General features: G+C 51.9%; 90 protein-coding genes and 3 riboswitches (1 of these 93 only partly in view). Of the genes, 85 read left to right on the forward strand and 5 right to left on the reverse strand.

Features of this window, described 5'->3' with window-relative positions; genetic code table 11:
• The 43 genes from B5D20_RS01970 to sigE all read left to right on the forward strand — a co-directional run.
• Positions 1–816: the final stretch of a methyl-accepting chemotaxis protein gene (locus tag B5D20_RS01970; protein ID WP_078664554.1), read on the forward strand. 888 nt of this gene lie to the left of the window's left edge; only the last 816 of its 1,704 coding nucleotides appear in the window; its start codon lies off the left edge, out of view; it ends in the stop codon at positions 814–816.
• 114 nt (positions 817–930) lie between these two features.
• Complete coding sequence (locus B5D20_RS01975) at positions 931–1,365, forward strand: BlaI/MecI/CopY family transcriptional regulator (RefSeq protein ID WP_078664555.1); 435 nt, start codon at positions 931–933, stop codon at positions 1,363–1,365.
• A 1-nt stretch (position 1,366) separates the two neighbouring features.
• Entirely contained in the window at positions 1,367–2,350 is a 984-nt protein-coding gene (locus tag B5D20_RS01980; protein ID WP_078664556.1) for a M56 family metallopeptidase, read from the forward strand.
• 56 nt (positions 2,351–2,406) lie between these two features.
• Positions 2,407–3,018 carry a Fe-S-containing protein gene (locus B5D20_RS01985; protein ID WP_078664557.1) on the forward strand — a complete coding sequence of 204 codons (612 nt, stop codon included), beginning with the start codon at positions 2,407–2,409 and terminating at the stop codon, positions 3,016–3,018.
• Between the two features lie 15 nt (positions 3,019–3,033).
• A complete protein-coding gene (locus B5D20_RS13965; RefSeq protein WP_078664558.1) occupies positions 3,034–3,531 on the forward strand; it encodes a hypothetical protein in 498 nt (165 codons plus the stop codon).
• Between the two features lie 20 nt (positions 3,532–3,551).
• A complete protein-coding gene (locus tag B5D20_RS01995) occupies positions 3,552–4,751 on the forward strand; it encodes an ABC transporter permease (protein ID WP_078664559.1) in 1,200 nt (399 codons plus the stop codon).
• A 12-nt stretch (positions 4,752–4,763) separates the two neighbouring features.
• Positions 4,764–5,468, forward strand: a complete 705-nt coding sequence (locus B5D20_RS02000; RefSeq protein ID WP_078664560.1) for an ABC transporter ATP-binding protein — start codon at positions 4,764–4,766, stop codon at positions 5,466–5,468.
• Positions 5,440–6,603 (forward strand): ABC transporter permease, encoded by a 1,164-nt coding sequence (locus tag B5D20_RS02005; protein WP_078664561.1) that lies wholly within the window; start codon positions 5,440–5,442, stop codon positions 6,601–6,603. The genes B5D20_RS02000 and B5D20_RS02005 overlap by 29 nt, the downstream gene beginning before the upstream one ends.
• 37 nt (positions 6,604–6,640) lie before the next feature.
• On the forward strand, positions 6,641–7,003 hold the full coding sequence (locus B5D20_RS02010; protein WP_159071910.1) for a YlbF/YmcA family competence regulator: 363 nt from the start codon (positions 6,641–6,643) through the stop codon (positions 7,001–7,003).
• A gap of 74 nt (positions 7,004–7,077) precedes the next feature.
• The gene (gene bshC / locus B5D20_RS02015) at positions 7,078–8,655 is read left to right on the forward strand and encodes a bacillithiol biosynthesis cysteine-adding enzyme BshC (protein ID WP_078664563.1); all 1,578 of its coding nucleotides are present in this window, start codon (positions 7,078–7,080) and stop codon (positions 8,653–8,655) included.
• Positions 8,630–9,367: a bacillithiol biosynthesis deacetylase BshB1 gene (gene bshB1 / locus B5D20_RS02020; RefSeq protein ID WP_078664564.1), complete on the forward strand. Its 738-nt coding sequence runs from the start codon at positions 8,630–8,632 to the stop codon at positions 9,365–9,367. The genes bshC and bshB1 overlap by 26 nt, the downstream gene beginning before the upstream one ends.
• 3 nt (positions 9,368–9,370) lie before the next feature.
• A complete protein-coding gene (bshA, locus tag B5D20_RS02025; RefSeq protein WP_078664565.1) occupies positions 9,371–10,516 on the forward strand; it encodes an N-acetyl-alpha-D-glucosaminyl L-malate synthase BshA in 1,146 nt (381 codons plus the stop codon).
• Between the two features lie 38 nt (positions 10,517–10,554).
• On the forward strand, positions 10,555–11,169 hold the full coding sequence (locus B5D20_RS02030; protein WP_078664566.1) for a response regulator transcription factor: 615 nt from the start codon (positions 10,555–10,557) through the stop codon (positions 11,167–11,169).
• 67 nt (positions 11,170–11,236) lie between these two features.
• Entirely contained in the window at positions 11,237–11,962 is a 726-nt protein-coding gene (locus tag B5D20_RS02035; RefSeq protein WP_159071909.1) for a DUF881 domain-containing protein, read from the forward strand.
• A 2-nt stretch (positions 11,963–11,964) separates the two neighbouring features.
• On the forward strand, positions 11,965–12,663 hold the full coding sequence (locus B5D20_RS02040; RefSeq protein WP_078664568.1) for a DUF881 domain-containing protein: 699 nt from the start codon (positions 11,965–11,967) through the stop codon (positions 12,661–12,663).
• 44 nt (positions 12,664–12,707) lie between these two features.
• Entirely contained in the window at positions 12,708–12,908 is a 201-nt protein-coding gene (locus tag B5D20_RS02045; RefSeq protein ID WP_078664569.1) for a DUF1858 domain-containing protein, read from the forward strand.
• A 67-nt stretch (positions 12,909–12,975) separates the two neighbouring features.
• Positions 12,976–13,686, forward strand: coding sequence for a DNA/RNA nuclease SfsA (gene sfsA, locus B5D20_RS02050; RefSeq protein ID WP_078664570.1), 711 nt, complete (start codon positions 12,976–12,978; stop codon positions 13,684–13,686).
• Entirely contained in the window at positions 13,683–14,546 is an 864-nt protein-coding gene (locus B5D20_RS02055) for a hypothetical protein (RefSeq protein WP_078664571.1), read from the forward strand. The genes sfsA and B5D20_RS02055 overlap by 4 nt, the downstream gene beginning before the upstream one ends.
• On the forward strand, positions 14,540–15,085 hold the full coding sequence (locus tag B5D20_RS02060; RefSeq protein WP_078664572.1) for a chromate transporter: 546 nt from the start codon (positions 14,540–14,542) through the stop codon (positions 15,083–15,085). The genes B5D20_RS02055 and B5D20_RS02060 overlap by 7 nt, the downstream gene beginning before the upstream one ends.
• Before the next feature lie 2 nt (positions 15,086–15,087).
• On the forward strand, positions 15,088–16,137 hold the full coding sequence (locus B5D20_RS02065) for a uroporphyrinogen decarboxylase/cobalamine-independent methonine synthase family protein (protein WP_078664573.1): 1,050 nt from the start codon (positions 15,088–15,090) through the stop codon (positions 16,135–16,137).
• 65 nt (positions 16,138–16,202) lie between these two features.
• Positions 16,203–16,319, forward strand: a riboswitch (SAM riboswitch).
• A gap of 75 nt (positions 16,320–16,394) precedes the next feature.
• Positions 16,395–17,318, forward strand: a complete 924-nt coding sequence (locus B5D20_RS02070; RefSeq protein ID WP_078664574.1) for a phenylacetate--CoA ligase family protein — start codon at positions 16,395–16,397, stop codon at positions 17,316–17,318.
• On the forward strand, positions 17,302–17,547 hold the full coding sequence (locus tag B5D20_RS02075) for a methylenetetrahydrofolate reductase C-terminal domain-containing protein (protein WP_078664575.1): 246 nt from the start codon (positions 17,302–17,304) through the stop codon (positions 17,545–17,547). The genes B5D20_RS02070 and B5D20_RS02075 overlap by 17 nt, the downstream gene beginning before the upstream one ends.
• 12 nt (positions 17,548–17,559) lie before the next feature.
• A complete protein-coding gene (locus B5D20_RS02080) occupies positions 17,560–18,438 on the forward strand; it encodes a methylenetetrahydrofolate reductase (protein ID WP_078664576.1) in 879 nt (292 codons plus the stop codon).
• Positions 18,428–19,231 (forward strand): histidinol-phosphatase HisJ family protein, encoded by an 804-nt coding sequence (locus B5D20_RS02085; RefSeq protein ID WP_078664577.1) that lies wholly within the window; start codon positions 18,428–18,430, stop codon positions 19,229–19,231. The genes B5D20_RS02080 and B5D20_RS02085 overlap by 11 nt, the downstream gene beginning before the upstream one ends.
• A 69-nt stretch (positions 19,232–19,300) precedes the next feature.
• The gene (locus B5D20_RS02090; protein ID WP_078664578.1) at positions 19,301–19,705 is read left to right on the forward strand and encodes a bacteriohemerythrin; all 405 of its coding nucleotides are present in this window, start codon (positions 19,301–19,303) and stop codon (positions 19,703–19,705) included.
• A 198-nt stretch (positions 19,706–19,903) separates the two neighbouring features.
• Complete coding sequence (mraZ, locus tag B5D20_RS02095) at positions 19,904–20,341, forward strand: division/cell wall cluster transcriptional repressor MraZ (RefSeq protein ID WP_078664579.1); 438 nt, start codon at positions 19,904–19,906, stop codon at positions 20,339–20,341.
• A 20-nt stretch (positions 20,342–20,361) separates the two neighbouring features.
• Complete coding sequence (rsmH, locus tag B5D20_RS02100) at positions 20,362–21,294, forward strand: 16S rRNA (cytosine(1402)-N(4))-methyltransferase RsmH (protein WP_078664580.1); 933 nt, start codon at positions 20,362–20,364, stop codon at positions 21,292–21,294.
• Positions 21,295–21,322: 28 nt separating this feature from the next.
• Positions 21,323–21,823: a cell division protein FtsL gene (locus B5D20_RS02105; RefSeq protein ID WP_078664581.1), complete on the forward strand. Its 501-nt coding sequence runs from the start codon at positions 21,323–21,325 to the stop codon at positions 21,821–21,823.
• Positions 21,824–21,844: 21 nt separating this feature from the next.
• Positions 21,845–24,064, forward strand: a complete 2,220-nt coding sequence (locus B5D20_RS02110) for a stage V sporulation protein D (protein ID WP_107753676.1) — start codon at positions 21,845–21,847, stop codon at positions 24,062–24,064.
• A gap of 122 nt (positions 24,065–24,186) precedes the next feature.
• Positions 24,187–25,668: a UDP-N-acetylmuramoyl-L-alanyl-D-glutamate--2,6-diaminopimelate ligase gene (locus B5D20_RS02115; RefSeq protein ID WP_078664582.1), complete on the forward strand. Its 1,482-nt coding sequence runs from the start codon at positions 24,187–24,189 to the stop codon at positions 25,666–25,668.
• 5 nt (positions 25,669–25,673) lie between these two features.
• Positions 25,674–27,059: a UDP-N-acetylmuramoyl-tripeptide--D-alanyl-D-alanine ligase gene (locus B5D20_RS02120; protein ID WP_159071908.1), complete on the forward strand. Its 1,386-nt coding sequence runs from the start codon at positions 25,674–25,676 to the stop codon at positions 27,057–27,059.
• Positions 27,052–28,023 carry a phospho-N-acetylmuramoyl-pentapeptide-transferase gene (mraY, locus tag B5D20_RS02125; protein WP_078664584.1) on the forward strand — a complete coding sequence of 324 codons (972 nt, stop codon included), beginning with the start codon at positions 27,052–27,054 and terminating at the stop codon, positions 28,021–28,023. Before B5D20_RS02120 ends, mraY begins: the two co-directional genes overlap by 8 nt.
• 12 nt (positions 28,024–28,035) lie before the next feature.
• A complete protein-coding gene (gene murD / locus B5D20_RS02130; RefSeq protein WP_078664585.1) occupies positions 28,036–29,388 on the forward strand; it encodes a UDP-N-acetylmuramoyl-L-alanine--D-glutamate ligase in 1,353 nt (450 codons plus the stop codon).
• A 6-nt stretch (positions 29,389–29,394) separates the two neighbouring features.
• Entirely contained in the window at positions 29,395–30,501 is a 1,107-nt protein-coding gene (ftsW, locus tag B5D20_RS02135) for a putative lipid II flippase FtsW (protein WP_107753671.1), read from the forward strand.
• Between the two features lie 18 nt (positions 30,502–30,519).
• Positions 30,520–31,629: an undecaprenyldiphospho-muramoylpentapeptide beta-N-acetylglucosaminyltransferase gene (murG, locus tag B5D20_RS02140; RefSeq protein WP_078664586.1), complete on the forward strand. Its 1,110-nt coding sequence runs from the start codon at positions 30,520–30,522 to the stop codon at positions 31,627–31,629.
• Positions 31,630–31,719: 90 nt separating this feature from the next.
• Positions 31,720–33,135, forward strand: coding sequence for a UDP-N-acetylmuramate--L-alanine ligase (gene murC / locus B5D20_RS02145; protein WP_278308347.1), 1,416 nt, complete (start codon positions 31,720–31,722; stop codon positions 33,133–33,135).
• Positions 33,111–34,007, forward strand: coding sequence for a UDP-N-acetylmuramate dehydrogenase (gene murB / locus B5D20_RS02150; RefSeq protein ID WP_078664587.1), 897 nt, complete (start codon positions 33,111–33,113; stop codon positions 34,005–34,007). Before murC ends, murB begins: the two co-directional genes overlap by 25 nt.
• A gap of 4 nt (positions 34,008–34,011) precedes the next feature.
• A complete protein-coding gene (murA, locus tag B5D20_RS02155) occupies positions 34,012–35,292 on the forward strand; it encodes a UDP-N-acetylglucosamine 1-carboxyvinyltransferase (protein ID WP_078664588.1) in 1,281 nt (426 codons plus the stop codon).
• Positions 35,293–35,384: 92 nt separating this feature from the next.
• Positions 35,385–36,125, forward strand: coding sequence for a cell division protein FtsQ/DivIB (locus tag B5D20_RS02160; protein WP_159071907.1), 741 nt, complete (start codon positions 35,385–35,387; stop codon positions 36,123–36,125).
• A 14-nt stretch (positions 36,126–36,139) separates the two neighbouring features.
• Positions 36,140–36,469, forward strand: a complete 330-nt coding sequence (locus B5D20_RS02165) for a small basic family protein (protein WP_078664590.1) — start codon at positions 36,140–36,142, stop codon at positions 36,467–36,469.
• 82 nt (positions 36,470–36,551) lie between these two features.
• On the forward strand, positions 36,552–37,634 hold the full coding sequence (ftsZ, locus tag B5D20_RS02170) for a cell division protein FtsZ (RefSeq protein ID WP_078664591.1): 1,083 nt from the start codon (positions 36,552–36,554) through the stop codon (positions 37,632–37,634).
• A gap of 126 nt (positions 37,635–37,760) precedes the next feature.
• A complete protein-coding gene (locus tag B5D20_RS02175; RefSeq protein WP_159071906.1) occupies positions 37,761–38,606 on the forward strand; it encodes a sigma-E processing peptidase SpoIIGA in 846 nt (281 codons plus the stop codon).
• Position 38,607: 1 nt separating this feature from the next.
• Entirely contained in the window at positions 38,608–39,333 is a 726-nt protein-coding gene (sigE, locus tag B5D20_RS02180; RefSeq protein ID WP_078664593.1) for an RNA polymerase sporulation sigma factor SigE, read from the forward strand.
• A gap of 52 nt (positions 39,334–39,385) precedes the next feature.
• Here the strand turns inward: sigE and B5D20_RS02185 are convergent, their stop codons facing one another.
• Together B5D20_RS02185 and B5D20_RS02190 are read right to left on the reverse strand one after the other, a co-directional pair.
• Positions 39,386–39,907, reverse strand: coding sequence for a hypothetical protein (locus B5D20_RS02185; RefSeq protein WP_078664594.1), 522 nt, complete (start codon positions 39,905–39,907; stop codon positions 39,386–39,388).
• A 95-nt stretch (positions 39,908–40,002) separates the two neighbouring features.
• Positions 40,003–40,833: a C39 family peptidase gene (locus B5D20_RS02190; RefSeq protein WP_078664595.1), complete on the reverse strand. Its 831-nt coding sequence runs from the start codon at positions 40,831–40,833 to the stop codon at positions 40,003–40,005.
• Positions 40,834–41,022: 189 nt separating this feature from the next.
• On the opposite strand from B5D20_RS02190, the gene B5D20_RS02195 reads away from it, so the two are divergent.
• The 6 genes from B5D20_RS02195 (at position 41,023) to B5D20_RS14185 (ending at position 47,866) form a co-directional block, all read left to right on the forward strand.
• Entirely contained in the window at positions 41,023–41,877 is an 855-nt protein-coding gene (locus B5D20_RS02195) for a formate/nitrite transporter family protein (RefSeq protein ID WP_078664596.1), read from the forward strand.
• A 17-nt stretch (positions 41,878–41,894) separates the two neighbouring features.
• Positions 41,895–42,380 (forward strand): NADH-quinone oxidoreductase subunit NuoE, encoded by a 486-nt coding sequence (nuoE, locus tag B5D20_RS02200; protein ID WP_242952033.1) that lies wholly within the window; start codon positions 41,895–41,897, stop codon positions 42,378–42,380.
• Entirely contained in the window at positions 42,377–44,023 is a 1,647-nt protein-coding gene (gene nuoF / locus B5D20_RS02205; protein WP_078664598.1) for an NADH-quinone oxidoreductase subunit NuoF, read from the forward strand. The genes nuoE and nuoF overlap by 4 nt, the downstream gene beginning before the upstream one ends.
• Positions 44,024–44,035: 12 nt before the next feature.
• A complete protein-coding gene (gene fdhF / locus B5D20_RS02210; RefSeq protein WP_078664599.1) occupies positions 44,036–46,720 on the forward strand; it encodes a formate dehydrogenase subunit alpha in 2,685 nt (894 codons plus the stop codon).
• Between the two features lie 227 nt (positions 46,721–46,947).
• Positions 46,948–47,499: an FmdE family protein gene (locus B5D20_RS02215; protein ID WP_078664600.1), complete on the forward strand. Its 552-nt coding sequence runs from the start codon at positions 46,948–46,950 to the stop codon at positions 47,497–47,499.
• Positions 47,500–47,734: 235 nt separating this feature from the next.
• Positions 47,735–47,866 carry a hypothetical protein gene (locus B5D20_RS14185; protein WP_278308214.1) on the forward strand — a complete coding sequence of 44 codons (132 nt, stop codon included), beginning with the start codon at positions 47,735–47,737 and terminating at the stop codon, positions 47,864–47,866.
• Positions 47,867–47,953: 87 nt separating this feature from the next.
• On the opposite strand, the gene B5D20_RS02220 is transcribed toward B5D20_RS14185, so the two are convergent.
• A complete protein-coding gene (locus B5D20_RS02220) occupies positions 47,954–48,319 on the reverse strand; it encodes a DUF5362 family protein (RefSeq protein ID WP_078664640.1) in 366 nt (121 codons plus the stop codon).
• Between the two features lie 144 nt (positions 48,320–48,463).
• Positions 48,464–48,645, forward strand: a riboswitch (cobalamin riboswitch).
• Between the two features lie 239 nt (positions 48,646–48,884).
• Between B5D20_RS02220 and B5D20_RS02225 the strand changes: the two genes are divergently transcribed.
• From B5D20_RS02225 to B5D20_RS02275, 12 genes are all read left to right on the forward strand, one after another.
• A complete protein-coding gene (locus B5D20_RS02225) occupies positions 48,885–49,700 on the forward strand; it encodes an EamA family transporter (RefSeq protein ID WP_078664601.1) in 816 nt (271 codons plus the stop codon).
• A 103-nt stretch (positions 49,701–49,803) separates the two neighbouring features.
• Positions 49,804–50,271 carry a hypothetical protein gene (locus B5D20_RS13970; protein WP_200803455.1) on the forward strand — a complete coding sequence of 156 codons (468 nt, stop codon included), beginning with the start codon at positions 49,804–49,806 and terminating at the stop codon, positions 50,269–50,271.
• 14 nt (positions 50,272–50,285) lie between these two features.
• Positions 50,286–50,483, forward strand: a complete 198-nt coding sequence (locus B5D20_RS13975; protein WP_200803456.1) for a hypothetical protein — start codon at positions 50,286–50,288, stop codon at positions 50,481–50,483.
• Between the two features lie 45 nt (positions 50,484–50,528).
• Entirely contained in the window at positions 50,529–51,428 is a 900-nt protein-coding gene (locus B5D20_RS02235; protein ID WP_078664602.1) for a DMT family transporter, read from the forward strand.
• 26 nt (positions 51,429–51,454) lie between these two features.
• Positions 51,455–51,556: riboswitch (purine riboswitch) on the forward strand.
• A gap of 174 nt (positions 51,557–51,730) precedes the next feature.
• Complete coding sequence (locus tag B5D20_RS02240) at positions 51,731–52,849, forward strand: BMP family ABC transporter substrate-binding protein (RefSeq protein WP_078664603.1); 1,119 nt, start codon at positions 51,731–51,733, stop codon at positions 52,847–52,849.
• A gap of 64 nt (positions 52,850–52,913) precedes the next feature.
• Complete coding sequence (locus B5D20_RS02245; RefSeq protein WP_078664604.1) at positions 52,914–54,434, forward strand: ABC transporter ATP-binding protein; 1,521 nt, start codon at positions 52,914–52,916, stop codon at positions 54,432–54,434.
• Positions 54,431–55,489, forward strand: coding sequence for an ABC transporter permease (locus B5D20_RS02250; RefSeq protein WP_375804203.1), 1,059 nt, complete (start codon positions 54,431–54,433; stop codon positions 55,487–55,489). Before B5D20_RS02245 ends, B5D20_RS02250 begins: the two co-directional genes overlap by 4 nt.
• Entirely contained in the window at positions 55,486–56,421 is a 936-nt protein-coding gene (locus tag B5D20_RS02255) for an ABC transporter permease (protein ID WP_078664605.1), read from the forward strand. Before B5D20_RS02250 ends, B5D20_RS02255 begins: the two co-directional genes overlap by 4 nt.
• Before the next feature lie 18 nt (positions 56,422–56,439).
• Complete coding sequence (locus B5D20_RS02260; RefSeq protein WP_078664606.1) at positions 56,440–57,009, forward strand: xanthine phosphoribosyltransferase; 570 nt, start codon at positions 56,440–56,442, stop codon at positions 57,007–57,009.
• 160 nt (positions 57,010–57,169) lie between these two features.
• Positions 57,170–58,324 (forward strand): SPL family radical SAM protein, encoded by a 1,155-nt coding sequence (locus B5D20_RS02265; RefSeq protein ID WP_078664607.1) that lies wholly within the window; start codon positions 57,170–57,172, stop codon positions 58,322–58,324.
• On the forward strand, positions 58,321–58,965 hold the full coding sequence (locus B5D20_RS02270; RefSeq protein ID WP_078664608.1) for a TMEM165/GDT1 family protein: 645 nt from the start codon (positions 58,321–58,323) through the stop codon (positions 58,963–58,965). Before B5D20_RS02265 ends, B5D20_RS02270 begins: the two co-directional genes overlap by 4 nt.
• 203 nt (positions 58,966–59,168) lie before the next feature.
• A complete protein-coding gene (locus B5D20_RS02275; protein ID WP_078664609.1) occupies positions 59,169–59,843 on the forward strand; it encodes a M48 family metallopeptidase in 675 nt (224 codons plus the stop codon).
• Positions 59,844–59,870: 27 nt separating this feature from the next.
• Here B5D20_RS02275 and selD read toward each other — a convergent pair whose 3' ends face one another.
• Positions 59,871–60,917, reverse strand: coding sequence for a selenide, water dikinase SelD (gene selD / locus B5D20_RS02280; RefSeq protein WP_078664610.1), 1,047 nt, complete (start codon positions 60,915–60,917; stop codon positions 59,871–59,873).
• 185 nt (positions 60,918–61,102) lie between these two features.
• Between selD and B5D20_RS02285 the strand changes: the two genes are divergently transcribed.
• The 7 genes from B5D20_RS02285 to B5D20_RS02315 all read left to right on the forward strand — a co-directional run bounded on the left by B5D20_RS02285 (position 61,103) and on the right by B5D20_RS02315 (position 71,684).
• Complete coding sequence (locus B5D20_RS02285) at positions 61,103–62,092, forward strand: ABC transporter substrate-binding protein (RefSeq protein WP_078664611.1); 990 nt, start codon at positions 61,103–61,105, stop codon at positions 62,090–62,092.
• Positions 62,093–62,111: 19 nt separating this feature from the next.
• Positions 62,112–63,932, forward strand: a complete 1,821-nt coding sequence (locus B5D20_RS02290) for an ATP-binding protein (RefSeq protein ID WP_078664612.1) — start codon at positions 62,112–62,114, stop codon at positions 63,930–63,932.
• Entirely contained in the window at positions 63,916–65,244 is a 1,329-nt protein-coding gene (locus B5D20_RS02295; protein ID WP_078664613.1) for a sigma-54-dependent transcriptional regulator, read from the forward strand. The genes B5D20_RS02290 and B5D20_RS02295 overlap by 17 nt, the downstream gene beginning before the upstream one ends.
• Before the next feature lie 164 nt (positions 65,245–65,408).
• Positions 65,409–66,416 (forward strand): 4Fe-4S binding protein, encoded by a 1,008-nt coding sequence (locus B5D20_RS02300; RefSeq protein WP_078664614.1) that lies wholly within the window; start codon positions 65,409–65,411, stop codon positions 66,414–66,416.
• A 241-nt stretch (positions 66,417–66,657) separates the two neighbouring features.
• Positions 66,658–67,299: a 4Fe-4S dicluster domain-containing protein gene (locus tag B5D20_RS02305; protein ID WP_078664615.1), complete on the forward strand. Its 642-nt coding sequence runs from the start codon at positions 66,658–66,660 to the stop codon at positions 67,297–67,299.
• Positions 67,300–67,330: 31 nt separating this feature from the next.
• Entirely contained in the window at positions 67,331–68,599 is a 1,269-nt protein-coding gene (gene nrfD, locus B5D20_RS02310) for an NrfD/PsrC family molybdoenzyme membrane anchor subunit (protein ID WP_078664616.1), read from the forward strand.
• Positions 68,574–71,684, forward strand: a complete 3,111-nt coding sequence (locus B5D20_RS02315) for a molybdopterin-dependent oxidoreductase (RefSeq protein WP_078664617.1) — start codon at positions 68,574–68,576, stop codon at positions 71,682–71,684. Before nrfD ends, B5D20_RS02315 begins: the two co-directional genes overlap by 26 nt.
• Positions 71,685–71,719: 35 nt before the next feature.
• Here B5D20_RS02315 and B5D20_RS02320 read toward each other — a convergent pair whose 3' ends face one another.
• The gene (locus B5D20_RS02320) at positions 71,720–72,604 is read right to left on the reverse strand and encodes a LysR family transcriptional regulator (RefSeq protein ID WP_078664618.1); all 885 of its coding nucleotides are present in this window, start codon (positions 72,602–72,604) and stop codon (positions 71,720–71,722) included.
• Positions 72,605–72,727: 123 nt separating this feature from the next.
• Here B5D20_RS02320 and B5D20_RS02325 point away from each other — a divergent pair, with 123 nt between their 5' ends.
• The 17 genes from B5D20_RS02325 (at position 72,728) to B5D20_RS02405 (ending at position 86,727) form a co-directional block, all read left to right on the forward strand.
• A complete protein-coding gene (locus B5D20_RS02325; RefSeq protein WP_078664619.1) occupies positions 72,728–73,807 on the forward strand; it encodes a YeiH family protein in 1,080 nt (359 codons plus the stop codon).
• Between the two features lie 167 nt (positions 73,808–73,974).
• A complete protein-coding gene (yedE, locus tag B5D20_RS02330; RefSeq protein WP_078664620.1) occupies positions 73,975–75,204 on the forward strand; it encodes a selenium metabolism membrane protein YedE/FdhT in 1,230 nt (409 codons plus the stop codon).
• 14 nt (positions 75,205–75,218) lie between these two features.
• Positions 75,219–75,473, forward strand: coding sequence for a sulfurtransferase-like selenium metabolism protein YedF (gene yedF / locus B5D20_RS02335; RefSeq protein ID WP_078664621.1), 255 nt, complete (start codon positions 75,219–75,221; stop codon positions 75,471–75,473).
• 92 nt (positions 75,474–75,565) lie between these two features.
• Entirely contained in the window at positions 75,566–76,693 is a 1,128-nt protein-coding gene (locus B5D20_RS02340) for an MFS transporter (RefSeq protein WP_078664622.1), read from the forward strand.
• Positions 76,694–76,821: 128 nt separating this feature from the next.
• Complete coding sequence (sigG, locus tag B5D20_RS02345; RefSeq protein WP_078664623.1) at positions 76,822–77,601, forward strand: RNA polymerase sporulation sigma factor SigG; 780 nt, start codon at positions 76,822–76,824, stop codon at positions 77,599–77,601.
• A gap of 107 nt (positions 77,602–77,708) precedes the next feature.
• Complete coding sequence (ftsW, locus tag B5D20_RS02350) at positions 77,709–78,869, forward strand: putative lipid II flippase FtsW (protein WP_078664624.1); 1,161 nt, start codon at positions 77,709–77,711, stop codon at positions 78,867–78,869.
• Between the two features lie 52 nt (positions 78,870–78,921).
• A complete protein-coding gene (locus B5D20_RS02355; protein ID WP_107753638.1) occupies positions 78,922–79,179 on the forward strand; it encodes a YlmC/YmxH family sporulation protein in 258 nt (85 codons plus the stop codon).
• Between the two features lie 44 nt (positions 79,180–79,223).
• A complete protein-coding gene (gene pgeF / locus B5D20_RS02360) occupies positions 79,224–80,027 on the forward strand; it encodes a peptidoglycan editing factor PgeF (RefSeq protein ID WP_078664626.1) in 804 nt (267 codons plus the stop codon).
• Positions 80,028–80,043: 16 nt separating this feature from the next.
• A complete protein-coding gene (locus tag B5D20_RS02365; protein ID WP_078664627.1) occupies positions 80,044–80,757 on the forward strand; it encodes a response regulator in 714 nt (237 codons plus the stop codon).
• A complete protein-coding gene (gene pnpS, locus B5D20_RS02370; RefSeq protein WP_078664628.1) occupies positions 80,754–82,184 on the forward strand; it encodes a two-component system histidine kinase PnpS in 1,431 nt (476 codons plus the stop codon). The genes B5D20_RS02365 and pnpS overlap by 4 nt, the downstream gene beginning before the upstream one ends.
• A gap of 65 nt (positions 82,185–82,249) precedes the next feature.
• On the forward strand, positions 82,250–83,209 hold the full coding sequence (locus B5D20_RS02375) for a biotin/lipoyl attachment domain-containing protein (RefSeq protein ID WP_107753636.1): 960 nt from the start codon (positions 82,250–82,252) through the stop codon (positions 83,207–83,209).
• Between the two features lie 5 nt (positions 83,210–83,214).
• Positions 83,215–83,892: a YggS family pyridoxal phosphate-dependent enzyme gene (locus B5D20_RS02380; RefSeq protein WP_078664630.1), complete on the forward strand. Its 678-nt coding sequence runs from the start codon at positions 83,215–83,217 to the stop codon at positions 83,890–83,892.
• Positions 83,893–83,898: 6 nt separating this feature from the next.
• Entirely contained in the window at positions 83,899–84,339 is a 441-nt protein-coding gene (locus tag B5D20_RS02385; protein WP_078664631.1) for a cell division protein SepF, read from the forward strand.
• Position 84,340: 1 nt separating this feature from the next.
• Positions 84,341–85,162, forward strand: coding sequence for a pyrroline-5-carboxylate reductase (proC, locus tag B5D20_RS02390; RefSeq protein ID WP_078664632.1), 822 nt, complete (start codon positions 84,341–84,343; stop codon positions 85,160–85,162).
• 12 nt (positions 85,163–85,174) lie between these two features.
• Positions 85,175–85,441, forward strand: a complete 267-nt coding sequence (locus tag B5D20_RS02395; protein WP_242946605.1) for a YggT family protein — start codon at positions 85,175–85,177, stop codon at positions 85,439–85,441.
• On the forward strand, positions 85,441–86,247 hold the full coding sequence (locus tag B5D20_RS02400) for a YlmH family RNA-binding protein (protein ID WP_078664633.1): 807 nt from the start codon (positions 85,441–85,443) through the stop codon (positions 86,245–86,247). The genes B5D20_RS02395 and B5D20_RS02400 overlap by 1 nt, the downstream gene beginning before the upstream one ends.
• 3 nt (positions 86,248–86,250) lie before the next feature.
• Positions 86,251–86,727, forward strand: coding sequence for a DivIVA domain-containing protein (locus tag B5D20_RS02405; RefSeq protein WP_078664634.1), 477 nt, complete (start codon positions 86,251–86,253; stop codon positions 86,725–86,727).
• Positions 86,728–87,044: the final 317 nt, after the last annotated feature.

Raw genomic sequence — 87,044 nt, forward strand, 5'->3', positions numbered from 1 at the left:
CAGGTGGCCCAGGGGACAGAAAGTCAGGCCAAGAGCGTGGAGGATACAGCCAATATTATCAGTGAAATGTCCAAACTGGCCCAGCAAATTGCGGCCAATGCCCATGGCGTTTTGTCTGCGGCCCGGGAGATGGATGAAAGTGCCCAGGCCGGGGAAAAAGCCATTGAGCAGGTAATGGAAAAAATGGCCCATATCAATCAGTCAGTTGCTGAATTTGCTAACCAGATTAGCTCTCTGGGCAACAGAAGTCAGGAGATCGGCAAGATCGTAGATGTGATTACCGGTATTGCCAAGCAGACCAATTTACTGGCTTTAAATGCTGCCATTGAGGCAGCCCGGGCCGGTGAACATGGCCGCGGTTTTGCTGTAGTGGCAGATGAGGTGCGCAAGCTGGCAGAACAATCCGCTGAAGCCACCACCCAGATTTCGGGCCTGATTAAAGAAATTCAGGGTGAAACGGTAAAGGCAGTGCAGGGCATGGAAGAGCGCCGGCAGGAAGTAGAGCAGGGCACGGCCATCGCCCAGAACGCAGTCCTGGCTTTCCGAAATATTATCGAGGCTATCAATAAGGTCAATAACCAGATTGCCTCTGTGACTCAGGCTACTGACCAGATGGCGGAAGGCGGCGATGTGGCTGTGCAGGCTATCGAAAACATTGCCAGCATATCCGAACAGACAGCGGCCAGTGCCCAGCAGGTGGCGGTTGCTGCCGAGGAACAGACCGCCTCTTCCCAGGAAGTGGCTGCATCAGCAGGTATGCTGTCATCACTGGCTGATCGCTTGCAAAGCATTACCAGTCGCTTTCAAGTCAAATAGACCCTGCGATATGTGGCGGTGAAAACCGCCACAAAATGTTCACATTTATACTATTGCTTGTAGTAATGCGAGGAAGTATAATTTCTATAGAAAGCCAAGGAGGTAGGTGAGAAAATGTTCTGGCGCAAACTGGGAATAGAGTTCAAACCTCATAAAACTGGCTTGAGCAAAGTACTGGGGGAATTAGAAGCAGAAATCATGGAGATTGTCTGGCAGCATGACCGTCCGGTTACAGTACGGGAAGTATATGAAGAACTGCGGGAGCGCCGTTCTATCGCCTACACCACCGTCATGACCATTATGAGTCGGCTGGCTGAGAAGGAACTGCTGCAAAAGACCCAGGAGTCCAATTATTATCTCTACTCTCCCGTATATTCCCGCGAGGAATTTACAACAAAAGTAGTTTCCCTGGTGCTAGATGGTTTGCTGGCCGATTTTGCCCAGCCCGTTCTCTCCCACCTGGTGGAGAAAATCCAGGACGAGGATGAAGAAAAGCTGGCCCAGCTGGAACAGCTGATTCGGGAGCGACGAGCTAAAGGAGGCAAATAGTTTGTCTAAGCTGCATCCTTTGCTCATCTATGCTGCCTTTGGCTTGCCGATCACAGTGCCGGTGGTGCTTTTCTGGCACCGGCTTAGTGATAAAAAACTGGGCAGAGTCTGGCTGGAAAGGCTGTGGTTAACCCCTCTCTTGCTACCGTTTGTGATTTACGGCATCAGCATGTTTTTTCAGCTCAATCGCAGCTGTGTCCTGGTAGCGGGCCCGGAGGGAATAGCTGGTTGGCCTGGGCGGCTACAGAGCTGGCTTTGTCAGGCCGGGACGGCCCTGGCGGTGATATTGACGCCGCTATTTCTGGTAGCGCTGGTGGTCGGAGTTGTAAAAGCAGGAGCTGCTTTGATCCTAACCCGTCGCCTGATTAACCGCTATGGTTATTTGCAGGAAGACTACCGGGGGATTCTCAGTAAAGTCAATTATCTGGCAAACACAGCTGGCATTAAACCTCCAGCTGTGATACTGACCGATTTGCCCCTGGGACAGGCGTTTATCAGCGGATTCTGGCAGCCGGTGCTTATCCTCTCCCGCCCGCTGGTGGTCGAACTGGATGAGGAAGAGCTGACAGCGGTGCTGGCCCATGAAATCGCCCACTGTCAGAGGGGTGATAACCGCCGTACCTGGCTGCTGGTGTTATTGCGGGATTTGTTGTTGTTTACCGGCCTATCCCCCCTGGTTTTTCGTCACTGGGAACAGCTTAAAGAGCAACTGGCTGATGGGAAAGCGGGCAACCTGGGGGCTAATCCCCTGGCCCTGGCCCAGGCCCTGTTAAAAACCAGAAGATTGAACACGCCTTTAAGTGGCTGGCGTCTCGCCCTGGATAACTTTTTGCCCCTTGCGCGTTTGGGAGGCAAAGGCAAACTGCAGCAAAGAATAGAGGCTTTGCTGGAAGAGGAACAACTACCTGGACATGCGGGCTGGGGGTTACTGGCCCTTGGCACTATCTGGATGATGGCAGGTGGCCTTCTGATCTTTTTTTGCTAAGAGGCCACCTTTTTAACAAGACAATATACTACGCGATGTAAAAGGAGGAGACCAAAATGGCAAAAAGAGTAGACAAAAAGTCCATGGTATTACAGGGTAAGAAAAAGAATAGCTGGCTGCTGCCGGCAGCGGTTGTTCTGTCCCTGGCTATTGTAGGGGGAGCGGTGGCGCTAAAGACGTCCAGTCAGACGGCAGCTACAGATAAGGCTAATGTGGGAACCTATAATGTTGGTACCCAGGTGACTTATGACGCTGCGCAGAAAATAGAACAAACTGTGGTTCAACCGGAATTCAAGGACGGGAAAATCTATCTTGATCTGGAGCTGGTAAAAAACAACAAGATCGTAAAGTTTGAAATTCCTAACCAGAAAGTGACTTTGCCCAATGGCACCACTTTCAATTCCTTGCCTATTACTGCCTATGTGGCTCCGTCTGGCCGGGTTGTAGGAGCAGTATCTTTCTGCGAACCCTGTTCTGGAACCAGCTTCCATATTGAAGGAAATGAATTGGTCTGCAATGTCTGTGGTACCCGCTGGACCCTGGAAGATCTGAAAGGGGTTAGTGGTGGCTGCCTGACCTATCCTCCCGATGAGGTAAAGTATGAAGTTAAGGATGGCAAGATGGTCTTTGATGAAAAAGAACTGCGGGCCTGGCAACCGCGGGTATAAAGGAGGGGTTTGTTCATGGAAGACAGGATCATTTTGGTGGAAGATGTAGACCAGGATGCCGAAAAACGCTGGCGGATTTTTTACTGGATCATCTTTCTGGTCAGTACAGGAGCGATTTTGTTAGGGGTCAAAATCTGGTATAACCTGAAAGATAATGCAATTAACAACTTCTACCCTGCCCAATTCCAATCCGACAACTATGGTTACCAGCAACTGGCCTATCCTGCGGCGGGAGGCGGCGGCTGTTGTGGTGGCAGCGGCAGTGCTGTTGTTAGCGGTGGTGGCTGTGGCAGTGGGGGCTGCGGTGGTGGCGGAACCCGGCTGGGCGCTGCGGACCTGGAGAAGATCAAGCAGCAGGCTTTAAGTTTTTATCGCCAGCAGACCGGGGATAACAGCCAGGTAGATGCCCGGGTGCAGGATTTTGGCTGTCATATTCAGGTGGATATTTTCAAGAACGGGGCTAAAATAAAGAGTTATGCCTGGCGTGGCGGACAGGTCAGCGAAATTCAGTAGAGCTACAGGAGGCTCAGCTTATGGGACTGTTAACCATTGCGCTCAATAATCTGCGTCGCCAGAAGGGGCGCACTTTCTTTTTGCTTTTAAGCCTGGTCCTAAGTGTAAGCACCGTTGTAGGGCTATATTTGCTCACTACTTCCATGCGGACGGAGATCGGGGACAAGTTTGACCAGATTGGGGCCAATATCCTGATATTGCCAGCGGAAAACAGGCAAAGTTTCAGCTATGGTGGGGTGAGCTTGCCGGGGGCGGTAGTGAAGGAAAATTTAGTGCCGGAAACGATGGCTGAACAGGTGCGTACTATTAAAAACCGGGAAAGCATTGCTGTGGTGGCCCCCAAGCTGCTGGGCGTGTTGAACAGTGAACGCGGACGGGTGCTGGGCATAGGAGTGCGCTTTCCGGCGGAGCTGCGGCTAAAGAAATGGTGGCAAATCCGAATTAGCCCTGCAGGTCAGCCCGTACAATATGCCCCTAAATTTCCGGTGATTGAGCTGCAAGCTGATGAGGTTTTGCTGGGAGCAGCGGTCGCTGAACGCTGGCAACTGGATGTGGGCCAAACCCTGCAGGTAAAAGGACAGACTCTCCGCATCAAAGGGGTAATTGAGCCTACTGGTGGGGAAGAAGACCGGGCCCTCTGGCTGGATCTGACTACCATGCAGAAGCTGACCGGCAAAGAAAAAAAGGTTACTTTCCTGGAACTGGCAGCTCTTTGTAATACCTGTCCCATTGACGATATCGTACGACAATTGACGGAAAAATTGCCAGGCACCAGAGTAATGGCGGTAAAAGCCGCAGTGGAGGCCCGCAAGGCCATTGTGGAACGGTTTGCCCTTTTTGCGTTGGCTCTGGCCGGGTTGATTCTGTTCCTGGGAGCAGTTATGGTCTTGTTGACTATGTCTGGAGCAGTGAAGGAGAGAACCAGAGAAATCGGGATTTTACGGGCCATCGGGTACCGGCGCAGCCATATCATAACAATTATTTGCACCGAAGCAGCGGTACTGGGGCTGGCGGCTGGCGTGGCTGGCTTTGGCAGTGGCACTTTGCTGGCTAGTCTGGGTGCCCCTCTGGTGGCCGGGATGGAAGTTCCGGTTCCCTGGGACCCGCTGGTGGCTGTAATCAGTATGGGCGGTGCCCTGCTGTTAGGGCTGCTAGCAGCTTTTTGGCCGGCCTGGCAGGGTTCTCGACTGGATCCGGTCACAGCTTTGCGGTATTTATAAGGGGTGAAAGAGATGGCTTTAATCAAGGCGGAAAAATTGCGTAAAGAGTATAGTAGCGGTGAGGATAAGGTTATAGCCCTGGCGGAGGCCAGTTTCAATGTGGAAGCCGGAGAATTCCTGGGCATCATTGGGCCTTCCGGCTCAGGGAAAAGTACTTTGCTCAGCATTTTAGGGGGATTGAACCCACCTACATCGGGGAAGCTAGAAATAGATGGTATCGATGTTTACAGCCTGGACCAGGAGCAGCTGGCCGATTTTCGCAGCGAATATGTTGGTTTTGTGTTCCAGCAGTTTCAGCTGTTGCCTTATCTGACCGCCCTGGAAAATGTTATGTTGCCTCTGGCCATCAGCGGCCGGCCCAAAGGGGAGCAACGGGATATGGCCGCCCTGGTGCTGGAAAAAGTAGGACTGGGAAATAAACTGAATCGTTTGCCCAATCAGCTGTCCGGTGGTGAACAGGAACGGGTGGCCATCGCCAGGGCTATAGTCAACCAGCCGCCGATTATTTTTGCTGATGAACCTACCGGGGCCCTGGATAGCAAAACCGGACAGGAAATAATGGAACTGTTTCAGGCATTGAATCGGGAAGGGCAGACCATTATTATGGTCACCCACAACTTAGAGACATTGAAATATATGCACCGGGCGCTGCTGATCCGTGATGGCCTGGTGGAAAAGGTGATAAAGCATGAATCTCTGGGATATTGCGCTCAATAATTTGCGCCGCCGATTTCGTAAAACCCTGCTCATCCTGCTGGGGCTGGCTCTTGGAGTAGCTACAGTTGTAGCCCTGCTGGCCATAACCTGGATGATGGAAACGGACCTCAGCCGCCAGCTGCGGGGCAATGGGACCCGGCTGGTGATTGTTCCCAGACAGGAGGAGTGGAACTATACCTATGGCGGGATGCCGGTGGGGGCAGAAGTAACCTATGAGGTAAAGCACTTACCCCTCTCGTTGTTGTCGGTTTTAGGTAAACAAAAAGAGCTGGAAGTTATTGCTCCCAAGTTCTTAGCCTCATTGCCGGTGGAGGGAGAGAACAATCTGGTAGTAGGGTTAAAATGGCAGGAAGAACGCCAGATCCGCAATTACTGGCAGATCCAGGGTCAGTGGCCCCGGGCTGCCGGTGAAGCTGCAGCCGGTGCAGAATTGGCCAGGGCCAGAAACTGGCAAATAGGTCAGCGCCTTAAGGTGAAAGACCGGTGGGTGACACTTACCGGGATTCTGGCTGCCACTGGTCAGGAGGAGGACGGGCTGCTCTTCATGAACATTTCTGACCTGCAGGCAGTCGCCGGACAGACTGGAGCCTTGAGTTTTGTAGAGGTACTGGCTTTTCGCAATCAAGAGACCAGTATGGCAGAACAGGAGGAGCTGCGTTCGAGGCTGGCGTCCCTATTGCCGGATACAGAAGTGCGCTTGCTGCGGCAGGTGGAGACAGCCCGGCTGGAACTGCTGGAGCGGGTGAAAAAATTTGGCCTGCTGATAACCCTGCTGGTAGTATTGGTGGCTGGAATGATGGTAATAGCCAACCAGTTAGCCTCAGTTAAAGAGCGGACCAGGGAAATCGGTATATTGCGGGCCATCGGGTACCGTCAACAGCATATTATCCGCATCTTCTTGCTGGAAGCGGCGCTTTTGTGTTCCCTGGGCGCTGTGGCAGGCTACTGGCTGGGCATCCTGGCAGCCAGATTGGTCTTACCCAGGTTGGTGGCAGGACTGGAACTTACTGCCTGGTACCCACAGCTAGCTTTAATGATGCTGGCAGGTGCTATCTTCCTGGGCCTGGCGGCTGGTTACTGGCCAGCCCGGCAAGGGGCAAAATTGGACCCGGCAGAGGCTTTACGCTACCTCTGAGCATATGCTAAGATATATGCGGAAGGAGGTTATTGCCATGGTCAATGTCTATGACAAGGCCTATGAGCTGGCCCGGGCATTAAAAGCATCTCCTGAATTTTTGAGCTATACTAAAATTAAAGAAAAACTGGAAAAAGATAAGGAAACCTGGCAGCGGATTGTAGATTTTCGCCAGAAACAGCTGGAAATCCAGGCCAGGCAGTTACAGGGGCAAAAAATTGAGGAGGAATTGAGCCAGCTCCAGAATCTCTTTAACCTGCTGGCGGCTAACCGGGATATTGCGGAATTTTTTCAGGCAGAATATGCTTTTAGCCGGCTGATGTTTGATATTCAGAAGATCATTGGAGAAGCAGTGGGCCTGGATATGGACTGGGAAAAACAGATGAAAACCGGAAGCTAAAGCTTTCGGTTTGTTTTTTTCTGGCCCCGGTGCTAAAATTTGATTATAACATCAGTTGGAAAAGAGGGCTTTGGATGAAGAAAAGAACCATTGCTGAGCATTACATACATGATTTTGCTAGCCTGGCCTGGAGGTTTGACCTGGACTGGCGCCAGCCCCAGCACTGGCGGCAGCAGTTGAAACGGGTGATTGACAGTTATCGGCTGGGGACGGTGGTTAGTGAGCCTCTGGCCCGCTTTCAACGGGAACTGGGAGCCGGAGAAAAAGCGGTAGAAAATGCTCGCTCCCTGGCGGAACGGGGTACGGTGGCCATAGTTACCGGCCAGCAGGCTGGACTGGCTACCGGTCCCCTTTATACCATTTACAAGGCACTGGCTGTACTCAAAGCAGCCCGGGAGCTGGCTGAGCGGGAACAGAGTAAGGTAATCCCTGTTTTCTGGCTGGCCAGTGAGGACCATGACTGGCTGGAAATCAATCACTGTTACTGGCCCGGGCGGCAGTGGCGCTGGCCCGATCCGCCCGGAGCTGGACGCAAGCCGGCGGGGCTGCTGGCTATGACGATGGCGATGGAACAGACCATCTGGGAGATGATTCGCTGTTTGCCGGAAGGAACAGGACGGACGGAAACGGGGGAATGGCTGGCAGCGGCTCTCAAGGGGGCGGGGTCACCTGCTGGCTGGGTTGCGCGCCTGCTGGCTCGCTTGCTGGGAGAGCAGGGTCTGGTGATCGTAGACCCCATGTTGCCGGAACTGCGCCAGGCTTTACAACCCTTCTGGCAGGAGACCCTGGCCAAAGGGGCAGAGATTCCCGCCTTAATCTGTCAGGCGGGAGAGCAGCTGGCTGCTGCCGGCTGGCAACCGGCTCTAGCAATGGCTCCAGACCGGACCGGCTTGTTCTATCTGCAGAATGACGAGAGGATTGCCCTGACGCTACAGGAATTGACCTTCGGCCTGGAGCTGGCTGTCCAGGAACCGGTGCGCCTCAGCTGCAGTGTGGCTACCCGACCGCTGGCCCAGGACCGGCTGCTGCCAACAGTAGCCTATGTAGCAGGACCGGGAGAGCTGGCCTACTACGCTCAGTTGCGGGAGGTCTATCACCTGTTTGGCCAGACCATGCCCATTTTATTGCCCCGCTGGAGTGTGACACTGGTGGAACCCGAGCAGAAGAAGGTACTGAACCAGTGGCAGCTGTCCCTGCCAGAGCTGGCTGAACTGGAGCAGCAGGAAATTGACCTTCGCCTGGCCAGTCGGGCAGGGTGGAATCATGAACAGTTACTGGCAGATTTGCGGGAGCGCTGGCAGAAAGAACATGCTGAGCTTTTCACCCATCTGGCTCAATTGGAGCCAGAACTGGAACTACTGCAGGCCAGGAACTGGAATTATATTTCTTATCAGCTGGATTATTTAAAAGGCAAAGTGGAGCAGAAGTTGCGGCGGCAATACCGTCAGCAGATAGATGCTTTGCTAGCGGCCCGCCAGACCCTCTGGCCGGGAGGAAAAAGGCAGGAACGGGTGTTGAATCTGACCTGGTTTTTGAGCCGCTGGGGTAAAGGCTGGCTGCATCATTTACTGCATGCACCTCTTGATTGGGGGCAACACTACTATCTGGAACTGGGAGGCAGTGAAGATGGATATCATCTATACCAGGGATAGGGAAGCAGCTTTAGTAGAGGTAGAGGCTCTGGTAGTAGGACCTCATCCTGATGATGCGGAAATCGGCTCTGGTGGGCTAATGGCCCGCTGGGGCAAAGAAGGGATAAAATTCGGCATTGCCGATTTGACCCGTGGGGAGCAGGGAACTAATGGAACAGTGGAGGAAAGACGGGAAGAAAGCCGGAGGGCAGCAGAAATCTTGGGAGCCACCTGGCGGATCAATTTGCAGTTACCGGACGGAGGGCTGGCGCTGGACCCGGAACAGGTAGCGGCCCTGGTGCGCCTCATACGGCAAGTCAGGCCCCGCCTGTTGCTGGTGCCTTACTGGGAAGATCGCCATCCTGATCACCGGGCAGCCAGCCAGCTGGCCGAACGGGCCCATTTCGAGGCTGGATTGCGCAAGGTGCTGCCGGAACTGGAGCCTTACCGGCCCCGGGAAATAGTTTACTATTTCATCAACCGGGAAACGGATCCATCATTTATCATAGATATCAGTGAGGAGTATGAAACCAAACGGGAAGCGGTACTGGCTCATCGTTCCCAGTTTTTTCGGGAAAATCGCTGGCTGCCGACCAGATTAAATGGACATTTTCCCTATTTGATCGAGACCCGCTGTCGCTTCTGGGGGGCAAAAATTGGTGCTGAATTCGGGGAAGGATTTCTGGTTAAAAATCCCCTGGTCCTGACAGATCCGCTGGAAATATGGAGGTAAGGAATGAAGATTGGCATTGTTTGTTATCCGTCATATGGTGGAAGTGGTGTAGTAGCTACCGAACTGGCAGAAGCCCTGGCTGAACGGGGGCATGAGGTGCATATTATCAGTTATGAGCGACCCTTTCGTTTGCGCAGTTTTCATCAAAATCTTTTCCTGCATGAAGTTACAGCGGTAGATTATCCGGTGTTCAAATTCCCCCCGTATGATCTGGCCCTGGCCGGCACCATTTATGAAGTGGCCAGAACGAAGGGTCTGGATCTGGTACATGCCCATTATGCCATTCCTCATGCTGTTAGTGCCTATTTGGCCAAAGCCATGCTGGCTCAGGAGCGGAATTTGCCTTTGGTCACTACCTTGCATGGGACAGATATTACAGTGGTGGGACAGGAACCGCAGCTTTATGAAGTGGTGCGCTTTTCCCTGCAGGCCAGTGATGGGGTAACCGCTGTATCCAGGGCCCTGGCCGAGGAGGCTGCGGGAGTTTTTGGCTATCAGCAGCCCATTGAGGTGATATACAACTTCGTTGACCCGGAAATCTACCGGCGTCAGTTCTGTCCGGCCCGGCGGGCTTTTTATGCCCGGCCTGACGAGAAGATCCTTTGCCATATCTCCAATTTCCGTGAAGTCAAGCGCATTCCTGATGTGCTGCGGATTTTTGCCCTGGTCAACCGACAGGTACCCTCCCGGTTGTTGCTGATCGGGGATGGGCCGGAACGGAGTGCCGCCCAGTACCTGGCCCAGGAGCTGGGCGTTCTGGAGCGGGTGCATTTTCTGGGCAAGCAGGAATTTGTTGTACCGCTATTATCCATCAGTGACCTCTTTTTACTGCCTTCTGCCAAGGAGAGTTTTGGCCTGGCGGCGCTGGAGGCCATGGCCTGTGAAGTGCCGGTGGTGACCACAAACACCGGTGGGCTGCCGGAAGTGGTTACAGATGGAGTGACTGGCATCATCGAACCGGTGGGGGCGGTGGAAGCCATGGCCCGGCGGGCCATAGCCCTCCTGCAGAATGAGGAAGAACATCGTCGGATGGCTGAAGCAGCCCGCCAGCAGGCTCTGAACCGTTTCAGGGAAAAAGAGATTGTAACTTGTTATGAAAACTACTATCTGGGCATTTTGCGCAACACCCTTTCCCGGGGACAGTCATAAAATGAGTTAGACCCACCCCCGGGAGGAGGGAGAAAAAATTGGCTGTACGCACCCTGATCTGTGCTGAACCCTTGAGCAGCCACTGGGATGGAAAACAGCGGCATCCAGAGACCGGCTGGACCTTGCTGGCGGTGGTGCGGGACTTGCCTCAACTGGCTGTGGTTATCCGCGAGAAAAAGCCCGACCTGCTCTTGCTCAATGTGGATTTGCCTGGTTTAAATATGCTCAAATCAGTAAGGTTACTGCGGGAAATGCAACCACAGATTACCTATATTGTCATCTTTTTTGGGGGAGAGCAGCAGGTTATCTATATTGAAGGCGAGAACCTGGGCGAAAAGGCTTTGCAGAAAGCGCTGGCAGGAGAGGGGGTCCGTTATCCCGAATTCACCTGCAAGCTATTGCAGGAATTTGAACAGCTTTCCCTGTTATTGCCAACTACCCTGCTGGGCACTGGCCTGAGCAGTCTCAGTCGCCGCGAGATTGAAGTCCTGTCCCTGCTGGCTAAAGGCTATACCGATAAGGAAATCGCTGGTTTTCTCATCATTTCCGAAAAAACAGTGCGCAATCATATCCGCAATATCAAACAAAAATTACGGGCCAAAAACCGGACCCAGCTGGTTTTGCTGGCCCTGCAAAATGGATTATCCAGTTAAAAACAGGCGCAGGCCTGTTTTTTTCTTGCCCTTCCCGGTCATAATAACAGCTGAGGTGGTTGGAAACATGCGCAAACAAGTAACGGATTATCAGCGCTGGATTACTGTGGCCCTGGTGATTGTCGGTTATCTGGCTATGACCCAGTTTCGCACTGTACAAACAGCCACAGGAGTAGAACCCTCCAAACTGCGCAGTGAATCCATTCTAACAACCCTGGTTCAGGTGGAACAGGACAACTATGCCCTGCAGAGGGAGAGTGCTGATTTACAGCAACGGATTCGACAATTTGAGCAAGCGAAAAACATCAATGAAGCCCTGATGCGGGAAAAACAGGAAGCGGAGCTACGAGCTGGCCTGACCGGACTGAAGGGGCCCGGTATGACGGTGGTGCTGTCAGACAGCCAGCTGCCCAGGGAAGCGGGGATTGATCCCAATAATTATTATATCCATGAATCCTTTTTGCGTTCAGTGGTCAATGCCTTCTGGACAGGCGGGGCAGAGGGGGTGGCCATTAATGGCCAGAGACTGATCAGCACCAGTGAAATCTTCTGCGGTGGTACCACTATTTTTATCAATGGTGAAAATGTTGCTCCGCCCTATGTGATTCAGGCTATCGGTGATCCCCGGGCCTTGCGCACTTCCCTGGATATTGATGCCCTGCCATTGCTGACCAACTTGCAGCGGGATTATGGCATCGGCCTGGATGTGCGGGAGGAAAAGGAAATCCGGCTGCCGCCCTATCAGAAGAAGGTGGATTTCAAGTACGCCCGGCCGGTGAGAGAGGGGGAATAAGGATGAGAACGGAAATCTGGGCCCGGGTGGCACTGGTGGCCCTCTGTCTGGGGATTTTGCTGGGAGTGGAAATCCGCACCGCCCGGGAAGTGAGGGAAATGGAGGCCAAATCCCAGGTGCGCTATCGTTCGATGCTGCAGCTGCTGGAAAAAGCTCAGACCAGACACCGGGAATTGGTTAAGGAAGTAAAGAAACTGAAAAAACGCATCAGCGATTTTGAACGGGGAGCGGTGGTGAGTGCCCGGACCCGGGAAATGATGGATGCAACCGAAAAAGCGCGGATGCTGGCAGGGGAAAAGGCAGTGGAAGGCCCGGGGATAGTGATTCAGATTGATGATCGGCAGGGGTCAACTACCATTATCTATTCCGGGGATTTGCAGGATTTTATCAATATACTCCGTTTTGCCGGAGCAGAGGCTATTGCCGTCAATGGCCAGCGAATTGTGGGCACTACCGCTGTTCATGAGGCCGGACAAAACCTGCTGATCAACAAGGTACCGGTGAACCGGCGGGAGGGGGTGCCCTATGAGATTATGGCTATTGGTCCCCCTGACCGGCTGGAAAGCTATATTAAAACTACCTACGGGCTGTGGAAAGACCTGGAGGCAGCGGGAGTGCGTCTGACTCTGACCCGCCAGGAAAGATTGTTGCTCCCTGCCTATAAAGGTGGCTATCTCTTCCGTTATGGCATTGCATTCTGAGTCTGCCTATGGTAGAATTTTTCTTGAAAGGAGGCATGGTTCAAATGAAAATCACTAAAGAAATGGGCATTGGTGAAGTAGTTGCCAAATATCCGCAAACTATCCCCGTATTTCAAGCTCATGGCATGGGTTGTTTTGGCTGCGCTGCGGCGCGTTTCGAAAATATCGAACAGGGTGCTCTTGCTCATGGCATAGACGTGGAAAAACTGATGCGGGATCTCAATGAAGCCGTTGAAAAGGCTTAATTAAAAGCAAGCGGCGGGAAAGAGGCGAAAGGCCTCTTTTCTTTTATAACAAAACGGAGTGGAAAAAATGGCTGTAACTGTATTCTGGTCGGAAAAACTGGCTACAGGCCGGTTTATCCGCCGCTTAAACCGCTTTGCTGTGGAAATAGCTACTGCAACAGCAGCCAGTTTGCGACTGCATTTGCCCAATTCCGGCCGGTTGCGGGAACTGCTGGTACCAGGTGCGGAGGTGCGCTGGCTACCCCGGCCTGAGCGGCAGGGAGTAACCGTCGGAGACCTGCTGCTGGTGGCGTACCAGGGGCGCTGGGTCTGCGTGGATGCCAGGGTACCCAATCAGCTGGCAGAAGCACTCCTGGGGCAGGGACTCTGGCCAGGCCCCTTGCCCTCCATCCAGAAACTGCGCCGGGAGGTAACGGCTGGTGAAAGCCGTTTTGACCTGGGCTGGCAGGGAAAAGAGGGGCAGGGGTTTCTGGAGGTCAAGTCAGTTACTCTGGTAGTAGAGGGAGAGGGACGCTTTCCCGATGCTCCGACGACCCGGGGAACCCGGCATCTCCAGCATCTGGCTGAACTGAGTCGACAGGGGTACTGGACCGGGGTGCTGTTTATCATCCAGAGGGATGATGCTCTCACTTTTGTCCCCAATCACGCAACCGACCCGGCTTTTGCCGCAGCATTAAGTAGCGCGGCTGGAGCTGGTGTGCATATCGCAGCTGCTCTCTGCCCGGTGGACGAAGACGGGATCGCTTTTCGGCAATGGCTGCCGGTGAGATTAGCATGAAAAAAGTGGTCAGCATCAGTCTGGGTAGTCCTGCCGGGGATTTTTGCTGGCAGGGCCGGATTGGTGATGAGTTCTTACAGGTGGAACGCCGGGGAGCAGGGGGAGATATTCAGCGGGCCGCTGCCTGGCTCAGGGAGCTGGATGGACAGGTAACTGCCCTGGCCCTGGGGGGAGTGAACCTGGCCTACCAGTTGCCAGGCCGGAGCTGGCCCCTGCCGGAAGGACAATTTCTGGCCCGTCAGGTCAGACAGACGCCGCTTTATGATGGCAGTGATTTTAAAGCGAGCTGGGACCAGCAGTTGATTCTGAGCCAGGCTGAAAAATGGCGGGGGAGCAGAGTGCTGCTGGCTTCTGCCCTGGACCGCCCCTGGCTGGCTCAGGCTCTGCTGACCAGCGGGGCAGACCTCTGGCTGGGGGATGCCTGGCTGGCCCTGGGTTTGCCTCTGCTTTTTCCCGGTCTCAAGGGTTTTCAGGTGCTGGCCCGGCTGACCATGCCTGGTTTAAGGCGGCTGCCCTTGCGTTATCTTTATCCCCAGCGGCAACAGCAGGAAGGGCAGCGACGCTGGCGGCCCCTGGGCCCGCGGACTTTTGACTGGCTGGCCGGGGATAGCCATTTGCTGCAAAAGGGAGCCGGACACTGGCCGCAGGCCCGGATCCTGGCCAGCACTGTCAGGCCCCGGGATTTAACGCCTTTTGCCGGGCGTTTATACTATCTTTACCCCTGTCTGGCACCTGGCCTCAGTCCGGGGGCCAATCTCTGGGAAGCCATCGCTTCTGCACTGAGCATGGATGGCATCGGATTCTGGCAAAAATATCACAGCTTTGCAGGCAAGTGCCTGGGGGAGGGCAAATTATGCTGACAATCTGGCAATTGTTTCTGGCTTTTTTTAAAGTAGGCATTTTCGGCTATGGTGGTGGCCCGGCAGCCATTCCGCTGGCCCAGCAGGAAGTGGTGGAAAATTACCACTGGATGAGCAAAGAGGAATTCACTGATATGCTGGCCATGGCCAATGCCCTGCCCGGACCTATTGCCACCAAGATGGCAGCTTATGTAGGTTATAAAATGGCCGGCTGGTGGGGGGCGGTTGTTGCTCTGGCTGGCGTAGTGGTGCCCACTGCCGTAGCGGTGGTGGCCCTGGGGGCTTTTTTCTGGCGTTATCGCCATCACCCGGGGATTGCAGGGATGTTGAAGGCGGTACGGCCCGTGGTGGTTGTGCTGCTGATTCAGACAGCCTGGGAAATGGGAGCAAATGCCTTTCCCGACCAGTTCACCTGGATAATTGCGGCTGCTTCCCTGCTGGCCCTGCTCTGGCTTAAAATCCACCCGGCCTGGGTGATTTCAGTTAGTATGGCCCTGGGTTTTTTTCTGCAAGTGGGACTTTTTAAGGAGGGACGGTAGTTATGGCAGTAAAAGTAACAGGAATCGGCAGTTTGCCCCATCAGGAGATTGAAGCAGGACTGGCATTAATCCAAAAATATATGGGAGACTGGCCGCACTGGCCGCAATTTCCCGCCCGGGGCTGGCAGGAGGAGTTTGTACCCCAGTATGTTTCCCCGCTCATCCAGCTGGGTCTGGTAGAAAAAAGAGGTACAAAACTGGTTTTTGCTACCGACGGGGAAGATTTTGCCCTGCGTCTGGCGGATTTCTACGAACTTTACCTGGCAGCTCAGGAGGGGGAGAGCAGGGCTCTGGCCGCTTTTGCCCTGCCGGAAGCAAGTGCCAGCGGCCTTTACGCCCTGGTCCGTTCCATTCAGGCTGGCAACTGGCAGGCCCAGGGAGTAAAAGGCCAGCTGAGTGGCCCCATTACCATCGGCTTTCAGCTCTTGCAACCCGATGGCCGGGCGGCTTACTATGATGAGCAGTTGCGGGACGTGATCCTGAAGGCCTGTGAAATGGGAGCCCGCTGGCAGACCCGTTTTTTGCGGGAAGAAACGGGGTTGCCGGTAATAGTCTCGGTGGATGATCCAGGTATCTATGCTCTGGGGCTATCCACCCACATTACCCTGACCCGGGAAGGCATCAAGGAGGATTTGACCACGGTTATGACTGCCATCAAGGCCGAGGGCGGAAGAACCGGTCTGCATTGCTGTGCCGGTACGGACTGGTCCATGGTGATGGAATGCCCGCTGGATATTCTCTTCTTTGATGCCTATGAATATCTTACCTCCTTGCTGGTACATATACCGGCTTTGCAGGCCTATTTCCAGCGAGGTGGGGAAGTGGCCTGGGGACTGGTACCCACTTCTCCCCGGATTGAGACTGAGACCGCAGAGTCCCTGCTGGCCCGCTGGCAGGAAGTGCTGGCAGCCCTGGAACAGCGAGGACTGGACCGGGAACTGGTGCTGCCCCGGAGCTGGCTGACTCCCAGCTGTGGCACAGGAACCCTGTCTGTGGCAGCAGCGGAAAAGGTTTACCATATAACAGCTGAGCTGGCGGAAAAAATTTTCTAAAACAGTTGACATTTTCCCCTGATCTGCATAAAATAGCTTTGTAAACAATTTCATAGGAATTCGTACTCTTATCCAGAGAGGTGGAGGGACTGGCCCGATGAAACCCGGCAACAGCCCATGCGTTGGGGACGACGGATGGGAAATGTGCCAATTCCTGCAGGTGTTTACCTGACAGATAAGAGGAAGAAGGCTATTTATGTCCTCTTCTGCTTATCTGCAGGAGAGGATTTTTTGTTTTCGGGAAAGGGGTGCAGACGATGAGAAAACAGAACCAATGGCAAAAAATTCAGGGGCTGCAACAGTTGCTGGCCAGAGAAACCTGCTGGTATGCTTACAGCCGCAGTGCCTGGTACCGGCAGCTCTGGGATCGCTGGCAACTCCATCCCAAGGACCTGACCGACTGGCAGGTATTTGGCCGCTGGCCCCAGGTGGAAATAGATGATTGGCCGGAAGGAATTCAGCTGACTGAAGAAGAATACTGGAATGGGTTGATCACCGTTACCGATGGCCGGGGTGGCCGCCGGCTGGTGCCCTATACCAGCAAGGACAAGGAACAGGGGATTGAGGCCTACCAGACTCTCTTTCAATTTGCCGGTATCGGCAAAGGGGATAAGGTGGTAATCTGCCCGCCCCTGCCGGGCCTGCTGGACTGGGCCGTTCCGGCCCTGGAACGGCTGGGAGCCTTACCGGTGTTGATTGAAGCCCGGGCTCTGGCCTCCACCCTGGTGGGCAAGGAACCCACCGTGCTGATCATGGGAAAGGAGCAACTGCCTTACCTCTATGGGCTGCCCCTGAAACGGCTGTTGCTGGTCTGGCTGGAAGGGGAAGAAGGGGGCCTGGCGGAGGCCATCCAGGAGGCGCGGCAAATCAGCAACGGGGAGGTAACGGCTCTGGTGCAGCCAGCCTGGTTGCCCTTCCCGGCAGCCATTACCTGTGAAAAGGGCAGTATCCACTGGTTGCATGAACATGTTCTGGCCCAGCAGTCTCCTGGCAACCGACTGCTGCTGACCAGCCTGCGCCTGCAGGCCTGGCCCCTGGTCCGATATGTCAGCCAGCTCAAAGGTATCTGGTCCACTTCCCCCTGTGCCTGTGGTCGGGATGATACTCCGGTGTTGATCAGCCTGGCTACCTGGGGCAAGGAAAAGAAAAGGGGGGGCCAGAGCAATGCCGCAGCCCGCTAAATCCTGTCAGCTTTGCCAGACCTGTCTCAAGCAGCAGACCTTTGACATTTGTCCGGTGCGAGCCTGTGCCAAAGGCTTGAACAGCGGGCCCTGTGGGGGCACCAGGCCGGGCGGCCAGTGCGAGGTGGGCAGCCGCCGCTGCGGCTGGGCCCTGATCTTTCAAAAAGCCAAAACCGCTGCAGTTGCTCTGCCAGCGAATGCGGGCATCAATTTGAAATTCTACGGATAAGGAGAGGTAGCCTTGTTGCAGCAAAAACTGGCTCAGGGGCGTCAGGTATTAACGGTTGAGTTGCCCCCGCCCCGGGGGATTGCTTTTCAGGAAGTGCTGGAGCTGGCCCTTGCTATCAAAGAGAAAGTTACAGCTTATAATATCACCGATAACCAGCGAGCGGTCATGCGCATGAGCCCGGTAGCAATGGCCGCTCTTTTGCTTCAGGCTGGCCTGGAACCTATTTGCCAGTTTACCTGCCGGGATCGCAACCGTTTGGCTCTGCAGTCGGAAATCCTGGGGGCAGCAGCTCTGGGTGTGCGCAATTTTTTGCTGCTAACCGGGGACCATACGCTGGTGGGGGACTGTCCTGGCGCCAAACCGGTTTTTGACCTGGATTCGGTCCAATTGCTGGCTGCTGCTGACAATTTGCGCCGGGGTTTTGCCTTAAACGGTGAACCCTTGCAGGGAGTACCGGATTTGTTTCTGGGGGCGGTGGTCAACCCGGCACCGGAACTCAGGGAAATGCAGATCTGGAAACTGCAGAAAAAAATCCGGGCCGGGGCAGCCTTTGTCCAGACCCAGGCCATCTATGACCCCGGCATCCTGGCGGATTTCCTGCAAGAGGCGGGGGAATTGGGCGTCCCCATCCTGGCCGGGGTGATACCACTGCGTTCCGCCCGGATGGCGCATTTTATGAATGCCAACATTCCCGGCATTCAGGTGCCCCCGGCTATGATCCGCGCCCTGGAAAAAGCAACAGATCCTCTGGCGGAGGGGCTGGCCATAACCGTTGAGCTCATCCGCGAGCTCAGAACCCTGGTGCCGGGTATCCACATCATGCCGGTCAATACCTTGCGGGCTTTGCCCACTTTGCTGGCCCGTCTGGAGGGAGAAGAACATGAAGGTTGATTATCACATTCACACCGCCCGCTGCGGCCATGCCAGCGGCAGGATGGAAGAATATGTAGAGGCAGCCCTGGCCCGTGGTTTTGCGGAAATAGGCTTTGCTGATCATCTGCCCATGTACTGGTTGCCGGAAGCCAAACGGGACCCGGAAATCGCCATGACCTTTGCCCAGTTACCCGGCTATGTGGCAGAGGTTAAGCAATTGCAACAAAAATATCCAGGTATCTCCATCCGCCTTGGCATAGAAGCTGACTACCTGCCGGGCTGTAAACCCCGGCTCCTGCAAGCTCTGGCCGGTTATGACTGGGACTATATCATCGGCTCGGTACACTTCCTGGATGACTGGGGCTTTGATGATCCCCGGCAACTGGAGGAATATAACCGGCGGGATCCGGAACAATACTGGGAAGAATATTATCGCCTGATCCAGGAATCGGCCCTGGCCGGGGTTTTCGATATCATCGGCCATGCTGATTTGATTAAGAAGTTTGATCCACCCCGGCCCAGCCAGTTGTATCGCCTCTATGATGAGACTGTGGCAATCCTGGCCCAATGCCAGGTGGCAGTGGAAATCAATACAGCCGGCTGGCGGGTACCGGCCAGGGAACAGTTTCCGGATGCCGATTTTCTGGCCCGCTGCGCCCGGGCTGGCGTGCCGGTCACCTTTGGTTCCGATGCCCACAAGCCGGAGCAGGTAGGATATAACTGGGATAAGGCGATAGACCTGTTGAAAGCGGTAGGATATCGGGAAATCGCCTTCTTCAAGTCAAGAAAAATTTTTTTGCAGCCTCTATAGATAAAGAGGAAATTCACGAATTCTGTCGAATGGTAATCATTATTAATAAAACCGGGGGGAGTGAAGACAATGGCAGTAAACTGGACGCCAGCCCTGGCGGTAGGAGTAGCGGAAATTGACCGGCAACATCAGGAACTGTTTCGCCGCATTGATAACCTGTTAACCGCCATGTCCCAGGGGAAGGGTAAGGAAGAAGTGGGCAATATCCTGAAGTTTCTCGAAGACTATGTGGTGGTGCACTTTACCGCTGAAGAAAAACTGATGCAGAGCCACAACTATCCCGCTTTTAATGAACACCTGGCCCAGCATCAGGCCTTTATTCAGGATTTTGCCAAACTGAAAGAGCAGTTTAACCGGGAAGGTCCTTCTACCATGGTGGTTCTTGCGGTACAGCGCCGGGTGGTGGACTGGTTGCGGGAACACATCAGTCAACGGGATAAAGCCATCGGCGAATTTTTGCAAAAAGGGAAGTAAAGAAGAAAAACATTAATTGAGGACAGCGGGTTCTATGCGGTCTAAAAGCATGGAACCCGCTGTTTTATGTAGCAGTGATTAAAAGTTTTTGGGACTTTTTTTTCAGCCAGCAGCAGGAAAAAAGCGATAAATAGAGAATATAGTGGAGTAAAGTGGTGAGAAGTGGTTAGTTGTGGTGGCGAAGTGGGGTGAAAGTGGATGTTCATGGGGGAATATCATCATACCATCGATCCCAAAGGCCGGTTGATTATTCCCGCCAAACTCAGGACTGGCCTGGGAGATCGCTTTGTCGCCACCAAAGGCATGGACAATTGCCTTTTTCTTTACCCCATGAACGAATGGCAGGTCTTAGAACAAAAGCTGAAAGCCTTACCTTTCACCCGGGCTGATGCCAGGGCCTTTGTCCGTTTTTTCTTTTCCGGGGCTACTGAATGTGAAGTGGACAAGCAGGGGAGGATCCTGTTGCCGGCTAACCTGAGGGAATATGCCAAACTGGATAAGGATGTGGTATTCCTGGGGGTTTCCAGCCGGGTGGAGATATGGAGCAAGGAACTGTGGGAAAAATACAGTCAGGAAGCCGAGGCTTCCTACAGTGAAATTGCTGAAAAAATCGTAGACCTGGATTTGGGAATTTAGGGACAAAGGAGCTGACAGCAGTGGAGTTTCGACACAAGTCAGTGTTACTGGAAGAATGCATGGCGGCCCTGAACCTGCGACCAGGGGGTGTCTATGTGGACTGTACCCTGGGAGGAGGCGGCCACAGCCAGGAGATACTGCTCAGAACCGGGCCCGATGGCAAACTGGTGGCCTTTGACCAGGATCCGGCGGCCATCCGGGCAGCAGGGGAAAGGCTGAAAGAATTCGGTGAACGGGTAACCCTGGTTCAGTCCAATTTCGTGAAATTGGAGGAGAAACTGCAGGAGCTGGGCTATACAGGTGTGGATGGCATCCTCTTTGACCTGGGAGTGTCATCCTATCAGCTGGATACGCCGGAAAGAGGGTTTTCCTACCAGCATGATGCCGTGCTGGATATGCGCATGGACCCGACGCAGCCAATCAGCGCTCGTGATTTACTGAACGAGTGGCCGGAGGTGGAAATCGCCCGGATCATCAGAGAATATGGAGAGGAACGCTGGGCCAATAAAATTGCCGCCCTGATTGTGCGGGAACGCACGAACCGGCCGTTAGAAACTACCGGACAGCTAGTGGAACTGATCAAAAGAGCCATTCCGGTCAAAGCCAGGACCGGGGGGCCCCATCCCGCCAAACGGACTTTTCAGGCTTTGCGGATAGCTGTCAATAATGAACTGGAAAATTTCCGCTCTGCCCTGTTGCAGGCGGTGCGGATGTTGAAATCCGGGGGCAGGGTGGCGGTGATCACCTTTCACTCCCTGGAGGATAGAATAGCCAAACAAACCCTGGCCGAATTGGCCCGGACCTGTGTTTGTCCGCCGGAGTTGCCGGTATGTGTTTGTGGAAAACAGCCGGAAGTCAAGCTGATCGGAAAAGCAATTGAGCCTTCGGCGGAGGAAGTGGCAGAGAACCCGCGGGCCCGCAGTGCCAGATTAAGGGTGGCGGAAAAAATTTAAGTCATAGAGGGACAGGAGGTTGAATAAATTGTTGGTAGCGAAGGAGAGGGTGGATTTCCATTATGCCGAGCAGGCGACCAGACAACGGCCCGCAAAAAGACCGGTTGCCAGAAAAAGAAAGAAAGAAAATGTCGCTTTGCTCTTGACGGTGGTCATGGTGGGGTTTATTTTAGGATTAGTGGCCGCTTATCGTTATGCCATGCTGGCTCAGGCCGGCTACCGGCTGGACCAGTTGCAGAAACAGCTGGCGCTGGCAGAAGCGGAAAATCAGCAACTGCAGATGCAGGTAGATCAGCTCAAGTCTTTGCAGCGGATTGAGGCAATTGCTACCACCAAACTGGGGATGGTCAGACCTGATGGGACGCAGATGGTAGCGGTAACAGCACCGGTCCAGGCGGAATCGGTACATACCGCACCTGTAAAAGAGAAAAAGTCCCCGGTGGTTTCTGCTGCCCAGACCATTCAGCAGTCTTTAACGGAATTTTTTGCCCAGATCAAGAAAGGAACCGCTGAAGCCAGAATCAATTAATCGGCGAAGGAGTGGGGCGTGGTGTATGCCACCGGTATTATCATGCGGAGGCGGATTTCCATCTTAATGGCCGGTATCGGCCTTATTTTGATTTTGCTGCTGTTGCGGCTGGCCTGGTTGCAGTTCATCCGCGGCGATGAACTGACTAATAAGGCGCTGGAAAACAGGTTGCGGGAAGTGCAGCTGGAACCCAAGCGCGGTGTAATCTATGACCGTAATGGTAAAGAGCTGGCCATCAGTGTCAGTGCCGATTCGGTTGGAGCGACTCCAAGCCAGATTAAAGATCCGGTGGCGGTGGCAGAGGAACTAGCTCCCATTCTGGAAATGGACAAAGAAAAACTGATTAAATTATTAAGCAAGAAGGCCAGTTTTGTCTGGATAGCCAACAAGATCGACAGCCAGAAAGCCAGGAAAATCCGGGAAAAAAACCTGCCCGGGATTTCCCTGTATGAGGAACCGTTGCGTTATTACCCCAATGGCAGTTTTGCTGCTCATTTGCTGGGGTTTGTTCAGTTTCGCGGCAATATCGGCGGTGGCGGGATAGAGGCGGCCCTGGAGAAAGAGTTACGGGGAATACCGGGAAAAATTGTGGTGGAATATGATGCAGCAGGTCGGCCCATTCCCCAGGCTACCCACCGTTATTATCCCTCGGTAGAAGGCAACAGTGTGGTGCTGACCATTGATGAGACTATCCAGCATTTCGTGGAACGGGAACTGGATAAGGTGATGGAAAAGCACAAACCCGCTCATGCTGCCATAATAGTAATGGATGTCAAAACCGGGGAAATCCTGGCCATGGGGGTGCGGCCAACCTATGACCCTAACCAGTATTTCAAGTTCCCCCATGAACTGTGGTCCAAGAATTTTGCCGTAGCAGATGCCTACGAGCCTGGTTCTACTTTCAAGGTCATCACTGCCGCAGCTGCTCTGGAGGAAGGGGTAGTGCGGCCCCAGGACCGTTTTTATGATCCCGGTTTTAAAGAAGTGCTGGGAAAAAAGATTAAATGCTGGAAAGCCGGAGGCCACGGCAGCCAGAGCTTTGTGGAAGTGGCCCAGAATTCCTGTAACCCGGGTTTTATTGAGGTGGCTTTGCGGCTGGGAGTGGAAAAATTCAGTCGCTACGTGCGGGCTTTCGGTTTTGGCATGCCCACCGGCATTTCCCTGCCGGGGGAAGGAGAAGGGATTCTGGTCAATCCGAAAAAAGCGACCCAGCTTGATCTGGCTACCATGGCCATCGGCCAGTCCAATGCTGTTACACCCATTCAGCTGATTACCGCAGTGGCTGCGGTGGCCAATGATGGGATGCTGATGAAACCCCAGGTTGTTAAGGAAATCCGGGATATAAAAGGCAATGTGGTCAGGACCTTTGCACCCCAGCCGGTGCGGCAGGTGATTTCCACCACTACGGCCCGGGAACTGCGAGGGATCCTGGAACACGTGGTGGCCCGTGGTACCGGGCAAAAAGCCTATCTGGAAGGCTACCGGGCGGCCGGAAAAACGGGTACAGCCCAGAAAGCCGGGCCTGGAGGGGGATATGTGGCTGGCAAGTATGTGGCTTCCTTTGTCGGTTTTGCCCCGGCGGATAACCCCCGGGTAGCAGCTCTGGTGGTGATCGATGAACCCCAGGGCGGAGAATATTATGGTGGGGTCATCGCTGCTCCTGTATTCGGGGCGGTGATGGGTGACACTCTGAAGTATCTGGGGGTAATGCCCCAGCTGGATGCCGGGGTTAAACCTGATCCCAAACTGATACCCCGGCAATCCCGGCCGGAACAGCCAGGCGAAAAGCTCAAGGCAGTGGAAGTGCCTTCCCTGGTCAACCTGCCGGTAGCGGAGGCCAGGCAGCTGGCGGAAAAGGCCGGACTCAAGGTGCTGGTGGAAGGGGAACAGGGCGTGGTACAGCGCCAGTTCCCTCTGGCAGGAGCTGTGGTCACCCAGGGCACGGAAATCCTTCTCTCCACCCGGCGGGGTGAAGTGCCTGCGGGTACCAGGGTGACAGTACCGGATGTTAGTGGCAAAACCCTGCGGGATGCCGCTACCTTGCTGGCTTTGACCGGATTGAGGCTGGAGGCGGAAGGCAGCGGGGTGGCCTATGAGCAAAGCATAGCTCCCGGGGAAAAGGTGGTGGCTGGAACGGTGGTCAGGGTGAAATTCCGCCCTCCGGCAGAAGGAGGAAGTGGAGGGAACAATCCGACCCAGCCAACGGCCGGAACCTTGCCTGATTCTGAACTCAAGGATTAAAAAGCGAGCCGGTGGACAGAGTTGCTGCCGCCGGCTCTTTAGTTTATAATTTTATTTTATAGTGAATAATACATAATATATTAAGGAAAGCTTTGCCAAGACCGGATAAGGAGGCATTCAGCGTGATTCTAAGTGAACTGCTTCAAGGACTGAAGACCAGCCAGGTGATAGGACCGCTGGCAGTAGAAATAAAGGGGATTGCCCATGACTCCCGCCGGGTGGAACCGGGCTTTCTCTTTGTGGCAATCCCGGGTTTTCGGGTGGATGGCCATGCTTTTATTCCTCAGGCTCTGGCTGCCGGAGCGGTGGCAGTGGTAGGGGAGAAGAAACCGGCAGACTGGCCGGAAAATGTTACCTGGATTGAAGTGCCAGACAGCCGTCGGGCCCTGGCTCCGCTGGCTGCCCGCTTTTACGGCTATCCAGCCAGCAAGCTGACCTTGATCGGGGTAACCGGTACCAATGGCAAGACTACCACTACCCATCTGGTGGAAGCAATTCTGCGCAAGGCCGGGCACAAAGTGGGCCTGATGGGTACCATTTACAACCGTCTGGGGGAGGAGATTTTGCCTGCTGAAAATACCACTCCCCTGCCCCTGGAATTGCAGGCGAACCTGAAACACATGGTGGAGCGGGGGGCCAGCCATGTGGTGATGGAAGTATCCTCCCATGGTCTGGACCTGGGCCGGGTGGATGAATGTTACTTTGCTGTGGGGATTTTTACCAACCTAACCCAGGACCATCTGGATTACCACGGCACTCTGGAAAATTACCGGGCGGCCAAGGCGTTATTGTTTAAAAAGGAGCGTTGCCGCATTGCGGTCATTAACCTGGATGATGCCCAGGGGGACTATTTCCGCCAGCTGGCGGAAAGGGAGGGTCTGGAGGTCTGGACCTATGGCCGACAGAAAGGGGCTATGGTCAGGGCCCTGCATCCTCGCATTACTGCCAGTGGCGTCAGTTTCCAGGTTGTTACCCCCAGAGGGGAGGCGGAAATCCAGTTGCAGCTGACAGGGGATTTCAATGTTTATAATGCCCTGGCTGCCCTTGGTGCTGGACTGGCTCTGGGTTATGAACTGGACTTAATCAAGCAGGCTCTGGCCGCTGTCCCCGGGGTGGCCGGTCGTTTTGAAAAGGTGGAGGCCGGTCAGCCCTTTACCGTGATCGTGGATTATGCCCATACGCCTGATGGACTGGATAATGTTTGCCGGACTGCCCGCCAGCTGGTACCGGCCGGACAGGGGAGGCTGATTACCGTGTTTGGCTGTGGCGGGGACCGCGACCGGGGCAAGCGGCCGAAAATGGGTGCCATTGCCGCCCGTTACAGTGATTATGTGATCATAACCTCAGATAACCCCCGCACCGAGGATCCGGCGGCCATTCTGGATGAGATTGAGCCGGGAGTGCGGGAAGCCGGAGGGAATGTGCCTTATGAAAAGATTGTGGATCGGCGGGCAGGAATTCGCCGGGCCCTGGAACTGGCCCAGCCTGGCGATCTGGTGCTGATAGCCGGTAAAGGCCATGAGACTTACCAGATTATCGGTCAGCAGGTGCTGCCTTTTGATGACCGCCAGGTTGTGCGGGAAGAATGGCAGCGGAAAGGGTGAGGAGCATGTTGCCATTGACTCTGGCGGAAATCGCCAATGCTGTCCAGGGAGAACTAAAGGGCGGTCAGCCGGAAACGGTCATCAGCGAGGTGGTTACTGACAGCCGGCGAGTCCAGCCGGGACAGCTCTTCATCGCTCTGGTAGGGGAAAAGCATGATGCCCATAGCTTTTTACCCCAGGTAGCGTCAGCAGGAGCGGAGGCGGCTATTGTCAGCCGCCTGCCGGCAGAGGCCCTGGACTTGCCCTTGATTCTGGTGAAGGATACCCTGGTGGCACTGCAGCAGCTGGCAGCTTATGTTCGCCAGCGCTGGGGCGGGAAAGTGGTGGCTGTCACCGGCAGTGTGGGCAAAACTTCTACCAAAGATCTGCTGGTACAGGCTCTGGGATCCAGCTGGTCGGTTCGGGGGACTCAGGGCAATCTCAATAACGAAATCGGACTTCCCCTGACTATTTTGAGTCTTACGGGCCAGGAAGAGATTCTGGTTACAGAAATGGGCATGCGGGGGCCGGGTCAGATCGCAACCCTGGCTGACATCGCCCGGCCCGATCTGGGCATAATCACCAATATCGGGGATGCCCATATCGAACTGCTGGGCAGCCGGGAGGCTATTGCCCGGGCCAAAGGGGAATTGCTCTACGGGCTCAAGGCCGGCGGTCGGGCCATTCTCTGGGGGGATGACCCTTACTTGCGCCGGCTGGGCCAGGAATGGCAGGGGGACGTGATCTGGTATGGACGGGGGGAAGATTGTCATTTTCGGTTGACCTCCCTGCAGCTGGAGGCGGAAAGCAGCCGCTTTCAGGTGTTAACACCAGTGGGGCCGCTGGACCTGACTTTGCCCCTGCCCGGGGAGGCAATGGTCAATAACGCCCTGGCCGCCCTGGCCGCAGTCTGGGCTCTGGGGGGCGATGTGACCCGCAGCGGGGCAGCTCTGGCTCAGGCTCGTCTCTCCGGTATGCGCCTGGAAAAGAAAGAAATCAAGGGTGCGGTGATTAGAAATGATGCTTATAATGCCAATCCCCAGTCCATGGCGGTGGCGCTGGCCATCCTGGCCCGGCAGCCGGGGGAAAAGGTGGCTGTCCTGGGAGACATGCTGGAACTGGGGCCGATCGAGGAAGAGGCTCATCGCCAGCTGGGGCGGGAAGCCGGCAGGATGGGACTGGCTTTTCTCCTCACCATTGGCCCCCGGGCCCGCTGGATTGCCGAGGAAGCGGCCAGGGCAGGGCTGGCCGCAGACCGAATCAGGGCCTTGCCGGGACGGGAAGGAGCAGCCGGGCTGTTAAAGCCCTGGCTCCGGCCGGGAGTGACTATATTGTTTAAAGCCTCCCGTGGCATGGGATTGGAGAAGATTATCGGAGAACTGGAGCAGGAGGAGACTATGGCCAATGGTTAAAATTGCACTGGTTTTTGCTTTGTCGGCACTTTTTACCCTGGTTCTGGGGCCTGTTTTTTTGCCCTGGTTGCGCCGGCTCAAATTCGGTCAGTATATCCGGGAGGATGGGCCCAAAGCCCACCAGGCCAAGGCTGGCACTCCCACCATGGGTGGGTTGATGATGCTGGTCAGCCTGCTGGTGGTAACCCCCTTGCTCTTGCCCTGGCAGCTGGAGACGCTGGTGTTGCTCTTGTTTACTATCGGCTATGGCTTGATCGGTTTTGTTGATGATTACATAAAAGTTGTGATGAAACGCAACCTGGGCCTCAAGGCCAAACAGAAGATGCTGGCGCAGACTCTGCTGGCCCTGGCTCTGGCCTGGATGGCAGCTTATGGTCTTGACCACGGACCCCGCATCATGCTGCCGGTGCTGGGCCAACCGCTGGACCTATCCTTTCCTCTCTTTGCCCTTTTTATCTGGCTGGTGGCGGTGGGCACCACCAATGCTGTCAACCTGACTGACGGACTGGATGGACTGGCAGCCGGGGTTACTACTATCGTTGCCCTTACCTATGCGGTAATTGGAGCGGGTCAGGGCCAGCCAGCGGCAGCCCTGTTTGCGGCAGCCCTGGCGGGAGCCTGTTTGGGCTTTTTGCGCTATAACCGGCATCCAGCACAGGTGTTTATGGGGGATACTGGTTCCCTGGCTCTGGGGGGAGCGCTAACCGCACTGGCAGTGGTGACCAGGACGGAACTATTGTTACCGGTACTGGGAGCGGTTTATGCTGCTGAAACCCTGTCCGTCATCATCCAGGTAATATCTTTTAAAACTACGGGTAAACGGGTTTTCCGTATGAGTCCTTTGCACCATCACTTTGAGCTGGGAGGCTGGCCGGAAAGCCGGGTAGTACGGACCTTCTGGAGCGCTGCCGCCATTGCCTGTGCTATTGGCCTGTTGCTCTGGCTGGCCGGCATGGTAGGATAAGGAGGATTAGACATGGATTTACTGGATAAAAATATACTGGTAGTAGGGATGGCCAAAAGTGGGGTAGCAGTTGCCCGCTTTGCCCGGGAAGCAGGGGCGCGAGTGACCGTCTGTGATGCCAAGAGCCGGGAGGAACTGGGGGAGAAGGCTGCTGAACTGGAACAGGCAGGCGTCAGGGTAGTGGCTGGTAGCTATCCCCGGGTAAGCCGACAGGAGTATGACCTGGTGGTACCCAGCCCGGGAGTGCCCCTGACCGTTCCACCTGTGGCAGAGGCGATGGCAGAAGGCATACCGGTTTTCAGTGAGATTGAGCTGGCTTCCCGCTACATTAACCAGCCGCTGGTAGCTATTACCGGCACCAATGGCAAAACCACCACCACATCCCTGATTGGTGCCATGACCCGCCAGGCCGGGTTAAAGCCCTGTGTGGCGGGGAATATCGGGCAGCCCCTGATTGCGGAAACCAGAGGCGATTATGGGGTCTATGTAGTGGAAGTCAGCAGTTTTCAGGCTGAAACTACAGTGGAATTCCGGCCCAGAGTAGCGGTGATCCTCAATGTCACCCCTGACCATCTGGACCGCCATGGGACGATGGAAAATTATGCGGCTGCCAAGGCCAAAATCCTGGCCAATCAGCAGCCGGAAGATTTCGCAGTCCTCAATTATGATGATGAATGGGTACGGGCAATGGCGGCTCAAACCCGGGCCCGGGTTATATTTTTCAGCCGCACGCATAGACTGGAAGAAGGGGTCTGCTGTGAGGAGGGGCAGGTAGTGGTGAAAAGCGGCGGACAGACTACTGTGATCTGTCCGGCCAGTGAAATTGCCATTCCGGGAGCCCATAACCTGGAAAACGCCCTGGCAGCTGTGGGTGCAGGCTGGGCCCTGGGAATAGAGGCTGCGGATCTGGCCCGGACCCTGAAAACTTTCCCTGGAGTTCCTCATCGCCTGGAATTTGTGGCGGAAATCCAGGGAGTAAGGTATATTAATGATTCCAAAGGCACCAATCCTGATGCGGCCATTAAGGCCCTGGAGGCTTATGAGCAGCCGATTGTCCTCATTGCTGGTGGCAAAAACAAGGGCAGTGACTTCGGTCTGTTTGCCCGCAAAATCAAGGAAAAATGCCGGGCGCTGGTGCTGGTAGGGCAGGCTGCTCCTGCCATTGAAGCAGCAGCCATTGAGGCAGGGGTCAGTCCCATTTACCGGGCCAGCACCTTTGCTGAAGCGGTGCATCTGGCTGCCGCCGCCGCCCGGCCTGGCGATGTAGTCCTTTTATCCCCGGCTTGTGCTAGTTGGGATATGTTCAACAATTATGAAGAACGGGGGGAACTCTTTAAACAGCTGGTTCACAGTTTAAGGAGGTAATGACCCGTGTATACCAGGAGAAGGGCGCCCGATTTTCTGCTTTTTCTGGCCGTAATGTCCCTGCTGGTGTTTGGTCTGGTTATGGTTTTCAGTTCCAGCTCCGTAACCAGTTATTACCGTTATGAAGGGGATGTCTTTTTCTTCTTTAAAAAACAGCTCCTCTGGGCCTGTCTGGGCACCATTACCCTCCTGGTCATGCAAAATGTGGATTACTGGCGCTGGCGACGTTTTACTATGCCGGCCCTGTTTCTGGCCATTGTCCTGCTGCTTCTGGTCCTCTTGCCGGGAGTGGGTAAGACGGTCAATGGAGCACAGCGCTGGATCAATCTGGGGTTTATGAGTTTCCAGCCTTCGGAAACCATCAAGTTATGTATGGTGCTGTTTTCTGCCCATTATCTGGCTGCAGCCCGGCAACAGCTTCATTCCTTTACCAGGGGCACATTACCTTTGCTGGGGGTACTGGGGCTGGTCTGTGGCCTGATTTTGCTGCAGCCTGACCTGGGGACAGCTGTGGCGCTGGCGGGTACAGTCTATATTATGCTGTATGCGGCCGGAGTGCCCTATAAACAGCTGGTCGGGCTGGCGTTAAGCGGGCTGGCGGCGGTGGCGCTGGCCATTGTCCTGGAGCCCTACCGCATGCGGCGTTTTCTGGCCTTTCTGGATCCGGAAGCTGATCCCATGGGCAGTGGTTATCATATTATCCAGTCCCTTTATGCCATTGGTTCCGGTGGCTTTTTTGGCAAGGGGCTGGGGCAGAGTTTGCAAAAATATTTCTATTTGCCGGAACAGCATACTGACTTCATTTTTGCTATTATCGGGGAAGAGCTGGGTTTTCTGGGTGGGGCCCTGGTCATCTTTCTGTTTATGATCCTGGTCTGGCGAGGGCTAAGGGTGGCTATTACCGCCCCGGATGCCTATGCCAGTTTGCTGGCTGCCGGTCTGACTTCAATGGTAGGCTTGCAGGCAGTGGTCAATATCGGGGTGGTAACCGGTTCTCTGCCGGTAACGGGTATTACTTTGCCGTTTATCAGTTTTGGTGGCACCTCCCTGGTGTTCTCAATGGCCGGGATTGGACTTTTGCTCAATATTTCCCGCTATACCCTTGACCATTGACATAAAGAAGGTGAAACTATGCGTCTACTGGTGACCGGTGGTGGAACCGGGGGGCACATATATCCAGCCCTGGCGGTGGCCCGGGCCTGGCAGGAGCGGTTTGGCAGCGGCTCGGTGCTTTATGTGGGCACCAGCAGGGGCCTGGAAGCCCGACTGGTGCCGCCCACGGGTATTCCATTCCTGACGGTGGAGGTACAGGGACTGCCGCGCACTATCAACCGGGAATTGCTGACTTTTACTCCCCGCCTGCTGCGGGGATTAAAACAGGGGCGGCGAATTCTGAGGGAATTTCGGCCCCAGGTGGTGCTCGGCACCGGGGGTTATGTCTCCTTTCCTGTGGTGGCCCTGGCTACCCTGGCCGGAATTCCTGCTCTTTTACATGAACAAAATGCCTTTCCCGGTCTGGCCAATCGTTTGCTGGCCCGGCGGGTGGCGGGAGTAGCCCTGACTTTCCCGGAGGCAGCTGCCCGTTTTCCGGCCGGGGTGGAGTACCGGGTAACCGGTTTGCCGGTGCGGCCGGAAATCAGCCGGGTAAGCCGGGAGGAAGGGCTGGCCTATCTGGGGCTGGAGGGCAAACGCCCGGTCCTGCTGGTTACCGGGGGTAGCCGGGGAGCGCGCAGTATCAACCGGGCCATGCTGGGGGTCTACCGCGCGCTCAACCAGTTGCCTCCTCTGGATATAGTCCATATAACCGGTGAGCTTACTTTTGCTGAAACCATGGAATCAATTTCCGTTTTAGGTATAGAAAACTATAAAAAGGGCAATATTTACATTAAACCCTACGAACACCAGATGGCCCATGCCCTGGCGGCTGCCGACCTGATTCTCTGCCGGGCCGGGGCTACTACACTGGCGGAAATTACTGTGCGTGGCCTGCCTGCTATTCTGGTGCCCTATCCCTATGCAGCGGAAAACCATCAGGAATACAACGCCAGGGCCCTGGTCCAGGCGGGAGCGGCCCGCATGCTGCTGGACCGGGAACTGAATGGCCAGCGGCTGGTAAGTTTGCTGACGGAATTATTGCAACAGCCCCGGCGTTTGCAGGAAATGGCGGCAGCTGCCCGCCAGCTGGGGAGACCGCAGGCCTTAGCGGATCTGATGGAGTTTTTACTGGAAAAAGCCCGTTAATTTTTTGGCAGTGGACCGGACAAGCCCGGTCACACATTATAGGCAAAATTCATAGAATGCTATGCGCTTCCGGAAAGGGGTTGAAGCACAGTGAAAGAAATCAAGGGCCGGGTCCATTTTATCGGTATAGGTGGTTCAGGTATGAGCGGCCTGGCGGAACTGCTGCTGGGCCGTGGCCATCAGGTGAGCGGTTCGGATGTGAAGGCCAGCCAGGTAACAGCCAAATTGGAGCGAATGGGTGCCCGGGTCAGTATCGGTCATCGGGCGGAACTGGTGGAGGGGGCAGAACTGGTGGTGGTTTCTACCGCTATCAGGCCGGAAAACCCCGAGCTGGTGCGGGCTCAGCAAATAGGCCTGCCTATCTGGCATCGCTCCGATTTGCTGGCCTGGTTTATGCAGCAACAGGAAGGAATTGGCATTGCCGGGGCTCATGGCAAGACCACTACCACCGGCATGGTAGCCAACATGTTGTTACAGGCCGGGCTGGATCCCACGGTGGTGGTAGGTGGTACCTTCCGCACCATCGGCGGCAATGCCCGTCTGGGTCAGGGCCGTTATCTGGTGGCCGAGGCGGATGAAAGCGATGGTTCCTTCCTCAAACTGCCCATCAAGTACGGCGTGGTAACCAATATCGAGGCAGACCACCTGGACTATTACGGGGATTTGAGCAAAATCATCACCGCTTTTCGCACCTATCTGAACCGTTTGCCTGGCGATGGCCTGGCAGTCCTGGGCATCGACAATCCCCTCACCGCCAGCCTGGCGGCTGAACATAAGGGGCCTAAACTAACTTACGGTTTTGCTGCTACTGCTGATTACCGGGTAGAGGAGCCGGTGCGGGAAGGAGCCTGGCAGGTGGCGACCGTCTACGAGGGTGGGCAAAAACTGGGGCAGCTGCGCCTGGCTGTTCCCGGGCGCCATAATGCAGTCAATGCCCTGGCGGCAGTAGCCCTGGGCCGGCATTTTGGCCTGGCTTTTCCGGCGATCGCTGATGGGTTGGCTCAGTTCCAGGGTGTAATGCGTCGGTTTGAAACCCTGGGCCGGCATCTGGGTATCTGGGTGGTGGATGATTATGCCCATCATCCCACCGAAGTGCAGGCTACCCTGAAAGCGGCACGTCAGGCTGGACCCCGGCGGCTGGTGGCCTGTTTCCAGCCCCACCGCTACACCCGGACCAAATTTTTGGGTGAGGAATTTGCCCATTCTTTCGCTGAGGCTGACCTGGTGTTACTGACAGACATTTATAGTGCGGGGGAAGACCCCATCCCGGGGGTAAGCACAGAAGGGATAATTGCCGCTATGCCTGCCGAGGTGCGGGCCCGGACCCTGTATTGTCCCACTTTGCCTCAATTAAAGGAGAAGCTGTTGCAAATTCTTAAGCCCGGTGATCTGGTCTTGACCATGGGAGCGGGTAATATCCGGCAGGTGGGAGAAGAGCTGGCACAAATTTTACTGGAAGCAGAGAAAGAGGGGCGGCAGCTGTGGACAGAAGTAGCTTCCGGCTAGAAGGAGATTTCGGGGAAATCCGCTGGCAGGAGCCGCTCAGCCGCCATACCACCTGGAAGCTGGGAGGACCAGCCCGGGCCCTGGTCCTGCCGGAAAGGCCGGATCAGGTGGCGGCTTTGCTCCGTTATTGCCAGGAGAAGCAAATTCCTCTGCTGGTGCTGGGCAATGGCTCCAATCTGCTGGTCAGGGATAGCGGCTGGCCGGGAGTTGCCCTCAAACTGAGCAAACTGCAGCAGCTGGAACTGAGCGGGGAAAAAATCAGGGCCCAGGCAGGGGTATTGTTGCCGGTACTGGCCCGGAAAACCATGGCGGCCGGTCTGGCCGGACTGGAATGGGCCGGGGGCATACCGGCCACTGTGGGCGGGGCTGTACTGATGAATGCCGGCGCCCATGGCGGCCAGATGGCCGAGGTGGTGGAGAAGGTCACCATCCTGAACTGGCAGGGAGAAGAGGAAGTCTGGTCCAGCCAGGAACTGGATTATGGCTACCGCAGCTCCCGGCTCAAGGCAGCGCGGCCAGGAGTGGTAATCGAAGCCAGTTTCCGTTTGACACCTGCTGACCCGGTTCAGTTACAGCAGCGGGCCCAGGAACTGCTGGCCTGGCGGCAACAGCATCAGCCCCTGAACTTACCCAGCTGTGGCAGTGTGTTCAAAAATCCCCCCGGGGGGAGTGCCGGTCGGTTGATTGAAAGCGCCGGTTGCAAAGGCTGGCAGGAAGGCCAAATCCAGGTCTCCCCGGTGCATGCCAATTTTTTTGTCAATTTAGGAGGAGGTACGGCAAGCGAGGCCTTGCGCCTGATGGAGCGGGTTCAGGCGAGGGTGGCCCAGGTCCACGGCATCAAGCTGGAACCGGAAGTGCAGATTGTGGGGTGACAGCATGGCTAATCAGGCTAAACTGGAAATTGTGGGTGGGCGCCCATTGCAAGGTACCATCACTGTCAGTGCTGCCAAGAATGCGGCTTTGCCGCTGCTAGCAGCAGCATTGCTTACCGAAGAAGAAGTGGTGTTTGACAATCTGCCCCGCATCAAAGATGTGGAGGCAATGCTGGAAGTAATCCAGCAGGTGGGAGGGACGATCAGGGAGCTGGAGGACGGACGGTGGGCAATCAGTGGCCGGAATCTGGATGCCAGCCGGGAAGTGCCCAATGAACTGGTGCGCAAAATCCGGGCCTCCAACCTTCTACTGGGTCCATTGCTAGCGCGTTGCGGCATGGCTCATCTATCCATGCCCGGCGGTTGCAGTATCGGGTCACGGCAGATGGATCAGCATATCAAGGGATTTCGGGCCCTGGGTTGCCAGGATATTGCCATTTCGGGAGGGTATATCAAGGCCCATGGCCCTCTGCCCTTGCAGGGAACGGTTATTCACCTGGATGTGGCCAGTGTGGGCGCGACGGAAAACATTATGATGGCGGCTACCCTGGCGGCCGGTACAACGGTAATCCGCAATGCTGCCAAGGAACCGGAAATCGTGGATTTGCAGAATTTGCTCAACAAAATGGGAGCTCGCATCCGCGGTGCCGGGACAGATGTAATCAAGATTGAGGGAGTAAAAAAACTGAAGGGAACCAGTCACAGTATTATTCCTGATCGCATTGAAGCGGGAACCCATCTGGTGGCGGGAGTGATTACCAACGGCCAGTTAACGGTGAAAAACATTATACCCGAGCACGTGGAAGCGGTGACCGCCAAACTGATGGAAATGGGGGTTAAGCTGGAAATCGGGGATGATTATATTACCGTTTTCCCGCACGACTGGCAGTTGAAGGCGGTGGATATTCGCACCCAGCCCTATCCCGGCTTTCCCACTGATATGCAGGCCCAGTTTATGGCTCTCTTGACCCTGGTCCCTGGCATCAGTTTGATTACAGAAAATATTTTTGAAGCCCGCTTTAATCAAGTACCGGAGCTCAACCGGCTGGGCGCCAATATCAAAACGGAAAATGGCACGGCCTTTATTAAAGGAGTAGCCAAACTGACCGGGGCAGAAGTGAGTGCTACCGACCTGAGAGCAGCTGCCGCCCTGGCTCTGGCCGGGCTGGCAGCAGAAGGAAAGACCATTGTGGAAAATATTCAGCACCTGGAGCGGGGTTATGAGGCCTTCGTAGAGAAGTATTGTCAGGTAGGGGCGCAGATGCGCCGGATTACAGGCAGCTAAGGCTGCTTTTTTTGGTTTTTTCCTGGACAGGCCCTCTCGCCGCAGACATTAAAATGCAGTATAATAAAAAAAGAACCGGGGAGGTGAGAGGCTTGCAGCGGAAGGTGGCTCGTTATGGTCGGCCCAGGCGGCGCTGGCGACTGTGGCAGAGTTTGTTTTTTCTGGCTTTGCTGGTGACAGCTTTTTATGTTTTTTTGCAATCATCTTTGTTTAATATTAACAGTATTGTTGTGCAGGGGAATAATGTCCTGGAGCAGGATTCCCTGCGCAAGATGAGTGGGATCAACCCCGGCGAAAATATCTTCAAGGTCAATACCGGGGAAGCGGCGCGTAAACTGGCCATGCACCCCCTGTTAAAGGGAGTGGAGGTAAAACGGGACTTACCCTCCCGGATTATCATTGCCGTCCAGGAACGCCAGGGTCTGGGGCTGGTGCCTTACCAGGGGCGCTTCTGGCTGATCGATGAAGAGGGGGTATTACTGCAGGCAGTGGACTCCCTCCAGGAAAAAAATTTGCCTCTTTTGACCGGTATCCAGCTAAAACAGCCTCACCCGGGACTGAAGCTAAACCAGCCGGGAATCAGCAGTGGCCTGGCGCTGCTCAAGATTTTGCCCCGGGAATTGTACCTCTCAACATCGGAAATCGATGTGCGGGATGAAAACAATCTGAAACTGTATACGGTGGATGGCATTGAAGTACGGCTGGGCGACGGAGAGAGAGGGCAACAGAAGATAAATCTCTTTTTGCAGGTATGGAAAGAGGTCAAAGATAAAAAACTATTGTATGTGGATGTTAGCCATCAGGGCTATCCCACCTATAAGACGGTGGAATAAAGGAGGACAGGAAAATGTGGTTGCCCATCCTGGGTCTGATTATAGGATTAGTGATCGGTTTAAGTTCTCCCCTGGCTTTGCCGGTAACCTATGCCCGTTATCTGTCAGTGGCGGTGCTGGCTGCCCTTGATTCCGTTTTTGGCGGTATCCGCGCAGGCATGGAAGGGAAATTTGATACTAAAATCTTTATCAGTGGATTTTTTACCAATACCCTGATGGCCGGTTTGCTGGCCTACCTGGGGGAAAGGCTGGGGGTTGACCTCTACATGGCGGCAATTTTTGCCTTCGGGGTACGCCTGTTCCAGAACCTGGCCATAATCCGCCGTTATCTCATAAAAAATTAGAAAAAATCCCTATTAAAAAAAAAGGAAAACCGCCTTCCGCGTTGAATCTTATTACAGGGACTTTTTAAGGGAGGTTAGGTAAATGCTGGAATTCGATCTGGACCTGAATCAGTTCTGCAACATAAAAGTAATCGGCGTGGGTGGCGGTGGAAATAACGCTGTTAACCGCATGATAGCCTCCGGCCTCAAAGGTGTGGAGTTTATAGCTGTGAATACGGATGCACAGGCCTTATATCTTTCCCAGGCCAGTCACAAAATCCAGATTGGCGCCAAGCTGACCAAAGGTCTGGGTGCCGGGGCCAATCCCGATATCGGGGAGAGAGCGGCGGAAGAAAGCCGGGATGCCCTGGTGGAAGCCCTTAAGGGAGCAGATATGGTATTTGTTACTGCCGGCATGGGCGGCGGTACCGGTACCGGAGCTGCGCCGGTAGTGGCTGAGGTGGCCAAGGAGCTGGGCGCTCTGACTGTGGGTGTAGTGACCAAGCCTTTCAGCTTTGAGGGCCGCAAGCGCATGACCCAGGCGGAACGGGGGGTGGCCAATCTCAAGGCCCGGGTGGATACCCTGATCACCATCCCCAATGACCGTTTGCTGCAAATCGCTGACAAGAACACTTCCTTCATTGATGCCTTCCGTCTGGCCGATGATGTGCTGCGCCAGGGGGTTCAGGGCATCACCGACGTTATTGCTGTGCCCGGTTTAATCAACCTGGATTTTGCGGATGTGAAAACCATCATGTTCGAAACCGGGTCTGCCCTGATGGGTATCGGCACCGCCACCGGGGAGAAGCGGGCAGCGGAAGCGGCCCGGATGGCTATTTCCAGCCCCTTGCTGGAAACCTCCATTGATGGCGCTAAAGGGGTGCTGATCAATATCACCGGGGACAGCAAGCTGGGCATTCTGGAAGTCTATGAAGCGGCAGAAACCATCACCAATGCCGCTGATCCTGATGCCAATATCATCTTCGGTGCCGTTATCGATGATAACCTCAAGGATGAAGTACGGGTAACCGTTATCGCCACTGGCTTTGATCAGGTTACAGAGCGGGTCAGCCAGGGCAGCAATCCCTTCCAGCGGCCTGGTCAGCAGGACAAGCTTTATGGCCGTACCGTGGCACCCAGTGATGACAATATTGTCATCCCGCCTTTCCTGCGTAACCGCCGCTAAACTTACCAGGATTTCGACAAACTCCTGTCTGTATTAGACAGGAGTTTTCTTTTTTGCCTGCCCGATTTAGACAAATTTCTGACCAGCTTCTGTTGTATAATCAGGATGGAACGGGAGGTGCAGCCGATGGGCACCCTCTACGCTGAGGATATTTTCCTGCTTAACCTCAGTCTTAACTGGTTGATTATCTGGCTGTGTGGACGGCTTTACCGCCCCTATCCGGCTCGCTGGCGGGCCTGGCTGGGGGCGGGGCTGGGGGCCCTGGCCAGTTTAGCTTATGCCTTCTTCAGTCAGTCGCCCTGGCTGGTAGTCCTGGAGAAGTTCGGGCTCTCCCTGCTCATGGTAACGGTGGTCTGGTATCCCTGGTCTTCCTGGCGGCAGTTGCTGGGACAGTTGATCCATTTTTATCTGGTCTCCTTTGCCCTGGGGGGCGGGGTACTGGGCCTGCTTTTCTGGGCAGAAAGGCAGGGGACGGCCTTTACAGACCGTTTGTGGCCGATATTCAGCGCCCTGGCCTGGGCCTTACCCCTGATGGCGGTGCTGGGCTGGCTCTGGGGCCTTTGCCAGCCTTTGCTCACCTTGCGTCAGGCTGCCCGGCGGGCCTATCAGCGGCTGGTACGAGTGGCGGTGGGAGAGCAGGTGGTGGCCTGTCAGGGCTGGCTGGACAGCGGCAATCACCTGGTGGAGCCCTTAAGCGGCTGGCCGGTGCTGGTGGTGGAAAAAGAGGCAGTCAAGCAGCTTTTGCCTGAGCGCCTGGACCAGCCCGGCTGGGAAACCCGCTGGCGCTGGGTGCCTTTTCAGGGCCTGGGGCACCAGCAGGGCCTTTTGCCGGCTTTTAAACCCGACTGGGTGGAAATAGAAAGCGCAGACAGGACGGTGCGCAGTCAGCGTTTGCTGGTAGCGATTTATGAAGGGAGTCTGGGCGAGCACTATCAAGCTTTATTACCAGAGAGAATAGAGGAGGGGATTTAGCGTGAGCTGGTGGCGCAAACTGAAATGGAGATTGTATTTATGGATTTTACCCTGGTTAAAACGCCTGGGCTTGTTGCGGCCCGTCCATTATATTGGCAGCAGCGAAACTCTGCCGCCGCCTTTAGCCCCTGAAGAAGAAGCCTATTTGATTGAACGCCTGGAGGCAGGAGACCAATCCGTCAAGGAGATTTTGATTGAACGCAATTTGCGCCTGGTAGTCTATATTGCCCGCAAGTTTGAAAATACCGGTATCGGAATTGAGGATCTGGTGTCCATTGGCAATATCGGCTTGATCAAGGCGGTCAATACCTTTGTGCCGGAAAAGAAAATCAAGCTGGCTACCTATGCTTCCCGCTGCATTGAAAACGAAATCCTGATGTATCTGCGCCGCAACAATAAAACCCGGATTGAGGTTTCCTTTGATGAACCCCTGAATGTGGACTGGGATGGCAATGAATTATTGCTTTCCGATGTGCTGGGTACGGAAAATGACAGTATTTATAAGCAGCTGGAAGATGAGGTGGACCGCCGCCTCTTGCAGCTGGCTCTGGAGAAGCTCAGCGGACGGGAGCGCAAAATCATGGAACTGCGTTTTGGTCTGGAAAACGGGCGGGAAATGACCCAGAAGGAAGTGGCTGATCTGCTGGGGATATCCCAGTCCTACATTTCCCGGCTGGAAAAGAAGATTATCAAGAAGATGAAACGGGAAATTTGCCGGATGGAGTGACAGAGAAATTTATCTATGAGAGATGACCTTCCTGCTCAGGCGGGAGGGTTTTTTATTGCCGGGGTAGCCATCTGACCATCCATCTGCCGTTAACTCTGACGCAGCTCCAGGGTTCATTCACTTCTTTGACAATCCGTCCATCGCTAAACTTATCAGTATAAGTAACATAAACAATGGCATGATTACCTGAAAGAACTTCAAAATTTCCCACTTGAAATTCAAGCAATTTTACATAGTTAACTCTATCCATGGACTGTTTAAATTCAGTATACGACATATCATCCGGCACCTGATAAACTTTGTACATAGCTTTCCAGTCTCTACGTTTAGCGGCTTGCAAATACTGCAGGACTACATCTCGAGGGGTTTTGCCATCAATATCAACAGTTGCCAGGGTGATAATATCTTCTTTGGCTTTTTTCAATTCATCCTGTAAAATCCGGACCTGTTCTTCGAGATAGGTTATATCTGATTTGAGCTGGTTAATTTCCCTGTCAGGTTTTGTGGACTGAGGGTTTTGCTGGCAACCGGAAATCATGGTTAATAACAGGAGAAAAAGGAATAATCTTTTCATTGTTCTATCCTCTCCTCATCCATATATAAAAAAATGAATTACACACGGCAATAGATTTTGCTAATTGCCGTGTGTACGAACTTGTCTATCTTCAATTAATAACAAACATTATAATACTGGCTTCCACTGTCAAAATATCCTATTGCCGCATTATATAGGTCATTGAAAGTTACTGTATGATAGCCGGTATAACTGGAGTTAGGATTGGGATCAACGATTCTTACAGTTGAAATGCTTTTTACCGGCTGTCCGGTGCCATCATCGATATATTTGGTCAGAGCATCTACAACAACATAATGTTGTGAAACATGGCCGTTATAATATGGCAGATATTTTGTTTGTACCAATAACAGTACGGGTTGCTTTGCGTTAAAGATGTTGTAGTCTATTATATTCCAAAGGGTATCGTAAGCACCGCTACTGCTGTCAATTCTTTTTACTGTCCAGCTGTGGATGGAACTCAGATAGTTATTAAGAACATTTCTTATATTTACAGTGTTTGAGCCGTTATCATTTGTACCTATTTGATCTGCTAGTGTTTGCTGTTTTTGATATTCAGTACTACCTGATACACTGCTATATTTACCATTATAATCAATAATCTGTAAGGCTGAAGCAGGGCCACACCAGGTACTGTAAAGTTGTTTATGATAAGGGACATTTAAAATTTTTGAAACTGGATATGTCCATTGAGGAGTAATGCTGGTTTGGGCTTTTAAATTTTTGGCTTGCTGTTCAATATATTTAAGTACCTGTTGATACTTTTTGGCTTCTTCTTTATTTAGCTGTTCGATTTGGGCAGGTGTTAACGAATCTGCCTGATTGTTAATCATAGTTTCATCAACGATTTGTGATTCAGCAAGAACAGGTATACTAAATCCAAACGTTAAAATTGCTAATAAACAAAGGATAAATATTTTTTTCACATATTTATCCCCCTTTCACTGTTTTTCAGGGCGCCCTAAGCAAATTATAGATTACCAGGAAAAAAAATCAACCAATACTTTCCGCCAAATTTCGCTTAGTTTCCCGATATTCTGACACTTTACTTCACTAATACAACAGACCAAAATCAGACAAACTAAGCGAGAACAAAGAACGAGAGGAGGGAGTTCATGGCTGACCATCCCAAATTGAGTGTGGATATCCTCACCCCTGATGCGGTTACCGAGAAGGCGGAGAGTATCGGGGTGAAAAAAGCCAAAAACAGCCTGCGCAGTACGGTGATGCTGGGGATTCTGGCCGGAGCCTTTATCGCTCTGGCCGGGGAATTTTATACCATGGCGGTGTTTCAGGCGGAAACAGGATATAGTATTTCCCGGTTACTGGGCGGTCTGGCCTTTTCCCTGGGCCTGATTCTGGTGGTGATCACGGGAGCGGAGCTGTTCACCGGTAATACCCTCCTGGTCATCGCCTATATGACCCGCAAAATCACCCTCAGGGACCTGTTGCGCAACTGGGTGCTGGTCTATATCGGCAATTTCATCGGTGCCTTTGGGGTAGCTCTGCTGGTATATTATTCCCAGCAATATGCGGTGAAGGACCATTTCTTTGCGGTGGAGTCCCTGAAAATCGCCTTTGGCAAGCTGAAATATGATTTTCTCACCCAGGTGATCCGGGGTACCCTGGCCAATATGCTGGTGGTTCTGGCCGTCTGGTTGACCTATGCGGGCCGCACCCTGTCCGACAAACTGCTGGCCATCATCTTTCCCATTACCGCCTTTGTCGCCTCCGGCTTTGAACACAGTATCGCCAATATGTATTTCCTGCCTTTTGCCTGGCTGGTCAAACATGTACCGGCGGTACAATCTGCCTGGCAGGTGGCCGGGGCCCCGGGGGACCTGGCCAGCTTGACCTGGGCAACGATGTTCTGGAAGAACATTATTCCTGTTACCATTGGGAATATTATTGGCGGAGCCGTTTTTGTCGGACTGGCCTACTGGTTTGTTTATCTGTACAAGCGAGTATAGTCGAGGAGGGAGCGAGTTTGGCAATACCGATCCCACAGGAAGACATCTCCAGGCTGATCGAAAAGTACCGGGGCAGTGATGGGGGGCTAATCCCCCTTTTGCAGGAAGCTCAGGATCAGGTGGGGTATTTGCCCCGGGAGGTGCTGGAACAAATCGCAACCGGGCTGGGCCTGTCCCTGGCCAAGGTGCTGGGGGTAGCGACCTTTTACTCTCAGTTTCATCTGGAACCCCGGGGCAAAAATATCATTCGCATTTGTATGGGCACGGCCTGCCATGTGCGGGGGGCGCCGGCGGTGCTGGCGGCCCTGGAAAAGGAGCTGGGCATTAAACCGGGAGAAACCACGCCGGATTTGCAATTCACCCTGGAGTCAGTAGCCTGTATTGGGGCCTGTGGCCTGGCCCCGGTTATCACTGTCAATGATGATACCCACGGTAAGATGACTCCGGAAAAAGTAACGGAAGTGCTGGCCCAATACCGGCAACAGGAGGGAATGGAGCAGTGAAGAAAACCATTTTGATCTGTGGCGGAACGGGATGCGTTTCCTCCCGTTCCCGGCCGCTGTTTGCGGCTCTGAAACGGGAACTCATCGCCCGGGGGCTGGCGGATAAGTTTCAGTTGAAATTCACGGGCTGTCACGGCTTTTGCGAACAGGGCCCCCTGGTTTTAATCGAACCCGATGATATTTTCTATTGCCAGGTCAAGCCCCAGCAGGCGCCAGACTTAGCAGCTGCCCTGCAGGCAGGGCGGGTGGCTGAAGAGTTGCTTTATACCGTACCGGAAACGGGAGAGAAGGTTAAAACCCGCCATGAGGTACCTTTTTACCAGAAACAGCAACGATTGGTATTGGCCCGCTGTGGGCTGATCGATCCGGAAAATATCGAAGATTATCTGGCCAGTGGGGGTTACCAGGCTCTGGCTAAAGCTCTTACTATGGCCCCCGAAGAGGTAATTGCCGAAATCAAAGCTTCTGGCCTCAGAGGCCGGGGTGGGGGCGGTTTTCCTACCGGAACCAAGTGGGAGATTACCCGGAATGCTCCTGGCACCAAAAAATATGTGGTTTGCAATGCTGATGAAGGAGACCCAGGGGCCTTTATGGACCGCAGCATCTGTGAAGGGGACCCTCATGCTGTTATTGAAGGCATGTTGATTGCCGGTTATGCCATTGGGGCTGACGAGGGGTATATATATATCCGGGCCGAATATCCCCTGGCTGTCAAACGTTTGGGGATTGCCCTGCAACAGGCTGAAGCTAAAGGTTATCTGGGGGAAAATATCCTGGGCAAAGGTTTCAATTTCCGCATTAAAATCAAACAGGGTGCCGGTGCCTTTGTTTGTGGGGAAGAAACAGCCCTGATTGAATCCATCCAGGGCAATCGGGGTATGCCCCGGCCCCGTCCGCCCTTTCCCGCCGTGAGCGGTCTCTGGGGCAAACCCACCAATGTCAATAATGTGGAGACATTTGCCAATGTCCCCTTGATTATCAACCAGGGAGCGGCCCGCTACGCTGCCATTGGCACAGAAAAAAGCAAGGGCACCAAAGTTTTTGCCCTCACCGGCAAGGTTAATAATACTGGTCTGGTGGAGGTGCCCATGGGCATTACCCTGCGGGAAATCATCTTCGATATCGGCGGCGGCATCAGGGGTGGCAAGAAATTCAAAGCCGTGCAAATCGGAGGGCCTTCCGGCGGATGTCTGACCGAAGAACATCTGAACCTGCCTATTGATTATGATTCTTTACTGGCGGCCGGGGCGATGATGGGCTCTGGCGGTCTGGTAGTGATGGATGAAACCACCTGCATGGTGGAACTGGCCCGTTTCTTCCTTTCCTTTACCAGAATGGAGTCCTGTGGCAAATGCACACCCTGCCGGGAAGGGACCACCCGTTTGCTGGAAATCCTGCAGCGACTGGTGGAAGGCAAAGGACAGGAAGGGGATCTGGAGCGGATCGAAAGCTTAAGCCGCAACATTATTGATTCTTCCCTTTGCGGTTTGGGACAATCGGCGCCCAATCCCGTTCTCAGCACTCTCCGCTATTTCCGGGAGGAATATGAACTGCATATGCGCCGGCAGGATTGTCCGGCCGGAGTCTGTAAGCCCCTGGTGCGCATGCGGCAACGGGCCGCCAAATTACAGGCCCAGGCTTAAGGAGGTGAAGCCATGAATCAGATACGTCTAAAAATCAATGGCCAGGAATATACGGTACCGAAAGAATGGACCATACTCAAGGCAGCCCAGAACAATGGCATTTTTATCCCCACTCTCTGCTATGAAGAGGGGTTGCCTATTTTCGGCGGTTGCCGCCTTTGTGTGGTGGAAGTAAAAGGGGCCCGCAAACTGCTGGCCGCCTGCGCCACTCCGGTAGAAGAAGGGATGGAAATTCAAACCGAATCGGAGCGGGTAGTAGAGGCGCGCCGGGAAATTCTGCGCCTGCTCATTGCCAACCATGATTTGCGCTGTCTGACCTGTCCCCGCAATGGTGACTGCCGTTTGCAGGATTACTGTTATCGCTATCAGGTGGAGGATACTCCCTATAAGGACGGGGAAAAACAGGTCTTTCCTATTGATGACACCAATCCCTTTTTCATCCGCGATTATGGTCGCTGTATTAAATGCGGCAAATGCGTTGCCATCTGCGCTGAGGTCAATGGTGCCCATGTCTATGATTTCATGGGCCGGGGCATTCAGACCAAGGTTACATCTGCCTATGATGACCCATTACAGGAAACCACCTGCACTGCCTGTGGCATGTGTGTCAACGTTTGCCCCGTAGCGGCTCTGGTGGAAAAATCCTCCCTCTGGCAGGGTCGTCACTGGGAAATCCGCAAAGTTCAGACTACCTGTTCCTATTGTGGAGTCGGTTGCCAGTTATTTTTGAAAGTCAGGGATAACCGGATTGTGGGAGTAACAGGGGACAAAGCCGGGCCCAACCAGGGCCATCTCTGCGCTAAAGGCCAGTTTGGCTGGGATTATGTCCACTCACCAGACCGCCTGACGCGGCCTTTGCTGCGCAAAAACGGGGAACTGGTGCCGGTAAGCTGGGAGGAAGCCCTGGACTTTGCTGCCAGCAGCCTGCGGGACATTTTGCAGCGGCGGGGCGGCCAGGCTATCGCCGGGCTGGCTTCAGCTAAATGTACCAATGAGGAAAATTACCTTTTCCAGAAACTGATGCGCACGGCGCTGAATACCAATCACATCGACCATTGCGCCCGCCTTTGACACAGCTCTACCGTTGCCGGTCTGGCAACAGCATTTGGCAGTGGCGCTATGACCAACTCCATACATGACTTACTGGAAACCCAGGTTATGCTTTTGATCGGGGCCAACACCACTGAGGCCCATCCCGTTACCGGTTACCGCATCAAGCAGGCAGTGAAGCGGGGGGCCAAATTGATTGTGGCCGACCCGCGGCGCATCGAGCTGGTCCGCTATGCTGACCTCTGGCTCAGGCACCGGCCCGGTACGGATATCGCCCTGCTCAACGGTCTGGCCTATGTGATTTTGCAGGAAAACCTCTGGGATCAGGCCTTTGTAGCTGAGCGCAGTGAAGGCTTTGAGGAATTCCGGCGCAAAGTGGAGGAATATCCGCCGGACCGGGTAGAGAAAATCACCGGCGTGCCGGCGGAACAAATCCGGGCTGCTGCCCGCCTTTATGGCCAGGCGGAACGGGCCTGCATCATCTATGCCATGGGCATCACCCAGCATACTTCCGGTACCCAGAATGTACTGGCTGTCGCCAACCTGGCCATCCTCACCGGCAATGTGGGCCGGCCCGGCACCGGTGTTTATCCCTTGCGGGGGCAAAACAATGTTCAGGGTGCCTGCGACATGGGAGCCCTGCCCAACTACTATCCCGGTTACCAGCTGGTGGAAGCGGAGGGAAACCGGCAGAAGTTTGAAACCATCTGGCGCACTGAGCTGCCGTCTACTCCGGGCCTGACCCTGACAGAGATGATGAATGCCGCTGCAAGGGGCGAGCTTGCAGCCATGTATATCATGGGTGAGAACCCCATGCTGGCTGACCCTGATGTCAACCATGTACGCAAGGCCATGGAAAACCTGGAGTTTTTGCTGGTGCAGGATATTTTCCTGACGGAAACGGCCCGGCTGGCCCATGTGGTTTTGCCTGCCGTAACTTTTGCTGAAAAAGATGGCACCTTCACCAATACCGAACGGCGCATTCAGCGGGTGCGCCAGGCCATCACTCCTCCCGGGGAAGCCCGGCCGGACTGGCAGATTATCCTGGAGCTGGCCCGGCGGCTGGGCCATGACTGGCATTATCCCAGGGGCCCGGAGCAGATTATGGAGGAAATCGCCCTGGTCAATCCCCTCTATGGCGGTATCACCTATGCCCGTCTGGAGAAAGGCGGCATCCAGTGGCCCTGTCCTACTCCCGGCCATCCCGGCACTCCTTACTTGCATGCGGAAAAATTCGCCCGCGGCAAAGGCCGCTTCCATGCCGTTGAGCATATTCCGGCCGCAGAGGAACCCGATGCTGAGTATCCGCTTCTGCTCAATACCGGCCGCAATCTCTACCAGTTCCATACCGGTTCCATGACCCGGCGCACCCGGCTGGATCTGATCCGGCCTGAGGAGCTGATGCAGATTCATCCACAGGATGCAGACCGTTTTGGCATCAAGGATGGAGACCGGGTGGAAGTGACTTCCCGGCGCGGTAGGGTGGAAACCCGGGTGCAGGTAACCGATCTGGTGCCACCGGGCATGGTATTTCTCACTTTCCACTATCAGGAGACGCCAACCAATGTCCTGACCAATGCAGCTTTTGATCCGGTCTGCAAGATTCCGGAGTTGAAAATCAGTGCGGTGAAGATAAGGAAATTGTAAGGCTCATAAACAACAGGTTCATCTGAGTCTGATCGCCACCGGAAGCTATAATCTGGTCGGCGTATTTTTTTAATCGCACTCACAGCAAAGGCAAAGAGACCGCCGATGGCCGAAATGGTGCCGAAAATAATGGACATAATGCCGACAAAACCTGCCCACCTATCCATCTTATTGCTAAATTTTAGCTACAGGTATATAATTTTTCTACAGAATGGAGGGAAGCTGTTATGGACAGAACGAGAACGCCCTGGGAAAGATGTGTAGAGTTTCACGGCCATGAATGTCCTGGCCTGGCAGTGGGCTACCGGGTAGCGCAAATCGCCCTTAAAGAGCTGGGGGTAGAGCGAGCTCAGGATGAGGAGCTGGTAGCGATTGTGGAAAATGATGCCTGTGGGGTGGATGCTATTCAGGTATTAACGGGCTGTACGCTAGGTAAAGGAAATTTGCTTTACCGGGATTATGGCAAACAGGTTTATACTATAGGGAATAGGAAAAACAGGGAAGCAATCAGAATAGTGGTAAAGAGCGTCGGCTGGCGTCAGGAACTGGAAAAGCTGGGGCTTGACCGGGAGGGAAGAATCCGGTTTATACTGGAGCTACAGGAAGATGATTTTTGTACTGTGCAAAAAATTCCACTGGAATTTCCGGAGCGGGCCCGAATCTATAAGTCCTGGACCTGTGCGGAGTGCGGGGAATCAGTGATGGAAGCCCGACTCAGGGTAAAAGATGGTCAGTTTGTCTGCATTCCCTGTGCCGGGGAGTATAATCGTGGCTGGTAAATTTGTATAGTACATGACAGGGAGAAGGCAAAAATTTGCCCTCCCTAATTTTTGTGCGCCCGGCATGGGCGTTGTCTATAGGGTGAAAATCCCGAACGGCGAAGGTAGCAGTAGCCGTAGCTTAAGACAGGGTGTCCTCCGTGAGGTGGAATCTGAAGCAGTATTGACGTCAAACTGGTGAAGGGCCGAACACGAACCCTGGGCCTACCGGAGCGAGTAGTCCATATAATGTATAATGGCTAATGCCCGTAAAGGCTACTGGCGTATGTCTCGACAATTAAATAACGCCCTGAACAATGCCTACTGGCATAGTCAGGGCTTGAAGAGTTTAACTGAACGTTATCATCGCATTCGTCAAGCTTGGTGAACCGCCGTATACCGAACGGTACATACGGTGGTGTGAGAGGACGGGGGTTAATCACCCCTTTCTACTCGATTGATTTTTATATTACTGCTAGAATGAATTGGGGCTCATCATGTTCATTGAGGCAACACCGGCAAATATTCCGAAGAAAATCGCCAGGGCTATCATAATCAAATTGATAATGATTAATACTCCTTGAATTTTAAAGTAAGTATTAAGGTTCATAAACAACATGTTCAACTGAGTGGAATCGCCACCGGAAGTGATGATCTGGTCGGCATATTTTTTTGCACCGCGCAGTTTCAGTCCCAGTATTATCGTAATAATTCCAAGAATTGCACCTACGATAAAAGCAAAGAGACCAGCAATAGCTGAAATAACGCCGAAAATAACAGTCATTATACCTACAAAACCTACCCACCTGCTGTGTTGAGATAAAATTTCCCTGTCAACCAAAATATCACCCCATTTACATTTTTTATAATCAGATATATTCTCCCTTTGTTGACAAATTCCTCTTAAGTTCGCCAAAAATGGAAGAAAAATATAGGCCAGGACTGGTAGTACTTGCATTTCCACTGAAACTGTGTTATGATAAACAAAAACATAGCAGGAATGAGTGGTTCCGTATAAACGGAACTGAAAAGGGAAGTCAGTGCGAATCTGACGCGGTCCCGCCACTGTGAAAGGGAGCGACCTCAATTTAGCCACTGGGTTAATCCGGGAAGGCTGAGGGAGCGATGATCTTAAGCCAGGAGACCTGCTCATTCCGTTGGTGACCTGAGCCTGCGCGGACAGGCAGGGGGAGTAAAGGCTTATTTCTGTGGGCCAATAGTCCTCTGCTTGTAAAGGCAGAGGATTTTATTTATTGCTATCCCATTATCGTCTACCCAGGCGAGGTTATTATAGAGGGCGGAGTTGATCTGCCTTTTTCTTTTTTTGCTAATTAGACAGCAAAAAATTAGAAGCGCGACATTATTTTATAGTTTATAATTAACTCAAGCGATCTGGAGGTGATAAAATGGATAAGCTCACGCCCGCTCAGATGTGGCAAGCCTGTGTCAAGAGCATGCTCTACGGCTGGACGAGGTTAGGTGGAGCGCCGAGACCCACAGTAGAACAATGGAAATATGCGGTGATTGTCGGCTCGCTTTTGCTTCTGGGCGGTAATGGCGGCGTGGTGTGGGGGGAACAGCAGGTGCCTTCCGGTATTGCTGCCTTGATTATCGCTACTGTACCCCTCTGGATGGCCTTAATAGCCTGGGCCACGGGGGCACGGCCACGGCCGCAGCCCCTGGAATGGCTGGGCTTGATCCTCGGTTTCACTGGGATCCTCTGGCTAATTTCGCCTTCACTGGCCAGTGTTTCGGGGGCGATTAACAGCTATTACTTAATTGTGGTGCTGGCGGCGATCTCCTGGGCCTGGGGCTCTATTTACTCCCGCAAGGCTAACTGGCCTGATTCGGCCTGGCTTGCCATTGGCATGCAAATGCTGGCCGGAGGGCTGGCCTGTCTGGGGGCAAGTATTTTGCTGGGAGAGGCGGGCCGGTTGGACCTGAATGAGGTTACGATGCAGTCCTGGCTGGCTTTTGGTTATCTGGTGCTGTTTGGTTCGCTAGTGGGTTATAGCGCCTACATCTGGTTGTTAAAAAATGCAGATCCCCTCTGGGTGTCAACCTATGCCTATGTCAATCCGGTGGTAGCAGTATTGCTGGGCTGGTTCTGGGCCGGTGAGGAGCTGAATAGCAGCAAGCTGACTGGGGCCGTATTGGTACTGGCAGCGGTTGTGCTAATCAGCATTGAGAGGAACCGAAAGAAGACTGTAAAAAGTGTGTAATTTGTGTAATTAATTTAGGGGGAGGACATGGTTCTGTCCCCCTTTTTTGTGTTATAATAATGTAAAGTTATGGAGACTATTTCATTTTGTTGAGGTGATTAATTTGAGTGATCCTTTTATTGAATATTCCGAGTCAATGGTAGCAACTGTTGCAAAATTATTTGCATTAGAAGGGTCAGCTAAAGAAGTAGCCATACTTGCACATGCGGTTTTAGAAGTTGTACAGACAAATTTTGACAATTGGAATGGCGGAACTTATTTTTATACTCTCTATCTGTATTTACCGTTAAACTTATACGTTCAAATAGTAGAAGAAAAAGAGAAAATCCAGAAAAGAATATATGAAAAGTTATTTTCAGTTGGAGTTCCATATAATAATCATTGTTTTGAAGAAGTTTTGATATACCCTCAGGCATCCAATGATCCAAATTGGCGTGATAAAGCAAAAGCTTGGCTGTCAGGAAAAAATATTACAAACCAAGGCAGAGTAAGATCAGATAATATCGCATCGAGAAACTGTGATGGTTTATTATTTAGATCTCAGCCAGAAATTAACTTTATTTTGTTATAATAAAGGATGGCATAATGTTAGTTGTTGAAATAGATGGAGATACAGTTCATCAAGAAACACCAGCTGAGGCACATGCAAGGACAACAATGTTATTGCACGAGGGTGTTTACTTTGAGAGGTTAAAAGCTAGCGAATGTGAAACGGAAGAAAAAGCTTTACAGAGCGCTAAGAAAATTATGAGTGTCTTGACGAAAATTAAATCTACCCGATAATGCTTCTTAATACTTCCAAACCGTACTAAAAATGGAGGCTCGGACATGACTAAATTGCAAGCCAGTTTGCTGGCACTTTTAGGCGGAGCCAGCTATGGCCTCTTGCCCGGTTTTGCCAAGCAGGCCTATGCCAGCGGTGTTGGCACTGGCCCCCTGACTATGACCCAGAATTTGATTGGAGCGATCCTGCTCTGGTTGATCGCTTTGATTGCAGCTAGAGGGCAAAGCAAACCTGACCGCAGGCAAATCCTACAATTGTTGCTAACCGGGGCCCTGCCGGGTCTAACCGGTGCTTTTTATTACTGGGCCCTGGCTATGTTGCCAGCCTCGCTGGGTATCATCCTGCTTTTTCAGTTTACCTGGATAGGGGTTGGATTGGAGTGGTTGTTAACTCGAGAAAAACCGGGCCCCAGTCGCTGGTTGGCCCTGTTTTTATTAGTACCTGGTACTGTGCTGGCGGCCGGGCTTGAGGGCGGGAGCAGCCCGCAATTCCACTGGCTGGGAGTAATGCTGGGTTTTTTATCAGCTCTAACTTATACTGGTTATCTGTCTGCCGCCGGACGGGTAGCAACCTCGGTTTCCCCCTGGGCCCGCAGCGCCTGGATTAGTACAGGTGCAACCATAACTACATCGATTTTTTTTAGTTTGTTTCTGACAGGGGATGGAGGGGGAAAAGTGGGGGACCTGCTGCTGTATGGCGGGTTAATGGGCCTGTTTGGGGCTTTGCTGCCTACTGTTTGCTTTGCCTATGGAGTGCCGGTGATTGGCGGGGGACTGGCGGGAATACTGGGGGCAGTGGAGTTGCCGGTGGTGCTGCTGGTATCCCGGTTTTTTCTCGGGGAACCGGTTGGGCTCCGGCAATGGCTGGGTACTATATTGATGCTTGCCGGAATCTATATCGGGGAAAAAGGTGAACATTTTTTTAAAAAAACCCTTGAATATTAGGAAAAAATATGGTAATTTTTTAGTAAAGCTTTAACTGAATAGTCACTCGTATAATTTTGAGGATATGGCTCAAAAGTCTCTACCGGGCAACCGTAAATTGCCCGACTACGAGTGGAACGCATTACCAGAGGGGAAAGTCTATCTTTTTCCTGCTGGTAGTGAGCGCTAGGCGGCGGGAAACCACCCGGTGCGCTGGGTTTCACTCACCTTTTTGGGAACCTCGGGCACCGGGTGATTTGTTTTTTGACGGTGGGGAGATGAGCCATTTCCGGGATAATACTGAGGGAAAGGGGAAAAGAGGAATGTGGCGCAAAATGATCGCGCTCCTGATGCTGGCCAGTATGCTGTTATTTAACCTCACGGGCTGTGGTAGCAGCAGTAAACAGGAGCAAAAAGCCGGGGAAAATAAACCGGCAGGGGACAAGCTGAAAGTGGCCTTTATCTATGTTGGACCGGTAGGGGATGCCGGCTGGACTTATGCCCATGACCAGGGACGCAAGTATTTGGAACAGCAATTGCCTAATGTCGAAACTACCTATATTGAATCGGTGCCGGAAGGGGCCGATGCTGAACGGGTCATCACTGAGCTGGCTGAGAAAGGCAATAAAATCATTTTTGCTACCAGCTTTGGCTACATGGATGCCATGCTGAAGGTGGCACAAAAATATCCTGATGTGGTATTCCTGCATTGTTCCGGTTACAAGACCGCACCCAATATGGGTACCTATTTTGGCCGGATGTATCAGGCCCGCTACCTGACCGGCATGGTGGCCGGTAAAATGACCAGGAGCAATACTATCGGTTATGTGGCAGCCTTCCCCATTCCGGAGGTAATTCGCGGCATCAATGCTTTTACCCTGGGGGTAAGAAGTGTTAACCCCAATGCTAAGGTGAAAGTGGTCTGGACCAATACCTGGTATGATCCTGCCAAGGAAAAGGATGCGGCCAAGAGCTTGCTGGATGCCGGTGCGGATGTGATTGCCCAGCATCAGGATACCCCTGGACCCCAGCAAGCGGCTCAAGAAAAAGGGGTATACAGTGTCGGCTATAACAGCGATATGTCTGCCTATGCACCCAAGGCGGTGCTGACCAGTGCCGTCTGGAACTGGGGCCCCTATTATGTCAATACTGTTAAGGCTGTAATGGAAGGCAAATGGAAGAGTGAACAATACTGGGGCCCCATGAGTGATGGGATTGTCAATCTGGCTCCTTACGGTCCTATGGTTCCTGCCGAGGTAAAGGATCTGGTGGAGAAGAAAAAGCAGGAAATTCTTTCTGGTAGCTGGGATGTTTTCACTGGCCCCATCAAGGATCAGAATGGCCAGGTACGAGTACCGGCTGGCAGCAAGATGACTGATGAGCAAATGCTTTCTTTTGACTGGTTTGTAGAAGGGGTAGAAGGTACCATTCCCAAACAATAAGCAAGTTGAGGGGTGAAGGCCTGCGGGTCTTTACCCCTCCTGTCGCCTGGGAGGGGCTTTTTTTATGGAAACTCTGGTGGAGATGAAAGGAATCTGCAAGGCTTTTCCAGGGGTAAAGGCCAATGACCATGTGAACTTCACTTTGAAAGCAGGGGAAATCCACGCCCTGCTGGGAGAAAACGGAGCGGGAAAGAGTACCCTGATGAGCATTCTCACCGGCCTGTACCGGGCCGACCAGGGGGAGATCTGGATTCGCGGCCAGAAGGTCAACTTCCGCTCTCCCCGGGATGCCATCCGGGCGGGTATAGGTATGGTCCATCAGCATTTCAAGCTGGTGGCTCCTTTTACAGTAACGGAAAATGTAGCCCTTGGTTTGCCTGGCCGGGGTTTTGGCCTGAATCTGAAGGAAATTGAGGCGAAGTTGAGCCAGTTTGCAGCTGAATACGGCCTGCTCATTCACCCACAGGCCAAAGTCTGGCAATTGTCCATAGGGGAACAACAGCGGGTGGAAATTGTCAAGCTGTTGTTCCGGGGGGCGGATATTCTGATTCTGGACGAGCCGACAGCGGTGCTGACACCCCAGGAGGCCCAGGAGCTTTATCGCATTTTGCGGCGGATGGCTGCGGCCGGGAAAGGGATTATTGTCATTACCCACAAGATGCAAGAGGTGCTGGAACACGCTGATACCATTACGGTAATGCGGGGAGGCAGGTCTATTGCTACACTGCCGGGAGCAGAGGCCACAGAGCAAGGCCTGGCCCGATTGATGGTGGGCAAGGAACCGGACATACCGGAAATGCCCGCAGGAGCGGTACCGGGTCCGGTATTGCTGGAACTAAAGGCGGTCACTGCCCTGGGTGACCGGGGGCAACCGGCCTTGAAGCAAGTGAGTTTAACGGTACGGGCCGGGGAGATCCTGGGGATCGCCGGTGTGGCCGGCAATGGCCAGCGGGAACTGGCAGAGGTAATTGCTGGATTAAGGCCACTCAAATCCGGTCAACTCTATCTGGCCGGGCAGGAGATGGGGACAAGTGGGCCCCGGGAGCGCATTGCCGCCGGGGTGGCCTATATTCCCGAAGACCGGCTGGGCACCGGTCTGGTACCCAATCTGGATGTGCGGGAAAACATATTGCTCAAACATTACCGTGACCAGGAATTTACCCGTGGACCCCTGATCAACTGGCAGCGCCTGTCAGAATATGCCCGTCGACTGGTTCAGGAATTTGAAGTAAAAATCTCCGACCTGACTACTCCGGTCAAAACTATGTCCGGAGGAAATTTGCAGAAACTGCTGCTGGCCCGGGAGATTTCCTCCCAGCCCCGGCTGATTGTGGCTGTTTATCCTGTCCGCGGGCTGGATATTGCTGCCACCATGGCAGTGCGGACTTTGCTTTTACAGGCCCGGCGCCAGGGGTGTGGGGTGGTTCTGATCAGTGAGGAACTGGAAGAATTGTTCCAGCTGGCTGACCGCCTGGCGGTATTGCATGAAGGGGAAATCACCGGTCTGGTACCGGTGCGGGAGGCCCGGATTGAAGAAATCGGCTTAATGATGGCAGGAAAGATGGTGAAGAGCGGGTGCGCCTGATTACTCTGGAGAAACGACTGACACCAATGCCTGGAGCCTTTTTTTTAGTACCAGCGGTGGCGATTCTGCTCGCTCTACTGGCAGGGGCCTGCTTTATCGCTCTGGCGGGGAAATCTCCCCTGGAGGTTTACCAGGCCATGCTGGGCGGGGCTTTTGGTTCAGCCTTCGGTCTGGCGGAGACTACAGTCAAGGCCATCCCGCTGGCTCTGTGCGCCCTGGGGGTTTCCCTGGCCTTTCGGATGCAATTGTGGAATATCGGTGCGGAAGGGCAGTTTTACATGGGAGCCATGGCGGCTACCTGGGTGGCGCTCAATTTTCCTGATGGTTCCCGCTGGCAACTGCTGCCGGCCATGCTGGTTTTAGCCTGGCTGGCCGGAGGCCTCTGGGCCCTCTTGCCCGCTATTCCGAAAGCTCTCTGGCAGGTGAATGAAACCATCACCACTCTGATGCTCAATTATGTGGCCATCCTCTGGGTGGATTATCTGGTCTTTGGGCCCTGGAAAGACCCTAAAGGCTTTAACTTCCCCCTGACTGCCACCTTTGGCCCGGGGGCGACTCTGCCCACTTTGGGGAATACCAGGATTCATGCCGGTTTTCTGCTGGCTTTGCTGGCCGCAGTGTTAATCTACCTGATTTTCCGCTATACTACCTGGGGTTTCCAGTTGAAGGTAGTAGGGGAAAGCCGGGCAGCAGCCCGTTATGCCGGAATGAGTATAACAAAAACTATTCTGTTGACAATGTTTTTCAGCGGGGCCCTGGCCGGTATTGCCGGCATGGCGGAAGTGGCTGGCATAACCCAGCGCTTGCAACAGGGCCTATCGCCGGGCTATGGCTATTCGGCCATAATTATCGCCTGGCTGGCCCGCTTGCATCCCTTTGCCATTCTGCTGGTGGCCTTTCTGTTCGGGGGTTTGCTCTCAGGGGGCTATGCCCTGCAAACCCTGGGCCTACCTGCTGCCAGTGTCTATATGCTGCAGGGCTTGATTCTTTTCTTTGTGCTGGGCGGGGAAATTTTTATTAACTACCGCCTGCGGATAGGAGGCAAAAAAGCATGACCGACCAGAGTGTAGTGATCGCTATCCTGGCCACAGCTATTACCGCCGGCACCCCTATTCTCCTGGCTGCCCTGGGGGAGATTCTGGCGGAACGGGCCGGGGTCCTGAATCTGGGGGTAGAAGGGATGATGTTGCTGGGGGCTGTGAGCGGTTTTACTGTAGCCCTGCATACCGACAACCTCTGGCTGGGCTTTGGCGCAGCCCTGCTGGCCGGAGGAGCAGGGGCCCTGGTCCATGCTTTCCTCACGGTTACTCTGAAGGCGAACCAGGTAGTCAGCGGCCTGGCCCTTACCATCTTCGGCACTGGTCTAAGCAGCTATCTGGGCAAAACTCTGGTGGGGATTCCTCTCAGGCAGACTTTTCAACCCGTGCCTGTGCCTGGCCTGAGTCAGCTGCCCTGGCTGGGACCAATCTTCTTCAACCACGATCCCCTGATTTATCTCAGTTTTGGCCTGGTACCCTTAATGGCCTGGCTCCTGTACCGGACTCGCTGGGGACTACAGCTGCGGGCAGTAGGGGAAAATCCCGCTGCGGCTGATGCGGCCGGGATCAGTGTTTCCCTTACCCGCTATCTGGCGGTTATCGGGGGCGGAATGCTGGCGGGAGCAGGCGGGGCCTATATTTCCCTGGCCTATGCTCCCAGCTGGCTGGAAAACATGACCGCCGGCCGGGGCTGGATTGCAGTGGCGCTGGTGATCTTCGCTATGTGGGACCCCTTCAAGGCTATGCTGGGAGCTTATCTTTTCGGCGGTGTGGATGCGCTGGGATTCCGGCTGCAGACCCTGAATATTGCAGTGTCGCCCTTTTTTCTCAAGATGTTGCCCTATTTATTAACTATCCTGGTGTTGATTCTGGTCACCCGGGAGACGAAAACCAGGCGGGTGGCTACACCGGGGGCCCTGGGATTGCCCTATCACCGGGAAGAACGCTGATGGAAGGATGACGTGGACGTGGAGCTATTGAAACAGAGGATTCGGGAGGATGGTTTACTGATCGGCAACAATATCCTGAAGGTGGATTCCTTTCTCAATCATCAGCTGGATCCGCAGTTGCTGCTGGAGCTGGGGCGGGAGTTTGCCCGGCGCTTTCGCCCGGATGGGGTGACCAAGATCCTGACGGTGGAGGCTTCCGGCATTGCCGTGGCCGTGATGGTCGGCCTGGAGCTAGGGGTGCCGGTGCTGTTTGCCAAGAAGAAGCAGCCCAGTACCCTGGTGGAGGAGGTTTATGCGGCGGAGGCCTTTTCCTTCACCAAACAGGAGCAGGTGTCGGTCTGCGTTTCCCGGCGCTATCTGACCGCTGAGGACAGGGTGCTGATTATCGATGATTTTCTGGCTCAAGGGGCGGCAGCGAAAGCGCTGGTGTCCCTGGTGGAGCAGGCCGGGGCATCCCTGGTGGGAGTGGGAGTTGTGGTGGAGAAGGCCTTCCAGCCCGGGGGCAAGGAGCTGCGCGAGGCTGGCATCCGGGTGGAGGCGCTGGCCAGGATTGGGGCGTTTACGGAAAAGGGTGTGGAGTTTGTTTAAGAGGCAACCTGGCTGGGTTGTCTTTTTTGTCTTTATGTTACGATAGTTACAAGCGCTAAGCTGCGGAAAGTATTAGAACAGGCAGCTGACCATAAAACTTGCTAAAAATACTGACCCCGGGTACAATAAGGGTACCCGGAATTTTTTATGGTGAAAGACAATGGCATACATCAGAATGAAAAAAGGCAAGGCTGAATATGAATATCCTGTCATCCCTGCTCCTGTACCCCATATCCTGGTAGACAGCAAAAAAGACTTACATGGATGGTGGCCGGGGAAAAGGGAATGTACAGCCGAGCGAATGTTGATTAATCCCTATAATGGCTGTACTCATGATTGTCCTTATTGTTATGCCCATAGTTTCTGGGGCTACTTCCACCTTTATGCTACACAACGGGTGGTCACGGTTTGCCAGGATTTCGACCGGATAGTGGCCAGGCAGCTGGACTCCTTGCAGGTGGCTGCCTGTGGTTACCTTTCCCCGGTAACTGATCCTTTTCAGCCCCTGAATCGGGTGTATAAACTATCGGAGAAAATCATCCGGGTTTTTGTAGAGCGCAATCTACCGATTGAATTCATTACCAAAAACCAGGTTACCGATGAATCCCTGGCCTGGATGAGTAAGCAACAGCATTGTTTTGGCCAGGTTTCTCTCCTCACCCCGGATGAGGATTTACGGCGCAAACTGGTACCCGGTGGAGCACCGGTGCCAGTTTTACTGGACAATCTGCGACGAATTCGGGAAGCAGGGCTATTTGCGGTAGTACGGCTGGACCCAATTTTACCGGGCCTTACTGATGACCAGGAAATGATAGAGGAGCTCTGTCAGGTAGCCAGAGCTGCTGGTGCCAGTCACCTGGTAGCTTCCTGCCTGGACATTCCTTTGGCCTTGAAAAACCGGATTTGGCAATGGATAGAGCTGTCCTGGCCCGATTTGGCCCAATACTGGGCTCGCCTCTATAATGAGCGAATTGGTGCCAGCTGGCACGCTGATCTGGGCTATCGTCGGGAACTTTTCAACAGGGTAAAAAAAGCGGCCTTGAAGCATGGCCTCAGTTTCGCTCTCTGTATGGAATATCGGCCTGATGGCCAGGGGTTAAATCGGGAGTTTGCCACTACCCGTAATTGCGAAGGCATCGATATTCCAATCTATATCCGCCGTGGGCAGCACTTTGAACCGGTAGCCTGTGATGGAGCGTGCTTAACCTGCCAGCAACCTGTTTGCGGGCTGCCGGAACTGGCCGGAGGGGGAGCCTGGAAATTGAAGGATTACCGGCGCTGGAGCCGAATCATAAGTCAGGAGGATGAAATATGACGGCATTTATTGCAGCTACTATCTTTGTTGTGCTGGCAGAAATGGGAGATAAAACCCAGTTGCTGGGAATGGCTTTTGCCACTAAATATAAAGCCAGTATCGTTCTGGCGGGAGTGCTGGTAGCCACTTTGCTCAATCATTTACTGGCGGTAGCAGCCGGTGAATATCTGACCCGTTTTATTCCCATGCACTATATCCAGCTGGCCGCAGCTATTTCTTTCGTCATCTTTGGCCTCTGGACCATTCGTGGTGATACGCTGGAAGGAGAGGCGGAAAAGGAATATTTCAGTCCTTTCTGGACGGTGACCTTTGCTTTTTTTATTGCCGAAATGGGAGATAAAACCCAGCTGGCCACAGTGGCCCTGGCTGCGAAATACCAGAACTTGTTAGGAGTTTGGTTGGGCACCACTACCGGCATGATGATTTCCAATATTATCGGTATCCTGGTTGGTGTAGTACTGGGTAAGCAATTACCGGAGCGCTTGATAAAACTGGTCTCAGCTGGAATATTTATTCTCTTCGGTTATCTTGGTATCTGGCAAACTATTGCTGTGCCGGGAATGCGCCTGGCGGCACTAGCCCTGACCACTATACTGGTTGTGGGTTATGTATGGTATTTGTATCGGCCTGTTCGTGTATAAAAGCTCAGGGGGGTGAAATTCACCCCCTGCAATTTTTCTCAGCATAAACATACTGTTTTTAAGGCGTCTGATTCCGGTGATGAAGGCTTTTCAGAAGATGGAAAACTGATTGATGGAAAAACTTGTTAAGGAATAGCCCCGATAATTGGCGGTTTACTCCTTTTTTGTTATAATGGATTCAACTTTATGAGGGAGAGTAGACAATGCAGATAGAAATCAAGAAAATTATACGCTCTAATCGGAAAACTATCGCTATTGAAATAGCGACAGATAGCAGCCTTATCATTAGGGCACCTAAAAGGCTGCCATTAAAGATTATTAAAGATCTGGTACAGAACAAAGAAAAATGGATAAAAGAAAAACTGCAGGAAATAGAACTGAAGCAAAAACATTATCAACCATTGCAATTTAAAACAGGGGATGAGCTCTGGTATCTGGGGGAAAAATACATTTTCTTGATCACAGATAGCTGTGAGAATATCTTTTTGCACGGTTATAAGCTCTTTTTTCCGCAAGACCAGCAGGAACGAGCCGCTGAGTTGCTAAAACAGTGGTATAAAGAACAGTCCAAAAAGCTTCTGCCAGCAAGGGCTGAGTATTATTCACAGCTGACAGGAATAAAATTTAATTCTATTAAAATAACCGGGGCCAGGAAACGCTGGGGTTCCTGCAGTTCCAGAGGTAACCTGAATTTTACCTGGCGCCTCATTATGGCACCTTTACGGGTAATTGACTATGTGGTGGTGCATGAGCTGGTACATATAGAATTTATGAATCATTCCCGTCAGTTCTGGGCGCGCGTGGGGGAAATAATGCCTGATTATAAGGAACAAAAGCAATGGTTACGGGAAAACCAGCTGCTACTGGAGTTAATGTAAAAGGAAGGGCGAAAGCCCCTCCTTTTTTTACCGCAAAATGATGGTTCCCGCTTCTGCTTCTATTACCTCGCCAATACGAGCGATTGTGGCTACTCCGGCGGCAGCCAGTTCCTGCTCCAGCTGTTCAGCTTTTTCCGGGGCTACAGCGATGAGCAGTCCGCCCGAAGTCTGAGCATCGGCCAGCACCAGCAGGGTATCTTCGCTGAAATCTCCATCCAGCTGTAAATTATCCTGCAAGTAGGCCAGATTTTTACGGGTGCCACCCGGTACTACTCCCTGGCTGGCAAAAGCCCAGGCAGCTTCCAAAACTGGAACCTGGCTGACTTCGATTTCGGCTCCTGTGCCACTGCCTGCCATCATTTCAAAGAGGTGGCCGAGGAAACCGAAGCCGGTGATGTCAGTACAGGCGTGGACTCCTACTTTCACCATTGCGTCTGCGGCAGCCTTATTCAAAGTCCCCATCACTTCTACGGCTTCAGCGAGGATGGGGGGAGGAACCAGATCCCGCTTGTGGGCAGTGGTGATAATACCAAGGCCGAGGGGTTTGGTGAGATAGAGAACATCTCCTGGTCGGGCGCCGGCATTGGTAACAGTCCGGTCGGGATGAATTATCCCGGTGACAACCAGACCGTATTTGGGCTCCTGGTCCGAAACAGTGTGGCCGCCTACAATGCTAATACCTGCTTCAGCGGCTTTATCTGCACCGCCGCGCAGGATATCGCCCAGGACTTCCATAGGCAACCTTTTTTCCGGGAAGCCTACCACATTCAGGGCAAAGAGAGGCTGACCGCCCATGGCATAGATGTCACTGAGGGAATTGGCTGCGGCAATCAGACCGAAAGTATAGGGGTCGTCCACTACGGGTGTGAAAAAGTCGACAGTCTGGACTATCGCCAGCTCATCATTGATACGATAAACAGCGGCATCATCGGCGGTATTGGTGCCAACCAGGACATTGGGGTCATTTATTTGCGGTAAATGGCGCAGTACCTGCGCCAGGTCCTGAGGACTGAGCTTGGCCGCTCAGCCGGCGCAGGCAGCCAGTTTGGTCAGCTTAACTGTTTCTGCGGACATTACGATCACTCCTTTCCGGAATTCTTAAGTTATATTGTAATCTTTTAGCTGATATTAGTCAAAGTTATATTGAATCACTGATTTTAAAGGATTTTTAATAATAATGTAGAAAATCTTTTTCTGGAAACAATAAGGGCAGTCAGCGCTATTTAAAAAATGGAATTTCTTAGATTGAGGTGTATAAAATGGGAAAAAAGGCTATTTATATTTTGATGTTGCTAACAGGAATTATTGTTATTTTGGGCTGTCAAATTGCTTCAAAAACTGAGCCGACCAAATGGTCTGTCGGTATCCTGGCTGCCAGCAATGCTAAAGCGGAAAAAATCGTTGGCTTTAAGCAAGGTTTAGCTGACCTGGGAATTACCGAGGGAAAAGACGTTACCTATATAATTTTAAATGCTCAGGGTGAGCGGGAACAGCTCTTGCCTTTGGCCCGGAAGTTAGTACATGAGAAGCCGGATGTGCTGGTAGCAACCGGGGGTGTGGAAGCTGATGCCCTGAAAATAGCAGCTGAGAATCAGAACATTCCCATTGTTTTTATTGGAGCTGCTTCTACGGTACAACGAGGTATAGTAAAAAGCTTTATTGACCCGGGAGCACAAATTACCGGTGTGGATAATTATCATGCTGAGCTGGCCGGGAAAAGATTGGAATTATTAAAGAAACTGTTACCTTATGTGCAGAAAGTTATTGTTATCTACGATCCTAACGTTCCTCCCGGTTATACCAGTTTGAAAATAGTTCAAAATACGGCTAAAGATTTAGGGATAGTAATAAAAACCATAGCGGTAAGTTCCAGAACAGACTTTAAAACAAAACTAAATCGGCAATCGGTGCAGAACTATGATGCTATTCTTCCTTTGTCAAGTTTTTTGATTGAAACTTTAACCCAGGACTTGCTTGCCTTTTCCTGGCAAAACAAGATTCCGGTTATGGGCATCATTGAACAGGAAGCGGACCGGGGTTATTTCGCCGCTTACGGCGTTTCTATGTATAATCAGGGATACCAGGGAGCCAGAATAGTAGCCAAAGTTTTACAGGGACAGCAGCCGAAACAGATACCTGTGGAAACACCGGATAATCTGGAATTGGTGGTAAATCTGCGCACAGTGGAGAGACTGGGACTTAAACTAAATGAAACTGGATTAAATTTTGCCAGAATAATTATAAAATAAGAAACTGAGGCGATCAGGAATGAAAATCTGGAATCGCATAAAAGTAAAGGTTTTAGCCTTTGGCATTACAATGTCTATTCTACCGCTGGCATCATTGGGTTATCTCAATGTTCGGACTGCCGAACAGGATTTGTTGATGTCCATCCAGCAACGGAATACTGACCTCGTAAAAGGAATAGCCACAGATCTAGGTCAGTTAATTACTGGAATCGAAGATAAGATATCTACAGCTGGTAATATTTACGGGGAAACCCTTTTGCAACAGGACCGGGAAAGCCAGGAAAAATTCCTGTATATTTTTTTACGGGATATACCGGCTGTCGAGGATCTAAGTCTGTTGAATTCCCGGGGAATTGAGGTCATGCGGGTTTCCAAGCGGGAAGTAATTACTCCTCAAAAGTTGTCACAAGTGGACCCGAAACTGTTGACCCAAAAAGGCATGGTTAAACATTATCTTACTGCTGACCAGCGAACTATGGTAAGCTTGATTATCCCCATTAAAAATAGGTTAACCAGGGAAATTAAAGGTGGTTTTTATGTTCAGGTTAATTTAAGGTCAATTATGAACAGAATTATTACCAGATATGGTAACCAGAAAGGTGCTATTTTTGTAGTTAACCGAGATGGAAAATTGATTGCCCATGAAGATTTCAGTCAAGTTTTAAGACAAACTCCGGTAAGCTCCAGCCTTGCTGTTCGCCAGTTTATGGAGGGGAAAGAGAATGCAGGCAGGATACCGTTAAGATATGTCTCATTTACCGGGGAGGAAGTATTAGGGGTTTATGCTCCCATTAAACAGTTAGGCTGGGCGGCAGTGGTGGAAATACCGGTCCGTGAGGCTTATCGCCCTGTTGCTGCCTTGAGTATCAAGTTTCTGATCGGGACAATTCTGGTGGTAGTGCTGGTTGTTATCATCAGTATTCTTTTTGCTTTGCGTTTTACTAAACCCATTGAGACCCTGGAACAAGGAGCTAAACGGGTGGCTGCAGGCGAATTGAACCTGGTCTTGCCCAAAACTACAGATGATGAAATCGGTCAGTTGGTAGATGCTTTTAACTTTATGACTCAACAGATCAAGAGCAAATCTGCTGAACTTATTCAGACGGAAAAAATGGCGGCTTTGGGTTTATTGGCTGCGGGGGTAGCCCATGAAATCAATAATCCCTTAGCTACGGTTTCCGCTTATGCTGAGGACCTGTTAGAGCGGATCGATCAAGAAGATATTGAGGAACTTTACCGTTCTGGTGAATTGGCAAAATACTTACAGGTAATATGTAAACAGACCGAAAGGGGCAAAAAAATTACAGGAAGCTTATTGAATTTTGCCAGACAACCTGCCGGTCATATGATGGATATAAATCTTAACGAATTGCTGGAAGATACTTTGGCCCTGGTTAATCACCGGATTAAGCAACTTGGTATCCAAATAGATAAAAAATTGGCTGTAAATTTGCCTGTAGTTAAAGGGGACCTTTCCCAGCTGCAACAGGTTTTACTCAATCTTATCTGCAATGCTCTGGATGCTATGGAAACAACGGGAGGACGGCTTAAACTGATTACGGAAAAAGGACAAAAAAGCATAGTAGTTAAAATTATTGACACCGGAACCGGTATTGCCAGGGAGGAGCTGAAGAAAGTTTTTGATCCTTTTTATACAACAAAACCACTGGGTAAAGGTACTGGCCTGGGACTGTCCATTTGTTACGGTATTGTCAAAGAAATGAAGGGAGACATTCAAATTAGCAGTGAATTGGGCAGAGGAACAACGGTTACTGTGATATTACCAATTGATAATATGACTGGCTGGAAAGAAGGTGATGAACATGAGGGAACAGATTAAAGTTTTAATAGTTGATGATGAAGAAAATTTCCGGGATTTGTTGATTCAACGTTTGAGCAGAAAAGGTTATTGGGTCAAGGGGGCAGCGACGGGCGAAGAGGCTCTGCATTTTTTAAAAGAGGAAACCTTTCAGGTAGCAATTTTTGATATCAAACTGCCGGGGATGGATGGAATAGAACTGCTGCAACAGGCCAGACAAATAGAAGAGAATCTCCAGGTGATTATCCTTACGGGGCACGGGACCATAGAGTCTGCTATTGAGGCGATGAAGATGGGTGCTTATGATTATTTAACCAAGCCCTGCAACCTGGCGGAACTGGAAATCACTCTCCAAAAAGCTTATGAGAAAAAACAGTTACTGGAAGAAAATTTGGGGATGAAAGAAGTCTTGCGGAGGGACAGGAGTTCCAAAGTAATTGTAGGTAAAAGCCAGGCCATTACCAGAGTGCTGGAGTTGGCTAAAAAGGTGGCTGCTTCCGATTCACCGGTACTGATTGAGGGAGAAAGCGGTACCGGCAAGGAACTGATTGTTAATGCTATCCACCACTGGAGCAGCAGAGCCCAACAACCATTAGTAGCTGTCAATTCCGGAGCTCTGCCGGCCCAACTGTTGGAAAGCGAGCTCTTCGGTCATGAAAAAGGGGCTTTTACAGGAGCATTAACTACAAAAAAAGGTTTAATTGAAAGTGCTCACCGCGGAACCCTTTTTTTAGATGAAATTGGGGAAATGGAATTAGGATTACAGGTAAAACTGTTGCGGTTTTTGGAAACTGGTGAGTTCCGGAGAGTTGGTGACGTGCGTTTGCGTAAAGTGGATGTTCGGGTGATAGCGGCTACCAACCGGAATTTGGAAGAAGAAGTGGTTAAAGGTAATTTCCGGGAAGACTTATATTACCGGCTGAATGTCATTAAGATTCGGGTTCCGCCTCTGCGGGAGCGAAAAGAAGATATTCCCTTGCTGGCAGAGTATTTTTTGCAAAAAGCTGGTAATGGAGCACCTAAACAACTTGCTTCCGATGCCCTGGAGGCACTCATGAGTTATGACTATCCGGGGAATGTCCGGGAGCTGTTTAATATTCTGGAACGCGGCATACTGCTCAGCACCGGTGCTAAAATTCAGAAGGAGGACCTTTTTGGCTGTTTTGCCAGGGAAGATGAACCGAAGCTATGTACCCTTGAGGAAATGGAAAAGAGATATATTAAACAGGTTTTAGAGGCAGTTCAATGGAATAAAACCAAAGCGGCAGAACTACTGGGAATCAGTGTCCGTAATCTTTATCGCAAAATTGAAGAATATCAATTAAAGAAATAATTTCATCCATGACATTTTGTCACACCGGAATGACAAAATGTCATGGATTTTTTTATGAAAGGCCTATTTTCAGGCCTTTTTAGGCTGGTATGGTTTTTGCTCTTATGTTAGCGGCGCGTAAATGAAGGCAGACAAAACTGGAGCACTCGGGGGAGGTGAAAAAAATGGAGCTGCAGCTTGAACCCGATAAATGCCTCAGGGTACGGACTGCTGCTAATATTTGTGATAACTGTGTTAAAGTCTGTCCGTCACAGGCGATAGAGATTAGTAATGGGTTCAGAATTGATAAGGAAAAATGTGATACTTGTGGCCTTTGTGCCGGAACCTGTCCGACAGAAGCCCTTATGCTGGACCAGCATTCTTATCATCAATTGATTGGTCGGGCCAGGGAAAAGCGGAAGATTGCCTTTACCTGTGAACAGAATCCATTGCTAGGGGTTATTAATCTTCCCTGTTTAGGTTATTTGTCTGAAACTTTACTGATAGGCCTGGTTTTAAACTGTAACCGGATCCGATTGGTTTTTGCTGCCGAAAAATGTGCTTCTTGTAACAGGCAAGCAGGGGCATTGATTGAAGAGAGACTGATTCGGGTGCAAGCGATGGCTTCCAGGCTGGGAAAAGAGGGAGTCTTGCTTGTTGATAATGGAGAGGAAGAAGAAGTTTTGACGAAACGGGAATTCTTCTCTTTTCTCAAAGACCGGATAGTAACTTTAACCTATTCTGGCTGGGAAGATAAAAGAGCCCGCAAAGGCAAAAAGTTGCTGCCTGCTGCCAGGGAGTTTCTCCTGAACAGCACAGGTCAAAGTTTAAAGCCTGGATCACAGCTTATGCTATCAGGCGGTAATTGGCCTTTTGCCCAGATAGAAGTGGATGAGCGCTGTACAGGCTGTCAGGTTTGTACACAAATTTGTCCTACTGGTGCCTTGCAGATAAATGATGATGATGAAGAAAAGGAGTTGCGGCATACTCCAGCCTTATGTCTAAATTGCGGGGCTTGTGCAGACTATTGCCCGCAGCAGGCGGTAAGCCAGGGGGATAAGGTGGACCTGGGCAAGGTGGTTGCTGCAACCAGTTTTCCGCTCAGGAAAATACATCAAAAAAGGTTTTGGCAGGAATGTGAACCTGAATTTTTACACCGGTCAAAAGCTAAAAAGCTTTTACTTAAATTCTAAAAAGGGGAGGAGTAGAATGAATCTAGTTTGCAAATGCGGTTACACACACATTACGACAAAGACTCTGAACAAAAGGCGTAACAGTATTACAGGCAGAATCAGTTTTATATGCAAGCATTGCGGTAAAATGATCCACGTTCCTACTGTTACGCCCAGGGTTTTCAGAGAGCTCATCAGCAAGACAGGGACCAGGGGTTATAATGGCAACATTTTACTTAGTGAATAGAAAGGAGAATAAGCAGTGAGCACTGAAAAAAAATGGGCGATGGTAATCGATTTGCAGAAATGTATTGGTTGTGATACTTGCACAGTGGCCTGTAAAGCAGAAAACCGCACTCCGCCTGGAGTAACCTACAATGTGGTTATTGAGGAGGAACGGGGAACTTATCCCAATGTCAGCAAGGTTCATGTGCCCAGGCCCTGTATGCAGTGTGACCGGCCCGCCTGTGTCCAGGTTTGCCCGGTCAAAGCAACCTATAAACTGGAAAACGGGATCACCGCCATTGACTATGATCGCTGTATCGGCTGCCGCTACTGTATTATAAACTGTCCTTATGGAGCCAGGTATTTTGACTTCGGGCTGGATTATAGCCAGGAGATGGTTGGATGTAACGAGGTACAGGCCCCCGAATACGGTATTGACAGAGGTAAGCGGGAAAAAGGCAAGTCTCCGATAGGGAATGTTCGTAAATGCATGTTCTGTTATCACCGTTTACAGCGCGGAGAAGAACCGGCCTGTGTTGAGGTTTGCCTGGGAGATGCCCGTTATTTTGGCGATCTTAATGATCCGGAAAGTGTGGTCTCAAAATTGGCAGCAAGTCCAAGGGCTTTTGTTCTGCAGGAAGAAATGGGAACTAAGCCCAGGGTCATCTACTTGAAATAATGTTCAATAATAAGAGGAGGATGTGAGTACGGTGAAAAGCAGCGAACAGTTGACTAAAGCCTGGTATGGGGTACTCATTTTATTAATGGCGCTCGGCGGCTGGGCGATTATCGAAAGAATTAACGCCGGATTGGCCGTTACCAATTTGACCAGTGCTACACCCTGGGGAGCCTGGGTAGCTTTCTATATCTTTTTTGTGGGTTTAAGTGCCGGTTCTTTTCTCCTGTCTACCATGATCTTCGTTTTCAAGATGGAACAGTATGAAAAAATTGGTCGGGATGCCTTGCTGGTGGCCATTCTCAGTATGGTTTTGGCCATGTGCTTTATCTTACTGGATTTGGGGAGGATGGAACGGTTCTGGCATACTCTCCGTTACTGGAATTTTACCAGTGTGCTGGCCTGGGAAGTTCGTTTTTATGTAATCTATGTTGGCTTATTAACTGCTGAACTTTACTTCTCCATGCGCCAGGATCTGATTCGGGTTGCTCAAGGCACAGGGTGGCAAGCGTCTCTGGCTCGCTTCCTTACCTTTGGCAGTACTGACCTGAGCGAAGAATCGAAACAACGGGATCATAGATGGTTGAAAATTTTAGGCTCAATCGGGATTCCCATCGCTATATTCGGAGTTCACGGTGGTACAGGAACGCTGTTTGCAGTGGCCAAAGCCCGGGCTTTCTGGAATAGCGGCCTTTTCCCGGTAATCTTTGTTGTCTCTGCTCTGGTTTCCGGTACCGCTCTGTTGCTGGCCTTTTATGTAATCCGGACCAAGGTAATGGGTCGTGAAGTCGATAAGGATATGGTCAAATCTCTGGCCGGACTTTTAAGCCTGTTCCTGCTTGTGGATGTAGGTCTGGAATTCTATGAATTCTTTGTTGGCGCCTATGGGCTGGAACATGCGGAACTGGCTACTATTGAAACTATCTTCGAGAGTCCTTTTTCCTGGTCATTCTGGTGGATACAAATGTTTTTGGGAGTAGTTGTTCCGTTATTCATTTTCTTTAACAGCAAGCTAAAAGAATCAGTTAAGGCCATTACCGTGGGAGCTGTTCTGGTAGTGATAGGTATTCTGGGTGTGCGGTTTAACATTGTAGTCCCTGCTTTAATTGTACCTGTTTTACACGGATTGCCCTGGGGCTATTACTATCCGACTTTAATCGAATGGGTCAGCAGTATTGGAATTATAGCTTTCGGTCTCTTTTTATACTCGGTAGCAATCAAGGCTTTACCGATTGATGCAATAGAAGACATCGAAGATATTAAGGAGGGAAAACTATATGGCGCAACTAAAGAAGTCTATTAAAATTAGCAGAAGAAGTTTTATTAAAACTGGTGCAGTCCTGGCGGGAGTAGGAATGGTGGCTCCTGCTGCCCTGGGGTCTGAGCAGTCAATGGTTGAAAACTGGTTCCTGGATGATCCCCATGGAACGGGAAAAGAGACCCTGAATTATGGCGCTGAGGATGTCATCTATACAACCTGTGAACAGTGTAATACCCATTGTACTCTGAAAGCTGTGATAACTCCTGCTCAAGGCAACGGTCCTACTTCTTACATCAGAAAGTTAGCCGGCAACCCATATAGTCCACTCAATATGCAACCTTTTGGTCAGATTCCTTACAAGACTCCAGTGGATAAGGCGGCCAAAGGCAATGGTGATTTGGCCAGGGAGGGACGAGGCTTTCGGGGTGGACGGACCTGTCTCAAGGGCCAGGCTGGTATCCAGACTGCATATGATGCGTTAAGAGTGCAAAAGCCGCTGAAAAGGGTTGGGCCCAGGGGAAGCGGGCAATGGCAGAGTATTAGCTGGGAACAGGCGCTGAAGGAAATTGTTTATGGCAGCCCCGATCTGGGAACTCCGGGGTTGAAAAGCATCTGGGCCTTTGTCCCCCAAGAAGAGGTTATGTCTGATTGGGAAAAGGTGAAGAAAGGGGAGCTGTCCCAGGAGGAATTTGATGCGAAATACAAGGATGTACTGATCGATACCAAACATCCGGATTTGGGACCCAGGGCTAACCAGATTGTAGGCTTTTTCGGGGACCGGCGGGAGTTCTTCAAGGACAGATACTGGAGCCAGACTATTGGCAGCATTAACAGCCTTGACCATGGCGGTATTTGTGGTGTTAATGGTGTAATAGGGAATGTACAGTCTTTTAATAGTGAAAAACCGAAAAAGCGTATGTATGCTGATGTGGACAATGCTGAGTTTGTCATTGTCTGGGGAACTGACCCGCTGGTAGCCAACAAGGGACCGACCTGGCTGGCGCCCAAATTCATGAATGCTCTCAAAAGAGGGATGAAGCTGGCAGTGGTGGACCCGAGATTGAGCCGGATTGCTGAGAAGGCACATATCTGGGTGCCCATAAAACCAGGAACCGACGCGGCTTTAGCGCTGGGAATGGCCCGCTGGATTATTGAAAACGGGCGTTATGATCTCAGGTATTTGACCAATCCCAACCAGGCAGCAGCAAATGCTGACGGGGAACCGACCTGGTCAGATGCAACCTATTTGGTCAATCTCAGCGCCAAAGGCAAGCCCAAACTCCGGGCCAGTGACCTCGGGATCGGAACGGAAGAACAGTTTGTGGTAATTCAGAATGGGAAACCCGTACCCCATGATCAGGCTACAGAAGGACAATTAGAAGTGGATACGGTTATTAACGGTATCCAGGTCAAGTCGGTATTTACCCTGTTTAAGGAACGGGTTATGGAACATACCATTGAGGAATATGCCAGGATCTGTGAAATCGAACCGCAGCAGATTATCGAACTGGCCCGGGAGTTCACTTCCCATGGTAAAAAAGCTGCCATTACCTCTTATCGGGGCCCGGCAATGCATGTTAATGGTTTCTATAATTTGCGGGCAATTAACTGCCTTAACCACTTGATCGGCAATTATGACTGGAAAGGGGGCAGCATGAGCACCGGGGCCAAGTTTAAGCCTTTAGAGGGCAGGTATGATCTAATGAAAGTGCCCAAAGCCAATAAAGCCTGGGGTATTCCGCTGGTACGCAATAAGGTTGTCTATGAAAAGACTACTCTCTTTGAGCGGGATGGCTATCCGGCTAAACGTCCCTGGTTCCAGTATTCCGGCAATAATATTCAAGAGGCTTTACCCAGCGCTGCTGAAGGTTATCCTTATCCCATCAAGGCCCTGTTTATTCACCGGATTTCCCCCTTGTTATCAGTACCGGTTGGCATGGCCCACAAGGAGATTTTAAAAGATCAGAAAGCTATACCCCTTCTGGTGGTATCCGATGTGGTCATCAGTGAAACAGGAACTTATGCTGATTATATTTTACCTGATTTAACTTACCTGGAACGCTGGGGTTTTGAAACAATCTATCCCAATTTCCCGTTGAAAGAAACCCATATTCAGCAGCCGGTAACCCGGGTTTATCCTGAAGCCCGGCAGATGGAAGACTTCTTCATTGATCTGGCCAAGGAACTGAAGTTGCCGGGAGTTGGTCCCGGAGCTTTCCCGGATGGCAGTTCACTGGATCGGGCCGAGGACTTTTATCTGAAACTGGTGGCCAACATTGCTTATGATGGAAAAGAACCTGTACCGGAAGCTGATGACAAAGAACTGTTAATCTTTGAAAAGTCAAGACAAAAAGCTTTAGGAAAGTTCTTCGATCTTCAGGCATGGAAAAGAGCGGTTAAGCCGGAAGAGTGGCGCAGGGTTGTCTATGTTCTAAATAGAGGGGGAAGATTTGAAAAACAGGGCAATGAATATGATGGTCCGTACCTTAAGTATAAATTAGCTTCTGAGGTTAATTTTTACTCCGAAAAAGTAGCCAAAGGGAAACACCCATATACCGGTAAACCCTTTGACGGCTTGCCCAGAATTGAAGAAATCACTTACTACAATTGCAAAAAGGTAGATATTAAGGATTATCCCCTAATTTTCATTAACTGGAAAGCAAGACATATCGGTACTCATCGCAATATCAGCGATGCCTGGCTGCGGGAGATCGAGGCAGAAAATTATGTATGGATGAATCCGGTTGATGCCAGGAAACGCGGGCTTAATACCGGAGATTCCATTATAATTAAATCTCCAGATTTTGAAGCGAAAGGCAAGGTGCTGGTAACTAATGGCATTAAACCCGGCGTTGTAGGATGCAGTTATAATTACGGCCATTTCGCCTATGGCGCATCCTCGGTACAAATAGACGGTAAAAAGACCAAAGTTGTGCAGCCCTATGGCCATACCCAATGGGTGGCAGGAGATAATGATACCGGTTTTGCCTTAGGAAGAGGTACTGGTTTTGCTGCCAATGCAGTTCAACTGGTGGATGTCACATTGAAAAACGCTTGTCTGTCCGATCCTATAGGCGGCGGAGCCAGTCAATTGGATACTAGAGTGGAAATAGTCAAAGCCTTATAAAAGTCTAGCCCCTGAAGCATTCAGGGGCTCAATTTTTATGTCTGTTTGCAAAACCTGAAACAGTAAGTTTTAAACTCATTAATTGCTGTGTTAAAAAATTTGTTTTTATGATAAACAAGGTTGAATTTACGCTTAATATTTAATCCGACAACCTTTACAACTGAAACTTTACCGGTTGCTACCGCATTCTGTACCGCAAGCCGGGACATGAAGGATAGTCCAAAACCACAATGAACAGCATTGATTATAGCTTCGACACTGTTAAACACTCCAACTGCTTTCCATTTTATTCCGTGGGATTTCATGGCGGCTTCGAATACTTCACGAGTGCCGCTGCCCTCCTCTCGTACAATAAAGCTCTGATCTTCAAGCTGTGCAGTGTCAATGCTCCCTGCTTTCGCCCATTCATGCATTGGTGGGCAGACAAGCACAAGCTCATCTTCATAAACTGGTACCTTAACTATGTCTGGCCAGTTGCCTATGCCCTCTACCAGTCCGATGTCAAGCTTGGCCACATACAGCATGTTTATAATGGTGGCCGTATTATCAATTACAGCATTTATCTGAACAGTTGGATGAGCAGCGGAAAATTCCCTGATGAGAAAGGGCAGGATTGCTGAGCCTATGGTTTTGCTGGCACCTACGCGCAAAATGCCGCCTTTTGACAGATCTGATAACCGTTTTTCAGCTTCATTTGACAGGCTTAATATGTGCGAGGCGTAAGAGTAGAGCTCCTCTCCAGCCTTCGTAAGATAAATCTTACGGCCAATCCGTTCAAAAAGCTTTATACCATAGTACCGTTCCAGTTCTACAATGGCCTGGCTAACTGGTGGTTGGGTCATATGTAGCTGTTTTGCTGCGGCCGTCATACTGCCTGTTTCGCACACTGCGAGGAATATTCGTAAATGTCGCAGAGTCATGTTCACACCTCAATCTATATGTATTTACATATCTTTTTCATTTTATTTTAATATTTTACGTTTATATAAGTCAAGAGTATAATAGCTTATGGAAACAAACTGAAGGATAGGAGGAGATATTAAATGCAAAATACTAAAGGTCAGGTAAAGACCGGGATTAATGAGCGAATCAAAGATGCAACTGCCTGGATTGCCGAACATCTACCAGGCTTTTTACTTGTAACTGCAGTTACTTTCATAGCAATAAAGCTTCAGTCGACAAGGCTTTTTTCAGAGGTCCTGCCATTAAGCTCGCTCATTATCGCAATAATTATAGGTATGACTATAAAGAACGTCATTTCTTTGCCAACAAGCACACAAAAAGGTATAAGTTTTAGTGCTAAAAAAATCTTAAGACTTGCTATTATTTTTCTTGGTTTTAGACTCAGTATATCACAGGTCTTAGAGGTAGGTCCCTCCGCCCTTATATCTATCCTGATTGCTACTACTTCAGCTATCCTTTTCACTTTATGGCTTGGCCGCATCATGGATGTTCCGCTTAAGCGTGCCCTGTTGCTCGGTAGCGGTGTATCTATCTGCGGCGCAGCGGCGGTAGCAGCAGTTGATGCCGTAATTAAATCCGAGGAGGAAGACACTGCATTTGCTATTGGTGCAGTGACACTGTTCGGCACTATATTCATGTTTCTTTATCCGGCCCTGCATGGTCTTTTAAACATACCTGATCTGTTCTATGCATTGTGGGCAGGAAGCTCGATACATGAGGTTGCACAGGTAGCGGCAGCAAGTGTTGTGGCCAGCGGTCAATTCAAAGCCATGGCCTCTACCGTAAAAATGATCAGGGTGCTCTTTATTATTCCACTTACCCTTATCCTGACTTTTATCCCGTGGAACGACAATGTAACAGAAGAGGACAAAAATCCTGTTACCCCTCCACAGAAGAGCAAAATTACTATCCCGTGGTTTGCTATCCTCTTTTTTGTTATGGTGCTGATTAACTCCTTCGCCGGACTGCCACAAAATGTTGTCGCCGGGCTTATAACTTTTGATAACTGGATTATGACTGCGGCTATGGCGGGGTTAGGTCTCGATCTCTCCTTCAAAGCAATGGCTAAAATTGGTACCCGTGCTGTTATTTTAGGTGCTGTTTCTTCGGTGTTTATTTCCATCCTCAGTGCTGCTGTAATCGGAGTTATATTAGACTAAGTTGAGTCTGCAGGTTTCCGTGGCACCAACGGGCCTGCTTTTTCTATTAAATTATTGAGTGATAAAAATTTCTTATCGATTCCCATATATAATAAATATAATTTATTAGACAGATAAAATATGGTTATGTTACAATTAGACCGAAATTGAGAGAAAGGGGGAGGATTATGGGTACTTTTTGGTCCAGGGTTTACCGGAAGGCAGTGCAGGAACACTGGAGTCCAATGATAGCAGTTGGAGTGCTGGGTATCTTAAGTGCGCTCTATTTTGGTACACTGCAAACAGTTTGGGCGGTAACAGGGGAATTCACCCGCTGGGGCGGTCATCTGCTTCAGTTATTCGGTTATGACACCGGGGAAATGAGTTATTTTAAAATTATTAAGCTCAAAGGAATGCCATGGGACCGGGTTGATGGCTGGGTGGTCTTCGGCATGTTTGCCGGCGCCCTGATTGCTGCCCTCCTGGGAGGTAATTTCAAGATACGGGTGCCGGTGCAAAGACGCCGGCTGGTGCAGGGATTGTTAGGCGGTATAATTGCTGGCTTCGGCACTAGATTAGCTATGGGTTGCAATCTGGCAGCCATGTTTACGGGAATACCGCAGTTTTCTTTACATACCTGGCTCTTTACTCTGGCGACCATAGCCGGTACCTATCTTGGTCTTAAAATAACTTTGATGCCTTTCTTTTTGGGTAAACCGGTGATTTTGCCAGGTGGAACAGTACAAATGGCAAAAAAATATAACAGTCATCAGCCGGTATTGGGTTTTTTGTTAGCGGCAGTGGCCATTGTTTTGGCTGTACTGGCCTGGCAGAATGGTAACGGGAAGCTGGCCCTGGCAGGATTATTTGGTCTGGCCTTTGGAGCTGTGATCGAACGGGGCCAAATCTGCTTCACCTCTGCTTTTCGTGACTTGTGGCTGGTGGGAAGAACGACGATAACCAGGGCGATTATTGTAGGGATGGCTATCCAGTCTTTGGGTACTATTTATTTTATTGTTCACGGAACTCCGGCCAAGGTGATGTGGGCGGGAGCTGGGGCAGTTCTCGGTGGACTGCTATTTGGCTTTGGCATTGTCATTGCCGGCGGGTGTGAGACCGGCTGGATGTATCGGGCTATGGAGGGGCAATTAAATTTTTGGGTAGTAGGTATAGGGAACATCATCGGTGCTACTTTGCTGGCGATAGGCTGGGATAAAGGTATTTTCACCTCTCTGGTAGCACCCTATCCGAAGGTGGACCTGGTGAAAATTCTCGGTCCGGCAGGGGCTTTAGCCGCAACCTATCTTTTCTTAGCGCTGATCTACGTTTGGGCTACCTGGATGGAGAAGCGCCGCAAATATAAATCGGAAATTCATTTGCCAGTTGAAATCAATACAGCTGTGGCAGAGAGCAAATAGGGGAGGAGAAGACTGTGGGAGATCGTTCCTTTGAGGTTGATTTTGTACTTGATTTACGGGGTGAACCTTGTCCTTATCCGTTGATCTACAGCCTGGAAACCATCAGTAAGCTCCAGCCAGGGCAGACCCTGGAAGTGCTGGCCGACTGTCCTCAATCTTTCCGTTCGGTTCCGGAAGAGGCTGTGAAACACGGATATATTATGATGCATGAGCCGATTAAAGAAGGGCCGCTTATCAGGTTCTTCTTTAAGGTGCCGGATAAAAAATAAATCGAAAGGAAGGGAGTAATCCCTTCCTTATTTATTTCCCGCGAAATTCTTGTTATAATAACCTGAGTACATACTAGCAACCGGAGGTTACTATGCAGTACCAGTCATCACTTAATAAATTATATTACTTTTTGCTTTATGCGATTATTGCGCTGCAAATTCCCTACTTACCTTTATATTTTAAGGAAGCAGGTGCCAACGGAAATTTTATCGGTCTAATTTCTGCTTTAGGGCCTTTTGTTGGCTTATTTATGCAACCATTTTGGGGAATCATTGCTGATAAAACCCAGCGGCTTAAATTCATAATCCAAGTATTATTGTTTTCTTCAGGTGTTTTTATTTTATTAGTCCCTTTATATAACAATAAAATCTGGTGGATGCTGACAATGCTATTATACACAATGGTACAAACAGCGTCTATGCCACTTACTGATACTCTAATGCTAAGTGATAATCAACGTTCCCGGGAATTCGGGAAATATCGCTTATGGGGTTCGCTGGGCTTTGCTGTGATAGTACTGATTACATCAGCATTTTTAACTAAATCCAATATTAAGTTTATTTTCCCTCTCAGCAGTATTCTTTTTTTTATTGTCTGGATTCTTAGTTTTTCTTTACCTAAAACTCCAGTTGTGCCTATAAAACAAAACATTTCAGAAATTTTTCAGCTTATAAAAAATCCACTTTTTATCTTGTTAGTCGTTTATGCTTTCATAATCCAAATGCCTTTTAGTGCCTATAATACCTTTTTCAGTATCTATTTTTCCAGCCTTGGGGCTACTACAACAATGGTCGGATTAGCCTGGGCCTTGGCTGCCAGCAGCGAGATCCCTGTCTTTTATTTGTTTAATGTCCTGCGCAAATCTTTAAATTTATATCAAATCCTCACCATCGCCGGTATCATCTACGCAGTGCGCTGGTTTGTCTATGCCTATTTTCCATACCTCTGGCTGATACTATTACTACAGCTGAGCCAGGGTCTCAGTTTCGGGCTTTTCTACTTATCTGCTATTCAACTATTAAATGAAACTACCTCTCAAGAAGTAAAAGCTTCAGCTCAAACTATTTTTACTGCGATTGCCTGGTCATTAGGTGCTGCTGCCGGCAGTTATAGCGGGGGAATTATCTACACAGCTTTTGGGCTATTTACATTGTTTAAGTTATCTGCTCTGCTCGCATTCTTATCTGCCTTAACTTGGTATGTATTTACAAAACGCTAATAAAGATGGTCTGGCATTAGAAATAATCGAAATCACTCAAGAAGCCTGAGCAGGCCAACAAAATTCAGTATAAGCAGGCTCCATTCCGTCAATAATGTAACTGAAACTACAAGGACGGGGTGGAGCCAATGCTGATCAATAAGGTGGAAATCTGCGGTGTCAATACCGCCAAGCTGCCGGTGCTGACCAATGAACAGATGCGGCAGCTGTTTGCCGCCATGCAGCAAGGCGATCAGGCTGCCAGGGAAAAACTGATTGAAGGCAACTTGCGGCTGGTCCTCAGTGTAATTCAGCGTTTTGTTAACCGCGGCGAATATGTGGACGACCTTTTCCAGGTCGGCTGTATTGGCTTGATGAAAGCCATCGACAACTTCGACTTAAGTCAGAATGTCAAGTTTTCCACCTATGCCGTCCCTATGATTATCGGGGAGATTCGCCGCTACCTGCGGGACAACAACCCCATTCGCGTCAGCCGCTCCCTGCGGGATATCGCCTATCGGGCCCTGCAGGTGCGGGACAACCTGGTCAACAAACTGAACCGGGAGCCCTCGGTTAATGAAATCGCCGAGGAGTTGAAATTACCCCGGGAAGAAGTGGTTTTCGCCCTGGATGCTATTCAGGAACCAATCTCCTTGTTCGAGCCTATTTATCATGACGGCGGAGATCCCATTTTCGTCATGGACCAGATTAAGGATGAGAAAAACCAGGATGTTGGCTGGCTGGAAAACATTTCTGTCAAAGAGGCCCTGGCCCGCCTGGGTGAAAGGGAAAAACAGATTCTCACCTTGCGCTTTTTTCACGGTAAAACCCAGATGGAGGTGGCAGAGGAAATCGGGATTTCTCAGGCCCAGGTCTCCCGTCTGGAAAAAGCTGCCTTAAACCATATGCGCAAACACGTCGGAACTTGAACACAAACCGCCTGCGGAACAGAGATGTTCCGGACAGGCGGTTTTTTTAGCAGGAAAAAAGGCCGCCGGTGTTGAATACCTTTTAGGGAAACGGAGGTCGTACTATTATGGGTAAAAGGAAGCGACATGGAGCGGACTTGATGCTGCTTGGGGCTATCCTGGTGCTGCTGACTATCGGTCTATTGATGGTCTTCAGTGCCAGTTCCATTGAAGCGATGTTGCCCAAAAACGGGAATCCCGGCGAGTTTGGCAATCCCCTGGCCTTTTTTTATCGCCAGAGTGTAGCGGCTGGTATTGGACTGGTCTTAATGTTTGCCATACTGCGGCAGGATTATCGCAAGTTGATCGGCTGGAAAAAAATCATTTTTTCTGCCACCATCATTTTACTGGTGCTGGTTCTGATTGCGGGAGAATCTCGCAATGGTAACAAGGCCTGGCTGGGAGCGGGTGGTTTTTCCCTCCAGCCATCGGAGATGGCCAAGCTCTCTCTGGTAATTATGCTGGCTGCCTATTTTGAGCGGGAAGAACGTTTGGTGAAACGGGGTAAAAAACGCAAAATCAGCTATGTGCCCGCAATTATACAAGTAGTACTTATCCTTGTCCTGGTGGGGCTGGAAGGAGATGCCGGTTCCGCAGGGGTTATTTGTCTGATTGCAGCGGTGGTATTGTTTGCTGCTGGTATCCCCTGGGCCTGGATTGGAGCTCTGGCGGCAGTGCTGGTACCGGTAGCGGTACTGGCTGTAACCACGGTTGGCTACCGGCTGAAACGGTTTACTGTTTTTCTCGACCCCTTTCAGGATCCTCTTGGTTACGGTTTTCAGCAGGCCCAGGCTTTGCTGGCCATCGGCTCCGGTGGGCTGCTGGGCGTGGGATTAGGGGACGGCAAGTCCAAGTATCTCTGGTTACCCGAACAGCACAATGACTTTATTTTCGCCGTACTGGCCGAGGAGATGGGCTTTATCGGGGGTATAATCGTCTTTACTCTGTTTGCCATTGTCCTTTACCGGGTCTATGAAATCAGCAAGAAAGCTCCAGATACCTTCGGCCGCTTGCTGGTTACGGGCATGGGGGCGGTATTGCTGGTAGAGGCTCTGGTCAATCTGGCCATGGTGCTGGATGTTTTCCCGGTAGTAGGGGTAACCCTGCCTTTTATCAGCTATGGCGGGTCTTCTCTATTGTTTAAACTGATTGCTGCCGGGATTATCCTCAATGTCTCCCGCTATACTGTGGAAGAAGAAAATGAGGGACAGGAACTGGCAGTAAGCTGACACACTTTCAGCCTCGTCTACATATAATGTAGGTAGACAGGAGGTGAAAGCCGTGCTCAAGGTGTCGGACTTACGGCTGCGGGAAGTCATCAATGTGGTGGACGGGCGGCGTTTGGGCCCCATCAAGGATATCGATATTGATGTGGAAAATGGCACTATCCGGGCCCTGGTACTGAACCCGGAAGGTGGGCGCATGTTTCGCATGTTCGGGCGCCAGGAGGATATCGTGATCCCCTGGGAAAATATCAACAAGATCGGCATTGATGTTATACTGGTAGAATTGGAGCAAATCGCCTATAATTACGAATAACCAGCCCTTAGGGCGGTTTTTTGCACGAGAGGAGGGGACAGCCTTTGGAACCTTTTCAGTTACGCGATAAAGGGGGAGTTGTCCATCTGGCCTTACCGGACTGGGAACCGTGGGCACTGGTGGCTTTTTCAACGCGCATCGGGGGGACAAGCAAGCCACCGTACAATACCTTGAATCTGGGGCTGCATGTAGGAGATGAAAGCGGGCGGGTGATTGTCAACCGTAAACGCTTTGCCCAGAGTTTGGGACTGGAAGCCGATGCCCTGGTCAGTGTACGGCAGGTTCACGGCTGCCATCTGGTTTGGGCTGGAGCTGCCCGCCGTGGCCAGGGGGCATTTAGCTGGGATGAAAGTCTGCAGGCAGCGGATGCCCTGGCCACAACGGAACGGGGCTTGCCCCTGATCACTTTTTATGCTGATTGTGTGCCTTTGTATTTTCTGGCTCCGGAAGGCGGAGTAGTCGCTATGGCCCATGCCGGCTGGCAGGGAACGGTGCAGCAGATTGGCCCCCTGGTAGTGCGGGAGTTATGTCAGCAACTGGAACTTGCTCCGGAGCAAATCTGGGTTGCGATCGGTCCTCATATCGGACCCTGCTGTTATGAAGTGGATGAACGGGTGGCCCTCAAGATCGAGGCTCTGGGGGTTGGAGGGCTTACCCCGGGACGGGAAGGCCACTGGCAGCTGGATCTGGGAGAGACCAACCGCCAGCTTTTGCTGCAGGCCGGGATCAAGCCGGAAAATGTCTGGCAGAGCCGCTATTGTACTGCCTGCCATTCGGATTTGTTTTTCTCCCATCGCAAGTCCGGGGGCAAAACGGGCAGGATGGGAGCCTTGATAATGCTGAAATAAAATGGGGAGGTAGATTATGGCTACCATTTTGCTGGTTGATGATGATCCGCTGATCGTAGAACTGGTACAGTTCAATCTGGAAAAATGGGGTTACCAGGTGCTGGTGGCCAGAGATGGGCAGGAGGCCCTGAAACTGGCCCGTAATGAAAAACCGGATCTGGTGATTCTGGACCTGATGTTACCGGTAATTGACGGCCTGGAAGTTTGCCGCCGTCTGCATGATGACCCGGCTACCCGCAATATACCGATTATCATGCTGACGGCCCGGGGTGAGGAAACCGACAAAGTGCTGGGTTTGGAGCTGGGAGCTGATGACTATATGACCAAGCCCTTCAGTCCCCGGGAATTGCTGGCCCGTATCAAGGCTCGCTTGCGGCGGCTAAGTCCGGCCGAAGAAGGCAAGGAAACGGGAGAAAAAGGGATCAGCTATGGGGAAGGGGAAATCATGTTGTTTCCCGAAAAATACCAGGTGGAAGTACGGGGCAGGAAGCAGAGCCTGACCCCCAAGGAGTGTGAGCTGTTACAGCTCCTGATGACCCATCCGGGCCGGGTGTTTTCCAGGGATTATCTGCTGGAGAAAATCTGGGGCTATGACTATGCCGGTGATACTCGCACTGTGGATGTGCATATCCGCCATTTGCGCATGAAAATAGAAGCTGACCCGGCCAATCCCCGCTATCTGGAAACAGTACGTGGGGCTGGCTACCGCATGAGGGAGTTGGAGCAGTGAAGAGAAAATTTCACTGGAAGATTATTATTTTATCCCTGGTAGTCTTAACCGGTGCTTTTATTCTGGTAGACCAGGTGCTGGTCAGTCGCTGGGAGGCCCGGCTGGCCCGCCAGGCCCACTGGCAGGAAAAAGCGGATTTGCAGGCAGAAGTGACCTACCTGCGTCGCCTTTTGTTTGAAGCTCTGGTGGGTACCCTGGTGCTGGCAGCTGGAGGCAGTTACTTGCTGGCCGTGCGCTTTACCAAGCCGGTTCAGGAGCTGGCGGAAGGGGCAATGGCGCTGGCCAAAGGGGATTTAAATTACCGTTTGCCGGTGCGGGGCGATGATGAACTGGCCTATCTGGCGGTGGCTTTTAACCGTATGAGTGAACGGTTACAGCAGCAGATCGAGCTGGCGGAATGGGAAAAACAGCGCCTGCAAACCATTCTGGCTTCCATGGCGGAAGGGCTGATCGCGGTTGATCGCCTGGGGCGGATCATGCTGATCAACCGGGCGGCCTGCAAGATGTTCGGGGTAGAGGCCAAGGATGTCTCCGGCCGAACGGTGCTGAGCCTGGTGCGCCATCCGGAAGTGGAAGAGCTGATCCGCAAAACCGTTCGACTGAAAGAGGTGCAAAAATCCGAAATTCGCCTGGCTGGCGAGAAGGAAATCTTTCTGCGCCTTACCGCTGCGCCCCTGGGCCAGGATGCCCACCATCAGGGGGCGGTAGTGCTGATGCAGGATATCACCGAATTGCGCAAACTGGAACAATTGCGCACCGAGTTTGTGGCCAATGTTTCCCACGAATTGCGTACCCCACTGACCTCCATTCGAGGTTTTGTAGAGACTTTGCTGGATGGGGCCATGGAAGACCGGGTGCTGACAGAACGTTTCCTTACCATCATCCAGTCAGAAGCAGAACGGCTACAGCGTCTGATCGATGACTTGCTCAGCCTGAGCCGGATTGAGGCACCGAGGGCGGAAGTGGTACGCCAGCCGGTGGATGTGGCGGAAAAGGTGCAGAAAGTGGTGGAAATTTTACAACCCCTGGCAGAAAACAAGGGTCTGGGTTTGCTCCAGGAGATTCAGCAGCCTTTGCCGCCGGCGGCTATGTCCGGGGATTTGCTGGAACAGGTGCTGTTGAACCTGATTGATAATGCCATTAAATATACACCGGCGGGATCTGTTTCCGTCAGAGTCTGGGCGGAAGCCAATCAGATCCGGGTGGAGGTAGCCGATACCGGTATCGGCATTCCCCCTGAGTCTTTACCGCGGCTGTTCGAGCGCTTTTACCGGGTGGACAAGGCCCGTTCCCGGGATCTGGGCGGGACAGGCCTGGGCCTGTCCATTGTCAAACACATTCTGGAACGGTATGGCCAGACTATTGAAGTCAAGTCAGAACTGGGCAAAGGCTCGGTTTTTTCCTTTACACTCCCGGTTTATTCCTGAAGCAAGCAGGAAGTGGCTGGTTTTTGTAGAATATAACTTAGTTAAGACACGAACGAGGTGAAAGAATGAACAAGCAAAAGCGGAGAAAGAAAGAGTACAGGTTGTTCGTGTTAGCCAGTATTGTCTTGCTGCTGATCGGGGCGTCTGTCCTCTGGTGGGGAATTCGCTTTATGGCCAACCGGATTGTGGCCAGGGTTATAGATATTCAGCCGGTACAATGGGGGAAACTAGAAGAGGTGGAACAGGCTGAGGCCTGGACCATCCGCCGGGAGAAGATTTTACCCGTTCCAGCCGGGGCTAAACTGGAGCCAGTGGTTCCCGAGGGGCAGCGGGTACGCCGGGGAGAAGTGATCGCTCGCTTGCAACAGGGGCAACTGGATGGTGCTGCTGGTCGCTGGGACGAACGGGTAGTTGCTCCTGAGCCCGGCCAGGTTTGCTATCATGTGGATGGGCTGGAAAGCGTTCTCCTGCCTGAGCTGATCGATACCGTTGAACCGGACCAGCTCTGGCAGGCTTTACAACAGGAACTGGGCAAAGAAAAACCCCCGGTCCAGGGGGTAAAGCTCCTCGACAATCTGCAGAACCCGGCTTTTTTGCTCCATCTCAACTCAACAGTACACTGGCAGGCGGGAAAAACAGTGCTTAAACTGAGAGGTAAGGATACCAGCCTGCTGGTGAAAAAGCTGAAACAACGCGGTGGTGAGACCTGGGTAATCCTGACCGCTCTCAATGAGGTGGGGGATCTGGCCCATGAGCGCCGGAACAATTTGGAACTGGTGGAAAGGACCTACCGCGGCTATCTGGTCCCTGCCTCTGCCCTGACCGAGACAGGGGGGAAAAAGGGTCTGTATGTGGTCTACAAAGAAATCGCCTATTTCAGGCCGGTGAAAGTCAACGGCCAGGTAGGGGAAATGGCGGCTGTGGAGGAAATAGCACCGGAAAACAAAGCGCCCTTGCTGGGCCCAGGTGCGCGGGTGGTGGTCACACCGGCCCTGGTTACCGATGGGCAAAGGGTGATGAGGTGAGAAGTATGGCTGATAGCTGGGCTGAGATTGCAGTGAATCTGGCCAGAGTCAGGGAGGAAATCAGGACAGCAGCCTTGCGGGCTGGCCGGCGGCCGGAGGAGATCACCCTGGTGGCGGTGTCCAAGACTGTGCCACCGGAGGGGATTCAGGCAGCTCTGGCTGCCGGGGTGACTGACCTGGGGGAAAACCGGGTACAGGAACTGCTGGCCAAGCAGCCGGAATTGCCTCCTGGACTGCGCTGGCATTTGATTGGCACGCTCCAAACCAATAAAGTAAAATATATTATCGACCGCATTCATCTGTTGCACTCTCTGGACCGCTGGGAACTGGCCCGGGAGATCAGCAAGCGGGCTAGTGCTCGGGGGCTGGTCCTAAAAGCCCTGATTCAGGTGAATGTATCGGGAGAAGAAACCAAACATGGCCTGGCTCCTGGCGATGTCCCGGTTTTTTACCGGGAAGTCCAGGAACTGCCGGGTTTACAGATTGAAGGGCTGATGACTATGGCGCCTTTTGTGGCTGACGCTGAACAGGCCCGCCCTTATTTTCGTCAGTTGCGGGAATTGGCCCGGGAGCTGGGACTAAAACATTTATCCATGGGTATGTCCAATGATTATCAGGTGGCCATTGAAGAAGGGGCTACCCTGGTACGCATTGGTAGTGATATATTTGGTGCAAGGAGGTAAACTAAAATGGCAAAAATTATGGATAAGGTAATGGGTATGATCGGTCTGGCCGATGAGGAAGAAGAACTGCTGGAAGAACAGGATGAGTTCATGGAAGAACGGGAAGAGCAGTTTCGTCGGGGCAAAAAGGCGCCTGTGGTAGCCCTGCCGCAGCAAAAAGGCATGAAAGTGGTAGTAATTGAACCGCGCGCCTTTGATGAAGTCCAGTCCATTGCCGATAATCTGAAAAACCGTCGCAGTGTAGTGGTAAACCTGGAAAAAACCGATCCCAGTGTGGCCCAGCGCATTGTAGATTTTGTTTCCGGCACAGTTTATGCTCTGGGTGGCAGTCTGCAAAAGGTTGGCACCGGTATTTATCTTTTCGTTCCCAATGGAGTGGACATTTCCTCCATGCTGGACAGCCGGGATGAGCAGCGGGATCGAGGCATTTTTACCTGGGTGAAGTAAGATGGCTTTAACGGATAAGCGTATCGGTTTTATTGGTGCCGGGGCCATGGGTTCGGCCTTGATCAATGGTTTGCTGAAAGCCGGACTGGTTACCCCTGACCAGATTTATGCCGCCGACATCCACCGGGAGCGACTGCTGGCCTGGCAGGAAAAAATGGGCATCCATGCCTGTGCTGATAATGGCGAAGCCGCTGCTGCCGCCGATATCCTGGTGCTGGCGGTAAAACCGCAGGCCATGGAAGAAGTGCTGGAGGAGATTCGGGAAAGGGTCAATGGAGATAAACTGATAATCTCTATTGCTGCTGGAATTACCACTACTCTGATTGAAACTTTTCTGCCCGGCGTGCCGGTAATCAGGGCCATGCCCAACACTCCCTGTCTGGTAGGGGCCGGGGCTACGGCTATGTGTCTGGGCAAATATGCTACTACAGCCCATGAAACTATGGCAGCCGCTATTTTTGGTGCTGTTGGCACAGCTGTTACCGTCAAGGAAAATCTGATGGATGCCGTTACCGGTTTATCCGGTTCCGGGCCCGCTTATGTCTACATTATGCTGGAGGCTCTGGCCGATGCCGGGGTGCGGGTGGGCATCCAGCGGGATATCGCCATGACCCTGGCGGCCCAGACCATGCTGGGGGCGGCCAAAATGGTGCTGGAAACAGGAGAGCATCCCGGTCGCCTGAAGGACATGGTTACTACTCCCGGGGGCACCACCACCGCCGGTATTTACGCCCTGGAAGAAGGTGGTCTCAGGGTAACCTTGATGAATGCGGTGATGGCGGCCACCCGGCGGGCCCAGGAAATGAGTGCCGGGCAAAAATAGGGAGGTAGTAGCTTGCTGATCAACCTGATTAATACCCTTTTTATGGTTTATTACTGGATGTTGATCATCCATATCCTCTTGTCCTGGTTTCCGGTTAACCGTTATAATCCTGCAGTTCGTTTCTTGCGGGATATGACAGAACCCTATCTGGAGCTCTTTCGACGGTTGATTCCACCTATTGGAATGGTTGATGTTTCACCCATCGTCGCTATCTTTGTCCTCGATCTGATCCGGCGCGGAGTGGTATCTTTACTCTACCGCTTGCTGGGGGGATATTGATGCGAGATTACTGGCTACGCCAGGCAGGGAAAGCGGAGGACAAGGCTCTGGTGGAGAGGCTCTGGGACCTGCTGGTCCAGGTGGAGACCAGAGAAATGCCCGGTTTCACTTTTTTTCTCGACCCTGGCCAGCAGGCGTTAGCCCGGAGTATGCTGGAATCATGGCGGCAGACGGTTGCCTATCGCTGTCAGGGCGGTTTTGCCGGGGAGCCGGAACGCTGTCGCTTGCTTTTGTTCCCGGCGGCCTGGGCCGAATTTGACTTCGACCAGCCGGGTGTTACAGTTTTGCGGGTGCAGGGCCGCTTCCAGTTCTTTCAGCCCGGTCACCGGGATATTCTCGGCTCCTTACTGGCCAGTGGCATTAAGCGCGAACTGGTGGGTGACATTCTCTGTACCGAAACGGGAATCTGGGTGGCTGTGGCTCAAGAAATTGTCTCTGCCATCCAGAGTCAGTGGACAAGGGTAGGACCTGTACCCATCGAACTGCTGCCAGAAGCAGAACCGCCCCTGATCCAGCGGCCACAGGGAGAGGAAAGGCTGGTCAGTCTGGCTTCCCCGCGTATGGATGCCCTGCTGGCCCAGAGTGTGGGAGTTGGCCGCCAGCAGGCTGTACAATGGATAGAAAGCGGACTGGTACGCTTAAACTGGAGAGAATGTCTCAAGCCGGATGCGGAAATTCGTCCGGGTGACTGGTTATCTGTACAGGGGTTTGGCCGGGTTCTGGTTAAAGAACAGAAAGGCAGCAGCAAAAAAGGAAGATTATTGTTCAAAGTGGAAATCTGGAGCAAAACCGGCAGAGGAGGATGAGCGATGGCACAGGTCAAAACGCCCCTGGATTACAAAAACCCCGATTTTGAACGGGGTTTTCGGGGTTATAGTCCGGAAGCGGTGGACAAATATGTAGCCGAGTTGCTGGCTGACTATGAGAAGATCTATAAGGAAAACCTGGAGCTGAAAGAACAGCTGGCCTCCAGAGAATTATCCCTCAGCCATTACAAGCGCCTGGAGGATGATATCAAGGAGGCCCTGGTGCTGGCTCGCCGCACTGCCGATGACCTGCGCCGGGCAGCGGAAACAGAAGCTACAGCTATCCGGGCGGCGGCAGAAAAGGATGCCAGCCAGCTGATCAGTCAGGCCAAAGAGCGGGTAAAAGATATCTTGCAGGAGCAGGAAGAACTGCTGAAACTCAATCATAAGCTGCGTACGGAACTGAAAGCCATGTTACAGGCTTATCTGGACTTGCTGGAAAAGGGAACCTACTTTGCAACAGAGACTAAACAAGAATAATCCATAGAAAGAAAAGCGGCAGGAATCGGGCATTTCTGCCGTTACTTATTTTGGGGAGGTATGCAGCAGCTTCAGAAAACTAGACTATAATTGATTGTATTTAACTGTTTTGCTACAATAAAAAAATGGAACTATTATCCATTGGTAAAGCAGCAAAGTCCGGCAGGGTTTCGGGGAGCTGATCAGGAATGCCAGAGAAACACGAGAAGAACAAATTTAGCATAACTGTGTGCGGGGAGTTTTTTCCGGAGATTTACACGGCTCACCGGTCTTCGAAATGGAGCCGGGGCGAAGAAGACCCGCTGACTACGGAGATG

Origin of the sequence: Carboxydocella sporoproducens DSM 16521, assembly GCF_900167165.1 — a bacterium.
Classification (GTDB): domain Bacteria; phylum Bacillota.

Coding starts and splice junctions, on each gene's coding strand:
- B5D20_RS01975 (WP_078664555.1), top strand. CDS start 931: ATGTTCTGGCGCAAACTGGGAATAGAGTTCAAACCTCATAAAACTGGC.
- B5D20_RS01985 (WP_078664557.1), top strand. CDS start 2,407: ATGGCAAAAAGAGTAGACAAAAAGTCCATGGTATTACAGGGTAAGAAA.
- B5D20_RS13965 (WP_078664558.1), top strand. CDS start 3,034: ATGGAAGACAGGATCATTTTGGTGGAAGATGTAGACCAGGATGCCGAA.
- B5D20_RS01995 (WP_078664559.1), top strand. CDS start 3,552: ATGGGACTGTTAACCATTGCGCTCAATAATCTGCGTCGCCAGAAGGGG.
- B5D20_RS02000 (WP_078664560.1), top strand. CDS start 4,764: ATGGCTTTAATCAAGGCGGAAAAATTGCGTAAAGAGTATAGTAGCGGT.
- B5D20_RS02005 (WP_078664561.1), top strand. CDS start 5,440: ATGAATCTCTGGGATATTGCGCTCAATAATTTGCGCCGCCGATTTCGT.
- B5D20_RS02010 (WP_159071910.1), top strand. CDS start 6,641: ATGGTCAATGTCTATGACAAGGCCTATGAGCTGGCCCGGGCATTAAAA.
- bshC (WP_078664563.1), top strand. CDS start 7,078: ATGAAGAAAAGAACCATTGCTGAGCATTACATACATGATTTTGCTAGC.
- bshB1 (WP_078664564.1), top strand. CDS start 8,630: ATGGATATCATCTATACCAGGGATAGGGAAGCAGCTTTAGTAGAGGTA.
- bshA (WP_078664565.1), top strand. CDS start 9,371: ATGAAGATTGGCATTGTTTGTTATCCGTCATATGGTGGAAGTGGTGTA.
- B5D20_RS02035 (WP_159071909.1), top strand. CDS start 11,237: ATGCGCAAACAAGTAACGGATTATCAGCGCTGGATTACTGTGGCCCTG.
- B5D20_RS02040 (WP_078664568.1), top strand. CDS start 11,965: ATGAGAACGGAAATCTGGGCCCGGGTGGCACTGGTGGCCCTCTGTCTG.
- B5D20_RS02045 (WP_078664569.1), top strand. CDS start 12,708: ATGAAAATCACTAAAGAAATGGGCATTGGTGAAGTAGTTGCCAAATAT.
- sfsA (WP_078664570.1), top strand. CDS start 12,976: ATGGCTGTAACTGTATTCTGGTCGGAAAAACTGGCTACAGGCCGGTTT.
- B5D20_RS02055 (WP_078664571.1), top strand. CDS start 13,683: ATGAAAAAAGTGGTCAGCATCAGTCTGGGTAGTCCTGCCGGGGATTTT.
- B5D20_RS02060 (WP_078664572.1), top strand. CDS start 14,540: ATGCTGACAATCTGGCAATTGTTTCTGGCTTTTTTTAAAGTAGGCATT.
- B5D20_RS02065 (WP_078664573.1), top strand. CDS start 15,088: ATGGCAGTAAAAGTAACAGGAATCGGCAGTTTGCCCCATCAGGAGATT.
- B5D20_RS02070 (WP_078664574.1), top strand. CDS start 16,395: ATGAGAAAACAGAACCAATGGCAAAAAATTCAGGGGCTGCAACAGTTG.
- B5D20_RS02075 (WP_078664575.1), top strand. CDS start 17,302: ATGCCGCAGCCCGCTAAATCCTGTCAGCTTTGCCAGACCTGTCTCAAG.
- B5D20_RS02085 (WP_078664577.1), top strand. CDS start 18,428: ATGAAGGTTGATTATCACATTCACACCGCCCGCTGCGGCCATGCCAGC.
- B5D20_RS02090 (WP_078664578.1), top strand. CDS start 19,301: ATGGCAGTAAACTGGACGCCAGCCCTGGCGGTAGGAGTAGCGGAAATT.
- mraZ (WP_078664579.1), top strand. CDS start 19,904: ATGTTCATGGGGGAATATCATCATACCATCGATCCCAAAGGCCGGTTG.
- B5D20_RS02120 (WP_159071908.1), top strand. CDS start 25,674: ATGTTGCCATTGACTCTGGCGGAAATCGCCAATGCTGTCCAGGGAGAA.
- mraY (WP_078664584.1), top strand. CDS start 27,052: ATGGTTAAAATTGCACTGGTTTTTGCTTTGTCGGCACTTTTTACCCTG.
- murD (WP_078664585.1), top strand. CDS start 28,036: ATGGATTTACTGGATAAAAATATACTGGTAGTAGGGATGGCCAAAAGT.
- murG (WP_078664586.1), top strand. CDS start 30,520: ATGCGTCTACTGGTGACCGGTGGTGGAACCGGGGGGCACATATATCCA.
- murA (WP_078664588.1), top strand. CDS start 34,012: ATGGCTAATCAGGCTAAACTGGAAATTGTGGGTGGGCGCCCATTGCAA.
- B5D20_RS02165 (WP_078664590.1), top strand. CDS start 36,140: ATGTGGTTGCCCATCCTGGGTCTGATTATAGGATTAGTGATCGGTTTA.
- ftsZ (WP_078664591.1), top strand. CDS start 36,552: ATGCTGGAATTCGATCTGGACCTGAATCAGTTCTGCAACATAAAAGTA.
- B5D20_RS02175 (WP_159071906.1), top strand. CDS start 37,761: ATGGGCACCCTCTACGCTGAGGATATTTTCCTGCTTAACCTCAGTCTT.
- B5D20_RS02185 (WP_078664594.1), bottom strand. CDS start 39,907: ATGAAAAGATTATTCCTTTTTCTCCTGTTATTAACCATGATTTCCGGT.
- B5D20_RS02195 (WP_078664596.1), top strand. CDS start 41,023: ATGGCTGACCATCCCAAATTGAGTGTGGATATCCTCACCCCTGATGCG.
- B5D20_RS02215 (WP_078664600.1), top strand. CDS start 46,948: ATGGACAGAACGAGAACGCCCTGGGAAAGATGTGTAGAGTTTCACGGC.
- B5D20_RS14185 (WP_278308214.1), top strand. CDS start 47,735: ATGGCTAATGCCCGTAAAGGCTACTGGCGTATGTCTCGACAATTAAAT.
- B5D20_RS02225 (WP_078664601.1), top strand. CDS start 48,885: ATGGATAAGCTCACGCCCGCTCAGATGTGGCAAGCCTGTGTCAAGAGC.
- B5D20_RS13975 (WP_200803456.1), top strand. CDS start 50,286: ATGTTAGTTGTTGAAATAGATGGAGATACAGTTCATCAAGAAACACCA.
- B5D20_RS02235 (WP_078664602.1), top strand. CDS start 50,529: ATGACTAAATTGCAAGCCAGTTTGCTGGCACTTTTAGGCGGAGCCAGC.
- B5D20_RS02240 (WP_078664603.1), top strand. CDS start 51,731: ATGTGGCGCAAAATGATCGCGCTCCTGATGCTGGCCAGTATGCTGTTA.
- B5D20_RS02245 (WP_078664604.1), top strand. CDS start 52,914: ATGGAAACTCTGGTGGAGATGAAAGGAATCTGCAAGGCTTTTCCAGGG.
- B5D20_RS02255 (WP_078664605.1), top strand. CDS start 55,486: ATGACCGACCAGAGTGTAGTGATCGCTATCCTGGCCACAGCTATTACC.
- B5D20_RS02265 (WP_078664607.1), top strand. CDS start 57,170: ATGGCATACATCAGAATGAAAAAAGGCAAGGCTGAATATGAATATCCT.
- B5D20_RS02270 (WP_078664608.1), top strand. CDS start 58,321: ATGACGGCATTTATTGCAGCTACTATCTTTGTTGTGCTGGCAGAAATG.
- B5D20_RS02275 (WP_078664609.1), top strand. CDS start 59,169: ATGCAGATAGAAATCAAGAAAATTATACGCTCTAATCGGAAAACTATC.
- B5D20_RS02285 (WP_078664611.1), top strand. CDS start 61,103: ATGGGAAAAAAGGCTATTTATATTTTGATGTTGCTAACAGGAATTATT.
- B5D20_RS02290 (WP_078664612.1), top strand. CDS start 62,112: ATGAAAATCTGGAATCGCATAAAAGTAAAGGTTTTAGCCTTTGGCATT.
- B5D20_RS02295 (WP_078664613.1), top strand. CDS start 63,916: ATGAGGGAACAGATTAAAGTTTTAATAGTTGATGATGAAGAAAATTTC.
- B5D20_RS02300 (WP_078664614.1), top strand. CDS start 65,409: ATGGAGCTGCAGCTTGAACCCGATAAATGCCTCAGGGTACGGACTGCT.
- B5D20_RS02315 (WP_078664617.1), top strand. CDS start 68,574: ATGGCGCAACTAAAGAAGTCTATTAAAATTAGCAGAAGAAGTTTTATT.
- B5D20_RS02320 (WP_078664618.1), bottom strand. CDS start 72,604: ATGACTCTGCGACATTTACGAATATTCCTCGCAGTGTGCGAAACAGGC.
- B5D20_RS02325 (WP_078664619.1), top strand. CDS start 72,728: ATGCAAAATACTAAAGGTCAGGTAAAGACCGGGATTAATGAGCGAATC.
- yedE (WP_078664620.1), top strand. CDS start 73,975: ATGGGTACTTTTTGGTCCAGGGTTTACCGGAAGGCAGTGCAGGAACAC.
- B5D20_RS02340 (WP_078664622.1), top strand. CDS start 75,566: ATGCAGTACCAGTCATCACTTAATAAATTATATTACTTTTTGCTTTAT.
- sigG (WP_078664623.1), top strand. CDS start 76,822: ATGCTGATCAATAAGGTGGAAATCTGCGGTGTCAATACCGCCAAGCTG.
- ftsW (WP_078664624.1), top strand. CDS start 77,709: ATGGGTAAAAGGAAGCGACATGGAGCGGACTTGATGCTGCTTGGGGCT.
- B5D20_RS02365 (WP_078664627.1), top strand. CDS start 80,044: ATGGCTACCATTTTGCTGGTTGATGATGATCCGCTGATCGTAGAACTG.
- B5D20_RS02375 (WP_107753636.1), top strand. CDS start 82,250: ATGAACAAGCAAAAGCGGAGAAAGAAAGAGTACAGGTTGTTCGTGTTA.
- B5D20_RS02380 (WP_078664630.1), top strand. CDS start 83,215: ATGGCTGATAGCTGGGCTGAGATTGCAGTGAATCTGGCCAGAGTCAGG.
- B5D20_RS02385 (WP_078664631.1), top strand. CDS start 83,899: ATGGCAAAAATTATGGATAAGGTAATGGGTATGATCGGTCTGGCCGAT.
- proC (WP_078664632.1), top strand. CDS start 84,341: ATGGCTTTAACGGATAAGCGTATCGGTTTTATTGGTGCCGGGGCCATG.
- B5D20_RS02400 (WP_078664633.1), top strand. CDS start 85,441: ATGCGAGATTACTGGCTACGCCAGGCAGGGAAAGCGGAGGACAAGGCT.
- B5D20_RS02405 (WP_078664634.1), top strand. CDS start 86,251: ATGGCACAGGTCAAAACGCCCCTGGATTACAAAAACCCCGATTTTGAA.